The sequence below is a fragment of the Pontibacter anaerobius genome, assembly GCF_026241195.1.
GTDB lineage: Bacteria > Bacteroidota > Bacteroidia > Cytophagales > Hymenobacteraceae > Pontibacter > Pontibacter anaerobius.
Genome location: NZ_JAPFQO010000006.1, coordinates 114,873 through 229,513, shown reverse-complemented (window position 1 = coordinate 229,513; position 114,641 = coordinate 114,873). Strand labels below are relative to the sequence as shown.

General features: G+C 50.2%; 112 protein-coding genes, 2 tRNA genes and 2 pseudogenes (2 of these 116 cut by a window edge). 65 read left to right on the top strand and 51 right to left on the bottom strand.

The genetic code is table 11. From position 1 onward, the window contains the following. Window positions 1–225: the 5' portion of an AraC family transcriptional regulator gene (locus tag OO017_RS10075; protein ID WP_266052351.1), read on the bottom strand. The gene continues 354 nt to the left of window position 1, outside the view; only the first 225 of its 579 coding nucleotides appear in the window; its start codon is at window positions 223–225; its stop codon lies off the left edge, out of view. Between the two features lie 287 nt (window positions 226–512). On the opposite strand from OO017_RS10075, the gene OO017_RS10070 reads away from it, so the two are divergent. Further along, window positions 513–809 carry a hypothetical protein gene (locus OO017_RS10070; protein WP_266052350.1) on the top strand — a complete coding sequence of 99 codons (297 nt, stop codon included), beginning with the start codon at window positions 513–515 and terminating at the stop codon, window positions 807–809. 13 nt (window positions 810–822) lie between these two features. On the opposite strand, the gene OO017_RS10065 is transcribed toward OO017_RS10070, so the two are convergent. The 3 genes from OO017_RS10065 to OO017_RS10055 all read right to left on the bottom strand — a co-directional run bounded on the left by OO017_RS10065 (window position 823) and on the right by OO017_RS10055 (window position 3,372). After that, a complete protein-coding gene (locus OO017_RS10065; protein ID WP_266052349.1) occupies window positions 823–1,686 on the bottom strand; it encodes a pirin family protein in 864 nt (287 codons plus the stop codon). Between the two features lie 145 nt (window positions 1,687–1,831). Further along, a complete protein-coding gene (locus OO017_RS10060) occupies window positions 1,832–2,677 on the bottom strand; it encodes a hypothetical protein (protein ID WP_266052348.1) in 846 nt (281 codons plus the stop codon). A 143-nt stretch (window positions 2,678–2,820) separates the two neighbouring features. Further along, window positions 2,821–3,372 carry a hypothetical protein gene (locus tag OO017_RS10055; RefSeq protein ID WP_266052347.1) on the bottom strand — a complete coding sequence of 184 codons (552 nt, stop codon included), beginning with the start codon at window positions 3,370–3,372 and terminating at the stop codon, window positions 2,821–2,823. A gap of 295 nt (window positions 3,373–3,667) precedes the next feature. On the opposite strand from OO017_RS10055, the gene OO017_RS10050 reads away from it, so the two are divergent. The 5 genes from OO017_RS10050 (at window position 3,668) to OO017_RS10030 (ending at window position 6,825) form a co-directional block, all read left to right on the top strand. After that, the gene (locus OO017_RS10050; RefSeq protein WP_266052346.1) at window positions 3,668–4,426 is read left to right on the top strand and encodes a DUF72 domain-containing protein; all 759 of its coding nucleotides are present in this window, start codon (window positions 3,668–3,670) and stop codon (window positions 4,424–4,426) included. A gap of 92 nt (window positions 4,427–4,518) precedes the next feature. Then, window positions 4,519–5,532 (top strand): NAD(P)/FAD-dependent oxidoreductase, encoded by a 1,014-nt coding sequence (locus tag OO017_RS10045; RefSeq protein ID WP_266052345.1) that lies wholly within the window; start codon window positions 4,519–4,521, stop codon window positions 5,530–5,532. Continuing rightward, complete coding sequence (locus tag OO017_RS10040) at window positions 5,532–5,861, top strand: 2Fe-2S iron-sulfur cluster-binding protein (protein ID WP_266052344.1); 330 nt, start codon at window positions 5,532–5,534, stop codon at window positions 5,859–5,861. Before OO017_RS10045 ends, OO017_RS10040 begins: the two co-directional genes overlap by 1 nt. A gap of 273 nt (window positions 5,862–6,134) precedes the next feature. After that, on the top strand, window positions 6,135–6,434 hold the full coding sequence (locus tag OO017_RS10035) for an outer membrane beta-barrel protein (protein WP_266052343.1): 300 nt from the start codon (window positions 6,135–6,137) through the stop codon (window positions 6,432–6,434). A gap of 76 nt (window positions 6,435–6,510) precedes the next feature. Then, the gene (locus tag OO017_RS10030) at window positions 6,511–6,825 is read left to right on the top strand and encodes a hypothetical protein (RefSeq protein WP_266052342.1); all 315 of its coding nucleotides are present in this window, start codon (window positions 6,511–6,513) and stop codon (window positions 6,823–6,825) included. Window positions 6,826–6,903: 78 nt separating this feature from the next. Here OO017_RS10030 and OO017_RS10025 read toward each other — a convergent pair whose 3' ends face one another. Further along, window positions 6,904–7,644, bottom strand: a complete 741-nt coding sequence (locus OO017_RS10025) for a (Fe-S)-binding protein (RefSeq protein ID WP_266052341.1) — start codon at window positions 7,642–7,644, stop codon at window positions 6,904–6,906. Between the two features lie 3 nt (window positions 7,645–7,647). Beyond that, on the bottom strand, window positions 7,648–8,493 hold the full coding sequence (locus tag OO017_RS10020) for a hydroxymethylglutaryl-CoA lyase (RefSeq protein ID WP_266052340.1): 846 nt from the start codon (window positions 8,491–8,493) through the stop codon (window positions 7,648–7,650). 161 nt (window positions 8,494–8,654) lie between these two features. Here OO017_RS10020 and OO017_RS10015 point away from each other — a divergent pair, with 161 nt between their 5' ends. The 4 genes from OO017_RS10015 (at window position 8,655) to OO017_RS10000 (ending at window position 12,547) form a co-directional block, all read left to right on the top strand. After that, window positions 8,655–9,509, top strand: a complete 855-nt coding sequence (locus OO017_RS10015) for an SDR family oxidoreductase (RefSeq protein ID WP_266052339.1) — start codon at window positions 8,655–8,657, stop codon at window positions 9,507–9,509. A 3-nt stretch (window positions 9,510–9,512) separates the two neighbouring features. Then, complete coding sequence (locus tag OO017_RS10010; RefSeq protein ID WP_266052338.1) at window positions 9,513–10,940, top strand: aldehyde dehydrogenase; 1,428 nt, start codon at window positions 9,513–9,515, stop codon at window positions 10,938–10,940. A gap of 98 nt (window positions 10,941–11,038) precedes the next feature. After that, on the top strand, window positions 11,039–11,413 hold the full coding sequence (locus OO017_RS10005) for a hypothetical protein (protein ID WP_266052337.1): 375 nt from the start codon (window positions 11,039–11,041) through the stop codon (window positions 11,411–11,413). A 75-nt stretch (window positions 11,414–11,488) separates the two neighbouring features. After that, window positions 11,489–12,547 carry a CNNM domain-containing protein gene (locus OO017_RS10000; RefSeq protein WP_266052336.1) on the top strand — a complete coding sequence of 353 codons (1,059 nt, stop codon included), beginning with the start codon at window positions 11,489–11,491 and terminating at the stop codon, window positions 12,545–12,547. A gap of 138 nt (window positions 12,548–12,685) precedes the next feature. Here OO017_RS10000 and aceA read toward each other — a convergent pair whose 3' ends face one another. Beyond that, on the bottom strand, window positions 12,686–13,966 hold the full coding sequence (gene aceA, locus OO017_RS09995) for an isocitrate lyase (protein ID WP_266052335.1): 1,281 nt from the start codon (window positions 13,964–13,966) through the stop codon (window positions 12,686–12,688). A 44-nt stretch (window positions 13,967–14,010) separates the two neighbouring features. Continuing rightward, entirely contained in the window at window positions 14,011–15,609 is a 1,599-nt protein-coding gene (gene aceB, locus OO017_RS09990; protein WP_266052334.1) for a malate synthase A, read from the bottom strand. 162 nt (window positions 15,610–15,771) lie between these two features. Between aceB and OO017_RS09985 the strand changes: the two genes are divergently transcribed. Next, complete coding sequence (locus OO017_RS09985; protein ID WP_266052333.1) at window positions 15,772–17,247, top strand: helix-turn-helix domain-containing protein; 1,476 nt, start codon at window positions 15,772–15,774, stop codon at window positions 17,245–17,247. Between the two features lie 9 nt (window positions 17,248–17,256). Here the strand turns inward: OO017_RS09985 and OO017_RS09980 are convergent, their stop codons facing one another. After that, window positions 17,257–17,694 carry a nucleoside deaminase gene (locus OO017_RS09980; protein ID WP_266052332.1) on the bottom strand — a complete coding sequence of 146 codons (438 nt, stop codon included), beginning with the start codon at window positions 17,692–17,694 and terminating at the stop codon, window positions 17,257–17,259. A 153-nt stretch (window positions 17,695–17,847) separates the two neighbouring features. Here OO017_RS09980 and OO017_RS09975 point away from each other — a divergent pair, with 153 nt between their 5' ends. The 10 genes from OO017_RS09975 (at window position 17,848) to OO017_RS09930 (ending at window position 27,973) form a co-directional block, all read left to right on the top strand. Beyond that, window positions 17,848–19,317: an SDR family oxidoreductase gene (locus OO017_RS09975; protein WP_266052331.1), complete on the top strand. Its 1,470-nt coding sequence runs from the start codon at window positions 17,848–17,850 to the stop codon at window positions 19,315–19,317. 194 nt (window positions 19,318–19,511) lie between these two features. Continuing rightward, the gene (locus OO017_RS09970) at window positions 19,512–20,459 is read left to right on the top strand and encodes a phosphoribosylaminoimidazolesuccinocarboxamide synthase (RefSeq protein ID WP_266052474.1); all 948 of its coding nucleotides are present in this window, start codon (window positions 19,512–19,514) and stop codon (window positions 20,457–20,459) included. Window positions 20,460–20,513: 54 nt separating this feature from the next. Further along, window positions 20,514–20,891, top strand: coding sequence for an STAS domain-containing protein (locus OO017_RS09965; RefSeq protein WP_140619406.1), 378 nt, complete (start codon window positions 20,514–20,516; stop codon window positions 20,889–20,891). 14 nt (window positions 20,892–20,905) lie between these two features. Next, window positions 20,906–21,823 (top strand): ribonuclease Z, encoded by a 918-nt coding sequence (locus OO017_RS09960; protein ID WP_266052330.1) that lies wholly within the window; start codon window positions 20,906–20,908, stop codon window positions 21,821–21,823. 124 nt (window positions 21,824–21,947) lie between these two features. Further along, window positions 21,948–22,412, top strand: a complete 465-nt coding sequence (locus OO017_RS09955) for a heme-binding domain-containing protein (RefSeq protein WP_266052329.1) — start codon at window positions 21,948–21,950, stop codon at window positions 22,410–22,412. Between the two features lie 135 nt (window positions 22,413–22,547). Then, window positions 22,548–23,351 carry a queuosine precursor transporter gene (locus OO017_RS09950; RefSeq protein ID WP_266052328.1) on the top strand — a complete coding sequence of 268 codons (804 nt, stop codon included), beginning with the start codon at window positions 22,548–22,550 and terminating at the stop codon, window positions 23,349–23,351. A 257-nt stretch (window positions 23,352–23,608) separates the two neighbouring features. Next, a complete protein-coding gene (locus OO017_RS09945) occupies window positions 23,609–24,520 on the top strand; it encodes an EamA family transporter (RefSeq protein WP_266052327.1) in 912 nt (303 codons plus the stop codon). Window positions 24,521–24,830: 310 nt separating this feature from the next. Next, window positions 24,831–25,382, top strand: a complete 552-nt coding sequence (locus OO017_RS09940) for a copper resistance protein NlpE N-terminal domain-containing protein (protein ID WP_266052326.1) — start codon at window positions 24,831–24,833, stop codon at window positions 25,380–25,382. A gap of 89 nt (window positions 25,383–25,471) precedes the next feature. Further along, complete coding sequence (trpS, locus tag OO017_RS09935; protein WP_266052325.1) at window positions 25,472–26,446, top strand: tryptophan--tRNA ligase; 975 nt, start codon at window positions 25,472–25,474, stop codon at window positions 26,444–26,446. Window positions 26,447–26,809: 363 nt separating this feature from the next. Next, window positions 26,810–27,973 carry an acyltransferase family protein gene (locus OO017_RS09930; protein ID WP_266052324.1) on the top strand — a complete coding sequence of 388 codons (1,164 nt, stop codon included), beginning with the start codon at window positions 26,810–26,812 and terminating at the stop codon, window positions 27,971–27,973. A gap of 75 nt (window positions 27,974–28,048) precedes the next feature. Here the strand turns inward: OO017_RS09930 and OO017_RS09925 are convergent, their stop codons facing one another. Together OO017_RS09925 and OO017_RS09920 are read right to left on the bottom strand one after the other, a co-directional pair. Further along, the gene (locus tag OO017_RS09925; protein ID WP_266052323.1) at window positions 28,049–28,636 is read right to left on the bottom strand and encodes a hypothetical protein; all 588 of its coding nucleotides are present in this window, start codon (window positions 28,634–28,636) and stop codon (window positions 28,049–28,051) included. A 216-nt stretch (window positions 28,637–28,852) separates the two neighbouring features. Further along, window positions 28,853–29,230: a methylglyoxal synthase gene (locus OO017_RS09920; protein WP_266052322.1), complete on the bottom strand. Its 378-nt coding sequence runs from the start codon at window positions 29,228–29,230 to the stop codon at window positions 28,853–28,855. 497 nt (window positions 29,231–29,727) lie between these two features. Between OO017_RS09920 and OO017_RS09915 the strand changes: the two genes are divergently transcribed. Next, on the top strand, window positions 29,728–29,946 hold the full coding sequence (locus tag OO017_RS09915) for a cold-shock protein (protein WP_266052321.1): 219 nt from the start codon (window positions 29,728–29,730) through the stop codon (window positions 29,944–29,946). Between the two features lie 75 nt (window positions 29,947–30,021). Here the strand turns inward: OO017_RS09915 and OO017_RS09910 are convergent, their stop codons facing one another. The 5 genes from OO017_RS09910 to OO017_RS09895 form a co-directional block, all read right to left on the bottom strand. Further along, window positions 30,022–30,735, bottom strand: coding sequence for an SGNH/GDSL hydrolase family protein (locus OO017_RS09910; protein ID WP_266052320.1), 714 nt, complete (start codon window positions 30,733–30,735; stop codon window positions 30,022–30,024). 78 nt (window positions 30,736–30,813) lie between these two features. After that, window positions 30,814–31,206, bottom strand: a complete 393-nt coding sequence (locus OO017_RS09905) for a hypothetical protein (RefSeq protein ID WP_266052319.1) — start codon at window positions 31,204–31,206, stop codon at window positions 30,814–30,816. An 82-nt stretch (window positions 31,207–31,288) separates the two neighbouring features. Beyond that, window positions 31,289–31,465 (bottom strand): DMP19 family protein, encoded by a 177-nt coding sequence (locus OO017_RS20025; protein WP_369426427.1) that lies wholly within the window; start codon window positions 31,463–31,465, stop codon window positions 31,289–31,291. After that, window positions 31,405–31,854 carry a DMP19 family protein gene (locus OO017_RS09900; protein WP_266052318.1) on the bottom strand — a complete coding sequence of 150 codons (450 nt, stop codon included), beginning with the start codon at window positions 31,852–31,854 and terminating at the stop codon, window positions 31,405–31,407. Before OO017_RS09900 ends, OO017_RS20025 begins: the two co-directional genes overlap by 61 nt. A gap of 225 nt (window positions 31,855–32,079) precedes the next feature. After that, the gene (locus tag OO017_RS09895; protein ID WP_266052317.1) at window positions 32,080–32,478 is read right to left on the bottom strand and encodes a hypothetical protein; all 399 of its coding nucleotides are present in this window, start codon (window positions 32,476–32,478) and stop codon (window positions 32,080–32,082) included. Window positions 32,479–32,625: 147 nt separating this feature from the next. Between OO017_RS09895 and hppD the strand changes: the two genes are divergently transcribed. The 5 genes from hppD (at window position 32,626) to OO017_RS09870 (ending at window position 39,281) form a co-directional block, all read left to right on the top strand. After that, window positions 32,626–33,750: a 4-hydroxyphenylpyruvate dioxygenase gene (gene hppD, locus OO017_RS09890; RefSeq protein WP_266052316.1), complete on the top strand. Its 1,125-nt coding sequence runs from the start codon at window positions 32,626–32,628 to the stop codon at window positions 33,748–33,750. 197 nt (window positions 33,751–33,947) lie between these two features. After that, a complete protein-coding gene (locus tag OO017_RS09885) occupies window positions 33,948–35,681 on the top strand; it encodes a phospho-sugar mutase (RefSeq protein ID WP_266052315.1) in 1,734 nt (577 codons plus the stop codon). Window positions 35,682–36,000: 319 nt separating this feature from the next. Beyond that, window positions 36,001–36,588, top strand: coding sequence for a nitroreductase family protein (locus OO017_RS09880; protein ID WP_266052314.1), 588 nt, complete (start codon window positions 36,001–36,003; stop codon window positions 36,586–36,588). Between the two features lie 150 nt (window positions 36,589–36,738). Further along, on the top strand, window positions 36,739–37,938 hold the full coding sequence (locus tag OO017_RS09875; RefSeq protein ID WP_266052313.1) for a phosphoglycerate kinase: 1,200 nt from the start codon (window positions 36,739–36,741) through the stop codon (window positions 37,936–37,938). A gap of 53 nt (window positions 37,939–37,991) precedes the next feature. Beyond that, window positions 37,992–39,281: an acetyl-CoA hydrolase/transferase family protein gene (locus OO017_RS09870; protein ID WP_266052312.1), complete on the top strand. Its 1,290-nt coding sequence runs from the start codon at window positions 37,992–37,994 to the stop codon at window positions 39,279–39,281. A gap of 83 nt (window positions 39,282–39,364) precedes the next feature. Here OO017_RS09870 and OO017_RS09865 read toward each other — a convergent pair whose 3' ends face one another. Beyond that, entirely contained in the window at window positions 39,365–39,985 is a 621-nt protein-coding gene (locus OO017_RS09865) for a YdcF family protein (RefSeq protein WP_266052311.1), read from the bottom strand. A gap of 71 nt (window positions 39,986–40,056) precedes the next feature. Between OO017_RS09865 and OO017_RS09860 the strand changes: the two genes are divergently transcribed. From OO017_RS09860 to OO017_RS09850, 3 genes are all read left to right on the top strand, one after another. After that, window positions 40,057–40,284: a VF530 family protein gene (locus OO017_RS09860; RefSeq protein WP_266052310.1), complete on the top strand. Its 228-nt coding sequence runs from the start codon at window positions 40,057–40,059 to the stop codon at window positions 40,282–40,284. A 73-nt stretch (window positions 40,285–40,357) separates the two neighbouring features. Next, on the top strand, window positions 40,358–40,600 hold the full coding sequence (locus tag OO017_RS09855; protein ID WP_266052309.1) for a hypothetical protein: 243 nt from the start codon (window positions 40,358–40,360) through the stop codon (window positions 40,598–40,600). Between the two features lie 22 nt (window positions 40,601–40,622). After that, the gene (locus OO017_RS09850) at window positions 40,623–41,084 is read left to right on the top strand and encodes a hypothetical protein (RefSeq protein ID WP_266052308.1); all 462 of its coding nucleotides are present in this window, start codon (window positions 40,623–40,625) and stop codon (window positions 41,082–41,084) included. Window positions 41,085–41,102: 18 nt separating this feature from the next. Here OO017_RS09850 and OO017_RS09845 read toward each other — a convergent pair whose 3' ends face one another. Next, entirely contained in the window at window positions 41,103–41,837 is a 735-nt protein-coding gene (locus OO017_RS09845; protein ID WP_266052307.1) for a head GIN domain-containing protein, read from the bottom strand. A gap of 225 nt (window positions 41,838–42,062) precedes the next feature. Between OO017_RS09845 and OO017_RS09840 the strand changes: the two genes are divergently transcribed. After that, complete coding sequence (locus OO017_RS09840) at window positions 42,063–43,550, top strand: DUF6056 family protein (RefSeq protein ID WP_266052306.1); 1,488 nt, start codon at window positions 42,063–42,065, stop codon at window positions 43,548–43,550. Here OO017_RS09840 and OO017_RS09835 read toward each other — a convergent pair. The 7 genes from OO017_RS09835 to OO017_RS09805 form a co-directional block, all read right to left on the bottom strand. Then, on the bottom strand, window positions 43,547–45,580 hold the full coding sequence (locus tag OO017_RS09835; protein WP_369426426.1) for a RecQ family ATP-dependent DNA helicase: 2,034 nt from the start codon (window positions 45,578–45,580) through the stop codon (window positions 43,547–43,549). The two genes, OO017_RS09840 and OO017_RS09835, sit on opposite strands and share 4 nt — an antisense overlap. Window positions 45,581–46,529: 949 nt before the next feature. Further along, window positions 46,530–47,312 (bottom strand): hypothetical protein, encoded by a 783-nt coding sequence (locus OO017_RS09830; protein WP_266052305.1) that lies wholly within the window; start codon window positions 47,310–47,312, stop codon window positions 46,530–46,532. A gap of 367 nt (window positions 47,313–47,679) precedes the next feature. Further along, the gene (locus OO017_RS09825) at window positions 47,680–48,354 is read right to left on the bottom strand and encodes an ABC transporter ATP-binding protein (protein WP_266052304.1); all 675 of its coding nucleotides are present in this window, start codon (window positions 48,352–48,354) and stop codon (window positions 47,680–47,682) included. A 177-nt stretch (window positions 48,355–48,531) separates the two neighbouring features. Further along, window positions 48,532–49,599, bottom strand: coding sequence for an AI-2E family transporter (locus OO017_RS09820; RefSeq protein WP_266052303.1), 1,068 nt, complete (start codon window positions 49,597–49,599; stop codon window positions 48,532–48,534). Between the two features lie 222 nt (window positions 49,600–49,821). Then, complete coding sequence (locus OO017_RS09815) at window positions 49,822–51,228, bottom strand: NAD(P)(+) transhydrogenase (Re/Si-specific) subunit beta (protein WP_266052302.1); 1,407 nt, start codon at window positions 51,226–51,228, stop codon at window positions 49,822–49,824. Window positions 51,229–51,234: 6 nt separating this feature from the next. Beyond that, the gene (locus OO017_RS09810) at window positions 51,235–51,522 is read right to left on the bottom strand and encodes an NAD(P) transhydrogenase subunit alpha part 2 (RefSeq protein ID WP_266052301.1); all 288 of its coding nucleotides are present in this window, start codon (window positions 51,520–51,522) and stop codon (window positions 51,235–51,237) included. Further along, window positions 51,519–52,652 carry a Re/Si-specific NAD(P)(+) transhydrogenase subunit alpha gene (locus tag OO017_RS09805; RefSeq protein ID WP_266052300.1) on the bottom strand — a complete coding sequence of 378 codons (1,134 nt, stop codon included), beginning with the start codon at window positions 52,650–52,652 and terminating at the stop codon, window positions 51,519–51,521. Before OO017_RS09805 ends, OO017_RS09810 begins: the two co-directional genes overlap by 4 nt. A gap of 552 nt (window positions 52,653–53,204) precedes the next feature. Between OO017_RS09805 and sucC the strand changes: the two genes are divergently transcribed. Continuing rightward, window positions 53,205–54,407 carry an ADP-forming succinate--CoA ligase subunit beta gene (gene sucC, locus OO017_RS09800; protein ID WP_266052299.1) on the top strand — a complete coding sequence of 401 codons (1,203 nt, stop codon included), beginning with the start codon at window positions 53,205–53,207 and terminating at the stop codon, window positions 54,405–54,407. A 140-nt stretch (window positions 54,408–54,547) separates the two neighbouring features. On the opposite strand, the gene OO017_RS09795 is transcribed toward sucC, so the two are convergent. After that, window positions 54,548–54,964 (bottom strand): organic hydroperoxide resistance protein, encoded by a 417-nt coding sequence (locus OO017_RS09795; protein WP_266052298.1) that lies wholly within the window; start codon window positions 54,962–54,964, stop codon window positions 54,548–54,550. A 154-nt stretch (window positions 54,965–55,118) separates the two neighbouring features. Here OO017_RS09795 and OO017_RS09790 point away from each other — a divergent pair. Then, window positions 55,119–55,192, top strand: a tRNA-Arg gene (locus OO017_RS09790). A 434-nt stretch (window positions 55,193–55,626) separates the two neighbouring features. Next, window positions 55,627–56,106 carry a hypothetical protein gene (locus OO017_RS09785; RefSeq protein WP_266052297.1) on the top strand — a complete coding sequence of 160 codons (480 nt, stop codon included), beginning with the start codon at window positions 55,627–55,629 and terminating at the stop codon, window positions 56,104–56,106. Between the two features lie 432 nt (window positions 56,107–56,538). Here the strand turns inward: OO017_RS09785 and OO017_RS09780 are convergent, their stop codons facing one another. The 4 genes and pseudogenes from OO017_RS09780 to OO017_RS20020 form a co-directional block, all read right to left on the bottom strand. Next, a complete protein-coding gene (locus OO017_RS09780; protein WP_266052296.1) occupies window positions 56,539–59,259 on the bottom strand; it encodes a T9SS type B sorting domain-containing protein in 2,721 nt (906 codons plus the stop codon). A gap of 42 nt (window positions 59,260–59,301) precedes the next feature. Further along, window positions 59,302–59,829, bottom strand: coding sequence for a hypothetical protein (locus tag OO017_RS09775; RefSeq protein WP_266052295.1), 528 nt, complete (start codon window positions 59,827–59,829; stop codon window positions 59,302–59,304). 183 nt (window positions 59,830–60,012) lie between these two features. Continuing rightward, window positions 60,013–60,519 carry a T9SS type A sorting domain-containing protein gene (locus OO017_RS09770; protein WP_266052294.1) on the bottom strand — a complete coding sequence of 169 codons (507 nt, stop codon included), beginning with the start codon at window positions 60,517–60,519 and terminating at the stop codon, window positions 60,013–60,015. A gap of 87 nt (window positions 60,520–60,606) precedes the next feature. Next, window positions 60,607–60,807, bottom strand: a pseudogene (locus tag OO017_RS20020) (hypothetical protein); the annotation flags it as partial. Here OO017_RS20020 and OO017_RS09765 point away from each other — a divergent pair. From OO017_RS09765 to OO017_RS09755, 3 genes are all read left to right on the top strand, one after another. Beyond that, window positions 60,761–60,943, top strand: a complete 183-nt coding sequence (locus OO017_RS09765; RefSeq protein ID WP_266052293.1) for a hypothetical protein — start codon at window positions 60,761–60,763, stop codon at window positions 60,941–60,943. The pseudogene OO017_RS20020 and the gene OO017_RS09765 overlap by 47 nt on opposite strands. A 1,047-nt stretch (window positions 60,944–61,990) precedes the next feature. Then, window positions 61,991–62,713 carry a hypothetical protein gene (locus OO017_RS09760; RefSeq protein WP_266052292.1) on the top strand — a complete coding sequence of 241 codons (723 nt, stop codon included), beginning with the start codon at window positions 61,991–61,993 and terminating at the stop codon, window positions 62,711–62,713. Window positions 62,714–63,086: 373 nt separating this feature from the next. Beyond that, window positions 63,087–63,650, top strand: coding sequence for a serine acetyltransferase (locus OO017_RS09755; protein WP_266052291.1), 564 nt, complete (start codon window positions 63,087–63,089; stop codon window positions 63,648–63,650). 9 nt (window positions 63,651–63,659) lie between these two features. On the opposite strand, the gene OO017_RS09750 is transcribed toward OO017_RS09755, so the two are convergent. Next, entirely contained in the window at window positions 63,660–64,214 is a 555-nt protein-coding gene (locus OO017_RS09750) for a DUF4136 domain-containing protein (protein ID WP_266052290.1), read from the bottom strand. Window positions 64,215–64,464: 250 nt separating this feature from the next. On the opposite strand from OO017_RS09750, the gene OO017_RS09745 reads away from it, so the two are divergent. From OO017_RS09745 to OO017_RS09715, 7 genes are all read left to right on the top strand, one after another. After that, window positions 64,465–64,538 (top strand) — tRNA-Pro (locus OO017_RS09745). Window positions 64,539–64,831: 293 nt separating this feature from the next. Next, entirely contained in the window at window positions 64,832–65,347 is a 516-nt protein-coding gene (locus tag OO017_RS09740; protein WP_266052289.1) for a hypothetical protein, read from the top strand. A 430-nt stretch (window positions 65,348–65,777) separates the two neighbouring features. Beyond that, window positions 65,778–66,650: an STAS domain-containing protein gene (locus OO017_RS09735; protein WP_266052288.1), complete on the top strand. Its 873-nt coding sequence runs from the start codon at window positions 65,778–65,780 to the stop codon at window positions 66,648–66,650. Window positions 66,651–66,661: 11 nt separating this feature from the next. Next, window positions 66,662–67,069 carry an STAS domain-containing protein gene (locus OO017_RS09730; protein ID WP_266052287.1) on the top strand — a complete coding sequence of 136 codons (408 nt, stop codon included), beginning with the start codon at window positions 66,662–66,664 and terminating at the stop codon, window positions 67,067–67,069. Continuing rightward, the gene (locus OO017_RS09725; protein WP_266052472.1) at window positions 67,062–67,466 is read left to right on the top strand and encodes an anti-sigma regulatory factor; all 405 of its coding nucleotides are present in this window, start codon (window positions 67,062–67,064) and stop codon (window positions 67,464–67,466) included. Before OO017_RS09730 ends, OO017_RS09725 begins: the two co-directional genes overlap by 8 nt. Then, on the top strand, window positions 67,456–68,499 hold the full coding sequence (locus OO017_RS09720; protein ID WP_266052286.1) for an ATP-binding protein: 1,044 nt from the start codon (window positions 67,456–67,458) through the stop codon (window positions 68,497–68,499). Before OO017_RS09725 ends, OO017_RS09720 begins: the two co-directional genes overlap by 11 nt. Before the next feature lie 3 nt (window positions 68,500–68,502). Beyond that, window positions 68,503–69,852: a sensor histidine kinase gene (locus OO017_RS09715; protein WP_266052285.1), complete on the top strand. Its 1,350-nt coding sequence runs from the start codon at window positions 68,503–68,505 to the stop codon at window positions 69,850–69,852. A 36-nt stretch (window positions 69,853–69,888) separates the two neighbouring features. On the opposite strand, the gene OO017_RS09710 is transcribed toward OO017_RS09715, so the two are convergent. Beyond that, on the bottom strand, window positions 69,889–70,338 hold the full coding sequence (locus OO017_RS09710) for a response regulator (RefSeq protein ID WP_266052284.1): 450 nt from the start codon (window positions 70,336–70,338) through the stop codon (window positions 69,889–69,891). A 385-nt stretch (window positions 70,339–70,723) separates the two neighbouring features. Here OO017_RS09710 and OO017_RS09705 point away from each other — a divergent pair, with 385 nt between their 5' ends. Then, window positions 70,724–70,990: a sll1863 family stress response protein gene (locus OO017_RS09705; RefSeq protein ID WP_266052283.1), complete on the top strand. Its 267-nt coding sequence runs from the start codon at window positions 70,724–70,726 to the stop codon at window positions 70,988–70,990. A gap of 54 nt (window positions 70,991–71,044) precedes the next feature. Here the strand turns inward: OO017_RS09705 and paaN are convergent, their stop codons facing one another. Further along, window positions 71,045–72,718, bottom strand: a complete 1,674-nt coding sequence (paaN, locus tag OO017_RS09700) for a phenylacetic acid degradation protein PaaN (protein ID WP_266052282.1) — start codon at window positions 72,716–72,718, stop codon at window positions 71,045–71,047. A gap of 321 nt (window positions 72,719–73,039) precedes the next feature. Here paaN and OO017_RS09695 point away from each other — a divergent pair, with 321 nt between their 5' ends. Continuing rightward, complete coding sequence (locus OO017_RS09695) at window positions 73,040–76,216, top strand: S8 family serine peptidase (protein ID WP_266052281.1); 3,177 nt, start codon at window positions 73,040–73,042, stop codon at window positions 76,214–76,216. A gap of 187 nt (window positions 76,217–76,403) precedes the next feature. Here OO017_RS09695 and OO017_RS09690 read toward each other — a convergent pair whose 3' ends face one another. After that, complete coding sequence (locus OO017_RS09690) at window positions 76,404–78,686, bottom strand: aconitate hydratase (RefSeq protein WP_266052280.1); 2,283 nt, start codon at window positions 78,684–78,686, stop codon at window positions 76,404–76,406. 230 nt (window positions 78,687–78,916) lie between these two features. Here OO017_RS09690 and OO017_RS09685 point away from each other — a divergent pair, with 230 nt between their 5' ends. After that, window positions 78,917–80,131, top strand: coding sequence for a peroxiredoxin family protein (locus tag OO017_RS09685; protein WP_266052279.1), 1,215 nt, complete (start codon window positions 78,917–78,919; stop codon window positions 80,129–80,131). Window positions 80,132–80,303: 172 nt separating this feature from the next. On the opposite strand, the gene OO017_RS09680 is transcribed toward OO017_RS09685, so the two are convergent. Together OO017_RS09680 and OO017_RS09675 are read right to left on the bottom strand one after the other, a co-directional pair. Next, window positions 80,304–80,927, bottom strand: coding sequence for a class I SAM-dependent methyltransferase (locus OO017_RS09680; RefSeq protein WP_266052278.1), 624 nt, complete (start codon window positions 80,925–80,927; stop codon window positions 80,304–80,306). Window positions 80,928–81,485: 558 nt separating this feature from the next. Next, window positions 81,486–82,463: a polyprenyl synthetase family protein gene (locus tag OO017_RS09675; RefSeq protein WP_266052277.1), complete on the bottom strand. Its 978-nt coding sequence runs from the start codon at window positions 82,461–82,463 to the stop codon at window positions 81,486–81,488. Between the two features lie 273 nt (window positions 82,464–82,736). Between OO017_RS09675 and OO017_RS09670 the strand changes: the two genes are divergently transcribed. The 4 genes from OO017_RS09670 to rsgA all read left to right on the top strand — a co-directional run bounded on the left by OO017_RS09670 (window position 82,737) and on the right by rsgA (window position 85,926). Continuing rightward, on the top strand, window positions 82,737–83,582 hold the full coding sequence (locus OO017_RS09670) for an alpha/beta hydrolase family protein (RefSeq protein WP_266052276.1): 846 nt from the start codon (window positions 82,737–82,739) through the stop codon (window positions 83,580–83,582). Continuing rightward, on the top strand, window positions 83,575–84,060 hold the full coding sequence (gene folK, locus OO017_RS09665) for a 2-amino-4-hydroxy-6-hydroxymethyldihydropteridine diphosphokinase (RefSeq protein WP_266052275.1): 486 nt from the start codon (window positions 83,575–83,577) through the stop codon (window positions 84,058–84,060). The genes OO017_RS09670 and folK overlap by 8 nt, the downstream gene beginning before the upstream one ends. A 113-nt stretch (window positions 84,061–84,173) precedes the next feature. Further along, on the top strand, window positions 84,174–84,713 hold the full coding sequence (locus OO017_RS09660; RefSeq protein WP_266052274.1) for a hypothetical protein: 540 nt from the start codon (window positions 84,174–84,176) through the stop codon (window positions 84,711–84,713). Between the two features lie 148 nt (window positions 84,714–84,861). Continuing rightward, complete coding sequence (rsgA, locus tag OO017_RS09655; RefSeq protein WP_266052273.1) at window positions 84,862–85,926, top strand: ribosome small subunit-dependent GTPase A; 1,065 nt, start codon at window positions 84,862–84,864, stop codon at window positions 85,924–85,926. 148 nt (window positions 85,927–86,074) lie between these two features. On the opposite strand, the pseudogene OO017_RS09650 reads toward rsgA, so the two are convergent. After that, window positions 86,075–86,314: pseudogene (locus OO017_RS09650) on the bottom strand (integrase core domain-containing protein); the annotation flags it as partial. Window positions 86,315–86,337: 23 nt separating this feature from the next. Between OO017_RS09650 and OO017_RS09645 the strand changes: the two are divergent. After that, complete coding sequence (locus tag OO017_RS09645) at window positions 86,338–86,505, top strand: Rossmann-fold NAD(P)-binding domain-containing protein (protein ID WP_266052272.1); 168 nt, start codon at window positions 86,338–86,340, stop codon at window positions 86,503–86,505. Between the two features lie 34 nt (window positions 86,506–86,539). Here OO017_RS09645 and OO017_RS09640 read toward each other — a convergent pair whose 3' ends face one another. Further along, complete coding sequence (locus OO017_RS09640) at window positions 86,540–87,367, bottom strand: AraC family transcriptional regulator (protein ID WP_266052271.1); 828 nt, start codon at window positions 87,365–87,367, stop codon at window positions 86,540–86,542. Between the two features lie 111 nt (window positions 87,368–87,478). On the opposite strand from OO017_RS09640, the gene OO017_RS09635 reads away from it, so the two are divergent. The 9 genes from OO017_RS09635 (at window position 87,479) to OO017_RS09595 (ending at window position 93,804) form a co-directional block, all read left to right on the top strand. Then, window positions 87,479–88,051 (top strand): sugar O-acetyltransferase, encoded by a 573-nt coding sequence (locus OO017_RS09635; protein ID WP_266052270.1) that lies wholly within the window; start codon window positions 87,479–87,481, stop codon window positions 88,049–88,051. Next, window positions 88,048–88,554, top strand: coding sequence for a cupin domain-containing protein (locus OO017_RS09630; RefSeq protein WP_266052269.1), 507 nt, complete (start codon window positions 88,048–88,050; stop codon window positions 88,552–88,554). Before OO017_RS09635 ends, OO017_RS09630 begins: the two co-directional genes overlap by 4 nt. 1 nt (window position 88,555) lies before the next feature. After that, on the top strand, window positions 88,556–89,608 hold the full coding sequence (locus OO017_RS09625) for an alpha/beta hydrolase (RefSeq protein WP_266052268.1): 1,053 nt from the start codon (window positions 88,556–88,558) through the stop codon (window positions 89,606–89,608). 54 nt (window positions 89,609–89,662) lie between these two features. After that, window positions 89,663–90,409: an SDR family oxidoreductase gene (locus OO017_RS09620; protein WP_266052267.1), complete on the top strand. Its 747-nt coding sequence runs from the start codon at window positions 89,663–89,665 to the stop codon at window positions 90,407–90,409. A gap of 363 nt (window positions 90,410–90,772) precedes the next feature. Continuing rightward, the gene (locus OO017_RS09615; RefSeq protein ID WP_266052266.1) at window positions 90,773–91,144 is read left to right on the top strand and encodes an alpha/beta hydrolase; all 372 of its coding nucleotides are present in this window, start codon (window positions 90,773–90,775) and stop codon (window positions 91,142–91,144) included. Between the two features lie 164 nt (window positions 91,145–91,308). After that, window positions 91,309–91,527 carry an alpha/beta hydrolase gene (locus OO017_RS09610; RefSeq protein WP_266052265.1) on the top strand — a complete coding sequence of 73 codons (219 nt, stop codon included), beginning with the start codon at window positions 91,309–91,311 and terminating at the stop codon, window positions 91,525–91,527. Between the two features lie 783 nt (window positions 91,528–92,310). After that, window positions 92,311–92,742: an SRPBCC family protein gene (locus tag OO017_RS09605; protein ID WP_266052264.1), complete on the top strand. Its 432-nt coding sequence runs from the start codon at window positions 92,311–92,313 to the stop codon at window positions 92,740–92,742. A 6-nt stretch (window positions 92,743–92,748) separates the two neighbouring features. Then, window positions 92,749–93,285 (top strand): GNAT family N-acetyltransferase, encoded by a 537-nt coding sequence (locus tag OO017_RS09600; RefSeq protein WP_266052263.1) that lies wholly within the window; start codon window positions 92,749–92,751, stop codon window positions 93,283–93,285. Between the two features lie 99 nt (window positions 93,286–93,384). Next, the gene (locus tag OO017_RS09595; protein ID WP_266052262.1) at window positions 93,385–93,804 is read left to right on the top strand and encodes a hypothetical protein; all 420 of its coding nucleotides are present in this window, start codon (window positions 93,385–93,387) and stop codon (window positions 93,802–93,804) included. A gap of 16 nt (window positions 93,805–93,820) precedes the next feature. On the opposite strand, the gene OO017_RS09590 is transcribed toward OO017_RS09595, so the two are convergent. The 4 genes from OO017_RS09590 to OO017_RS09575 form a co-directional block, all read right to left on the bottom strand. Further along, window positions 93,821–94,627 (bottom strand): CPBP family intramembrane glutamic endopeptidase, encoded by an 807-nt coding sequence (locus OO017_RS09590; RefSeq protein WP_266052261.1) that lies wholly within the window; start codon window positions 94,625–94,627, stop codon window positions 93,821–93,823. 154 nt (window positions 94,628–94,781) lie between these two features. Beyond that, window positions 94,782–95,660, bottom strand: coding sequence for an ACP S-malonyltransferase (gene fabD / locus OO017_RS09585; protein WP_266052260.1), 879 nt, complete (start codon window positions 95,658–95,660; stop codon window positions 94,782–94,784). A 160-nt stretch (window positions 95,661–95,820) separates the two neighbouring features. Further along, window positions 95,821–96,249, bottom strand: coding sequence for a thiol-disulfide oxidoreductase DCC family protein (locus OO017_RS09580; RefSeq protein ID WP_266052259.1), 429 nt, complete (start codon window positions 96,247–96,249; stop codon window positions 95,821–95,823). Continuing rightward, window positions 96,249–99,011: a T9SS type B sorting domain-containing protein gene (locus tag OO017_RS09575; RefSeq protein WP_266052258.1), complete on the bottom strand. Its 2,763-nt coding sequence runs from the start codon at window positions 99,009–99,011 to the stop codon at window positions 96,249–96,251. The genes OO017_RS09580 and OO017_RS09575 overlap by 1 nt, the downstream gene beginning before the upstream one ends. A gap of 225 nt (window positions 99,012–99,236) precedes the next feature. Between OO017_RS09575 and OO017_RS09570 the strand changes: the two genes are divergently transcribed. The 4 genes from OO017_RS09570 to OO017_RS09555 all read left to right on the top strand — a co-directional run bounded on the left by OO017_RS09570 (window position 99,237) and on the right by OO017_RS09555 (window position 103,468). Then, complete coding sequence (locus OO017_RS09570) at window positions 99,237–99,917, top strand: succinate dehydrogenase cytochrome b subunit (protein ID WP_266052257.1); 681 nt, start codon at window positions 99,237–99,239, stop codon at window positions 99,915–99,917. A 21-nt stretch (window positions 99,918–99,938) separates the two neighbouring features. Further along, window positions 99,939–101,873: a fumarate reductase/succinate dehydrogenase flavoprotein subunit gene (locus tag OO017_RS09565; protein WP_266052256.1), complete on the top strand. Its 1,935-nt coding sequence runs from the start codon at window positions 99,939–99,941 to the stop codon at window positions 101,871–101,873. A gap of 122 nt (window positions 101,874–101,995) precedes the next feature. Beyond that, entirely contained in the window at window positions 101,996–102,748 is a 753-nt protein-coding gene (locus tag OO017_RS09560; protein ID WP_266052255.1) for a succinate dehydrogenase/fumarate reductase iron-sulfur subunit, read from the top strand. 195 nt (window positions 102,749–102,943) lie between these two features. Further along, window positions 102,944–103,468, top strand: a complete 525-nt coding sequence (locus OO017_RS09555) for an NADPH-dependent FMN reductase (protein ID WP_266052254.1) — start codon at window positions 102,944–102,946, stop codon at window positions 103,466–103,468. 73 nt (window positions 103,469–103,541) lie between these two features. Here the strand turns inward: OO017_RS09555 and ftsZ are convergent, their stop codons facing one another. The 9 genes in view from ftsZ to OO017_RS09510 are tightly spaced (at most 44 nt apart) and all read right to left on the bottom strand, a layout consistent with a single transcriptional unit that may run on beyond the window. Beyond that, window positions 103,542–105,104: a cell division protein FtsZ gene (gene ftsZ, locus OO017_RS09550; RefSeq protein WP_266052253.1), complete on the bottom strand. Its 1,563-nt coding sequence runs from the start codon at window positions 105,102–105,104 to the stop codon at window positions 103,542–103,544. 38 nt (window positions 105,105–105,142) lie between these two features. Continuing rightward, complete coding sequence (gene ftsA / locus OO017_RS09545; RefSeq protein ID WP_266052252.1) at window positions 105,143–106,435, bottom strand: cell division protein FtsA; 1,293 nt, start codon at window positions 106,433–106,435, stop codon at window positions 105,143–105,145. Between the two features lie 11 nt (window positions 106,436–106,446). Then, window positions 106,447–107,208: a cell division protein FtsQ/DivIB gene (locus tag OO017_RS09540; protein WP_266052251.1), complete on the bottom strand. Its 762-nt coding sequence runs from the start codon at window positions 107,206–107,208 to the stop codon at window positions 106,447–106,449. Beyond that, window positions 107,195–108,604, bottom strand: a complete 1,410-nt coding sequence (murC, locus tag OO017_RS09535) for a UDP-N-acetylmuramate--L-alanine ligase (protein ID WP_266052250.1) — start codon at window positions 108,602–108,604, stop codon at window positions 107,195–107,197. Before murC ends, OO017_RS09540 begins: the two co-directional genes overlap by 14 nt. Beyond that, window positions 108,601–109,713, bottom strand: a complete 1,113-nt coding sequence (gene murG, locus OO017_RS09530) for an undecaprenyldiphospho-muramoylpentapeptide beta-N-acetylglucosaminyltransferase (protein ID WP_266052249.1) — start codon at window positions 109,711–109,713, stop codon at window positions 108,601–108,603. The genes murC and murG overlap by 4 nt, the downstream gene beginning before the upstream one ends. Then, window positions 109,706–110,869, bottom strand: coding sequence for an FtsW/RodA/SpoVE family cell cycle protein (locus OO017_RS09525; RefSeq protein WP_266052248.1), 1,164 nt, complete (start codon window positions 110,867–110,869; stop codon window positions 109,706–109,708). The genes murG and OO017_RS09525 overlap by 8 nt, the downstream gene beginning before the upstream one ends. A gap of 22 nt (window positions 110,870–110,891) precedes the next feature. After that, window positions 110,892–112,235, bottom strand: a complete 1,344-nt coding sequence (gene murD / locus OO017_RS09520; protein ID WP_266052247.1) for a UDP-N-acetylmuramoyl-L-alanine--D-glutamate ligase — start codon at window positions 112,233–112,235, stop codon at window positions 110,892–110,894. 31 nt (window positions 112,236–112,266) lie between these two features. Continuing rightward, window positions 112,267–113,487, bottom strand: a complete 1,221-nt coding sequence (gene mraY / locus OO017_RS09515) for a phospho-N-acetylmuramoyl-pentapeptide-transferase (RefSeq protein WP_266052246.1) — start codon at window positions 113,485–113,487, stop codon at window positions 112,267–112,269. Window positions 113,488–113,531: 44 nt separating this feature from the next. Beyond that, window positions 113,532–114,641, bottom strand: the 3' portion of a protein-coding gene (locus OO017_RS09510) for a UDP-N-acetylmuramoyl-L-alanyl-D-glutamate--2,6-diaminopimelate ligase (RefSeq protein WP_266052245.1). It continues 354 nt past the right edge of the window; the window shows 1,110 of its 1,464 coding nt (coding positions 355–1,464); its start codon lies beyond the right edge, outside the window — the gene reads right to left on this strand; its stop codon occupies window positions 113,532–113,534.

The window sequence follows — 114,641 nt, the reverse complement described above, 5'->3', positions numbered from 1 at the left end:
TTTTTCAATTAGCTGTGTCTTGCGGTCGTCCAGCAGCTCGAAGCCGTTATTCTCCAGCACCTCCCGGAGTTGCTCCATATCAATTTCACCGCTCTCAACGGACAGTTCAGCCTCTCCGAGGCCTACCTGTAACACAGTATAGCCTAGCTTTTGCAACTCTTCGGCTACCACACGCTTGCATCGGTCGCAAACCATGTTCTTAATGTAAATCTTCTTGGTTACCATTTTGTAAAGTTACCGTCCAAAGTATCGTACAAGAAATAAATCAACAAGAATAACTTCTCAAATGCAACGTGCTAAACAATTTATTAGACTCAGCACCTGTATCTAAGCTCTCCATACTTAATACGAACTATGTTATATAGTAGTAATTTTATATTTTCGCATACCTGAACAAGACTATGACACCTGCCGAACTCCCTAATTATCTCTCTGCAAGGATTGTACCTGATGAAAACCTACTGCATGTTACCTGGCTTCGAAGTGTGAGCAGCCAGGAATACCGTGACGGGTTGAAAGCAATCAAAAAGTTGATATTTGAAAATAACTTCAAGCTCTGGCTCGCTGACTCGCGGCTACTTGCCCACGTAACCTTTGAGGACCAGCAATGGATTATGAAAGAGGTTATCCCGCTGCTTCTGAAAAGCCAATTGCAAAAAGTAGCCCGGGTTGTGAATGCCGACGTATTCAGCTACATCACGTTTGAGAATATGATGAGCAAGGCCCACGAAAACTACAATGTAGAGGGGCATATGGAGCAGTTTACCTCCATTGATGCTGCCCTTAGCTGGCTCAGGATGAACGATTGATGCTTCCTGCTGCCTAGTCTTCTATCAAAATCCCCAGTTTACCCATACGGTAATCGCGCATGGCCTGCATAACCTCCGTCTGGTTGTTCATTACGAAGGGGCCGTTTGCCACCACCGGCTCGTCCAGCGGTTTGCCAGCCATCAACAATGCACGCGTGTTTTCCCGGGCTGTTATGGTGATGCCATCTCCATCCCGGTTAAAAACCACCTGGTGCAGCCCCTCTACCATACCATAGCCTGCTACCTGCAAGGCGCCATCCAGCAAGTATAAAAATGCGTTGTGTTCCGCAGGGATCGGTAAAGTATAACTTGCCCCAGCCTGCAACTCCAACCGCAGTGCCAACACGGGCGTTTTGGTTCTAACCGGCCCCCGTATGCCTTCCAGTTCGCCGGCAATTACCTGCACGCTCACTCCCTTTGCCGTTACGGTTGGGGTCTGCTCTGCCTGCAGCGGTATGTATTCGGGTTGGTCCATTTTATGGGCGCCCGGTGTATTTACCCATAGCTGAATGATCTCCTGCACTCCTCCCCGCTCCATTATATCTTTTGGAGGGCGCTCACTGTGTATCAAGCCCCTGCCTGCATTCATCCACTGCGTGCCGCCTTCATACACTACGCTGTTGTTGCCCCGGGAGTCGCGGTGGTGTACGCCGCCCCTGTAAACAAACGTAACCGGCGAAAAGCCACGGTGCGGGTGCGGCTCTACCCCCGTTCTGTGCGGCACGACACCCACGGGCATTTCTGCTATGTGGTGGTGCAGCAACAGGAAAGGGTCTATCTGCTCTACCTGCTGCGTAGGAAAAGGCTGGCGCACTGGCATACCGCCCATGTCAACTGTTTCAGCGTAAAGCAAGCGGGCTACGGTTCTGTTCTTCATATTTTTAAGTGATGAATAAAGTATAAAACAACCCCACGGGAGTTATGTTTTGCGTGCTGTTTCTGCTAAAGTATAAATTAAAAACAGCAACAGCACCCGCTGCCTGGGCAAATGCTGTTGCTGCTTTCAGGAAGTGCGCAATAGGTTAGTAGTTCGGGTCCTGGTTCCTGTAGCCACCTCTGTCGGTACGGTTTTCCCTGCTGAAGTTACCGGTGTCGGAATCGCCGCTTGCCATGGAGCCATACCCGCCGTAATTGCCTGAAGAGGAGCCATAGGTTCTGCTGCCTAATGTGCCACCGGCGTGGCCTCCCTCATAGCCTATGCCGCCGCCGAAGTTCTTGCCACCATAGCTGCTGCCAACGCCTCCGCCCTGGTTAATGCCGCTGTAGCCGTAGTGCTCGCCGGATCTGCGGTTACTGCTGTAGTTCGGGATCCCTCGGTTAGAATGCACAGACTCCTGGCCGTAGCCGCCTCCGTAGCCTGACGAAGACACGGAGTCGTCCATGTTGCCGCCACCGCCACTCATAGAACCGTAACCGGAACCGCCACCGAACTCACCATGGGCACTGTAGTTGGCACCGCCAAAGCGCGACCCACTGTAGCCGCTTAACCTGCCGGAGCCGTAGCCTTGCTCTTGTTGCGCCCTGCGCTCACGCTGCATGCCGCGCATGTCGTCATAGCGGTCTGAGGAGCCTTCGAAGCTGGAGATGCCATAGCCCTGGCGGATGTCACCCAGGTCGTGGCGGCGGTTACTGGTGTTGTCATAGTAGTTATCTTCCATGTCGTAATCGCGGCTACGGTAGTTCTGGAAGCGGTTGGCGTCAAAATCGCGGCGGTCGCGGAAATCATGCGGGTTGTTGCCGTGGCTGTAGCGGTCCTGGTGCTCGCGCCCAAAATCCCCATCGCGGGTATCACGGTCAAAATCATAAACGTCCTTGCCGGTCCACAGGCCACTGTGGTAGTATCTGCTATTATCTCTGTCGTTTCTCATAGTTAAAATAGGTTAGTTGTACATTAGTCCAGTTTATTCTAAACGCAGGCAAAGTAGAACGGTTTTATGGCTGGCCCGTGAGAAAAGCAAAAGGCCCACTCTTACGCGGGCCCTTTGCTTTTATGTGTGCTTATGAACTTTAACTATCTTCGACGGCCGTCGTTTTCGCTATAGCGGCCCTGGTTAGCCGACTTATAACGGGTGCGAGTGCCTTTCGTCCAGGTTTTCTGGTCATAGCGGCTACGCAGCTTGCTGGCATCCAGGCTGGCGGGCTCGTTTGATTCGTAAATGGTGCGGCCGGTGCCGGAGTAGCCATAGTTGTGATCTATAAAATTAGTATAGGCTCGACTACCGGCATAGCTGCCATAGGTAGGCCTGTTGCTATAATCCGGGAACTCAATGTACTGCTTCCCCGTGGTTTCCGGCAAAATAGCAGCGTAACTGTCTTGCCGCCCCAGGTCTTCGTTATAACTGGTTCTATCTCCGGAGCCAAAAGTAGAGGTACTGTAGTTGCCCCGGCTGTAATCGTTTGTGTAGCCTTGATTGCCATAGTAGTCGTTGCCACGCATGCTGGCGTTATCGCGTCCATAGCTGGGTTGCCTACTGGTGGCTGGGCTGGTGCGGCGGCTTTGCTTGTCGCTGCCCACATCGCGCTGCCCGAAAGTATTGCGGTCGTTACGATAGTTTGAGTTCATGATATGCACATTTAAAGTTTAAAATTCCTACTCATTAAACGCGCTGCAAAAACAGCTAGTTCAGCTTTTAACTTCTTATTATACTATGTTCACCCCTAGATTAGCTCTATTCCTTCTTTATATAGTATAAAATGTTTCCATATATACCGTTTTTTCGTATGCTTTAGGATGATTTTTCCATACTTTAAGCATCTCTCCTTCTCCCTCTTCTGCCTGCACGGCTGTATTTAAACGGTTTTGGAATTAAGAACAATTGCACTGCTCCACAGGTATAAACCACCTAAAAAAACGGCGCATGGAGCAACAGATTCATATTGGCACCTCGGGGTGGCACTACAAACATTGGGTCGGCACCTTCTATCCGAAAGAGCTACGGCCAAAAGACTTCTCCGGTTACTACACACGATTCTTTAAAACGGTTGAGATCAATGACTCTTTCTACAAACTGCCTTCCGCCGACACGTTTGCCAGTTGGCGGCAGGCAGTGCCCGATGATTTTATCTTTTCCGTAAAAGCCAGTCGCTACCTAACGCACATGAAGAAACTGAAGGACCCTCAGGAGCCATTAGACCGTTTCTTTGCCAGTGCCAATGCGTTAGAGCACAAGCTGGGGCCGGTGCTTTTTCAGTTGCCGCCCGGTTGGAAAGTGAACGCACAGCGCCTCCGTGACTTTACGGCCCTATTGCCGCCATACTACAAGTATACTTTTGAGTTCAGGCACCAGAGCTGGTACACCGATGAAGTTTTGGACCTCCTCCGAAAACATAATGCCGCCTTTTGTATTTATGAACTGGATGGGCACGTAACGCCGCTGCATGTAACCGCTGACTTTGTGTATGTGCGGCTGCACGGGCCGGTGGGAAAGTATGGTGGATCGTACTCCGAAAGCGCGCTGCAGTGGTGGGCACAGCAATGCAAACAGTGGCAGCAACAGGGGCTGGAGGTGTATGTATACTTTGATAACGACCAGCTGGGCTATGCCGCCTTTAATGCGCTTCGGCTGCAGGAAATAGTGCACCCAAAACGACTTAAGCCTGGTGCAGAAATTGCATGAAATGCAGCCAAGAAAACATAAAAAAAACCTATGGAAGCTGCCCCTTGGTGGCTACCTTTACTCTATATTAAACAGAAAAGATAAACGAAATCATGGACAAAATAACAACGGATATATGCATTGTGGGCGCGGGCCCCGTGGGCCTGTTCGCCGTGTTCGAAGCCGGACTGCTCAAGATGCGTTGCCATGTAGTGGATGCGCTGCCCATTGTAGGTGGGCAGCTGTCTGAGATATACCCTAAAAAACCCATTTACGATATACCCGGCCTTCCGGAAGTGTTGGCCGGAGACCTGATCAAAAACCTGGAGAAGCAGATTGCCCCCTTCCACCCCACCTTTACCCTGGGCGAGCGTGTGGAGGACCTGGAGAAACTGGAGGATGGCTCGTTTATAGTTCGTACCGTGGACGGCACCGAGATTGCCTGCAAGGTGGTAGTAATTGCCGGTGGTTTGGGATCCTTTGAGCCGCGCAAACCTGCCATCGAGCACCTGGAGAAGTATGAGAAGAAGGGCGTGGAGTACATGGTGCGCGACCCGGAGCAGTTCCATAACCAGCGCGTGGTGATAGCCGGTGGCGGCGACTCTGCCCTCGACTGGACCATCTACCTGGCCGGCCTGTGCAAAGAGCTCACGCTGGTACACCGCGGCACATCTTTCCGGGGTGCTCCTGAGTCGGCTGCTAAAGTTATAAGTATGGCTGAGGAAGGACAGATTAAGCTGATCCTGAAGTCTAACGTAACGGAGGTGCACGGCGAGGATGACCTGGAGGCAGTTACAGTGATGGTAGACAACAAAGAGCCATACCAGATCGAAACCGACTACTTCATCCCGTTGTTTGGGCTGGTGCCTAAGTTGGGGCCTATCGAAAACTGGGGGCTGGAGCTGGATAAGAACGCCATCGTGGTTAACACCGAGGACTACTCCACCAACGTACCGGGCATTTACGCCATTGGCGACATCAACACGTATCCGGGTAAGCTAAAGCTTATACTTTGTGGCTTCCATGAGGCTGCCCTGATGGCGCAGAGTGCCTACAACATCATTTACCCGGATAAAAAGTTTGTGCTAAAGTATACTACCGTTAACGGTATTCAGGAACTACAATAATGAAAGACGCTATTAACATTTATGTAGAGCAGGAAAACGGCGAACGCATTGAACTGGAGGCCCCGCTGGATATGAACCTCTCAGTTATGGAGGTGCTGAAGGCGAACGAGTTTCCGGTACAGGCCGTGTGTGGCGGTATGGCCATCTGCGCTACCTGCCACGTGGAGGTGCTGCAAAACGGAGAGGGTGAATTACCCGAGATGAACGACGATGAGGCCTACATGCTCGAAACCCTGCCCCATGCCACCGACAGCAGCCGCCTATCGTGCCAGCTACGGGTAAACCCCGACCTGGATGGCCTGGTGGTGCGCATTATGCCTGAGGCTTAGGTTATACTTCTTACTTTATACTTATCAAAAGGTGCTGCTTCGGAGGCACCTTTTTTTATTTAGAGAACCTGCAGGTTTTAAAAATCTGATTACAGCTTCCGACTTTTCTCCCAAATATAAAATCATACTTTCTTCAGCCTTTCTATCCCCATGGCAATTTTGTAACTATCAGTCACGAAACAGAAAAGATACAATCCCTAAAAACACATAGGTTAATCAGCATATTTATATATTTTTGCGGCAGTCACAAGTATAAACGTAACGAAAACAAACATGAAAAAGCTTTTAGCTGCTGCAGTATTTGCCTTTCTAGGCACAAGCGCCTTTGCCCAGACATCCCAGGGAACGGTTGCCATAACAGGTTCACTTAGTTTTAATAGCACTAACAGGGAGGATGGTAGTGACTTAAAGAGCAACAGCTTTAGTATAGGTCCGTCAGTGGGGTATTTTGTAGCAGATAACTTAGTTGTAGGGCTGGGGATAAATTATTCCCGGGAGGCTTCCAAGTCAACAGAAGTACATTATGGTGGTTATTATAGCGGCCCTTACCCTGTAGAATGGTGGTTATTATAGCGGCCCTTACCCTGTAGATGTTGAATCCTCTACTAATGGCTATTACATAAATCCATATATCAAGAAATACTTCAGTTTGACTGAGAACATATTCTTTACCGGGGCGGGTTCTGTTGGCTTTGGTAAGTCGATAACTAAGAGGGAGTATAAAGGTGATATACAGGAAAGTGAAAGTAATACCAACAACTTCAGGGCAGGAGTATCTCCTGGAATCTCCTTCTTTCCGACATCTAAATTTGGCCTGTCTGCGTCCTTTGGTTTCTTGGGTTATACGCAGTACAAGATCGACCATAAAAACTCACAATATGCTGATTATAAAACCTCTAATTTTGGTTTAGACTTTAACAGCAGCTCATTGAACTTTGGGCTTAGCTACTTCATCAGCCGCTAAGCAAGTATAACACTACAAAAAAGGCCTGCGCAAGTATGAATTGCGCAGGCCTTTATACTTTCTGAGTATACTTTATACTTACCAGCCACTGGCCAGCACATCGGCAATGTGCATTGTTTTGATCGGTTTTTTCTGTTTCTGGATATAGGCCTCCAGGTGCATCAGGCAGCTGCTGTCGGTTGATACGATGAAATCAGCGCCGGTAGCGATGGCATTGTCCACCTTCTGCTCGGCCATGGCCGTGGAGATCGCCTCGAACTTTACGGCAAAGGTACCGCCAAAGCCGCAGCAGGTCTCGTTATCCTCCATCTCCACTAACTCCAGGCCCTGCACATTGCTGAGCAACGCACGCGGACCCGCTTTAATGCCGCATTCGCGCAGGCCGCTGCAAGAGTCGTGATACGTATACCTGCCAGGTAACGAGGCGCCCTCAATGCGGGTGATGCCCAATACATCCGTCAGGAACTCCGTCAGTTCATACACCTTCTTCTGCATAGCCCTATACTTCACCAGCTTCGACGACTTCACGAAAATATCCTGGTAGGCATTGCGCACCATGCCCACACAAGAAGCAGAAGGCGCCACAATGTAATGGGAAGTATCGTTGGAGAAATCATCGAGGAACTTATTGGCTACCTCGCGGGCCTCATTAAAAAAACCGGCATTGAAAGCGGGTTGTCCGCAACAGGTCTGATTGGGGTTGTAGCGCACCTCACAGCCTACCTTTTCCAGCACCTTTACCATGTTCATGGCCGTGTCCGGGTAGAGCTGGTCCACAAAGCACGGCACAAAAATATCTACTGTCGTTCTGTTTGCCATAAATTATAAAAACACAGCGCCTGACTCGGCCATGGCGGCTTGCAGGGCGGCTTTGTTGAGGTTCAAATTTAACCCTTTATTTTCGAAGAAACCCACCAAATTTTCAGTGGGCATATTCCCCACCAGCTCGTCTTTGGCCATCGGGCAGCCACCGTAACCACGCAAAGCTCCGTCGTAGCGTCGGCAGCCGGCCTCATAGGCCGCTGCTACCTTTTCCTGCCAGGTGGAGGGCGTGGTATGCAGGTGCGCCCCGAACTCAATGTGCTTGAAAGCCGGGATCAGGTGACTGAACAGGTAAGTAATATTGTCGGGCGTGGCAACCCCGATGGTGTCCGACAGCGACACGATTTTTACCTGCAGCTTGTCCAGCTCCTGCACAAACCTGATCACCGTTTCCACATCCCAGGGGTCCTCATACGGATTACCGAAGCCCATGGAAATATAGGTGACGAGGGTTTTGTTGTGCTTTTGGCAAATCTCCTGGATCTCGGCCAGTTGCTGCATAGCCTCGGCTATACTCTTGTTCGTGTTGCGCTGCTGAAACGTCTCCGAAACCGATAGCGGAAAACCGAGGTAGTCTATCTGCCGGTGCTGCGCCGCATCTTCAGCCCCTCGGGTATTAGCTATGATGGCCAGCAGCTTTGACGTGGTGTTCTCCAGCTCCAGCTTCTCCAGCACCTCGGCCGTGTCGCGCATCTGCGGGATGGCTTTCGGCGACACAAAGCTGCCAAAGTCGATGGTATCGAAACCAACCTTCAGCAACTGGTTGATATACTTCACCTTGACCTCGGTAGGTATGAATTCTTTGATGCCTTGCATGGCATCGCGTGGGCATTCAATTATTTTCATAGTATCTATATCTGCTCAGTTTAATGTGCAAACAAGGTTGCCTTTCCCAAAGGTACGGTTATCTGCGAAGCTAAAAAAGTACAACGTTATACTTTGATATAAGGCTGTAATTAAATATCTTATCCTTAAAAACATATTGTTACAACAAATGCCGCCCTCCCATGACGAAGATTAGCAATAGTATAGTGCTGGTAACAGGCGGTGCTTCCGGCATCGGCAAGCTTATGGGCCTCGGCTGTCTGCAGCGGGGGGCGCGCCGCCTTATCATCTGGGACATTAACCCCGAAACACTTCAGCAGGTTACAGAAGAATTCAGGGCGCAGGGCTACCAGGTGGATGCCTTTGAGGTAAACGTGTCGGACCAGGTACAGGTAGAGCAGGCGGCGCAGAAGGTGTTACGGCAGGTCGGTACGCCAACTATACTTTTCAATAACGCCGGCATAGTGGTGGGCAAGCCATTTGTAGAACATACTTACCAGGACATCAAACGAACTTTGGATGTAAACATACTGGGTGTAATGGCAGTAACACAGGCCTTATTGCCGGGCATGATAGCACGGGGAAGCGGCCATATCGTGAACATTGCCTCGGCGGCCGGACTGCTGCCTAACCCGCGCATGAGTGTGTATGCCGCCAGCAAGTGGGCAGTGCTGGGCTGGTCGGAGAGTTTGCGGCTGGAACTGGAGGCGCTGCGGCAGGACCTGCATGTAACTACGGTTACGCCAAGCTACATTGATACAGGCATGTCTGCCGGTGTAAAGGCTCCTTTCCTCACCCCTATCCTGCAGCCCGAAACGATCACAAAAAGTATACTGGACGCTGTGGAGTGCAACGGGATTATACTTCGCAAACCTGCCATCGTGCACCTGCTCCCCCTGCTTCGTGGAATTTTACCCAGCAGGCTTTTTGACAGAATTGTGGGGCATGGATTTAACGTATACAACTCTATGGACGATTTTACAGGGAGACCGGCAGCGGAGCCTGTTCCAGAAAACCCTCACGTATCTAACGTATAGCTTATGCCACGAACCAACACAATACGCATCGCGCCAGCCCCTGTAGAAACTGACCTGCAGCGCGTGCAGGCACTGCTGCGCAAGCAGCGCGAGTTCTTTGACGGAGGCCATACTTTAGACCTGAATTTCCGGAAAGAACGACTCCGCGACCTGCAGCAGGCCATCCGTCAGCACGAGCAGGAACTGTTCGACGCCATGTACACGGACTTTCATAAGCCGGAGATGGAGGCTTATGCCACCGAGGTTGGCTTTGTGGAGCTGGAACTGAAACTGACGCTCAAAAACCTGAAGAACTGGGCCAAACCGCAGCGGGTGAAAGAGTCGCTTATCAACTTCCCATCTCGCAGCTACATCCACTCCGACCCCTATGGCATTGCCCTGATCATCGGCCCGTGGAACTACCCGTTTCAGCTGCTCCTGAACCCACTCATCGGAGCCATGGCTGCCGGCAATTGCGCCATCGTAAAGCCCTCCGAGCTCACGCCCCATACTTCTGAGGTGGTGGCTAAGATGATTCAGAATAATTTCGACGACTCCTACGTTGCCACGGTGCAGGGAGGTGTGTCCACCACGCAGCACCTGTTGCAGCAGCGCTTCGACTACATCTTTTTTACGGGCAGCACGCAGGTGGGTAAAATTGTGATGAAAGCCGCTGCCGAACACCTGACACCCGTCACGCTGGAACTGGGCGGCAAGAGCCCGGCCATAGTGGCCCAGGATGCAGATTTAAGCCTGGCCGCGCGCCGTATTGCCTGGGGCAAGTTCCTGAATGCCGGCCAGACCTGCGTAGCACCGGACTACCTGCTGGTACACGAGCAGGTAAAGGAAGAACTTATACAACTCATCAGCCAGTATATCCAGAATTTTTACGGGGAAGACCCGCAGCAGAGCCCTGACTATGCCCGCATTGTAAACGGCAGGCACTTTAACCGCCTAAGCAGCTTTTTGAAAGATGGGATAGTACGCGCCGGGGGCAGCACCGATGCCTCTAGCCGCTACATTGCTCCCACCCTGCTTGACCAGGTTACCTGGCAGCACCCCATTATGCAGGAGGAGATCTTCGGCCCCATACTCCCGGTACTCACCTTCACAAGTTTAGACGAGGCCATCGACATGGTGCGCCAACACGAGAAACCGCTGGCGCTATACTTTTTCTCCTCTGATGAGCAGAAAAAGGAGCAGATCCTTAAGCATACGTACTTTGGCGGTGGTTGCATTAACGACACCATCTCGCACCTCATCAACCCAAACCTGCCTTTTGGCGGGGTGGGCCACAGTGGCATGGGCAGCTATCACGGGCAAAGCAGCTTCGATCTGTTCTCGCAGCAGAAAAGCGTGCTGCACCGCGGCACCTGGCTAGACCTGCCCCTACGCTACCCGCCCTACGGCAACCGGCTGCCCATGCTGCGCAAGTTGTTTAAGTGGTTATAGTCTGAATCGGCCATACTTAACCTACCGGCGTTAGTCTGCGTTTCAGGAAGAGGAACGGCAAACTTTTAAGCCTGCCGTAAGCGCTAAAGTATAAAACTATGGAAAACCTGATACAGTATTTAGACGAATCGCTGGTGCCGCTGGAGGAGAAAGTGAAGGAGTACCTGAACCTGGAGAAAGATATCCGTAAGCTGGAAGTGGACATGCTGACCAAGCAACGGGGTCCGGTTGAGGAGGCGGCAGAAAACACGGCCACCACACTAAAAGATGTACCCGACGTAACGCCGGAGCAGCTGCAAGAAATGGTACAGCGCCTGGATATGCTGCGGCAGGAAATCATTCAGATGCTGCCCGAGAAAAACAAGTTCATCGAGGTAAACCTCGGTTACGGCCCCAGCATGGTAGGTTACTTTACCGCCGACCATGAAACGCACCAGCCGTTGCCGGAGCCCATACTTCGTGTAGTACATTAAGCCTGCGCCGGTGCCATACCGTATCAGCATAATGGGTAGAAAACGTTAGCTTTGTACTCAAACACACATCACTAAATGGGTTTACTCCTTTTATACCTTGCCATCGCGTTGTTTTTCTCCTTTCTGTGCTCCATCCTGGAGGCCTCGCTGCTGAGCATCACCCCCTCACACGTCAGCATCGTCAGCAAGGAGAGTCCATCGGTAGGCAAAGACCTGCAGGATTTTAAGGACAACATAGACAGGCCACTGGCAGCCATACTTACCCTCAACACCTTCGCCCACACCATTGGGGCGGCGGGTGTGGGTGCCCAGGCGCAGATATTGTGGGGTGATGAGTACCTGACGGCGGTATCGATAGTGCTGACGATCGTGATCCTGATTTTTACGGAGATCATCCCGAAAACACTCGGTGCCAATTACTGGAAACAGCTGACGCCTTTTACGGTGCAAACGCTGAAGATCATGATCTACTCCCCGCTTTACCCCATTATCATACTTTCTCAGTTCATCACTAAGCGTCTTAAAACAGATAAGGGCCGCAGCGTGCTGAGTCGCGCCGACTTCACGGCCATGGCCGAGATGGGTATAAAAGCGGGTATCTTCAAGAAGGGCGAGTCCCAGATCATCCAAAACATTCTGCGGTTCAACAACATCCTGGTGCGCCACATCATGACGCCCCGCACCGTGATCGTGAGTGCGCAGGAAGACATGACCATGGCTGATTTCTTCCGCGACTTCCCGGACCTGCGCTTCTCCCGCATCCCTATCTACGCCACTAACCTGGACGACATCCAAGGTTACATTCTGAAAGAGGAGGTGCTTTACAAGATCATCAACAATGAAGGCCACCACCCCCTGAAGTCTGTGATGCGAAAGCTACAGGTCGTGCCCGAACACATGGCCATCCCGACGCTTTTTAACAGGCTACTGGAGCAGCAGGAACAGATCGCCCTGGTGGTAGACGAGTATGGCGGCACAGCCGGCCTCATAAGTATGGAGGACATCATCGAGACGCTGCTGGGCATGGAGATTATTGACGAGCTGGACCAGGTGGCCGACCTGCAAACGTGGGCACGCCAGAACTGGGAGAAACGCGCGCGCCGCCTTGGCTACTCGCCGGATAACGAACGTTGATAAAGTATGATTCTTAAGTTTTGCCTGATATTATACTTTAAAGGCTTCAGGTGTACTTTATGGTTGAAACAAAGCTGAAACGCCAGCCACAGCATCTGCTGCAGCTGGCGTTTCAGCTTCACCATTTATACTTTAATCTTAATGAAACTGCTCTTCCTCGGTAGAGCCCACGAGGGCCGCTGTGGAGGTAGCGCCAGAAGTCACGGTGTTCTGCACCGCATCGAAATAACCGGTTCCCACGAACGACTGGTGCTTCACGGCCTTGAAACCTTCCGGTTGTAGGGCAAACTCACGTTGCTGCAGCTCAGAATAACCTGCCATGCCACGCGCTTTGTAGGCCTTAGCCAGCTCAAACATACTTATATTCAGGGCATGGAAACCAGCCAGTGTGATAAACTGGAACTTATAACCCATGGCGGCTAATTCCTCCCGGAACGTCTCCATCTGCTCCACACTCAGTTTAGCGGCCCAGTTAAAGGAGGGCGAACAGTTATAGGCCAGCAGCTTGCCCGGAAATTCTTTATGGATGGCCTCGGCAAACTGGCGTGCCTGGTTCAGGTCCGGGTGCGATGTCTCCATCCAGATCAGGTCGGCATAAGGGGCATAGGCCAGGCCGCGTGCTATCCCCTGCTCCATGCCGCAGCGCACGTGGTAAAAACCTTCGCTGGTGCGCGGCTGGTCAAGTATAAACTCGTGGTCGCGTGGGTCAATGTCGCTGGTGATCAGGTTGGCGGCATCGGCATCAGTACGGGCCACCACAATGGTTGGTACCCCCGTCACATCGGCTGCTAGCCTAGCTGCCACCAGTTTATTGATCGCCTCCTGCGTGGGCACCAGCACCTTGCCGCCCAGGTGCCCGCACTTCTTCGCCGACGACAGCTGATCCTCAAAATGCACTCCCGCAGCACCAGCCTCGATCATCATTTTCATCAGCTCAAACGCATTCAGGTTACCACCGAAACCCGCCTCGGCATCCGCCACAATTGGCACCATGTAATCCTTCTCGCCCTCGCCGTTCACGCTCTGTATCTGGTCTGCACGCAGCAGGGAGTTATTGATCTTCTTCACCACGTTCGGCACCGAGTCGGCAGGGTATAGGCTCTGGTCGGGGTACATCTGACCCGCCAGGTTGGCATCGGCGGCCACCTGCCAGCCACTCAGGTAAATGGCGTTCAGTCCGGCCTCCACCTCCTGCACCGCCTGGTTGCCGGTGAGCGCACCCAAACCCGCCACGTAATTTTCGGAGTGCAGCAGGCGCCAGAGTTTTTCGGCACCGTTGCGGGCCAGGGTATACTCTATCTGCACAGAGCCCTGCAGCTTTACCACCTCCTCGGCACTGTATGGTCTGCGGATGCCTGCCCAGCGTGGGTTCTCTATCCAATCTCTTTCTATTTTCTGGATTCTATCTTTCTTAGTCATGGCTTTAGATTTTTGCGGTTTCTATACTTTGTTTCAGGAGATGATCAATCAATGTACTTGTAGGCAGGCAGCGTCAGGAAATCGACGAAACAATTGGTGAGCACCAGCTCGGAGAAGAGCTGCGAGGCCTTTTCGTAGTGGCAGTTCTTGAACATCACCAGGCCTATCTCCTCCTTTATATTCTCCGTTTCCTCTTTTATCAGTTGCAGCACACGCTCTTCTGTAATTTCCACGCCGTCATTGGTTTTGGTATGCGGGTGGTGCAGCCACTGCCATACCTGCGCCCGCGAGATCTCGGCGGTAGCGGCATCCTCCATCAGGTTATGGATGGCCACAGCGCCCGTGCCACACAGCCAGCTGCCGATGTACATGATGCCCACATTAATGTTGAGGCGCAGTCCGGTTTCGGTGATCTTGCCGCCGGGAATTTCGAAGTCCGTCAGGTCCTGAGCCTTTACCTGCACATCCTCGCGCAATACCTCCTTCTGATGCGGCTTCTCGCCCAGCACCTTATCGAATTCCTCCCTGGCCACCGCCACCAGGTCCGGGTGCGCTACCCAGGTTCCGTCAAAACCGTTTTTCGCCTCAAAAGCCTTATCGGCCTTCACTTTGGCAAAGGCAATCTCGTTTACCTTCGGGTCGTGGCGGTTCGGGATGAAGGCTGCCATGCCGCCCATGGCATGTGCCCCCCGCTTGTGGCAGGTCTGCACCAGCAGCGACGTATAAGCCTGCATAAACGGCACCTGCATGGTCACATCCGTGCGGTCGGGGAACAGCACCTCCGGCCGGTTTCTGAATTTCTTGATGGCACTGAAGATATAGTCCCAGCGGCCGGCGTTCAGTCCCACGATATGCTCGCGCAACTCATACAGAATCTCATCCATCTCGAAAGCGGCCGTGATGGTTTCGATGAGAACGGTTGCCTTGATAGTACCCACCGGTATTTTCAGCGCTTCCTGCGCCGCCACAAACACATCGTTCCATAGCCGGGCCTCCAGGTGGCTCTCCAGCTTAGGCAGGTAGAAGTATGGGCCGGAGCCGCGCGCCAGCAACTCCCTGGCATTATGGAAGAAGTATAAACCGAAGTCAAACAAGGAGCCGGACATCATTTCACCACCGATGGTCAGGTGCTTCTCGGGCAGGTGCCAGCCCCGCGGGCGTACTTTCAGCACGGCCACATTTTCCTTCAGCCGATAGGTTTTGCCGTTCTGCACTGTAAAGTCGATATCGCGGCGGATGGCGTCGCGAAGGTTAACCTGCCCCTGCACCACATTTTCCCAGGTTGGGGAATTCGCATCCTCAAAATCGGCCATGAACACATTGGCACCCGAGTTCAGCGCGTTGATTACCATCTTGCGGTCAACTGGTCCCGTAATTTCCACGCGGCGTAGCTGCAGGTCGGCTGGTATGGCTCCTACTTTCCAGTCGCCCTGGCGCACTCCCTCCGTTTCTGGCAGGAAGTTCAGCGGCTCACCGGCATCAATGGTTTTCTGGCGCCCTGCCCGAAGCTGCAGTAACTCCTTGCGGCGCGCCTCAAATTTATGGTGGAGCATCTCCAGGAATTCTAAAGCGTCTGGAGTCAGGATGTTTTCAAATTCCGGCTTCATGGTGCCCTTAATCGCTACAGTGCTTTCAATAATCATGGCTTTTCAAATTACTGGTTTATACTATCATAAAAATGTGTTTATCTAAGTATACGCGAACATTTTATTTTTTGCGAATTTTCGCTAAATAAATTTTTACGTTTTTTATGAGATTATCGCAAAAAGCCCTTTCTTGAGTAACAATCAGAGATTTCAATGCCTATGAAACTGCAGGAAGACGTTATCCGGATGATCTTCGGACTGAAAGTAAAGCAGTTACGAACAGACAAAAACATTTCGCTGACTGACCTGGCAGCTAAGACCGGCATCTCGGTATCGTACCTGAACGAGATTGAGAAAGGGAAAAAACACCCGAAGCCGAGCAAGGTAGCCCTGATTGCCGACGCCTTGGGCGTGACCTATGATTACCTGGTGTCGCTGCAGCTGAGCAAGCGCCTGCAGCCGGTGGGCGAACTACTGCAGTCGAACATACTTTCGGAGCTGCCGCTGGAGCACTTCGGGCTGGACATGAGCCGGGTGCTGGACCTGTTTGCCACCGCGCCGGCCAAACTCAGCGCCTTTGTAAACACGCTGCTGGAGATTTCCCGCGCCTTCGACCTGCGCGTGGAGCAGTTCTATTTCTCGGCGCTGCGCTCGTACCAGGAGCTGCACGACAACTACTTTGAGGATATCGAACAGGAGGCAGAGCGCTTTGTAGAGCAGCACGGATTGGATGTGGAGGCTACGCCTACCTTTGAGGAGCTGGCTGCTTTGCTGCAGCAGCAGTACGGCATCAGTACCGGCAGCAGTGGCTTTGAGGAGCACCCGGAGCTGGCACCGCTTCGCTCGGTATTCATACCTGGCCCTGAACCCAGACTGCTGCTAAACCCTACTTTGACAGAACACCAGAAGGCCTTTGCCGTGTCCAGGGAGCTTGGCTTCCATTTTCTGCAGCTGCAGGAGCGGCCCTACACTTCTACCTGGGTAAAGGTGGGTTCTTTTGAGGAAGTGCTGAATAACTTTATGGCCTCCTACTTTGCCGGGGCGCTGCTCCTGAACCAGGACCGGCTGGTGCAGGATGTACAGGGTTTCTTTGAATTGAGCACCTGGCAACCGCAGCGCCTGCTGCAGCTCATGGAGAAGTATAACACCTCGCCCGAAACGCTGCTGCACCGCCTAACCTCTCTCCTGCCTAAGTTCTTCAACATTAAGCAGCTGTTCTTCCTGCGTTTCCACCACGAGCCGGAGCGTGACAAATTCATACTTAGCATGGAACTTCACCTGGCGGGACTGCACAACCCCCACGCCTCTTTCCTGAACGAGCACTACTGCCGCCGCTGGATCTCGCTCACGCTGTTCCAGGAGCTGGAGAAGCCGGAGCATCCCGACAAAACCATGGTAGGCCTGCAGCGATCCTCCTACATTAACTCCGACAATGAGTACCTGGTGCTGGCCCTGGCACAGCCCTCCGAGAGCCGCCACGGCACCGTAAGTATAGGTCTGCTGCTAAACGAGAACCTGCGCAACAAACTAAACTTCATCGAAGACCCCGCCATCATGATCCGGAAAGTGAACGAAACCTGCGAGCGCTGCCCCGCCCTGGATTGCCTGGAGCGTGCCGCACCGCCGGTTATACTTGAAAAGCAACTGTGGCAGGAGCAGGTGGGGCAGGTGTTGGGGCAGCTACGGGAGGAGTAGGATAGAATATCAAACCCCGATATCCTCATTCCACAGTTCAGGCTTTTCCCGAATAAACTGCTGCATCAGCTGCACGCACTCCTGGTTATCGGCTACCTCTACCTCCACACCCCTGGAGCGGAGCAGGTCCTCCTCGCCCATAAAGGTGCGGTTCTCCCCTATCACCACCTTAGGTATGCCATACAGTAAAACGGTGCCGGAGCACATGGGGCAGGGCGAAAGGGTAGTATAAAGCACGCTCTCACGATATACGGAGGCAGGCTGGCGACCTGCGTTTTCGAGCGCGTCCATCTCGCCGTGCAGCACCACGCTCCCCTCCTGCACCCTTTTGTTGTGGCCGCGGCCGATGATCTTGCCCTTGTGCACCAACACCGACCCGATGGGGATGCCACCTTCTCTGTAACCTTTCTTTGCCTCGTCTAAGGCCGCCTGTAAATACTGATCCATTTTTTACTTTCGTTTGAGGTTTATACTTCGGGCTTTACGCAACCATCCTTTACAAAGTATACTTTTACGCTGAGGTTCGGAAATTTCCGGTAACTAAACCCTGACTTGCCTGTTGTAAGAAGTATACTTTGCGCTGGGTTTATACTGTATACTATGAAAATTTTGCTCACAGGGGCTAACGGATACATTGGCAAGCGCCTGCTGCCTTTGCTGGTGGAGCAACGGCACGAGGTGGTGTGCATGGTGCGAGACCCGCGCCGATTTGATTTACCCGAGACGCTGAAGGAGAAAGTGCAGGTAGTAAGGGGTGATCTGCTTCAGCCGGAGGGTCTCACGCAACTGCCTAGTGATATTGGGGCGGCTTACTACCTGGTGCACTCCATGGGCTCCGGCAGCGATGATTTTTCTTCTGCAGAAAGTATGGCCGCAGCGAATTTTGTCAGCTACCTTAACTCCACCACAGCCCGACAAATCATCTACCTCAGTGGCATCTCCAACGATAAAAGCCTGTCCAAGCACCTGGCCTCGCGCCGGCACGTGGAGGATGTACTCAGTACAGCTCACTCCAATTTAACCGTGCTTCGGGCGGCCATCATCATAGGCTCCGGCAGCGCCTCCTTCGAGATCATCCGCGACCTGGTGGAGAAGTTGCCGGTGATGGTGACGCCCAAATGGCTGAACTCACGCTGCCAGCCCATCGCCATCCGCGACGTGCTTTTTTACCTGACCGAGGTGCTGGGCCGCGAAGACTGCTATGACAGGCGCTTTGAGATTGGCGGACCAGATGTGATGACCTATAAAACAATGCTCCTGAAGCTGGCTGAGGTTCGTCACCTGAAACGCTACATCCTCACGCTGCCGGTACTCACGCCGCGCCTCTCCTCTTACTGGCTATACTTTGTAACCAGCACCAACTACTCCTTAGCGCGCAGCTTGGTAGATAGCCTGCGCAACGATGCCGTGGTGCAGCAACAAACTATAAAAGATGTAATTCCGCACCGTTGCCTGCCCTATGAACACGCAGTACGCCTTGCCTACACCAAAATAGAGCAGAATTCGGTTATATCCAGTTGGAAAGACTCCCTGGTAAGCGGCACCATGCGCCTCAACTACATGGATTTTATACAAATACCCGAGCATGGCGTGCTCACAGACAAGCAGCGCCTGAAGTTTAACCGAGCACCGGAGGAAGTCCTGAACAACATCTGGAGCATTGGTGGAGAACGCGGTTGGTACAAAACCGATTACCTTTGGCGGATACGCGGTTTGATGGATAAAGTGGTGGGAGGAGTTGGCCTGAGGCGTGGCCGTCGCAGCCCCACAGAAGTAAAGGCCGGCGACACGATAGACTTCTGGCGCGTGCTGCTGGCCGATAGAAAAAACAAACGCCTGCTACTCTACGCCGAAATGAAACTGCCGGGCGAGGCGTGGCTGCAGTTTAGGATATGTGAGGAGGAGGATGGCAATTACCTGGAGCAACTGGCTGCTTTCCGCCCCAACGGGTTACTGGGCCGCCTGTACTGGTACGCCGTTTTGCCATTCCATTTCATCATTTTCGGGGGAATGGTGCAGAATATCATCAGCTATAGTGCGGCCGAGGCAAAAGCAGAGCAATTTCGTTAACAGCAATATTCATGGTAATATACAAGCTATAGCTACTAAAATATAAAACTAAAAGCCATACCCTAAGTATACTTCAATATCTTTTACTGGCTATATATTTATGCCATGATTTGAGCTTTTTATCAACTTTTAGATTTTTTTCCTACCCACTAAAATATAGTTAACTTTGCTTGCCTATAACGACACAGACATTAATGGAGGCCATTAAAGAAACCAACTTCTCCTTCACCGGCCAGACCGGCTTTTACAGGGGCAAAGTACGCGACGTTTATTATTTTGAGGATAAAATTGCCGTAGTAGCCACAGACCGTATCTCGGCCTTTGATGTGGTGCTGCCGCGTGCCATTCCTTACAAGGGGCAGGTGCTGAACCAGATCGCCAGCCTGAACCTCAAAGCCACTTCTGATGTTGTGCCGAACTGGGTGCTGAGCACGCCTGACCCCAACGTAACCATTGGCTACCGCTGTGAGCCTTTTAAAGTAGAAATGGTGATTCGGGGTTACCTGGCCGGCCACGCCTGGCGCGAGTACAGAGAAGGCAAGCGCGTGCTTTGCGGCGTGCAGCTACCGGAGGGTCTGAAAGAAAACGACAAACTGCCTGAGCCCATTATCACCCCCACCACCAAAGCCGACGAAGGCCATGATGAGGACATCTCGCGGGAGGATATTTTGGCAAAAGGTATCGTGTCGGAACAAGATTACCTGGTGTTGGAGCGTTATACCCGAACCCTGTTTACGCGTGGAACCGAGCTGGCAAAGCAGCGGGGGCTTATTTTGGTAGATACCAAGTATGAGTTTGGCAAGTATGATGGTAAAATTTTCCTGATCGACGAAATCCATACCCCTGACTCTTCTCGTTACTTCTATAGCGAAGGCTACGCAGAGCGCCAGAAAAACGGCGAGCCGCAGCGACAACTGTCGAAGGAGTTTGTGCGCCAGTGGCTCATAGAGAACGGTTTCCAGGGTAAGGAGGGCCAACAGGTGCCTGAAATGACCGATGCTGTTGTAAAAGGCATATCGGAGCGCTATATTGAGCTCTATGAAGTATTTACGGGCGAAAAATTTCTGAAAGAAGAGTACAGTGCCGTGCTCGAACGCATTGAGCGACACATTAATGACAATATTTTTACTACCAAAAATTAAGTTTGTTAAAGTAGATTTTGGTACATTCGCATTTAAATCCTTTACTGGTTGACCATGAAGTACACGATAGATAAGAAAGAAAACTACACAATTATCACGATAGATGAAAAGAAGTTAGACACTTCGATTGCACCGGACCTGAAGTCTGAATTCGTGAAATTGAATGCCGAAGGGATCAACAACCTGATTCTTGACCTGAACGAAGTAAAATATACAGACTCTTCCGGGCTTAGCTCTATCCTGATCGCTAACCGCCTTTGCAACTCATCCAGTGGCCTTCTGATCCTGACCGGATTGCAGGACCATGTGATGAAGCTGATCTCGATCTCTAAGCTGGAGTCGGTGCTGAACATTCTGCCAACTGTGGAAGAGGCGATCGACCGTGTTTTTCTGCACGAGATTGAGCAGGACCTGACCAACAAAGAAGACTAATATAAAACGCCGTTGTGGATTTCGAACTCAGGATTCTTGGAAGTTCGTCGGCCACACCCTCGGCAAACAGGCATAATACCGCCCAGGTTCTCACACTTGGCAATCAGCACCACCTGATTGATTGCGGGGAAGGTACGCAGATGCAGCTGATGCTTTACAAGATAAAGCATCAGCGCATCTGCAATATCTACATCAGCCACCTGCACGGCGACCATTACTTCGGTCTGGCAGGCCTCATCTCTACCATGCACCTGCAGGGCCGCCAAGCGCCACTGCACCTCTTCGGCCCTCCCGGCCTCTCCGAAATCCTCAGCCTGCAGTTTAAATACTCCGGCACCAACCTCAACTTTAAGCTTGTGTTCCACGAGCTGGATACAACTTGCTACAAAAAGGTTTTTGAGGATAAAAGTATAACCGTGCACACCATACCCATGGAACACCGGGTGCCTTGCTGTGGTTTTATCTTCCGCGAGAAACTGAAGGCACGTCCGCTTATCAAGGAGAAACTGCCGGAATTTCTGCGCCCACCGCAGCTCGTGCGCCTGAAATGGGGCGAGGACATCAAAGACGAAACTGGAAACATACTGGTGCACAACAGAGAGGTAACGCTGGAGCCCAAGCGCAGCCGCAGCTACGCCTACTGCTCCGACAGCCGCTACAAGCCATCGCTGCTCCCCTACCTGCACCACGTAGACCTGCTGTACCACGAGGCCACTTTTACCGACGAACTTCGTGAGCGGGCGACTTATACTTTTCACAGCACTGCACGCCAGGCCGCATCGCTTGCCGCCGCCGCCGAGGTGCGCCACCTGCTTATCGGCCACTTCTCGGTACGCTACAAAGACCTTACGCCGCTGCTACAGGAGGCGCAGGAGGTTTTCACGGCCACCGACCTGGCAACGGAAGGCAGTATCTTCAGCGTGAAGGAGTAAAATTCTGCAAACCATACTTCTCCTCTCCCGCTCATACTTTTATATCGTTTTTTCTTATATTTATTTCCTCAGCTTCATTCCTCCGGCTGAGGGTAAAAATCAACAAACACGATACGTATAAGCTATGGCTAAAAAGAAGCTATTCACCGCCACCGGCCTAATGGTTGGTGTTGTGGTGCTGTTGGTGCTCATGCAGTTCATCCGCATTGATAAGACCAACCCACCGGTCAATCCCTCAGAAGAATTTGCCGCCCTCGCCAATCCACCTCAGGATGTGGCGCTAATACTGCAAGAGTCCTGCTACGACTGCCACTCCAACACCACCACCTACCCTTGGTATGCTGACGTGGCGCCGGCATCCTGGTTTCTTAAAAGCCATATTGACGAAGGCCGCAGCCACCTAAACTTCTCGGTATGGGGCACTTACACCGAGAAGAAAGCAAACCATAAACTGGAGGAAAGCATCGAGATGGTTGAGGAAGGAGAAATGCCGATGACCTCGTACACGCTGCTGCGCCCGGAAGGCAAGCTTACCAAAGAGGAAAAAGAGAAGCTGCTGAACTGGTTCAGATCCATCAAGAAAGGCTAATGCGCAAGTATAAAGCGAGCGCAAAGTATAACTTTGATGCCTGGGGGCTGTAGCTATACTTTGTGCTTTTATACTTTAAGCTATATTACTCCATCAATTTATTAGCTACAGCACCTTTACCACTCTTAAAATAGTATGACCGAGACAACTTCCGCCGAGCATAAATCTGAGAAAAAACGCACCAACCTTTTCCTGGTGCTCAGCGGCATTTTTATATCCAATGCCCTGTTGGCAGAGCTGATTGGCGTGAAGATTTTCTCTGCGGAGGCACTGTTCGGTTTGCCCGGTGCGCAGTTACCCATCGGCGGCGAGAAACTGGATTTCAACCTGACGGCCGGCGTCATCATCTGGCCCATTGTCTTCATCACCACGGACATCATAAACGAGTATTTCGGCAAGGCCGGTGTGAAGAAGGTAAGTATACTTACAGTTATACTTATACTTTATGCTTTCCTGGTTATCTCGGCGGTAACCGGTTTACCGCCAGCCCAGTTCTGGCTCGATGTAAACAGCACTGACGCCAGCGGCAACCCCTTCGATATAAACTACGCATACAACAGCGTGTACCGCCAGGGCCTGGGCATTATACTTGGCTCCGTGGCGGCCTTCCTGCTCTCGCAGTTTCTCGACGCAACGGTGTTCCACTGGCTGCGCCGCTTTACCGGCAGCAAAAAGATCTGGCTCCGGGCCACCGGCTCCACGCTTGTCTCGCAGCTTATTGACTCATTGGTGGTGCTGTTCATCGCGTTCTTCGTGTTCGGTAACTGGAGTATGAAACTGGTGCTGTCGGTGGCGCTCATTAACTACATCTACAAGTTCAGCGTTGCCATACTGCTCACGCCCCTCCTCTACCTGGCCCATTACCTGATTGATGGTTACCTGGGCGAGCGGCAGGCTGAAGCGCAGATTGAGGAAGCGTTTGTGGAAAGTGAGAACTGATTAGCTAAAAATATTTTTCTGATTGTCAGGTCATTAAAGTTTGAACAATATTTTTGTTTGGATTTATACTTGCCAGCCCCTTACCTTTGTAGTCTTGCAAAATAGAAAATGCCTGCACATTTAGCACATACACAGATTTTTATCACAGGCTACGAGCTGCACGACCTGTAACAGCTTCCCAATCTCTTTTTGGGGCTGTGTCGGCCCCTCCAATGCTATTTTTTTGGTTGATTGATTTTTAGACTGGAGGGACAATTATGTTCAGAGGAGTCGCCTTGGTGTTTATGGGCGCGTGCAGTTTTGGGGTACTTTCTACGTTTGTTAAGCTAGCCTACAAGGAAGGTTTTAACCTGGGTGAGGTAACGGGCACTCAGGTTTTTTTTGGGTTGATTATTCTTTGGACCATCGTGTTGTTGCGTACGCTGCTCGGCAGCAAAAGCAATAACACGTCGTTCAGGGAAGCCCTAAAGCTAGTAGCCATGGGCACCAGCACCGGCCTTGTCAGCATCTTCTATTACAAATGCGTTCAAGCTGTTCCAGCATCCATTGCCATCCTGTTGCTGATGCAGTTCACCTGGATGAGTTTGCTGCTGGAATCTGTGATAAAGCGAAAACTGCCCAGCCGCTTTCAGCTAAGTATGGTGGTACTTATACTTTTGGGCACAGCTCTGGCAGGCCGCCTTTTCTCCGAGAGCATCCCCGACTTTGATCTGGCAGGTATAACGTATGGTTTACTGGCCGCTTTGTGCTACACGTTCTTTCTGATGATAAACGGATCGGCCGGCAATGCGCTGCACCCGACCACCAAGAGTGCACTAATACTTACAGGAGCCGCCATACTTGTTTTAAGCGTATTTCCTCCGGTATTCCTGGTAAGCGGGGCGCTGTTTAACGGCCTGCTGAAGTGGGGGCTGGTTCTGGCGCTGTTCGGCACGGTAATCCCGCCGCTTTTCTACGCCTACGGTATCCCTAAAACGGGCCTTGGCCTGAGTGCCATACTTAGCGCCGCAGAGCTACCGGTGGCTGTGCTTATGTCGAGCCTGGTGCTGCATGAGGAAGTATGGCCTGTGCAATGGCTGGGCGTGGCGCTGATTTTATTGGCGATCATACTTTCTAATGTTAGTTCTGTAAAGCAAAAGAAGCGGGAGCACGAGTTGGCTGCCGCCTGAGATATTGTTGATGGTTAATTGCAGGATGGTCAGGTTTTGCCTTGTGCAGATACCTGACCATTTCTGTTTTTGCCCCTTGCCCCTGCACAATAGGTGCAATTTTGCTTATCTAAACAGGCTGCTTCTACCTTATCCGCTCCGTCACCTTGGTGCTTGTAAAAACTGTTACTACGCTCTTAACATTAGCTGCAGAGCACAATAATCCGTATTCTGCAGCAGTTAAGACATAAACGGCTTAACGGAACAAAAGCCATTTGCTGAACTGCTTTACTTTTTGCAAATGCAGTGAGAACCACAAGTTACTTGCCACATGAAAACAATAATCACGTTTTTCGTCCTATTTACACTTACACTTGGCCTGCAGCAGGCACAGGCCCAATCCGGTAAAAGCTATAAGGAATGGTTGGAGGAAAGCCGCAAAGTCAGCAATAAGGCCACATCAAAAAAAGCCACGGCAAAAGGTAAAGCAACAGCTGCCAAAGCAGAAGATAAGGCCCCTGCTCCCGTAATGGCTCCTCCGAGCGGTACTTTCAGGGGCATTATGGCTTGTGCCGACTGCAAGGGCATCCGCACTGAGCTTATACTTACAGGCGGTCCAAAGGACCTGAACCGTACGTTTACCATGAAGCAGATGTACGTGGGCAAGCCAGACGACAAAAGCGTGGTTTCAGGCAGTGGCAAATGGATTCTGGCGAAGGGCAACAAGCAAGACCCTGACGCGGTGATTCTGCAGCTAATCCCGATGGAGGGTGATCTGAACCTGATGTATTTCCAGCAGGTGAGCGAAACGGAAGTGAAGCTGCTCAACAACCGGCAGGAGGAGATCAGCGACTCGAAGAACTACTCGCTCCGTAAACTTTAAGCTACAGGTATGGAATTGTGCTAAATGGGCTAGGCATGTTTGCAGCATTTTCGCGTAATTTGCACATCAAACAAAGAAGACTCTAACCTATGGCACGTTATCTTACAGGCATCCAGAGCACGGGCCGCCCGCACCTGGGCAACCTGCTGGGCGCTATCATTCCTGCTATCAAGTTCTCCGAAACATCCGACCAGGAGGCAATGTATTTTATTGCCGATATGCACTCGCTGACCACCATCCGCGATGCAGAGACCTTGCGACACAACACCTACTCAGTGGCTGCGGCCTGGCTTGCCTTTGGTTTCGATACGGATAAGCATATATTCTACCGCCAGTCGGATGTGCCGATGGTGACGGAGCTAAGCTGGTACCTGAGCTGCTTTACACCGTTCCCGATGCTGGCTAACGCCCACTCGTTTAAAGATAAATCCTCGCGCCGCGGCCTGGCCGATGTGAATGCCGGTTTGTTTACCTACCCGGTGCTGATGGCAGCTGACATCCTGATGTATGACGCCAACTTTGTGCCGGTGGGCAAAGACCAGATACAGCACCTGGAGATCACCCGCGACATTGCCAGCTCATTCAACCACATTTATGGCGATACGTTTGTGCTGCCAGAGGCATCTACCGATGAGACCGTGATGACCGTACCAGGCGTTAACGGCGAGAAGATGAGCAAGTCGTACGGTAACATCATCGATATTTTTGAGGCCGACAAACCGCTTCGCAAAACTATTATGGGCATCGTAACGGACAGCACCGCACTGGAAGAGCCTAAGAACCCGGACGAAGATACCACTTTTAAGCTCTATAGCCTGCTGGCCTCGCCAGAGGACGTGGAGACCATGCGCCAGAACTACCTGGCCGGCGGCTACGGCTACGGACACGCCAAACAGGCGCTTTACGAACTTATTATAAAAAAATATGCCAAGGAGCGAGAGGTATTTAACTACTACATGAACAACCTACCGGAACTGGACAAGAAACTGCTGGAAGGAGCCGCAAAGGCCAAGGCTATTGCTACACCAGTGCTGGAGCGTGTGCGTGAGAAGCTAGGGTATTAGACTGCCCCTATCCCCTCCGGGAGAGCAGGGTCGTTAAGTTCTACAGAAAGCTAGTAAATGGACTTCTGTCATGCTGTAAAGAAACCTGGCTGCAGGTACCTTAAGCTATTGCCACTGGCCCAAAAGATCCTTTTAGGGTGACAGGAAAGATAGAAAAGCCTATCTATACTTGAAGGGAGTACCTTTTGAAGTATGTTCTGAAAGGACAATTGTTTAAAGATGAAGCGGCAGCTGCGTAATATCGGCTGCCGCTTTTTTCATGTTTTCACGCCGATTCAGCATCAGGCTGTTTAACATATCGTGTATTCTCTATATCTTAAGGCGATAATCTATACTTTATCTAAAAAACCTGATCTCTCAAGTATGGCGAACATAGTAGCAGAATCAATTCCCCTGACCCTGAAAAGAACAGAGCGTTACCTCTCGCTGGATGTGCTGCGGGGCCTAACCGTGGCACTGATGGTGATCGTAAACACGCCCGGCAGTTGGAGCACCATCTATGCCCCGCTCCGCCACGCACCCTGGCACGGCTTTACCGTCACCGATCTGGTGTTCCCGGCCTTTTTGTTTGCCGTGGGCAATGCCATGAGCTTTAGCATGCGCAAATTCGATGTACAGCCTGAGAGCGTTTTCCTGACGAAAGTATTAAAGCGCACGGCTATTATCTTCTTTATCGGCTTGTTACTACGGGCTTTCCCGTTTATGGCGCATGCTGAGGGCGGAGGCCTGGAGCTGTTCGATTTTTCGACTATACGCGTAATGGGAGTGCTGCAGCGAATTGCCCTTGCCTACCTCATTGGTTCTTTGGTGGTGCACTACTTCAAAATAAAAGGCGCTGTTATTTTCAGTGCGGTGGTGCTATTAGGCTATTGGGCTGTTTTGTACTTTTTCGGCAACCAGCCGGACCCTTACTCGCTGGAAGGGAACGCTGCCCTAAAGTTCGACCTGCTTTTCTTCTCCCCTGAGGTGCTTTACAAAGGCTACGGTATCCCTTTTGACCCGGAGGGATTGCTGAGTACGCTGCCGGCAGCTGTGAATGTGGTGGCCGGTTACCTTGTGGGTATGTTCATCCAGAAAAACGGCAACAACCTGAGCACTGTTTTTAAACTCAACCTGGCCGGAGCCGCCGTTATAGTGGTGGCGCTGTTGTGGGACGTGGCCTTCCCGATCAATAAAGCTCTCTGGACAAGTTCTTATACGTTATACACCGTGGGCCTTGTCATTCTGGTACTTGGTGCGCTCATGCTTGTTATTGAAGTATTTAACTCAAAAAAATGGACTTATTTTTTTGAGGTGTTCGGCAAGAACCCACTATTTATCTATGCCATGTCTATCCTCGTCATCAAAACACTTAGTTTTATAAAAGTGGATGAGGAAACCAGACTAAGCAGCTGGATCTACCAAAACTGGTTCCTGAGCTGGGGGGAGGGGGAGTTTGCCTCCTTGATGTTTGCGCTGGCATACATGCTGCTGCACTGGCAGATGGGCTACCTAATGGACCGCAACCGCATCTACGTTAAAGTATAAATACGAGTATAAAAGAGAAGCGCCTGCCGGATTCGAAATCGGCAGGCGCTTCTCTTTTATATTTGTATAATAGGATCAGGAGCCGTAATAACGATTATACCTTTCATACTCGTTTGTATCTAACATATCGTCATCGTTGTCGTCCCAAAGGCCGAAGATGCCATCCGAGTACTCCCGTTCATTAATCATTTTGTCTTTGTCTGCGTCCCAGTCGGTGTAATAGCTGGTGTTACCCATACCAGTCCTAAACTCATTTTCATCCAGGCTGTTGTCTGCGTTTGTGTCCCAATCCTTCCAGTTTTGGTTCTCTATACCAAAATCATTTGTGGCGGTGGTCCACTCATTCTCATCCAGCAGGTCATCGTCGTTTAGGTCCCAGGTGTCGTATACCCCGCCGTAGAATTCATTCTCGTCGAGCAGGTCATCATCATTCTCGTCCCACTCCCCATAACGGTTGTTAGAGGCAAAGGTCGTATTAAACCTTTCAGTGTCCCAGTTATCCATCACACCGGCATCGTCTTCCATTTCTTCGGTAGCTACCACTTCTTCTTCGGTGGCCGTGGTAGTTTCGCCTTCCCCACCACAGGCAACAAGGCCAGCCAGCAAGGCAAAACACGCCCCGTTTCTAATATACTTTAATAAGCTTATCTGTTTTGTTTTCATAGTTGTATCTGTTTTGGTCAAATAGTGAGTATACTATCTCCTACGGACTAATCTGCTCCTGGGGTTAGTATAAACAGTAAAGCACCTGGTTATATAAGTTTAAGCGGGATACAAGCAATGTAAAGCCCATCAAAACAGTACAACGTTCGGGTAGCCGTGTTAACGAAAAAAAGCTCTCACCACGAGAGCTTTTTCATTTCAGGAATCAAGTATAAATTAACCCTCCTGCGTCTCCAGGATAACGAGGTCGGCCGTGGCGCGGTTAAGGGCTATCGGAATGTTGTTGATCACAGCAGTACGGATTAGGGTCTGGATATCGTGCTCGTGGCCATGCGGGGTTTCAGCATCAATAAAGAAAATGACCTTTTGAACCTCGTGCTGCAGCATCTTGGCTGCTAAAAGTATATCCCCGCCGCTAGGGCCGTGTCCGAAGGGCTTCACGTTCAGCTCCAGCATGTCGTTTAGCAGCTTGGAGGTGTTGCTGGTGCCGATCAGCTCGTGCTTCACAAGCTCCTCACGGTGTGTCTTTGCCCAGTTCAGCAGGTCAGTTTTTTTCTGATTATGTGCTATTAGCGCAATTGTAGTGGTTTTCATAAGCATTATTTTGTTTTGGGCCTCCGCTTCGGATGCCTTTCCTAAAGATACTGTTTTTTTGGTTATGGGATACCGGTGTTTACAATCTGTAAGGCCCCTCAATGTCAGAACACTGCATCTGTTTATGCCCAAACTCCCCATAAACCTGCCTGAGAGCCTGACTTTCTCCCGGAATTTTACTATCTTTGTATTATTGTTACATCCTGATTTCACGTCTGATCTTCGTTTGTAGCCGCTTTTTGGTACATCCTTTCCCGCGGCACCATCAGAAACCATCTTTCAGGGTTCATATTTCAGCAGCTCCTTTAGCATTAAAGTCTTAGCGAAGGAAATACTTTTGGTACTTCAGCGCCTGCCAGGCGTATACCTAATGCAGGCAAGTGCTTTTTGGGTACAGCTGCTATTAACTTAAAACGCCTCAGCAGCCCCATACTTTGTTTTTGGTATGGAGCCAGGCCCAGGGCCGGAGGCGCATTTCTCACATAAAAATATATGCTATGGCCAGATCTCAAAACACTTTCATGAAAAAGCAGCGCGAAAAGAAAAAGCAGAAGAAAAAAGAGGAAAAAGTGCAGCGCAAACTGGAAAGACAGGAAAACTCAAGTGGCGGCAGCTTAGATGCTATGATCGCGTATGTGGATGAGTTCGGTAACATAACCGATACGCCTCCGGAGGAAAAAGAGGAGACATCTACCGATGAAAAAGACAACGCATAACATACAGCAAAGGCAGGTTAGAATCAGATTCTGACCTGCCTTTTTTGATGGCTTTATACTTCCAAAGCTGCCTCTTTACTTACTCCTGCCCTTAGGCTGCTTCTGTTTCATTGCTTTGGCTATGGCGGCTTCTGCCAGCGGGGCCATCACTTCGTACCCGGCCTTGTTGGGGTGCACGCCATCATAAGTATATTCCGACTTCAGCCCCTGCTGCGCATCTGCCATTGCCGAGAAATAATCCAGGTATACCAGGCCGTTCTCATCAGCGTAGCGCTTGATCATTTTATTTAGAGCGATGACTTTGGGGGCTGGCTCCATACCTGGCCTCCAGCTGAAATCCAGCGCCGGTAGCACCGAAGACAGCACAACCTTAATCCCGTTAGCTTTCGCCAGCTGTGCCATAGATATCAGGTTATCCTCTATCATTTCTACCGTAGAGGGGCCGGTGTTCCCTGCAATGTCGTTGATGCCTGCCAGTATCACTACCACTTCAGGCTTCAAGTCTATCACATCCTGCCGGAACCGCACCAGCATCTGCGGCGTGGTCTGGCCGCCTATGCCCCGGTTAATGTAGGGCTTGCCTTCGAAAAACTCAGGGTTATGGTTGCTCCAGCCCTCTGTAATGGAGTTACCCATAAACACGACCCTTTTCTCGCCCGGTGCCGGGGTTTCTAGCTTTGCGTTGGCTTCTTTATATTTGTTCAGCTGCGGCCAGTCCTGGGCAAGGGCGAATTCTGTGGAAAGCATGGTGAAGAGTAGAAGGGTGAAGGTAAGTTTGATGTTTCTCATGAGTTTTTTATATAACGATTAGTATTGGCTGTGGACAAGGTATAGCCGAAAATGAAGCTTGCCCAATATTTCTAGTTGTTATTTTACCAGATTCCAATAGACACAGAGTGTTAGGATCAGTATCGCGAGGATGAAGAATGAATACTTTCTTTGTCGATGCTTTATTAAATACCCGTCTTTCTTCATGTCCCAGTCGAAAAGCATTTCAACAAGTACATCATCCAGGCTGAAAATAAAATCTTCCCAGTGGTATCCTTCATTTGCCTTTCTTTTGTTAGCAAACTCCCTCTTCTTCTGCTTGTAACGTTTCAGAACTGCCACCTTCTTGGTATTGTACTCAGGTGAAATGTTCCTGGCTAAAAGTTCGGCCCTTGCTTGCTCAACAGCCACTGGATTCCAATCATCTGGGAAATTGACTATTTGAATAAGCTCGTCTGTCTCTCGTTCTGCTATTGGAGGTTCAAAATTCATGATTGTAGGTTAACGTATTTGTGCAGCCGAAGCCTGCAGCATAGCAAGGGTTAAGGCTGCACCGTATTGTGGTATCGTTATTTTAGTTGAATTCTTGCTTATGCTTCTTTACATATTCAATTAACAATTGAGATATATCTTCATCGTAAGCGAAAAACTCTTCTTCACATTTTCCCCAAACAGCTTCAGCCTTCTCTTCTATTTGCCCCAGCAACTCTTCTCTTTCTGTTTTGTCTTTAGGTACAGTCTGCTGGGGCATTGAGCAATAGCCCTTCTTATTATATCAGCTGTTTTTTTAGCACCTATCACTTCTAGCGCAGCTAACGATTCATGAGCATAATCACCGCTTGAATTCCAGAAAAACTGATTAAATCCGCCATTGTTTACTTCCCTTTCGACGTTTTCTACAAACAGCAACACTTTTTGAGGCTCTGTTAATTTACTCAAGTCATCACCGTATTCTGATAGCTCGTATACCCGTGTATCAAGCTCTATGACAGCTAAGTGTGCATCATCCATTTTTAAGATTTGATCTATTGTCATCTTGGGCTGCTGTTGGTTTTTTGTAGCTTTTAATTCATCACCACAGGATGTAAAAGCTATTGAAAGTGTTGTTACAAAGGTGAGTGTGTAGAATTTTAATTTCATAGAGTTAATGCACCACAACTACTGTATAAACGGAAATCAATTCAGCTTATCTGTATTATATCTAAAGCCTAATTTATACTTTAAAGCCTAAATTATATATTTCTCCAACACAATATACCTAAAAATCAACCACAAAAAAACCGCGCCCACCCAAGCGTAAAGCTTTGGTAAGCGCGGCAAGTATAAACCAGCAACCAGATGGCTGCCAACGTATAAAATATCTAACTATTCAGCGGTCCAGAGCACGCGTTCCTGGTCTGCGAGCACCAGCAGCACGCGGGGTGGGTTGGCCACCAGCACCAGGCGCATCTCCACGCCCGGGAAAGAATCAGACTCTACCCAAACGCCTTCGTTGTCGTCGCCTTCTTCCAGCTCTTTGCCGTCCAGCGAGCTGGCCAGGTAAGCGGTTGGCAGCAGAATGTCGGCATCAGACTTTATCTTGCCGTGTACATCCTCCAGCACATCTTCCAGCTCATCGCCGTACTCTTCGTTAAAATCGTCTTCCAGGTCGTGCAGCTCTTCCTCTATGTCATCATAGCGCGCATCGTTGTAGTCAAGCGCTCGTAACTCTTGCTTCTTCTCCAGGATGGCCACAATGGACTCGTTCAGGGCTTTTGCGTTCATGTCGTCTCGTATTTTTTACAAAGTTGGAAACATGCCTCAGCAATTGCAAGAAATAGGTTTGATAATTTGCCTGAGGCTCCCAAGCTTTTGATAGTTAAGTAAAAGCTGTATTTTTACGTAATACATTAGTAACTAATCAAACAAACTATGAATACGAAAACCGCAACCGCAGAGACTGTAGCTAAAGATATTCTTCCACTTAACGGCACAGACCACATTGAGTTTTACGTGGGCAACGCCAAGCAGGCCGCTCATTTTTACCAGACTGCTTTCGGCTTTAAGCTTGTGGCCTATGCAGGCCCCGAAACTGGTGTACGCGACCGTGCCTCCTACGTGCTGCAGCAGGAGAAAATCCGCCTGGTGCTCACCACCTCCTTCGACCCTAACTCTGAGATCTCGAAGCACGTGCACCTGCACGGCGACGGCGTAAGAGTTCTGGCCCTGTGGGTAGATGATGCCGAGGAAGCTTTCAGAGGAACAGTGGAGCGTGGCGCAAGACCAGCCCAAGGCCCAACAACCCTCACCGATGAGCATGGCGAAGTAAAAACAGCCTCTATCCATACCTATGGCGAGACCATCCATACTTTTGTGGAGCGCAAAAACTACAACGGCGTGTTTATGCCGGGTTACGTGCCGAAGCAAAGCATACTGGATATTGAGCCGGTTGGCCTGAAGTACGTGGACCACTGCGTAGGCAACGTGGAGCTGGGCCGCATGAACGAGTGGGTAGAGTTTTATGAGAAAGTGATGGGCTTTAACCTGCTCCTTACTTTCGATGACAAAGACATCAGCACCGAGTACACCGCCCTTATGTCTAAAGTAGTGTCCAACGGAAACGGTTATATCAAATTCCCGATAAACGAGCCAGCCGCCGGTAAGAAAAAATCGCAAATAGACGAGTACCTGGAGTTTTACAAAGGCGCCGGGGTGCAGCACATTGCCGTGGCCACCAACGACATTCTGCATACCGTAAGCGAGCTGCGCCGCCGTGGCGTGGAGTTCCTGTACGTGCCGGAAACCTATTACGACGACCTGTTTGAGCGTATCGGCAAGATTGACGAGGACATGGAAGACCTGAAGAAGCTGAACATACTTGTGGACCGCGACGACGAGGGCTACCTGCTGCAGATCTTCACTAAGCCGGTGGAAGACAGACCAACCGTATTCTATGAGATCATCCAGCGCAAAGGAGCAAAATCTTTCGGTAAGGGCAACTTCAAGGCATTGTTCGAAGCTATTGAGCGCGAGCAGGAGCTGCGCGGCAACCTTTAGGCTAAAAATAAAGTATAGCCGCGTGTAAATGTGGCTAAAATACCTTTATTTTGATATAACTATATTTCACACCAGTTCTTGGGCTGTGCTTCGGGTACGGCAAGAGCTGGTGTGATTTTTTGTCTTAACGCCTGCCAACAGTCAGCGTTATACTTTAATTAAGAGATTAAGCTACTAAACATCAGCATAAACAGACTATGATTGACACATCCATAAAACAGAAAATTGACCAGTGGCTGGCCGGCAACTACGATGAGGCTACCAAAAGCGAGATAAGTGGCATGCTGGAGCGCAATGAGCACGAGGCGCTGTCTGACGCGTTTTACCGCGACCTGGAGTTTGGCACCGGCGGTCTGCGCGGTATAATGGGAGCTGGCAGCAACCGCATGAACCGTTATACTCTAGGCATGGCCACACAGGGTCTGTGCAATTACCTGAAGCAGAACTTCCCGGATGAACAGGTGAAGGTGGCCATCGCCCACGACTGCCGCAACAACTCCGACGTGTTTGCCCGCATCGCCGCCGAGATCTTCTCTGCCAACGGCATAAAAGTATACTTGTTCAAGGCGCTTCGCCCTACCCCGGAGCTGTCGTTTGCCATACGTCACTTGGGTTGCCAGAGCGGTGTGGTGGTAACTGCCTCGCACAACCCGAAAGAGTATAACGGCTACAAAGTATATTGGAATGATGGCGCGCAGGTAACTGCCCCGCACGACAAGAACATCATCGGCGAAGTAAACAAGATCACAAGTATAGATGAGGTGAAGTTCCAGCCAAACCCGGAGCTGATCGAGATGATTGGCGAAGAGTTGGACGAGGCTTACATGCAGGAGGTGCTGAAGCTGTCTATTTCGCAGGAGGCCATCAAGCGCCAGCACGACCTCAAGATCGTGTTCTCCTCTATCCACGGCACAGGCATTACACTGGTGCCGGAGGTGCTCAAGCGTTTCGGTTTTACCAACGTGCATGTGGTGCAGGAGCAGGCGGAGCCAAACGGCAACTTCCCGACCGTAGTGTACCCGAACCCGGAGGAGAAAGAGGCCATGACGCTGGCACTGAACAAAGCCAAAGAAATTGACGCTGACCTGGTGCTGGCCACCGATCCGGATTCCGACCGGGTAGGCATTGCGGTGAAGAACCAGAAAGGCGAGTTTGTGCTGCTGAACGGTAACCAGACCGGTGCCCTACTGATCAATTACCTGCTGCAGGCCTGGCAGAAAGCCGGCAAACTCACAGGCAAAGAGTTCGTGGTAAAAACCATCGTAACCACCGACCTGATTAAGGAGATTGCCGACAGCTACAACGTGACCATGTACGAGACCCTGACCGGCTTCAAGTATATCGCGGAGGTGATCCGGGAGAAAGAGGGCAAGGAAGTATACATTGGCGGCGGCGAGGAAAGCTACGGCTACATGATCGGCGACTTTGTGCGTGACAAAGATGCCATCTCGGCCTGCGCCCTGATAGCGGAAATTGCTGCCGTGGCCAAAGATAATGGCCAAAGCCTGTTTGAGATGATGGTAAGCATGTACGAGAAGTATAACTTCTACAAAGAGGAGCTGCTCTCCATCACCAAAAAAGGACAACGCGGCGCCGAGGAAATTCAGCAGATGATGGCCGACATGCGCAGCAACCCGCCAAAGCAGATCGCTGGTTCTGACGTGGTGGAAGTGCGCGACTACAAGATGAGTACCCGCAAACTTATCATGACCGGCGAGGAGCATAAACTGACGCTTGAAAGCTCGAACGTGCTGCAATACGTAACCGAAGACGGCAGCAAAATATCTGCGCGTCCGTCCGGCACCGAGCCAAAGATAAAGTTCTACATCAGCGTGAACGAGCCGCTAGCCTCTGCCGCTGATTACGACGCCACTGAGCAGAAGCTGAACCAGAAAATTGAGCAGATGCTGAAGGACCTGAAGCTGAAGTAAGCATTCAAAGTTTACTCTAAATAGAATGGTTAAATTGCTGAAGTATAAATCAGCGGTTTAGCCATTTTTTAGTTGGTGCCAGGGTGTATCTGACAGAAGATTTATACTTGCTTATTGCTGCCCTTTCCGCTGGTACGAATTTGTAACTCGCGCCCATTTTAAGCAGAAGTATACTTGCCGAATGGGTACACCTGTAAAGGCTTCAGGTACACTATGATTCAGAAATCGATTCCCATGTCACTTAACAATTTCATACTCCCGCCGCTTTATTAATTGATGCCTATATTTACTCCTAGGCAACCCAAAAATAACTTAACACATGAACGACCAATTTCAAAGTATAAAGCAGGTAATCGAAACGCGCCGCACCACCAAGCCCCCTAAAATGAGCGGCCAGCGCATTCCTGATGAGCAAGTAAATCAGCTGCTGCAGCTGGCTGACTGGGCTCCTACCCACGGCCATACCGAACCCTGGCGCTTCATCGTTTATGCGGATGCTGCCGTGGCTGGTTTCTGCCAGAGCCACGCTGAACTGTACAGGCGAAATATGCCCAACGATAAGTTTATGCCCGACAAGTATGAAAAGCTGCTGCACATGGGCGACAAAGCCTCGCATGTAGTGGTAGCCTACATGCGGCGCGGCGACCTGCCTAAGATTCCGGAACTGGAGGAAATTGCCGCCACCTCCTGCGCCATCCAGAACCTGCTGCTTGGGGCCGCTGCGTTGGGTATTGCCAGCTATTGGGGCTCGGGCGGCATGGCCTATCACCCAAGTATGAAAAAGTTCCTGCAGCTGCGGGAGCAGGATGTGGTGCTGGGCATTTTATACCTGGGCTATGCTGACCAGGCTGTCGGCGAGGGCAAGCGCACCGTTCCGCTGGAAGAGAAGGTAACCTGGGTAAAGTAATGCTGCTTCAATCCCCTAATCATTTCTGCCTTGTTTCTTTTGATGCCTCACCTTACCAAACTATAGGCAAATCGCTATATTTGTAGAGCAACTATTTTCTGTGAAACACGAAAAATGAGTTAACCATAACAGAAATCATAACCATACTTCATGAGAACGATAGACCAGTATAATTTTGCCGGCAAAAAGGCCCTGGTGCGTGTAGACTTTAACGTGCCCTTAGATAGCGAATACAACATTACCGACGACACCCGCATTCGTGCGGCAGTGCCTACCATCAATAAGATCCTGAACGATGGCGGAGCCGTTATCCTGATGTCGCACCTGGGCCGACCTAAGAACGGGCCGGAGGAGAAATTCTCGCTGCGCCACCTGGTGCCGCGCCTGGAGCAGGAGTTTAAGACGCGCGTACTTTTTGCCCCTGACTGTGTTGGCCCTGAGGCGGCGCAGCTGGCACAGGAGTTGCAGCCCGGCGAGATTCTGCTGCTCGAGAACCTGCGTTTCCATAAAGCCGAGGAAAAAGGCGATCCTGACTTTGCCAAAGAGCTGGCATCCTTGGGCGATGTGTACGTGAATGATGCTTTCGGAACGGCCCACCGCGAGCACGCCTCCACAGCCGTTATTGCGCGTTACTTCCCGACCGACAAGATGATGGGCTACGTGATGCAGGCTGAGCTGGAGAACGCCCGCCGCGTGCTGGGTAATGCCGAGCGCCCTTATACCGCTATCATGGGCGGAGCCAAAATATCAGACAAGATCCTGATCATAGAGAAGCTGCTGGACCGCGTGGATAACCTGCTGATAGGTGGCGGCATGTCGTTTACTTTTGTGAAGGCCGACGGTGGCCAGATCGGATCTTCGCTGGTGGAGGAAGACAAACTGGACCTGGCAAATCGCCTCATCAAAATGGCCAAAGACAAAGGCGTCAACATCATGATTCCGGTGGACTCTGTTATTGCCGATGCCTTTAGCAACGATGCCAACATCGACACAAAACTGAGCCACCACATACCGCAGAACTGGATGGGCCTGGATATCGGTCCGGACGCTCGTGAGCAGTACGCAGCTGTTATAGCCAACTCCAAAACCATACTTTGGAACGGCCCGATGGGGGTATTCGAGATGTCGAACTTCTCGGTGGGTACCGAGGCCGTGGCCGATGCCGTGGTAGCCGCTACAGCCAATGGCGCTTACTCGCTGATAGGCGGCGGTGACTCTGCCGCAGCCGTTAACAAGTTTGGCTACGCCGATCGCGTTTCGTATGTATCAACCGGAGGCGGTGCCCTGCTGGAGTATATGGAAGGCAAAACCCTGCCGGGAGTGGCCGCTCTCGAACGCAACGATTACTGATGTTATACCCTCTGCCCTTCCCTAAACCAGAAGGGCAGTATTTTTTTATAACTATGTTCAATAACAGAGTTACCTATAAATCAGCCGAGGAAGCCCTCTCGGTCATTAAGTCCGGAGACCGTGTATTTATACAGGGCAGCGCGGCCACTCCAGAATACCTGATAAGGAAATTAGCGGAGCGTGCGGATGAACTGCGGGACGTGGAACTGGTTGGTATCTCCACCTATGGCGATTTACCGCTTACCCACGAACGATACAAAGATTCCTTTTTCATTAACTCGCTCTTTGTCTCGGCAAACGTCAGGGATGCCGTAAATGGGGGCCGTGGCGACTATGTGCCTATCTTCCTGAGCGAGATTCCGAACCTTTTCCGATCTGGCCACATGCCACTGGACGTAGCCATTGTACACGTATCCCCGCCGGACCGCCACGGCTATTGCTCTCTGGGTGTTTCAGTAGATATAACCAGGCAGGCGGTTCTGAGTGCCAAGCACGTTATAGCACAGGTAAACCCACAGATGCCACGCACACACGGCGATGGTTTGATACATGTTAGGCGGTTTGATGTGCTGGTAGAGGTAGACGAGGCCCTGCCGGAGGTAGACTATAGCCTGCGCATTACTGATAAGGAAAAAGCCATTGCCAGATATATCGCTGAGATGGTGGAAGACGGGGCAACGCTGCAAATGGGTATAGGTGCCATACCGGACGCGGTGCTCGGCAGCCTTACTAACCATAAAGAATTGGGTATCCATACAGAGATGATGTCGAACGGGGTGATGCAACTGGTGGAGCAAGGCGTGATAACGAATGAGCACAAATACAGGCACCCGGGCCGCATTGCAACAGGCTTTATTGTGGGCAACCGCAAACTCTACGACTTTGTGGATGACAACCCGCTCATCCTGATGCAGCGCACCGACTATGTGAACGATGTCACCATCATCCGCTCAAACCAGAAAGTAACGGCCATTAACAGCGCCATCGAGATTGACCTGACGGGCCAGGTGGTATCCGATACCATCGGTAAATACCAGTTCTCCGGCATTGGCGGGCAAATGGACTTTATACGCGGTGCAGCCTTATCGAAAGGAGGTAAACCGATCATCGCGCTGCCTTCTGTTACCAACAAAGGCATCTCCAGAATAACGCCACTGATAAATGAAGGGGCCGCCGTTACCACCACTCGGGCTCACGTGCATTACGTGGTGACAGAGTATGGTGTGGCTTACCTGTACGGTAAAAACCTGCGGCAGCGAGCAAAGGCGCTCATCAGCATTGCGCACCCAGAGCACAGAGAGCGTTTGGAGCGGGAAGCCGTTGAGCGATACGGATACCTATAGGACCAAAGATTTACAAAGAAGCAACGTGAAATTCATACTTATAACTCCCCGATGTCACCTTACCTCGGGGAGTTTTTTCTTGCCTACAATTGATTTGTATCGCGGCGGTTAAGGTACGCCAGCACCTCCTCTACCGAGTTTAAATCACCTTTAGCGTTATACTTGCTGATGCGTTCCAACTCTCCGGCAATTAACCCGGCGCGGGTATTCTCAACTTTTCCCTGCGAGTGCGTCGCCTCGTGGCACCACGGCAAAGGCTTACCCGGCTGGCTGAACAGGTACAGGCTAGGATAGAAACGATGTGCGGCCGTAACAGCAGCCATAAACGCACGGGGCTGCTGAAAGGGTGCCGCTGCCACGGCTATACTTTTGTAGCTTTTCTCTTTCGCGTGTTTCACCATTGCCTCGGCTTCTAGCAGCGTGTGCAGGTAATCGGTGCCCGGGCCGGGAATTCCTTCCAGTTTATCTTCAGGTAGGCCCATATTTTTTAGCTCCTGGTGCCAGCGCTCAAAGCCGGGGTAGCCACTTAAGGGTTGGGTATCCAAAAACAGGACCTTCTGCACCCGCCCTTGCTCCAGCAGGCGTTGGGCCACCGCAAAACCGGATTCCTGGTTATCCTCTGTCTGTCCGAACAGGAACAACGCGTCTAATGGCCCTTCAGGCAGGGTGTCGGCCAGGGTTCTAATGATAAGTTCTTCTAACATAGCAACCGTATACGGCTATTGCCTCCTTAGGGTATCATCAAACTTTCCGTTGGATTACGTACTTTTGCAGTATGGCAGAAGAACAAAAAAATAACCCGCTGCACGGCGTAACGCTGCAGATGATGCTCGAGCACCTGGTGGATGTGTATGGATGGGAACACCTCAGCAGCAAGATCAACCTAAACTGCTTTAAAAACGACCCAAGTATAAAATCCAGCCTCACGTTTCTGCGCCGTACACCCTGGGCCCGCGAGAAAGTGGAGAGTTTATACTTGTACACCCGCCGTAAGTTTAAGTAATGCCTTTCGATTGCTAAAGTATAAGTGATACTTTATACTTTGCAGGAAGGGATATATGTTGTATATTCAATATATGAAGACAAACGATAAACTGCAGTCATTAAAGTACGGGCTACTGTACTTCCTGTCATTTTTTCTCTTTACAATTTTTCTGAAGCTGTGGGACACGTGGGAAAATTTACTGAATGGAGAGGCGATAGACTGGCAAAGCACCTTGAGTGAATTAGATTTAGGAGCAATAACTGCCATTGCCCTACCCATCGCTGTAGCGTTAGGCAGCAGAAAGGCTCACAAGACCAAAGCAGCCTTAAATTAATTTTCCCCTTTCCGCAAAAGCCATGAATGCCCCCACGCTTTCAGCGCCACTGTACATCAACCTGCTAAGCCAGTTTCATCATCCCCGCAAAATCAGGAGACTCTACCTGGCTTTTGCCATACTTGCACCTGTATCATACTTTGCGCTGCTGCTTTTTGAGTTTAGCTGGATTAGCTTCGTGATGGGTAGCATCTTTACTGTAAACGCTTATGTCATTTACTCCTCCAGTTCAGAGAAAGACCCACTGGGTGTGCTGGGGAAAAGCTACTTACGAATAAACGAGCAAGGTATAAAGTATAAAGTGAGGCGCCAACGGGCTTTAGAAGTGCTGTGGCAAGAGGTACAATCCATGCAGCTGCACTTGTTCTCGGTAGACTTCGAGCTAAAGAACGGCCAGCGAAAAAGTATAAACCTGGAGCAGCTCAGCGATGAGAGCCTGCAGTTGGTGAAAGAGCGGCTGCGGCAGGTACACGCGCAGCTGTAGCAACCGCAGCCATCCCAGTTATTTCTTAACCACCTTACCGGACCCCGAAATAGTTTTTGTTACTGATGGGTTGCCCTGGTAGTATACTATACCGCTACCCGATATCTCCGCCGCCAGTGCATCAGAGGCACTTACCTCCGCCACTCCGGAGCCGGAAATATTCACAGTTACGTTCTCGGCCTGCAAATCAAAGGCCTCTGCCCTTCCAGATCCTGAAATCATCACGCTATGCAGCGGCGCGTATCCGTGCAGCAGCACCTCGCCCGAACCCGTTACGCGCGTGATCACTTTTATTGCCTCAACCTCAACATCTACCTTCCCCGACCCGTTTACCTCCACCGCCAGCTCAGAAGCCCTAAAAGCAGACTGGCTGGAAATTAACCCAGAGCCGTTCAGGTACAGCGATTGCACCAGTGGCATGGTAATGTAAACCTCCACCGGTTTGCTTTGCCTGACGCACTCACGGTGCTCAATCTCCCAGGTGCCGTTGCTAATGCTGGTTTCAAGCTGGTCCAGGATGTTCGGCTCCCCCTTAACCTCCACTTGCTGTACCTCACCTTGAGTAAGGTATACTTTGAAATCGCCGTTTGCCTCCACCCTGCTGAACGGCTGCAGATTTAATGTGCGCGTCTCTATATTTCCCTCGCCTTTAATGCAGTTAGTATCTTCGCAGGAACTTAAGGCACTTACTAGCAGCAGTATAATAACAGCCCTCCCCACATACCGCACGCTTCTTTTTGCATTCAGATTCATAGTTTTATTTTAGTAGTGTAGATGTAGACAAGATGCTGCAGGAGCCCCAACGGTTGCACCGAACAGGAACAATCTCCCGAGAAAAGAAAGGCAAAATAAGCAAGCGGACCGTGGCTACGGGTAAAGGTGTGGCTACAGGAGGTGCAAGGAAAGCTCAGAAATTATCGGATGGCAAGTATAAAGTCATGAAATCACTTATCTTTGGGTTGCAGACAGGTAACTGATATGTCTATCCAACCTAGCCAAAACCACAGGGCTTTCTATTTTACACTGATTCTTCTGGGCATTTATTGCCTGTTGCCTTTTCTGTTGCTGTCATTTTATGCCTACCCGCAGGCAGACGATTACCCGTTTGCCCTACGCGACCGGCAAACGGATTTCTGGAATACGCAGGTCATACTTTACCAGCATTGGTCCGGGCGCTTTTTCGGCACAGCCATACTTCGGCTAAACCCGCTCATTACCCACTCCTTCAGCACCTACCCTTATTATGCGCTCGGAATGCTTCTGGCCCTGGCCGCTAGCCTGACCTTCCTGCTTAACAGGGTGCTCCGTCACCACGTAGCCATGCCAGTGATTCTAGGTTTATCATCCTTGCTGCTGGCTCTATACCTGGTGCAGTTGCCGAGCACAGCAGAGGGGCTGTTTTGGCTTACGGGTTTTTTAACCTACACCGTCCCAAACGTACTGTTCCTGCTGTTGCTTTTCTTCCTGTTCAGTGTTACTAAGGCACACAAGCAAAGTATAAAAATAGTGTTTACAGTGGTAGCGGCCATAACCGGGGCCCTTATAGCGGGTGCCAACGAAATGGCAATGTTGTACCTGATGGCTTCACTCCTGTTTATACTTGTGGTGAGCTGGATGGGCAAATCCGATAATAAAGTATACTTTTTAGCCGTATTCTTATTCTGCTTTACAGTGAGCCTGGCAGTGGTGCTGGCACCCGGTAATTATGCCAGAATGGCGTCTCATCCGCAGGCTGGGCAGCCTTTATGGTCTGTAGTGTACGCCAGCGCACTAACGGTAGCTTCTTTTTATCAATGGGGTGCTTTGCTGCTGCTGGCTTCTTTGGTTTATGTTTTATTGTTTGGGAGGGAAATCAAGGATGCTTTTAGCCTGTCTGGTATGTTTAGGGTACCGCTACCCTTGCTGTTGCTGTACGTGGTGGGCACGGTTTTCCTAATGAACTTCCTGTTTGTTTGGGCAACGGGTGAGCGCCCCACTCCACGGCTGCAGAATGTGATCTACTTCTTTCTACTGCTGGCTTGGTTCTACTCCTTACAGGTTTTTATCAATCAAAAGCCCCATTGGTTTAATTCCGCCAAATGGCCTCATTTCGTCAGTGCAGCTGTGAGCATTTTGCTTCTACTGGCATTCCTGAACTTATATAACAACATCAGCACCGCCTACCTGGACCTACTTTCGGGTAAAGCAAAAAGATATAACGCAGAGCTGAGGCAAAGGGACCAACAGATGGCCAACAGCCCGTGCCAGAATTGTGTGGTGCAGCCGTTAACTACTGTTCCTGCCTCCTTATATTTCCTGAACCTGCAGGAAGAAGTGGATGAAGACAACAAGTGGGTAAACCAGGACTATGCCCGGTATTGGGGGAAATCATCAGTAAAACTGTCTCAGCCCAACCCTCCTGTTCAGGACAATTACAGCACTTTAGTTGAGGTTGGCAAGCGTTGGCGAGAACAGCTTTTTCGTTAGCCTTTCACCTCCAGCTTACCGCTTTCCTGGTAACGCAGTCTCCCCACATCCAGCAGTTCCCGGATAATTTCTGTTACAGCTTCGGCATGTTTAGGTTCAAACTCCTGCACCAGCTCCTTTGGCAAATAGGGCCGTACCTGTATAAATTCCATCAGTTTCCTGCGCAAGAAAGTATAGTCCTCCTGTAGGCGCTGCCTTTTACGCTCTGCCAGGCAGAAATCGCAGATGCGGCAGCGGGTGTCGGAAATCTCGCCGAAGTACTCCAGCAGCAGTTGGGTGCGGCAACGGTTCTCCGTTTGCACATAGCGGCCCATTTCTTTTGCCTGCTGCAGTGCCCGCTCTTGCAGCGTGTTTAATTTTTTGGTGTTAAGTATAACGCGACTCGCATCCTCACGAGGGGCAGTAAAAACAAGCTGGGGCGAATCATGCTGCGGCTCATAGTTGATGACCTGCAGCTTGTGCAGGTACTCCAGTTTTCGCCTGAGTTCCTGCTCCGGCACTTTCAGCAGTTCGGCCATCTTCCGCTCCCGCACCTTCACAAAATTCACAAAAACCTCGCCGCCATACATCCGGAGAATAAGCTGTATGACTTTGTCGTGCTCCGGGTTCTTTAGCTGAAAACTGTAGAGCTCTGTATTTTCCAGCACCACCATCAGGCGCGAGGGCATATAATAGCCCTCGTTCAATTGCAGGTACCCCTCCGACTCCAGCAGCTTGATAGCATGGTGGGTTTCCAGCGGGTTAAGTTTATACTGCTTGGCAAAGTCTGCCAGATCAAAATCGAAACTGCTGAACTGCCCACTGCCCACAGCCAGCTGTAAATAGTTGGCCAGGCACTGATATACCCTCCGGATAAACTCCACCGGCGGATGCGCCTCCCCCACCTTCCGCTGCAGCTCCGCCACATCGTTCGGACCAACAAGTATAGTGGCATAGGCATACAGCTCATCACGCCCGGCGCGGCCGGCCTCCTGATAGTATGCCTCCAGGCTCTCGGGCAGATCCAGGTGCACCACCAGCCGCACATTCGGTTTATCAATGCCCATCCCGAAGGCGTTGGTTGCCACCATCACCCGCACTTTATCCTCCACCCACAACTGCTGTACCGCGCTGCGCTCCTCAAACTTAAGTCCGGCATGGTACGCGGCGGCCGAGATGCGACGGCTCTGCAGGAATTTAACCATCTCTACCGTTTGGCGGCGGCTTCGCACATACACAATGCTCTGGCCCTGCATGCGCTGCAGGATCTCCAGCAGGCGATTGGTTTTATCCTCGGTCGGCAGGCAGGAATAGGATAGATTAGCCCGGGCGAAGCTCTTCTGAAAAACATTCTCCTTCGGGAAGCGCAATTTCTCCTGTATATCCTGCTTTACCTGCTCGGTGGCGGTGGCCGTAAGGGCGATGACCGGCACTTCGGGCAGTACTTCGCGCAGCTCCGCCAGTTGCAGGTAGGGAGGCCTGAAATCATAGCCCCACTGCGAGATACAGTGTGCCTCATCCACAGCTATTAACCCCACTTTCATGCGCTTCACCCGCTCCTGAAACAGGTCTGTCAACAAACGCTCCGGGGACAGGTACAGAAACTTCACGCCACCATACACGCAGTTATCCAGGGCAATGTCGATCTCGCGCCGGCTCATACCCGAGTACACCGCCAGGGCAGGGATGCCCCGCTTCTTCAGATTCTCCACCTGGTCTTTCATCAGGGCGATGAGTGGCGTGATAACCAGGCAAACACCCTCCAGCGCCATGGCCGGAACCTGAAAACAGATAGACTTCCCCCCTCCTGTCGGCAGCAGGGCAAGCGTATCGTGGCCTGTCAGCACCGAAGCGACAATCTCTTCCTGCAACGGCCGGAAACTGCCGTAGCCCCAATAGGTTTTAAGTATGTGGTGGATGTCCTGCAAAGTATAGCTGGTTTCTGTAACGCGAAGATAAGGTATAGCAGACAGAAGCCAGCGGCAGTTGGTAGGTTTATACTTTGGGAAAGTATGATTTGCTGATCCTGCTGTTCGGGCATCCTTGTCCACGTCCTTATACTTAAAGCTACATTTTCGCCCCCTTTCTGGCGCAAGTCTTCAGACTTGTGTCCTACAATGATGTTGAGTTTGTAACTCAACTGTAGCCATACTTATACTTTGAGATTATACTTTATACTTCCATAGCCGCTGCTTCCTGCTGCTTGAAACAGGCTATTCTTACTAGCTGCTGCTGATCCTCAGTCTTACAAACCTACCGTTTCACCTCCGGCTTTGGCTCCCTCCAGCCCGGGAGGGCTCGTCTTCCCGCATCGCACTGTGTATTGAAGCTGCCATCGCTGCGCTGCAGGCTGCCCTCCGGGCACCGCATCAATACAAGGCGCTCAACGGAAAGACTGGGAACAGTTTTCGATAGCCATTACTATACCACTGGGACCGGACTCCCTCTCCTGTTTTTAGGAGAGGGCTGGGGTGAGGTAAATTCCCCTCCTCGGAGGGGCTAGGGGTGGGTTCATACTTTTGGCGATGACATCCATCCCCAACTATGGAACTTACACTTCAACATCAGTCATTACAGGCTCCCCTCCTTAGACAAGGAGGGGCAGGGGTGGTTGGATGATACCTTCGATGTCACAGGAACCAAGTCCCCTTGGGGGTAGGGGTTCTCGAGAAAGAAGGAGGCATGGGGGATGAAATTGCCTGCTAAAAATTCCCCTCTTGGGACTAGCCAAAACGGGAGTTTTGAGCTAGCGAGCGTAGCTCTCAAGGGGTGGGTCAACACCTGCAGGGACAGCTCGCATAAGGTCCGAGCAAGGGCAGCAGAGTGAGGTTTATAATTCGGTCAATTTAGCTGCATAGGCCTGTAAAGTGTAAACTTCCCTTCTCCTATCTCGGTAGGCCATGAAGGCCCCGTAGCTGCTGTTTTATACTTCCCAAACTCCTAAAACAAAAATCCCCACCTCAAAAGAGGTGAGGATTTTTGTCATGGGTAAAAATCATGTTAAGCAGCGGCCGACTGTCCGTCCTCCCGCTCCTCTATCACTTTTTTCAGTTTCTCGATAGCTTGCGCCGCACGCTCCTCATCAAAACGGTTGATGTTAAGCAGCATCTTGGTCTTCTCCTGGCGCGTGATAGTCGGGTTGTTCAGCAACCGGATAATTTCCTCCTTCTGCTTAGCCGACGCATAGCGCACACTGGCATTCTGCTCTTCAGCCTTGTCTGCCTCTGCCGCCGGAGCCGCCGTAGAAGATTTCATGGTTGCTTTCTTCTCGGTTGGCACAGCTGGTTTAGCAGCAGGCTCATTTCCGCCATAGTCCATTTCCTCTGAAGGAGTAGGCTCATAACCGGCGGCACGTATTACCCAGGCCAGAATGTTACGATACGCCTTACCGATGGCACGCGTCTGCGCCATAGAGGCAATCGCGAACTCCTGATAGTACTTCTTGCCCTGCTCACGGTTAGAGCAGATGGCAAAGCCTGCACCCACCACCTGCTGGCTGCGCAGGTCTAGCAGGTTAACTTTTGCCTGATACTTTATCTCATCGTCGGTGCTTATGTTTACCACATGCTCCACCACTGGCAAAATACCCAAACGTGAACCGGCATACTGCCAGCCCTCCACATTCACATATTCCTTACCCTGGATGTTCTGGAAAAGGCGGTTTTCCTTTATGAACTTGGCCAGGTCAACAGCCAGGTGAAGCGTTTCGTCAGACTTGGCTATATCATAGCTCTCAATCTTCGGTTTCTTCTGCACCTTAGTCTCCTTATTTGCTTGATTCATACTCATTTAGCTTTCATAGTTGTGTTACATATACCTAACAGAGCAGCAGGGTAAATAGTGCAAAAAATCAGAAAAATAATCTATTTTATACTGCTGATTATCAATTACTTATAAATTATTTTCAATTATTTTGACCACCTACCACAACTCTCTCCAAAAGCTAAAAGTTGAGCAAAGGGTAAAGTTTAAATACGAAGGTTTTGGGGATAGAGATGTGGGAGGTCTGGTGTTTCAGAGGAAGAGGGGTTAAAAGCTAAATCGGAAATTATCCCTTGAAATCTTTCCTACATCCAGTAAAACCTGATTCTGAAAACAAAAAAGGACAAGCCGAAGCCTGCCCTCTGTAATGCTTAAAATATACGACTCTTTACCTACCGGAGCTAACCAATTCTTCCACTATCTGTCCGTCCTTCATTACCAGGGTTCTGTCGGCCATGGTGGCCAATTGCTCATTGTGGGTAACGATCACGAAGGTCTGGTTAAACTCATTACGCAACCGGAAAAAAATGTCGTGCAGATCCTGGGCATTTTTGGAGTCGAGGTTACCGCTGGGCTCATCGGCGAAAATAACCTTGGGCGAGTTGATAAGGGCGCGGGCAACCGCTGTGCGCTGCTGTTCACCACCCGACATCTCGGAAGGCTTATGGTCGAGCCGGTGCGACAGGTGTAGCATGTGCAGCAGTTCTTCGGCGCGCTGGCGTACCTCTTTCTCAGGCCGGCCAGCTAAAAAACCGGGAAGGCACACATTCTCAACAGCCGTGAACTCGGGCAGCAGATTGTGGAACTGAAAAATGAACCCGATGTGCCTGTTGCGGAAACGTGCCATGTCGGCTGCGTTCATGCGGGCAATATTCTTTTCATCAAACAGCACATCGCCGGTGTCGGCCGTATCCAGCGTACCCAAAATGTGCAGCAGCGTACTTTTACCGGCCCCGGAAGCTCCCACAATAGAAACAACCTCACCAGTCCCAATTGTCAGATCGATGCCCTTGAGCACCTCCAACGAACCGTATTTTTTATGGATATTCGTTACCTGCAGCACGTTCTGATAAATATAATATGGACTAGAAAACGTAAGTTAATGAGCCAAAGCTACAAAAATTTTGCCGTTGATGGACAGCTTTAACTTCCCTCCTTGGTTTATACTTGGCAAGAAACGGAAAATGTGCTAAAATTATACTTTGGCATCGGCTCATGCACCAACACAGGCCACGTTATCCTATCCCTCCGCCAGCTTCTCCTTGGAGGCATCTACCGGATCGGCCTCCAGCACATCCTTCACATACAGCTCATTTACTACCACCATTAATAACGCAAGTATAGGCGCGGCCAGCAACAGCCCGAGGGCTCCCTGCAGTATGCCCAGCAGCACCTGGAAAAACAGCAGCAAGGCCGGTGGCAGGTCCACGGTTTTCTGGAAAATGAGCGGCGTGATGACGTAACTCTCTACCAGTTGAATACCACCATACACCAGCGTTGCGTAAAGGGCCATCTGAGGACTCACGGTTAGGCCCACCAGTACGGCAGGCACACCGGCAATCCAGGGGCCTACGTTAGGTATGAATGCCAGGAAGAAGGCTATAAGCGCCAGCGCAAAGGCTAATGGCAAACCGATCAGGCTATACCCTATAGCCGAGCTTACACCGATGATGGCCATGGCAAAGAGCATCCCCAAGAGCCACGATTTCAGGGTGTCGTAGCTCTTCTCCAGCACTTGCAAGACACGCGAACGGTTACGCACCGGGAAAAGCTTGGAGAGCCCTACTGTATACAGCTTGGGGCTGGCAGCCAGAAATAGTGCCGTGATGATAACGATAAAAAAATCGGCCAGAAAACTTAAGGTACTGGAGAAAATACCGGATACTTTAGAAAGTATGGCCTCCTGCTTAGGGATTACTTTGCTCATGTCCTGAGGCACCTTCTCTACCAGTTTCTGTCCCCAGCCATATTGGCCCAGCCAGTCCTGCACCTGCGTCATCGCCTTCGGAATGGTCTGCCTCATTTCCTGCACCTGTTGGCTCACAGTAGGTGCAATCAACCAAAAGGCCGCTACAATTAGCCCGAAAAAAAGGATCACCGCCAGAAACAGGCTCAACCCTCGCTTCAGGTGCAGTTTATCCATGATCCAATCCGTCATGCCGCAGAACAATACCGCCAGCAGGATGGCTGCAAACACCAGCAGGAAGAAGTACGCATGCTGCCCCAGCAGGTAAAACGCACTCGCGATCAGCAAAACAATAAAGGCGGCAATCGCCACTCTTTTAGCATATAAGTATACATTTAGCATAGGTTCCGGTTTATGTCCCTCTCTTACTGAATTGCGGCAATACACGTTACAAAGTGCATGGCAATGCACATCTGGGCAGCATATACTTTAAATATACCTGGGGTGTGTTGAGCTGAAACAAAAATGGTTCTGCGAGAACGTTGGCTGCTATAAACCAGCGTTCCCACAGAACCATTTCTGTAAAGTATACTTCTCCTGCCTTGTTTTGGGGCAGGTCTATTGTCAGGCAGTTGCCATCTCCTTTAGCTCGCCTACCACTTTGGTAATAGTGGCTTTGGCATCACCGAAAAGCATCAGGCAGTTATCGTGGCCGAAGAGCTCGTTTTCGATACCAGCGTAACCGGCGTTCATACTTCGCTTACACACTATTACGGTGCGCGCTTTATCTACATTAAGTATGGGCATTCCGAAGATCGGGCTGCCCGGGTTGGTGCGGGCGGCAGGGTTCACCACGTCGTTGGCCCCGATGATCAGGGCGATGTCCGTGTTGGCGAACTCGTCGTTGATCTGGTCCATTTCGATAAGCTTGTCATACGGGATGTTAGCCTCTGCCAGCAGCACGTTCATGTGGCCTGGCATACGGCCGGCCACCGGGTGAATGGCGAACTTCACGGAAGTGCCGCGCTTTTCGAGGTTGTCGGCCAACTCACGCACCACATGCTGCGCCTGCGCCACCGCCATACCATAGCCCGGAACAATGATAACGGAAGAGGCGGACTCGAACAGCATGGCGCTCTCCTCCACGCCCACCTCTTTCACCACGATCTCCTCGCCACCGCCGGCCGCCGCAGTGCCCTTGGTCTGCCCGAAGCCACCCAATAGCACATTCACCAGCGAGCGGTTCATGGCCTTGCACATGATCTGTGTAAGTATGATACCGGAGGCACCTACCAGAGCACCTGTTATGATCAGCACCTGGTTGTTCAGTACGAAACCCGTGGCGCTTGCCGCAATACCGGAGTATGAGTTCAGTAGCGAGATCACCACCGGCATATCAGCCCCACCTATCGGGATCACCGTGAGGATACCCAGCAGCAGCGCCAGCCCCAGCACGGCCAGCATCCATACTTCTGTGTTCGGGTTGAGCACCACCAGTACCGAGGCCGCCAGCGCCGTAACGAAAAGAGCAGCATTCAGGGCATGCTGCCCCGTAAACATAATGGCGCGACCGTTAATAATGCCCTTCAGCTTACCAAACGCCACCAGGGAGCCACTAAACGTAACAGCTCCGATGATGACACTGATCACCACCGTGACGCCCACCACCAACGGCATGCTGGCATTGGCTTCGTGGGCCATGCGCCAGTATTCTGAAGACGCCACCAGCACCGACGAGGCTCCGCCGAAACCATTGAAAAGGGCCACCATTTCAGGCATGGACGTCATCTCCACGCGCCGCGCCACAATCAGCCCGATAGCCGAGCCGATCAGGATGGTCACGAAAATCTCGGTGAAACTCAGCACCTGGCTGTTGAGCAGCGTGGCCACCACGGCAATGAACATGGCTACGGCCGAGAGGGTGTTGCCGCGCCGCGCCGTAGCCGTTTTGCCCAGCATCTTGATGCCCATGATAAACAGCACCGACGACACCAGGTAGGCTATTTTTATAAGTAAATCTTTCTCCATCATCTTGGGTTACTTTTTCTTTTTGAACATCTTCAACATGCGGTCGGTCACGGCGTAGCCCCCAACCACGTTGAGCGTAGCCAGCAGCAGCGCCGCAATGCCCAGCACCTTGCTAACCGATAAATCAACAGGCCCGGCTGCCACAATTGCCCCGACAATGGTAATGCCTGAAATGGCGTTTGAGCCGGACATAAGTGGTGTGTGCAGCGTAGGCGGGACCTTGGAGATAAGCTCGAACCCTACAAAGCTGGCCAGCACCAGCACATAAAGGAGTACTATAAGTGTTTCTGCATTCATACTGTTTTCGCTAAAATGTCTTTTGTAAATTGATGTACCAGCTGCCCCTGGTAAGTTATCAGGGAGCCTTTTGTGATCTCCTCCTCCAGCTCCCACTTAAAGTCATCCTTATCGGCCAGGTGCAGCAGCAGGGTACTGATATTTTTGGCGTACAGTTCGCTGGCGTTTACCGGAACGAGCGCCGGCAAATTCGCTTCCCCAACAATGGTTACGCCATGCTTTACCACCGTTTGGTTAAACTCGCTCAGGGCACAGTTGCCCCCCGACTCCACGGCCATGTCCACGATCACGGAGCCCGGTTTCATACTTTGCACCATTTCTTCGGTAACAAGTAAGGGCGCTTTTTTGCCGATAACCAGCGCTGTGGTAATCACGATGTCTGCCTCTGCAATGTGTTTGGAGATAAGCTCTTTTTGCTTCTGAAGGTATTCGGCAGATACTTCTCTGGCGTAGCCCCCTTCGGTCTGCACCCCTTCGGCCTGCACCTCCAAAAACCGTCCACCCAATGACTCTACCTGCTCCTTGGTTTCAGGTCGCACATCTGTTACCTCTACCACCGCGCCTAAACGCTTCGCCGTCGCCACTGCCTGCAGTCCGGCCACCCCGGCCCCAAAAATGAGAACACGCGCCGGTGTTATGGTACCGGCTGCCGTCATCATCAACGGGAACAGCTTACCGAGCGCATTGGCGGCAAGCAGCACCGCCTTATAGCCACCCAGATTGGCCTGGGAACTTAGCGCGTCCATCTTCTGCGCCCTGGAGATGCGTGGTACGGCATCCATGGCAAAGGCAGAGATGTTTCTCCGCACCAAAAGGTCTACTAGTTCCGGCACCGTGTAGGCATACAGAAAAGAGATCAGGGCGCTTCCCTCGCGCAGCAACTCTACTTCCTCTATCGTGGGGGCATTTACTTTTAGCAGCACGTCGGTATCGGCCAGCATAGCGGCTTTGTCCGGGAAGATCAGGCCACCCACCTGCTCGTAGGCGCTATCGTAAAAGCCAGAGGCCTCCCCGGCCCCGCTCTCTATACCACACGTAAAGCCTGACCTGGTTAGCAACTTCACCACATCCGGTGAGAGGGCCACCCGCCGTTCAGGCACTTTGGTTTCTTTGATTACAGCTAATTTCAAGGTTTTATAGTGTTTGGTAACATGATAAATTAAAGTATACAAATAACCCCGCCCGTACATGTCTTAAAAACAAAAGTATAAGCGGAATAGGCGCAGCCAAAAGAGGAGCCAGCAAAGAACCCCTTCGTAAGCAATTTAACTGCAGCAGGTCTTTAGACTCAAGAATCCTGAATATATCTACCTGTAAGGTAATGAAATACGACTGGCCTACCAAATATAGAACTTATACATGTTACAGTTTAGTGACATAAGTTACATAGCATAAAAATGTCGCCATTTCTCCACTAAACCAACAGCTGTAGTCGTTCCACTGCAAGTAAAGTTGGGGCGGCGAAAACATAGTATATTCCGTACTCAAACACTCTGTTTATGTAAGAGAGAGGAGATGTACAAACAGCCGCCCTGCGCGCGCAGGCTACTGGTAAAGATTTGTACGAGGGCACGTTGCGAGACGCAACCGGACCGCAGCTTCACAAGTTATATTTTAAAAACACTTTACTTGAATTTAAGACGATAAAGGCGTACTTTCGTGCGTCCATTAAAACTGAAAGCATGAACATACACGAATATCAGGCTAAAGAAATTTTAAAGAGCTACGGAGTACGTATCCAGGAGGGTATCGTGGCTGAGACGCCAGACCAGGCAGTAAAAGCTGCCATGAAACTGACCGAGGAGACCGGCACAGGTTGGCACGTTATCAAGGCTCAGATCCATGCGGGTGGCCGTGGTAAGGGTGGCGGTGTGAAACTGGCCAAAAACCTTGACCAGGTAAAAGAAATCGCTGACCAGATTCTGGGCATGACACTGGTTACGCACCAGACCGGCCCTGAGGGCAAACTGGTACAGAAGGTGCTGGTAGCGCAGGATGTGTACTATCCAGGCGAATCTGACCCTAAAGAATACTACCTGAGCATCCTGCTGGACCGTGCCAAAGGCCAAAACGTGATCATGGCATCTACAGAAGGTGGTATGGACATCGAGGAGGTAGCTGAGAAGACTCCGGAGAAAATCATCAAAGAGTGGATCGACCCGGCTGTTGGTCTGCAGGGCTTCCAGGCCCGCAAGATCGCTTTCGCTTTCGGCTTAGAGGGTGAGGCGTTCAAGGAGATGGTGAAATTCGTAACCAACCTGTACAAAGCATACGTTGACACGGACTCTTCTATGTTCGAGATCAACCCTGTGCTGAAGACATCTGATAACAAAATTCTGGCAGTTGACGCCAAGGTAGACCTGGACGACAACGCCCTGTTCCGTCACAAAGACCTGGCTGCCCTGCGTGATATCTCTGAGGAAGATCCTTTGGAGGTTGAGGCTGGCAAGCACCACCTGAACTATGTAAAGCTTGACGGTAACGTAGGCTGTATGGTAAACGGCGCTGGTCTGGCAATGGCTACCATGGATATTATCAAACTTTCTGGCGGTGAGCCTGCTAACTTCCTTGACGTAGGGGGTGGGGCAAACGCGCAGACTGTTGAGGCAGGTTTCCGCATTATCCTGAAAGACCCGAACGTAAAGGCCATCCTGATCAACATCTTCGGTGGTATCGTTCGTTGCGACAGAGTGGCTAACGGTGTGGTAGAGGCTTACAAGAACATCGGCGACATCAACGTTCCGATCATTGTTCGTCTGCAAGGTACCAACGCTGAGGAAGGCGCCAAAATCATTGATGAGTCTGGCCTGAAAGTATACTCTGCCGTAGTTCTGAAAGAGGCTGCTGAAAAAGTAAAGCAGGTTCTTGCTGAGCAAGGAGTTTAGAACTTCAAAGTATAAAAAAGAAAGGGCTGCCAGTTTTGGCAGCCCTTTCTTTTTTATACGTATACTTTAAGGATGTTACGCATCTAATCGGATAAAGAAACGGTGCCATTTATACTTTCTAGCGCCTAAACTCAATCATTCTAGATAACCTCCAGCTCCACTTCTACATTTCCGCGTGTACCAATAGAGTATGGGCAGATCTGGTGCGCTTCGTCCACCATTTCCTGTGCTTTATCTTTATCTACTCCTTTTATCTCAACTGCAAGCTTCACGCTTAGAGCATAGGCGCCGTCGTCCTTCTGGTTTAGGTCCACGTGGGCAGCCACGGTAGAGGCTGGGTCAAGGCGTATGTGGTGCTTTCCGGCTACTACCAAAAGGGCGCTCTGGAAACAGGCAGCATAGCCAGCAGCGAACAGCTGCTCGGGGTTAGTGGCTCCCCCCTGCCCTCCTAAGCCTTCGGGTAAGGCCAGTTTCATATTAATTATTCCGTCTGATGACGTTACGTACCCACGACGGCCTCCAGTGGCAGTAACCTCTGCCGTATACAGTTTCTTCATAGTTATCAGCTGTTTATGAATGCTTTTATTGTTTGGTTAACTACGGAAGCAGGGGGAATGTTTTTTGAGCAGGAAGTTATTCCGGCTATTTAGCACATTTTTCACAGCAGAAGTTTCGTAATATGCGCATACTTGCTATTTTTGCAAACAATCTGCACCCGTAGTTCAACTGGATAGAATATCGGATTTCGGCTCCGAGGGTTAGGGGTTCGAATCCTCTCGGGTGCACAAGTACAATTTTCGGCGCTAGCTACTGCTAAAGTGGCTGGCGCTTTTTGGTTAAATACCCACCTAAATTAAGCGATTATATACTACTTTAATCATTTTTCTTCACTAACACCATATCAATATGGTTATATTTAATACGCAAATTTACAACTCTTATTACGACAACAAGGTCACAACAAGTGTCTGATTAATTTAGTATATTTGTAAAGGGCATATCTTAATCTGCCTTGTATACAGTTAACTGAATATCATGCGCATACAAGCTGTCGTACGAAAAGGCCATATAAAAGAGATCGATGAGCGGGAGGACCTTTTTTACTGGCTCGACCGCTCCCCAAGAGAGCGAATGGAAGCGGTGACCTTCATTATCTCACAGTACCTCAAGCCAGGACAAAGGATGGACAAAACCGCTGTGACAAAAAGAATGCTCTCTCATGGTGCTCGCTAGGGATTTTGAAGACTTCATTGGCCTGCTCAACAAGCACGAGGTAGAGTATCTGGTGGTCGGGGGCTACGCGCTCGCCTTCCACGGAAGGCCGCGCCACACCGGTGATCTGGACATCTGGATAAAGGTTTCGGAGGAAAATGCACAGCGCATGCTGGAGGTGCTACAGGATTTCGGTCTTGCCTCCCTTGGCTTTGAGAAGGACGACTTCCTTAAAGAAGGCTATGTTACCCAAATTGGTTATCCTCCCTTGCGCATTGACATCCTCAACACCATCGACGGCGTCAGCTTCCAGGAAGCCTACGGCAACCGCGAGCAGGTGGAGCTTGAGGGGCTGCACGTAGCCTACATCGGCCTGCGCGAGTTCGTCCGGAACAAGGAAGCAGTTGGCAGGGCCAGAGACCTGAGCGACATCAAGGAAATACAGGCGAAGCCAAAATTGAAGCGAGGCCGGGGACGCAAATTATAAATTACTCTCCTTGCTGCACGAGTGCTTGTCTACATATTAGGCTAGCTGCTCAACCTCCTCAAATCCTCCATAAAATGGTTCGAAATTCGTATCCTTGAGAGCACAAGTACAATTTCAAGCGCCAGCCACTGCAAAAGTGGCTGGCGCTTTTTTTCTGCAAAAAAGGAACCTTCACAAATAAATATCAAAAAAACATACTTTCATCTATTTATATCAAGAATCAGAATAATACAATAAAGCAATTCTAACGCCCGATTCTACGTTTGCAACCGACTTAAGCATTTAAGGGCTAAAATTGAGGAATAATCTTTTATGAATCTTCTACTGCAAAACAATATTTACTTAACTGAGTGCAAAGGTGTTTCCTAATCTTACCTACCGTTAGCGAGAATATTCGCCCATGCATTCCACGCCTGAAACCGGCGGTGGAGATCACCTGACGATCTCCACCCATCCTTTGAGGGTCCTGCCGAGCTTACCGACGTATAGGCTGTAGTAATAAACGCCGGCACTCAGGTCTCCGCCAGTCCAGTTCCCCCGGTAGTCGCTCCTGCGGAACACCTCCCGCCCCAGCCGGTTCACCACCACCAACTCGTTGTCAGGGTAAAGCTCTATTTGAGGGATAAAGAACGTGTCGTTCATGCCGTCGCCGTTTGGGCTGAAGATATTGGGTATGTTGAGCGCATGCTCAAAGGAGAGCTCGGTACTGTTGGACCATGACTCCCAGGGTTTGCCTGCGGCCATGGCCTTGACCCTGTAACTGTGGGTGAAGCCTTCCGTGGCGTTCAGCCCCGGAAGGGAGAGCGTGGTGCCGTCCACCTCCTGCAGCAGGGTGTAATCTGCTTGCCCGTCCAGCCTGCGCCACACCTGGTAGCGCAAGACGCCCTCCTCCCAGCCCTCGTAGGGGCTCCAGCGAAGCGTCAGGGTTTTCTCTCCTGCGTCAGCCTCCCCCCGCAGCCGTATTGTCCGGTGCACGTCACTGGCAACCTCCTCCCCGCAGCCATTCCGGGCCACGACCCTATATGCATACACCTCCTCCCGGCCGCGCAGCCCTGAGTCCGCCCGGCTGCGGCGCGTGTTTGGAACAGAGGCAACCTCCGCCCATACGGGGGATCCCTCTGCCCTGCGCTGCAGGGAGGTCGCGCCCCCTGCGCTGAGCGCTCCGTCAACCCGCCATTGCACCAGGCTTTCGGTGCCCTCCTCATCGTTTATCGTCACAAAATCGATCGCAATCGCAGTGGGGTCCTGGAAGACATTGACCCGCAGGGTGTCGGACACGCCGTAGCAAACGGTGTCCACCGTAACGCTCTGCTCCTGCACCCACAGCTTCTTGGTTCCGGTTCCGTCCCAGTCCACCACCGCCCTCGCCGAACCCTGGCCGGAAACGACCCTGCCCCCGAGCGCGCCCCAGGTGTAAACTGATCCACTGGCCGGGGAAACGTGATACGCGTTCCCTGCGCGCTGATTCAGGCAGACCGACTGCGGCCCTTGCGGCGTCTCGGTCTCCAGCTCGACGTTAACCCTCACCGGCATCCTGGCCGGGGGGCCCACACAGCCAATCCCGTTCACGGGCGCCACCTCCACCCAGGCGGCCGCGTTGGTCGGCCCCCAGTCCACCGTGACGGCGGCCGTTCCCTGGCCCGAGCGGACCGTGCCGCCTCTGACGCGCCAGCGGAAGGTGTGCCCCTGCGCCGCATCCGTCTGATACACCACCCCCTCAACCATGGGGCACACAGACCGGGGGCCGCTGATGGCCGCCCTGGGCAGCGGGTGCACCGTCACCTCCACCGTGTCGCGGCGCGTGCAGGGGCCGTCCGAGACGGTGAGCACGTATTGCAGCGTCTTTTTCCTGTCCACCGCACCCACGTACCGGAACTCAGGGCTGGCCACCGTCGAGTCGCTCAGGTGGGCGCCGGTGCTCCAGCTGTAGCGGAGCCTGCCGTCCGGGGCGCTGCCGAGCCGCACGGGCTCATTGGCGCACACATCCCTGTCGGGGCCTGCGTCCGCGCGCTGCGCCAGCAGCTCATTGCGGTAGAGCAGGCTCGTGACAAAGTTGGGCAGCATGTAGGCGCCGATGCCGGGGAAGGCGTCCTGCCTGAAGAGGCTGGCCGGCCCCTTGAGGTTCGGGTGCTCAAGGACAGCCATGCTGGTCTGCTTCCCGTCGTAGGCTGACAAGTAGATCTTCCCGTCGCTGGCCAGCTGGGGGCTGTTTAGGCTGTACACAGGCCGCTGCACCAGCGGCAGCGCCGTGCGGGCCATCTCCCCGGCGGAGGCATGGCTTAGGTCATACTGCGTCAGCTGCGGGCTGGACCAGGTCGTGAAGTAGAGCAGCTTGCCGTCGCCGGAGAACTCCACGGCCCGGTGGTAGTCCCTGCTAACCACCGGGATGAGCCTTAGCTCAGAAAACCGGCCGGTGGCCGCGTCAAAGTCGGCGATGCCGATGACGGAGGCGTCGCTGTCTGTCAGGCCCGTGAAGGCCACGCGGTCCCCGGCCGGGGAGAATTTCAGGAAGGTGATGCTGGCCACGCCGGGGAGCAGCGTCTCCACCGGCTGCGGGTTCACCCCGCCGGCGTCCACACGGTAAGCATACAGTATGCCGGGGCGGTCCTGCCTGTCGGCGGCCACCCAGTAGCGGCCGGAGTTGGAGCAGCCGCAGGCGCCTGTCGCCGCCAGGTTCTCCTCGGCCAGGGGGTGGAGCAGCGTGTTCCTGGTCGTTACCTCACCCAGGCCCGACTGCCGCGCCATGTCCACCACGGAGTAGCGCAGGCCCTTGGCAAAGCGGTTCTCGAGCGCGTCCGTGGTAAAGACAAAATAACGGGTTTTGCTGCCGGGCTGCGGCACGATGACAACGCCCTGCCGGGCGGAGAGGTGCCCGGCCAGGTCAGAGCCGTTGGCCATCACCCGATGCTCGCGGTTCCAGATGCGCTCCCCGTTGGTGTAGAAGAGGAGCCGGCCCGTGGAGTCGGCCATGGTGGCCACCCCCTCCGAGGCCAGCAGGGCCCCACCGGTCAGCACCCCCGGCGGGCGCAGGTTAAAGTCCAGGCCGGCCCCGCCGTTGCCAAAGTACCAGATGTTGGCCTGCCCCTGGGCAAGTGCCGCGCCGCCCGTCAGGCAGCAGGCAAGGGCAAGGTAGAGCTGCAAAAAGTATCGCATAGCTTTCGTTTTCGACCGTGGCTGATTTCAGGATTGAACCGGTTATTGCTTCAGCGTGTAGCCGACGGCAAGCCCGAACCAAGGCAGAAACACGCCGCGACCCAGGCTGGCCTCCTCGTGGTTGAACTGCGCCATGGGCGTGAAGCCCGCCTTGTAGAACATGCCCCCTTCTGCTCGCTGGAAGCGGTAGCCCACCCTGCCAACCGGCAGCAGCCTCAGTTCTTTTTCCTGCGAAGAGCCCTCCTCGGGGTATTCCTGGTAGAGGGGCGTCACCCCAAGCCCGAGCTCCAGCCGGTGGTTTCTCCTCCCCCGGAGCCAGGATACCTCCAGGGGGGCGGCGAGCCAAACCGAGCGACCTGCTTCCATTCCCCCGGAATCCGTGCCGTAGTACATAGCCCCCATGCGCCCTGCCAGGCTCCAGCCGCCGGAGGCCATCAGAATGCGGTCATAGTTGAGGGAGTAGAAACCGCCGTTGCCGCCCAGCTCCAGGAAAAAGGAGTTGCGCTTCCCCTCAGCCTGCTGCGCCATAGCCGGTGAGAAAGCAAGAAAAGAGATTGCAAATAGCAGCAAATACCGTAGCTTGGCGGAGCGCTCCATTGTAGTCAGTAAGGATTCGTCTGTTCTAAGAGTAGAAATAAAGCACATATAGCGGGAAGATGAAGTGTACAGAAAAAAAGCTAGCCTATCAACCTATTTATCAATGTTTTACAAAAAATTGCCGCAGCCTAAATAAAGACTGCGGCAATACGCGACTTATCGCTCAATAAGAATTCTTCTGACGCTTGTGCCCTCATCTGACACGATTTTCAAATAGTAGGTGCCAGCAGGGATTTCCCTGACATTTAAAACTATACTTGCTGAGTGTGACCTTGTTTCTTTTACCGTTTTCCCAGTCTCCGAGACTATACTTATTCTTCTTCCTTTGTCGTTTTCACTTTTGAAGCTAACCTTTAGTTCGGTACTAGCGGGATTAGGGGACGCGGCAAAACCGCCGTAACAGTCTTCCAGGTTAAAAAATAGTGTTGAGGTCGGACTAGTCGTGCATCCACTGGAAGTTACCTGCGCTGTTCCTGTATTGCTGTAGATTGATGAATTGAACTTGACTTGAATCTCTGAGGTCCCTTGTCCAGAGATAATTTTAGCCTGGCTCACCGACCAAGTGTACTGTATACCCGGTTGCGGGTTCGTAACTCTAAATATTGCCACATCGCCAGCACAGTATGGCCCTGGTGCATTGGGGTTCTCTCCCACAACATTCATAGGAGAGTTATTGTTACCTACGTGCACATCTATCGTAGAAACTGGAGTGGATCCTAAAGGATGGTTTCCATAGACAGAGATCTGATAATTGCCAGACGCGGTACTCAGGGGGACTGAAACAGTAAATTGCCCTCCATTTACGTCCACTACGGACCATCCCGCCGGAACTATACGTGTATATTCGAAATGGAAGTAACAGTGGGCAGCATCGTTAGTACTTGGGATTGAAAACACATAGCTCTTGCCCGGGCAAAGCCCGGTGGGTCCGGTAATTGGCCCAATCGGCATTAAGGATATCGAAACAGCCTTGGTGGCAAAGCCTGGCGAATTCCAGACGCAAGGTTTCGGTACAGAAACAGTTACCTCAAACTGCCCTAGCTCATTTGGAAAGGTGGGCGTGAAGGAGTTTCCACTTACCTGGTAATTACCCATAGAGTTATTAGGGTCGTTGCTAATGATGGTTACACCATTTTTTTTCACTGACCAAATATAAACATAATCGTTTGAGCAAGGTTCTATACCTGTTTCCGTGCTAACCGAAGCAGTATAGGTATACGGTTGATTTGGGCATACACTACTCGCTCCAGAAATACTTACATTCAACGCGAGAACTCCCGGAGACAGGCAACATAGAACCAGTGTCAGAAGTAGTATTGAGAATTTAGTCAAGTCACAAGCTGTCGATTTGACTCTTTGGGGTAATGGTAAATTTTGTTCCATAGCATTTTGATGATTAAGTTTAAAAATATAATAATCGCAATCTTAAAATAAAGGAGCTAATATACAAATATTAATATATTAAGTTTAAAGCAAGCACGAAAACACCCACTTGCAAAACCCTAAATGTTAAAAGTCTTATTTTAAGTTAAACAATCAGACTATGGCTAAAATACTCCAAAAACGATATTGCAACTATCAACGAATTCTTTAGGCTGGTCTTTTAAAGATTAATAAAGATTACACGATTGTTATAAACCCTCTCTTATTCTGACTAAAGCTTGACTAAAATTAAACTTTCAAATGGTTGGAAAAAGGCACAGCTAGGAAATCAAGTTCCTCAAATCATCCATAAACTGGTTCGAAATTCGTACACTTAAGAGCACAAGTACAATTTCAGGCGCCAGCTACTGCAGAAGTGGCTGGCGCTTTTTTTATTAGCATACTATAATTAGTCGGTGTCTATTTCATTCAGCATCAGCCATGATGCGAGAGCAAGTAAATATTTCACTAAAGTATATGTGGCTCGCACACCACATAATAGTATAAAACCAACCCAAATTTATCATAATCGTATTTAACATTTAAGGGATTTTTCATCCCTCTTTGCTTCTATCCCTCCAAAGCACAGCGCCCTGCTCAAATTTGTTTCATTCATTTAACGTCAATGCCCATTTCTATGAAAACACTCAATGTAAAATTACTCGTAGTTTGTCTTATTGTTGGCCTGAGTTCCTGTAACAAGGATGATTCTTTGGATCCTGTACCGCTAAACCTGAGCGCAAGTGACATCAAGTTGTTAACAGCCGATGAGATCCTGGATGTAGAGATAGACCCTGCCGATTTTGTAGCCGTAGTTGACAACCCCTACTTTCCGTTGAGACCCGGAGAGACTTACTACTATGTTGGTACTACCAAAGAGGCCAACGAAACAGAAACAATATACATTACCTCGACAGTTACCTGCGACACAAAGGAAATATTAGGGGTAAGTACCACCGTGGTTCATGTCGTAGAGACAGATGAGGAGGGAAACGTATTGGAAGACACCTATGACTGGTATGCACAGGATGTGGAGGGTAACGTTTGGTACTTTGGTGAGTTTACCACAGCTTATGAAGATGGTGTTGCTAGTACGGAGGGCTCATGGGAGGCTGGTGAAGATGGTGCCAAGCCGGGAATTATCATGTGGGCAGACCCTTACGACCATCTTGGAGAAACATATTACCAGGAGTACTTTCCGGGCGAAGCTGAGGATCAGGGAAGAGTGATCCCAAGTAAGAGAACAGTAAAAGTTGCCTACGGAATGTTTCATAAAACGCTGGGTACCGAAGAATTTACAGCGCTAGAGCCGGACGTGTTTGAAAGAAAGTATTATGTAGAAGGTATTGGCATGGTACTGGCCCAATCTGCAAAAGGCGGAAAAGAAAAGGAACGGGAAGAACTTGTTGATATCACCTATGAGCCATGCGAGTAACTTGTTTTAACTGTGTAAAATAACAGATTTATACTTTGTCCCGCCCGGCATTAAGCAGACGGCTCTGAGAAGATGTTATAACTAAGTTCAGACCTCCAGTGCTTTTGTATTAGAGGTCTGAGCTTAATAAGCAATCTCATTAAAAGCCTATACTTATTTCAGGATGAAAAAAGTATAGGGTGCTTTAAATCCCCCTTCGCCCCACCTCTTCCGGTGAACAGACAGGTGACCTCTCTCTTTTATCTAAACCAGGTTACGAGCTAGTATTTTACACGCACATTATAGGCTATACTTTTAGTTGGCAGTTCTGCTCATGCAACGTCAGCTACGGCTCCCTCGTAAAGCCTATCTCACAGTTAAAATCAAGTGTAGTATGTCCTATATATTTCAGGATTGGGCTGCCAACAAAGGCAACCTGAAAGGAAGGCTCGTGATGGTACTCTTCCGGCTTGCTCACCCTGCTTCCATCAATAAAATTTTCAGAATTATCTGGCTCCCTTACCTGGCGTTCTACAAAGTATTTGTGGAGTGGATTCTTTGCATAGAGTTACCCCACTGGACTACCGTAGGACCTGGCTTAGTTTTGGGCCATGGTCAGGCGCTGGTTGTAAACGGCTGCTCTGTTATTGGCAAAAACTGCTTTATCAGGCACTCCACAACACTGGGCAACATTCGCAAGGCGGATGGCTCTTACTCGGGCTCACCTGTTCTCGGCGACAATGTGGAATTGGGCTCTAATGTTTGCATTATCGGTGAAGTAAGGATCGGGAACAACGTAAGAATTGGGGCTGGCTCTGTTGTGGTAAAAGATATCCCTGATAATTCTATAGCGGTAGGAAACCCGGCCCGGGTTATCAAAACCATTGCCCCACCTGAGCAAGAGCCTAAACAGACCTTAACCAATCCACAAAAGGAGGTGTTTTCGCTGAATGCTTAACGCTGCCACCTACTGTGGTATTTCCTGTATCAATTTCTGAATTCCCTTGCTAATGCGGTTTTGCAACTTGGCGGAGTTATCATCTGGTATCACTCCCTCTGCCGCACCCTGCCAAACCAGCTCATTACGGGCATTATCTACCAGGTGCATCGAAAGTGTGCCTTCGCGGTACCGGCGCACCACTACTTCCTCGCTCTTCCAGGTATAGCGGCGCTGGCCCATATAAAAAGGAGGATCTGTCAGGATGTTCGTTTCGCGGGTCTGTACTTTCTCGGCCACCACTACCCCAAGGTTGATCTTCAGGTCAGGCTGGGCAGTACTACGGCTTAGCCCACGCTGCTCCAACTGTTTGGTTATCTCTTCCTTTACATGGTCGAGTTGCGGCGTGTAAGGCTCAAGCTCAACTCCGCTGGCTTCCACATCATAAAAATCGAAGGTCTTGTACTCAGAGAGCTGAAACCCCTGCTCGGCCTCGGTGTCTAGCACCCTAACCGTGGAGCAAGCCGCAGCTGTAAGTATAAGTATGGTGAGAAATATGTATTGTTTAACAGCCTGTGCTTTCATAGTAAGTTTTATACTTTTATAAGCTATACGCCAACTACTTACAAGCGTTCTTCCTGAAAGTTAGCACTTTGAGTTTATACTTTAATTAATAGGATTAGATCACAATAATACTTGTAGATCTTGAAGTATATGCTTTAAAGAGAACTCTGATAGCTAAATTCAAAGTATAGTTTTCTCTTTTGATAGGGTAATATTTTCAGGTGAGAAATTTTGTAAATTTAGTGTGCCCGCATTATTTTGCTTACCTAATCGGGGTGTAGCGTAGCCTGGTATCGCGCCAGCATGGGGTGCTGGAGGTCGTGGGTTCGAATCCCGCCACTCCGACTTACTAAAGGGCCCTTTACAGCGAGTAAAGGGCCTTTTTACTGATTCAAAATTGACACTAACTGACGTAAGTCTTCAGACATACCCCACCACAGGCCGCTTTTTTACATCTCCAGGCACTAAAGGTGGAGCTCTCTACCCCGACACTCCAAAAGTTTCTCCTAACCCTTCCATGATGTCGAAGGATTTTCTATTTTCATTCCGGCTCTGAGAGAGCCAACTATTACTCCGCACATATTGCAGATAAACGTCATAATAATCTATACACAGTAGCTAGTAACAATTTCAAACAGATGAAGAAGGAAGTAGAATTACTAAAGTCAAACACCATTCTATTTACTGGAATCGGGTTAGTAAAAAAGTCGCTTTCAAATTGGCTGGTTGAAGAAATACTTGATATTGATGAAAAGTGTGAGAAGGAGCCGATTATTAGGGCTAAGTTGGACTCCAAAGGGGACATAAAAAAACTGAGAGAGTTCCTAGACAGAGAAATTAAGCAACAAGATGACGGGTTATATGAATCTTGCATTGAGGAGCTAAAAGAAATCAAGGATGACTTGAACTGGGAAAGCTCTAAGGATGGTAAATTTATCCAAAAGCTGGAGGAATGGGTGCTAGCCACCAGGACTAATGCTTCACTTCTAGGTTGGGAAAGTATATTTATCGGTAGAAGTATCATCAACCCGAAGGGACTAAATATTGGTGGTTTGGTTAGGAATGAAAAAGAAAAAGAAGCAGAAGAGATAAAGAAGCAAATTGACTTATGGGCACCACCAGTTCCTCCAAGATATTTGCTTCAAGCAGAATAAGAAAACAATTTACTAGTATTATGTAAGTTACATCTTCGGCTTACATATCGTCTACACCAGTACACTAGAAATAACCTTGCATCACTTCCTGCGTCAGTAGCGCTTGCGTCAGAATCTGCGTCAGCAGGAGGCAAAAACATTGAAATTTCAACAGAAACCAACATTTAACCAACGCTTCAGAGGCACTTTTACAAGTATAGATTTGCGGCATTTACGGCCTAGCTTGCCACTCCGCCATTATTAAGGTGAATTCTACTGAAGCGGTTCATACTTCGTTTACCTTTCTCTTACTTCACCGTATGTATAGGCTTGTGCTTTCTTTAAAAGCTGTTCGGGACAGTAATCCAATATATATTTTATACCTTTAGGCTTAAGGTACAATCATAAAAATTTTTAACCCAAGAACGCACACAAACCTCACAGCAGACATATGAACAAAATAGCTCAGTTATTACAAAACAACAAAAAGCAAATACTGGAAAGCTGGATGCAAAACCAACTGGCTGATGCATCGCTACGTGATGACCTTATCTCGAATGAGGAATTGCGCCGCCAATCAGACGAATTAATAAGCGGGCTTGCACGCGCAACATCCAGCGGCAACATGGATAACATTTACACTCCCGAGTATGAGCCGGTAGTGGAGATACTGAGCGATATTTCTATAACACGTGCCCGCCAGGGTTTCAGCCCGCGAGAAACCGGCATGTATGTCCTTAGCCTGAAGCAGGCAATCAGCACGGTGCTGGAAGAGAAGTACAGTGAGCAGCCAGAGGTACTTTACAAGGAGCTGATCACAACCCATAAACTGCTCGACAACCTGAGCATGGTGACCTTCGATACCTTCATCAAAGGCCGTGAGGAAGTGATCCTGCGCCAAACCGATGAGATCAATGAGATATCCACCCCGGTTATCCGTGTGTGGGAAGGAATCCTGGCCCTGCCAATCATCGGTACCCTGGATAGTGCCCGTACGCAGATCGTGATGGAGAACCTGCTGGAGGAGATTGTGAACACAGGCAGCAGCATTGCCATACTTGATATCTCAGGCGTGCCTGCGGTAGACTCACTGGTAGCACAGCACCTGATCAAAACCGTTAGCGCCACACGCCTTATGGGTGCAGAGTGTATCATTAGCGGTATCCGTGCCGAGATTGCCCAGACCATAGTTCACCTGGGTATCGACCTCTCTAATATTAAAACCAAAGCAAGCCTGGCCAGTGCCTTACAGCTAGCCTTTAGCATGCGCAGTGTAGAAGTGAGAAAAATAAACAAGAACACAGGCTTCAGCCTTACCCGATAGTATAGAGCACCATGGATAGAATTCCAATTCTGAAGATGGGCCCGTTCCTGCTTGTAACCATACAAGTGGACCTGTACGACCGGTTGGCCCTGAACCTGGAAAATGACTTGATTAGTATGGTGAGCAAAACCGGCGCAAGAGGTGTGCTCATCGATATTTCCGCAGTAAGTATAGTAGACTCCTTTATGGGCCGCATTCTGGGCAACATTGCCTCTATGTCGCGGATCATGGATGCTGAGACAGTGGTGGTGGGCATGCAGCCTGCCGTAGCCATTACGCTGGTGGAGCTTGGCCTTACGCTGCAGGGCGTGTACACTGCCCTGGACGTGGAAAAAGGCATGGAGCTTTTACGAGACAAAATAGGCGTCATGAATGATCCTGAAGAAGACGAGGAGGAGCCTGATGATAGTAATGACTAAAGACACGATGCAAATCGTGCGAGAGCAAGATGTAGTACCTTTCAGGAACCGGGTTCGCGAGCTAAGCACCAAAATAGGCATGAGCCTGGTAAACCAGACTAAGCTTATTACAGCTGCCAGCGAACTTGTCCGGAACATGCTGAAGTATGCCAATGGCGGAAAAGTGATGCTGGAAACCGTAAGCAAGAATGCACAGTCCGGAATCAGGCTTATTTTTATGGACCAGGGCCCTGGTATAACCAATGTGCAACAGGCTATGCAGGATGGCTTCTCCACAGGTAAGAGCCTGGGTCTGGGGCTACCTGGGGCGAAGCGCCTCGTAAACGAGTTCGACATCAACAGCATACCTGGCGAGGGTACTACCGTAACCATCATACACTGGAAGCATGGACGTTAATCAACACCAGCTTTTCGCTATTCCCGATAAATCTTACGCCAGCATGGCCAAGCGGGATATTGCACGCATAGCAGAATCTATCGGCATGTCCGTTAATGATGTAGGCAAGCTCAATATTGTGGTAGCCGAGATGGCCTCTAACCTTACGAAGCATTCGCCACAAGGGGGCGAGTTGTTGGTACGCCCTTTGGGCAACTCACCAACCGAAGGCATAGAGGTGATCTGTATTGATAACGGCCCGGGCATGACAGACCCAAACCGAATGCAGCAGGACGGCATCTCCACGTTCGGTACAGCCGGCGAGGGTTTGGGGGCCATCAAAAGACAGTCCGATGTTTTTGACCTGTACTCACAGCAAGGCATAGGCACTGTTATACTTTCCAGGATTTTTAAAACGACAAAGGCTGGTGCAACACAGCCTGCAAGGCACCACGAAATAGGTTATGTAATGGTGCCAAAACCAAAGGAGACATTGTGCGGCGATGGCCTGGCCATTATAGAAAAAGGCACTGAGTTATACTTGCTGGCGCTCGACGGTTTGGGCCACGGCGCTAATGCGCACGAAGCATCGCAACAGGCAGTACAGGTGTTTAAGTCCTCCCCTGCCCTGCTGCCCACTGATGCGCTGCGCCAGGTCCACCATAGTATAAAGCGCACCCGCGGCGCTGTGGGTTTTGTTGCCAACATAAGTGCCTCCAGCCAACGCATAAGCTACTGCGGTATCGGCAACATTGCGGGCAAGCTCTACACGCCCGACACATCTTTTGGCAGCAGCGCCCCCTACAAGAACCTGATCTCTTATAACGGTATTCTGGGCCATAACATCCCTACCACGCTCAACAACCAGGAACTGGAGTGGGGGCGCCACAGAACGCTGATCATACACTCCGACGGCCTAAAATCCCGTTGGGACCTGAGCAAGTATCATTCGCTTAACCGGCATTTGCCAACCACGGTGGCGGCCCTGCTCTATAAAGATAACGCACGCCATACCGATGACGCACTGGTTGTAGTTTGCAGAAGTAAAGTATAAAGTATGCAGCGAAGCATCCTCAAAATAGACATTAACAACGAACTGGACGTGGTACTGGCCTACAAGCGCGCCATGCAGCTATCCGAGCGTCTGGGTATGCCCCAGGCCAACCAGACCAAGTTTGCCACTGCCGTCTCTGAGATTTGCCGCAACGTGGTGGAGTACGTGGGCAATGGGGCCATACAGTATAGCCTGACGGAGGTAGCTGGCTACAAGTACCTGGAGGCGCTGGTAACAGACCGCGGCCGCGGCATCGGTAACCTGGACCTTATACTTAGCCGCAAGGACTTTAGCAACAGCCTGCGCGGAACTGGTATCATCAACTCCAAAAAGCTGGTAGACCTGTTCGAGATTGAGAGTGATTTTGAAAAAGGCACCCGCGTTCGACTCTCCAAAAAACTACCTCAGACCGGTTTCGGAGTTAACAAGGAAACGCTGGAGAGGTGGGCGACAGAGTTTAAGCAAGAGGCAGCTATTTCTCCTTACGCCGAGATCAAGAACCAGAACATGCAGCTGCTGGAGGTTTTGGAGCAACTACGCCTTCGTAACCTGGAAGCAGAGCAGCAACTGCAGGAAATCCGGAGGCTTAACTCGCAACTGCAGAAGTATAACCAGGACATAAACCAACTGCTGGACGAACGTGAAAGTAAAAACAAGCTGTTGCAGGAAATTAACCTGAGCCTGGACGCCTTTGCCCACACCGTATCGCATGACCTGCGCGCGCCGCTTCAGAATATTAACGGTATTACCACTGCCTTGGAGGCTTGCCTGGAAGCAGGGCAACTGGAAGAGGCAGGTCGCGTGTTCCCGATGCTGCGCCAGCAAACCCAGAAAATGGATCGGCTGATAACGGGTATACTTGCCTACTCGCTGGCAGGGCACCACAACTTACCCAAAAAAGCCATTGACCTGCAGGTGCTCCTGCACCAAGTGGTGTCTTCCCTCACGGTACCTGCTACTTTCCAGATCATTATACAGCCCAACCTGCCGGTGTTATATACGCAGGAAGTTTACCTGTACCAGGTCTTCAGCAACCTGATTGGTAATGCCATTAAGTACCACGACCAGCCGGAGCGGGCACTGCTGCAGGTAAACTATACTCCCGAAAAAGACTGGTTATACTTTACCGTAGAAGACAACGGCCCGGGAATAGCCCCGGAGGCACAGGAGCAGATTTTTAGTATGTACGAAACAGGACAGTCTTTCGCGAGGCCAGGTAGCTCGGGCCTGGGCCTTTCTATAGTGCGTAAGATAATAGAGGAAAAAGGAGGTAAAATTTGGGTTGACTCGAAAGGGGAAGGAAGCCGCTTTACCTTTACCTGGCCCGCCACTGAGTTGATACAGGAAGGCTAGCTAAAAAAGGCGCTACATATATCTGCAGCCCCTTTTTTAGCTTTTCTGTTTAAAAAACTCGTTCATGATCTCATGCACATCGTGCTTCGTGAGTGCCTTAGAGAAATGCTTTTTAACCCTGTTAAAAGCCTTAAGCTTTTCCAGGTCATAGAAACTGGCCGAGGAGGTAAGCATCAGTATGATCACCGGGTTTGCCTCGTCAACGCTTAGTTTGTGGTACTCCTCCAAAAAAGAGAAGCCATCCATCACCGGCATTTTAATATCAAGAAATATAAGATCCGGACGCTTAACCCCTGCAGTTGCACCAGGGCCCTCCACCTTGGCGATGTAGTTCAGCGCCTCCTTACCGTTCTTCAGCGTCTTTATCTCTTTGGCAACCTGCATTTCTTTGAGCAAGCGCTCATTCAGGTAGTTGGTTGTCTCATCGTCATCTACCAACAGCACCAGTTCCAGAGGGAAATTATATGGCTTCACTAAGTTGTTCATTTACCCGACTCCTTTCAAAGCTTACCAGCACTCCCTGCAAAACCAGAGACATCGGGCAACTTTGTTTATCTTTTTGCGAATATCGCATACCTGCTGTTAATATCAAACTATAGTACTGTAAAAGTGAAATTTCTTAGCAAAGAAACGTTAAACAGCAGCAGTCATACTTTCTTTCCCATTTACAGCTTTATACTTGGATCTGCACCAACGTTAAACAAAGTCAGCCGCTCAAGCTTGTCGTTTCTTCAAGCCATGCCACCGAAAGCGCTTGCCGGCTACACATCCTTTTAACTCAAATTGGAGTAATAGTGGTATGGCACCCACGTGGCCAGATTTTAAACAAAGCATTTAGACTATGGATAATTACCCTTTAAAACCAGAACATATGCGAGCCCCGGACCACCTTACTAAGGGAGAGGTGCAGAAAAGCCTGGATGAGCTGGATAAAAAGATAACAACGCTTAAAGCGCGCGTAAACGCCACCGCCGCCGACTCTAACCACACGTATCACGAGCACATAGCCGGGCTGGAGCGAAAGCGGGAACTGATCGTACAAAAAATGGGCGACCCCAGCAATGAGCAGCAGCACTGGAGCGACCTGCACAAGAACATCAGCAACCTCCACAACGATGCCGATAACATGATAAAATAAAAAAATGCCCTGCAATTACTGCAGGGCATTTTTTATAAGTATGACTTTACACTTCTAGCCCATTACCGGCTCCCGGAAACCAACCCAGGTAAAGCGTTTGATAACAAACTCGGGGTTTGTGAAGGATGCGTTACCGGCAGGGTTGCCGCCCGTCACATGGAAATCGGAGAAACTGGCGTTCTGGTTCACGTAAATGCCGCCTGTCAGGTTAAAGCTAACCGGTGTTCCCGCCAATCCCATTTCATCCATGATCTTCTCTTTCACGGCAGGGTCTGTAGTATAAGCGCCGCAGGAGATCGCGCCAAAATTCATGGCCATTTCCTTAGCTAACTCTATCGACTGGTCAGTGTTCTTTGTTTTGATAATCAGCACCACCGGGCCGAACAGCTCACGGCTGTAGCTCTCTTTCTCAGTGGCGTCAACCTCATAAATAACTGGCGTGCAGGTGCGGGCATTGGCAAACATCGGGTTTTCGAAATCACAGCTGCTAAGCACCTCGCGGCCTTTTACGGAGGAGGCGCTCTTTACACGCTCGGCAGTGGCCGGGTTTTGTATAGCTCCCAGGATATGCGGCGCAGCTTTAGGGTTATTCACCAGGGCCGTAACGGCGCCGGCAACCTTCTCCACTACTTCCTCATAGGGCACTGTTTCACCTCCTACTTTTATACCTGTCTCCGGCACAAAGAAATTCTGCGGCGCAGTACACATCTGGCCAGAGTACAGGGTTACTGAGAAAGCAAGGTTCTGCACCACTTTATCCAGATCATCCACAGAATCGATGATGATAGAGTTTACCCCGGTTTTCTCTGTAAATGTTGTTTTGCCCGGCAGGCTCTCCACGTAATTACCGAACTCGGTTCCGCCGGTGTAGTCAATCAGTTTCACCTTTGGGTTCTCAGCTAGCTCCTTCGTAATCAAACGGTCGTCGGCGTCTACGCCCAGCTGGCAGATGTTCGGGTTCAGGTTGTTTGCTTGCAGCACCTTCTGTACCTCAGCCACCACAATGGCAATTGGCAGCACAGCCTTTGGGTGCGGCTTCACGATAACCGGGTTACCGGTAACCAGGCTGGCGAACATACCCGGCACTGTGTTCCAGGTCGGGAAGGTAGAGCAGCCAATTACCAGGGCAACGCCTTTCGGTACGGCTTTCCAGGTTTTGTTCAGCTTCAGGTTATACTTGCCCATCGGCTTCTCCCACTCAGTGCTCTCCGGGAAACGGGTCTGCTCTTCGTAGCCAGCGGCAATGGCTTCCAACGCACGGTCAGCGGCGTGCGGGCCCGATGCCTGGAACGACATCATGTAGGCCTGCCCGGTGGTATGCATGGTGGCGTAGGCAATCTCGAAGAAACGGCTTTTGAGGTTTTCCAGCGCCTCCACAAGTATGGCTGCACGGTCGGCAGGCTTAACCTTTCGCCACTGGTGGTAGGCCTCCTCAGCACGGCTGATCAGGGTGTCTGGCTCAAAGAAAGGGTACTTTACGCCCAGCGACTGCTGCTCGTACGGCGACTCCTCCTGCCCGGCCCAGGCTTTCTCACCTTGCTGCAGTAGTTCGGTAAATTTGTTGTTCAGAAAATTTTTATACTTCTCCCGGCCTTCTTTGTCTGCTGTTTCACCGTATACTTCGGGTGAAGGGTTTTCAGGATAGTAGGCAAAAAAAGTACGGTTGTGCAGAGCCTGCACGGCTTTTTGTAGTGTCTCGCGATGTTTATCCACCAATTCCAGATTCATAGTTAATTTTTAATATTTAATAGCAAAATAGAAACAAAATATTGTAAAAATCAGTTGAAGGAAATATACGCAAAATTATTTTAAGCGAAGGCTTCAAATTAATTTTTTTCTCATGGATTTTTGTACTTTTGCCGTACCCGTCCATGATTTGCTCTTATTCAGAAACAGGTATAAAACAGGACTTTTATTGAGCAGATGTTTACCCTTATCTTGCTGCTAAGGCGCAGCCTTGTTTTCGCATTACTCTTACTGCTATACGTGCCTTTGGCGTATGGGCAACGGCCTGCTTTGGACTTTGGTGCTAAAACGATCCCTAACAAGGTGGTCTACAAACTTAAGCCGCAGCAGCCTAGCCACTTATGCAAAACAACCGATACAAGTATGAGCCATGCGCTGCAGCAGATCGGGGCAAAGCAAGTGGCCCGCAAGTTTCCGGAGGCGACGGTTCAGGCAGTTCCCGCCCAGGCCAGAAAAGCCACACCCACTGTAGACCTCTCCCTGATCTTTGAATTACACTACGCCCCCAGCCACACTTTTGAGGAGGTGCAGGCAGCACTGATGGCCACCGGCCAGGTAGCCTACGTGGAGCCCCTGTACATTCGAGAACCGTTTCACCAACCAAACGACCCTGCCTCCGACTCCACCAAAACCACACAGTACTACCTGAAACAGGTACGGGCCTACGCTGGCTGGTCCGTGGAGCAAAGCGACACCAACACCGTGATCGGCGTGCTGGACACCGGCTTCCGCCTTACGCACGAGGACCTGAAAGACAAGGTAAAGCTGAACCACAACGACCCAATTGATGGCATTGACAACGATGGGGATGGCTTGGTAGACAACTACCGCGGCTGGGATTTTGCTGACGGGGATAACGACGTAACCGACAATACTGCCTGGAAGGGCCATGGAACTGCCGTAGCCGGCGTGGCCGCAGGTGCCACTAACAACGGTATCGGTGTTGCCGGCACAGGCTATAATGCCCTGTTCCTGCCCATTAAGGTTTTCTCCTCTTATACCAATGGCCCCTTCGGTGGCTATGAGGCAATCGTGTACGCGGCAAATAAAGGCTGCAAGGTTATAAACCTGTCGTGGGGAGGCACCGGTTTTTCTAAGTTTGAGCAGGATATCATTAACTATGCGGCACTTGAGAAAGATGTTTTGATCGTGGCCTCGGGCGGTAACACCAACGCTTTTCTGGATATTTACCCAGCATCTTATGACAATGTGGTGTCTGTGGGCGGGGCCAACAACAAGGATGTAAAGTATAAAGACCACACCTACAGCTATAAGATTGACCTAATCTCCCCAAGTATAAACATTTACACCACCTCCATAAATGGCGATGATAAGTACGGAAACGTAGGAGGAACCTCTTTTGCGGCTCCTACGGTAGCCGGTGGCGCTGCACTGGTGCGCTCCCGTTTTCCGGAGCTAAACGCCAGGCAGGTGGCCGAGCGCTTAAGAGCTGGCACGGATGATATTTATACTTTAGAAGGCAACCAGCCTTACCTGGAAATGCTGGGCTCTGGCCGCTTTAACCTGAAAAAAGCCCTGAATGCCGATGGGCTAAAGTCGGTGCGCTGCCTTACCTTTGCCCCTTCGCCCAACCAGTCACTCACGGCCGGGAGTACCGTCACGATTGATGCTAGTTTCATCAACTTCCTCCACCCTATTGGCGGCCTGCAGGTTACACTGACGTCACTCTCTCCATACGTTACTGTAACACAGGGCATTGCAAACATTGGAAGTTTAGGCACTATGGCCACAACCCCCACAGGCACTCAGCCTTTCATTATAAAAATAGCAAACAACTCCCCTGCCAACCACAAAGTATATTTCCGCCTGGGGTATACCGATGGGGAGTACAGCAGCTTTCAGCATTTCGAGCTTATCATCAACCACAACTTTGCCACCCTTACCGCCAACAACCTGCACCTGACACTGAACAGCGAGGGCAACATTGGCTACAATGGCCTTAATTTGAGCCAGGGAGTAGGTGTGAAGTATAAAAACGGGGCTTCGCTGCTGTTTGAGGGTGGCCTTATACTTTCTGCCGATAGCGGAAAGGTAGCCGACAACCTGCACAATGCCTCCTGGCAGAACAACCGTGGCTTTAAACCCCTCATGCTTACAAAGCCGTACTTCAACACCAAACTGGCAAACCAGGAACTGCGCGGGCTGATGCAGACAAACGTGAACGGGCACCCGGATATAGAGGTTAAAACCATAGGCTATGCCTGGAGCAGTGCCCCCGACCAGGATTATGTGATTCTGGAGTATCAACTCACTAACAAATCCTCTGAAGCCATACCTTACCTGCACGCCGGCCTTTTCTCCGACTGGGATATTGGCAACTATACCGCGAACAAAGCCGCCTGGGATAACGAACTGCAGATGGGGTATGCCTACCATGCCCATTCGCCGTTGCCTTATGCCGGTATAAAACTGCTAACGCCGGAAAACTACCCGATCTACCACGCCATCGACAACATTGGCGGCAACGACTCTACCGTTTCAGTGGATGACGGTTTTACGAATGCCGAGAAGTATAAAGTGATATCAAAGGGGATTAGCCGACGCCGCGCAGGTGGTAAGTATGGCAACAGCATATCGCATGTGCTAGGCGCCACCGCGCTGGACCTGGCACCTGGCCAAACGAAGACCATTGCTTTTGCCGTGCTGGCCGGAGATAACCTGGAGGCGCTGCAGCAGCATGCCCGGGCGGCCCAGCAGAAGTATAAAAGTATAAAATCGGGTCCGGCACCTGAACCTATGGCTTTCCAGGCCTGCCTCTCCGAATCCGTGATGATAGCCCCGGAAGGCGGCAGCTACTTTAACTATTATACGGACCCCAACGCCGCCAACCTATTAGCTTCCGGGCCCACCTATACAATCAGTTCTGCGGAAGAAAACAGCATGATCTATGTGGCCAACGCAGACTCCATGTACCTGAGTAAGCTTGTGCCGATGGAAGTACAAGTACTGGAAAAGGCCGAAGCTGAGTTTAAGAAAGGTGTTGACTATGTGCAGGTAAACAAAGCAGTCATGTTCCAGGATAAGAGCGCACATGTTACCACCTGGCACTGGGACTTTGGTGATGGCAGCCAATCCACAGAGCAAAACCCGGTACACACGTACAGGAAGCCTGGCAGTTACACCGTTACCCTAACCGCTACAAACACACTCGACTGCACACGCAGCTCTTACCAGCAGGTGCTCGATGTGTATGATTCGGCTCCTACCCTTTACCCTAACCCAGTTGCCGGGAAAATCAACCTAAACCTGACCCAGCCACTAACACAACTTCAGGCTTCCATCCCTGAACTCAGGCTAACTGACATGACAGGAAAAACCGTGTCTGCCGCACCTCTCCCCTCCTCCGGCACGCAGGTACAGTATGACCTGAGCCACTTACGAGCAGGCGTATACATTGCCCATATTACCTACCAGGGCCAGACCTACGTGGAGCGTATTTTAGTGAAGACAGACATATAACCTGCCAATTAGCTCACTGTAAAGAATAGGATCGCTTGATTTGAACGTATCCCTTTATTTAAGAGCATGATTTCCATGTAAGAGCGCAAACCTAAAGTATAAACATCGTAGAAGTTGAGAACTATACAAAAGAAAAGGCCCCACCAAATGGCGGGGCCTTTCTGTTTATACTTTACAGCTTAGCAAATTATGCGTTAGCGTTTTGTTTCTGTTGCTGCTGACGAATCAGGTTGAGGGCAGAACCGGCTTTAAACCAGGCAATCTGACCTTCGTTATAAGTATGGTTTACCATGAAGCTGTCCTGAGAGCCATCTTTGTGGTGCAGTACCACTTTCAGCGGCTGGCCCGGCGTAAAGTTCTCCAGACCCAGGATGTCGATCGTATCCGTCTCCTCGATCAGGTCGTAATCCGCTTTGTTGGCGAACGTAAGACCAAGCATACCCTGCTTCTTCAGGTTAGTTTCGTGGATACGCGCGAAAGACTTCACGATAACGGCACGAACGCCCAGGTGACGTGGCTCCATGGCAGCGTGCTCACGGGATGAGCCCTCACCATAGTTCTCGTCACCAACCACTACAGTACCGATACCGGCACCTTTGTACGTACGGGCTGTGGCAGGCACAGTGTCATACCCACGGGTCATGTCGTTGTACACGCTGTTAGCCTCACCGTTGAAGGCGTTGATGGCACCGATCAACATGTTGTTAGAGATGTTGTCGAGGTGGCCACGGTACTTCAACCACGGGCCAGCCATAGAGATGTGGTCAGTTGTACACTTGCCTTGTGCTTTGATCAGGAGTTTCAGGCCTTTCAGGTCTGTGCCTTCCCATGGCTTAAAGCCTTCCAGCAGTTGCAGACGGTCTGATGTAGGAGCAACTACAACTTCTACCGTGCTGCCATCCTCAGCTGGAGCCACATAACCTGCGTCTTCCACTGCGAAGCCCTGCGTTGGCAATTCAATACCTACCGGCTCATCCAGTTTCACCTGCTGGCCATCGTTCGTGGTCAGGGTGTCAGTAAGCGGGTTAAAGGTTAGGTCGCCGGCAATAGCGAAGGCAGTCACGATCTCTGGCGAAGCCACGAACGCGTGTGTGTTCGGGTTACCGTCGTTACGCTTGGCAAAGTTACGGTTGAACGACGTGATGATAGAGTTCTTACGAGTTGGGTCATCAGTATGACGCGCCCACTGGCCGATGCACGGACCGCAGGCGTTTGCCAGAACCACACCACCCATCTCTGCAAAGGTGTCCAACAAACCGTCGCGGGCAGTTGTGTAACGCACCATTTCGGAACCCGGAGTGATGGTGAACTCAGCCTGGGCTGTCAGGTTTTTATCAACGGCTTGCTTCGCGATAGAGGCAGCGCGTGTGATGTCTTCGTAAGAAGAGTTGGTACAAGAACCGATCAGACCTACCTCTAGTTTAGCTGGCCAGCCATGCTCTTTTACCACAGCGGCAAACTGAGAAATTGGCCACGCAGCGTCCGGCGTGAATGGGCCGTTTACGTGCGGCTCCAGTGTGCTCAGGTCGATCTCGATCAGCTGATCGTAGAAGGCAGCCGGGTCGGCGTATACTTCGTCGTCGGCACGCAGATGCTGCGCTACTTCGTCAGCCATCTGCACTACTTCCTCGCGGCCTGTAGAATTCAGGTATGCGCGCATACTGTTGTCATAGGCAAATACCGAAGTAGTTGCACCGATCTCAGCACCCATGTTACAGATAGTACCTTTACCAGTACAAGACATAGACTCAGCACCTTCACCGAAGTACTCCACGATTGCGCCTGTACCACCTTTCACGGTCAGGATACCAGCTACTTTCAGGATAACGTCTTTTGGAGAGGTCCAGCCGCTCATTTTACCGGTCAGCTTCACACCGATCACTTTCGGGAATTTCAGCTCCCAAGGCATACCGGCCATTACGTCCACGGCATCAGCACCGCCAACACCAATCGCTACCATACCCAGACCACCAGCGTTTGGTGTGTGCGAGTCAGTACCGATCATCATACCACCCGGGAAAGCATAGTTCTCCAGCACTACCTGGTGAATGATACCTGCACCTGGCTTCCAGAATCCGATGCCATACTTGTTAGACACCGAAGCCAGGAAATCGTAAACTTCTTTGTTCTCATTGTATGCATCCTGCAAGTCAGAATCGGCACCCACGCGGGCCTGAATCAGGTGGTCGCAGTGTACTGTAGAAGGCACTGCCACAGTTGGCTTACCAGCCTGCATGAACTGAAGCAAGGCCATCTGTGCCGTGGCATCCTGCATGGCTACCCTGTCCGGTGCGAAGTCTACGTAAGACTGGCCACGCTCATGTGCTCCTGTGGCAGGACCATCATATAGGTGTGAGTACAGGATCTTCTCTGTCAGGGTAAGCGGTCTGCCAACTTTAGTACGGGCAGCAGACACACGCTCTTCCATGCCGGCATATACCGCCTTGATCATTTCTAAATCAAATGCCATAGTTTTGCTATTGTTAGTGTTTTATACTCTATTTTATGAAGTTCACAAATGTACGAAAACTATATATCTCTAAAAACATAAGAATCCATGAATATAGGTTGCTACATTTATAGGCATGCAGAATTTTGAATCTGTGGATTTTACAGACTTATCCATACTTTTGTATCTCCTTACTACATAATGCTTATTACATGAAACATCACTTTAGTAATACCTATACCAGCCTCTTTTTGTTCTTAGCACTGCTGGTAACATCCTGTACTTCTATGACATCCACAGACAACACCATTAAACCCGGCAACTGGCGCGTAGCCCTGCAGCACGCCGAGGGCAAAGAGATCACCTTCATCATGGAGGCCGAGGAGAAGAACGGCAAAACCGTACTGCACCTGGTAAACGGTGAAGAGCGCATACTTGTAGACGACATACAGCAGGAGGGCGACTCTATTAAGATCGGCCTGCACATTTTCGACGCCGACCTGATTGCCAAAATTGACGGAGATAAGATGGCCGGCCGCTTCGTGAAGAACGACACACCGGAACCCTACTCCGTGCCTTTTACTGCAGAACATGGCAAAGAGAACCGGTTTGAAGCCAGCCCCGCCCCTGCCACCTTTGATTTTGGCGGCAGATGGGAAGTTATGTTTACCCCGCGCGACGGTAAACCTTACAAAGCCATTGGTGAGTTTAAGCAGGACGGCAACTACGCCACCGGCACATTTCTCATGGACTTGGGCGACTACCGCTACCTGGAGGGGCAAGTAGCAGGCAACGAACTCAAGCTTTCGACTTTTGATGGCAACCACGCTTACCTGTTCACGGCCACACCAGATAACGACAGCACCCTGACCGGCCATTTTTACGCTGGCATGAAGGGCTACGAAAGCTGGACCGCCAAGCGCAACCCAGACGCTAAACTGGCAGACGCGAACTCGTTAACATTTCTGAAACCGGGTTACGAAACGCTGTCTTTCACCTTTCCGAACCTGGAGGGCGAGCAGGTATCGCTGTCGGATGACAAGTATAAAGGCAAGGTGGTGATCGTGCAGTTGCTGGGCTCCTGGTGCCCTAATTGTATGGACGAGACAAACTTTCTGGCGCCCTACTACGATAAGAACAAAGATCGGGGCCTTGAGATCATCGGCCTAGGTTTTGAGCGCAGCCCGGAGTTTGAGAAAGCCGCCCCACGCCTGAAGAAAATGCAGGAGCGCCTGAACGTGAACTACGACCTGCTGGTAGCCGGTACTTCTGATAAAGAAGCAGCTGCCAAGGCATTGCCAGCCCTGAACCATGTCCTTTCCTTCCCGACCACCATCTTTATCGGCCGCGACGGAAAGGTACGCAAGATCCACACCGGCTTCTCCGGCCCTGGAACCGGCAAGTATTACGAGGAATTTGTAGCCGACTTCAACAAGACCATGGAGGAGCTGCTGGCAGAGAAGTAATTGTTGATTGCTGGATGAAACCTCCCCCTACCCCCTCCTAAAAACAGGAGGGGGTTATTTTTTTATACTTGGAATTGTTCTCTTTTGCTGGCGCGAATTTGTAACTCGCGCCTTACAATATACCTCAATCCAAGGCTCCCTCCCCTGTTTTTAGGGGAGGGCTGGGGAGGGGTTACGCCGGTTTCCTCAACCTTACCAACCTGAAAGTCCCCCCCAAAGCAGCCGGCTCGTTCAGCTCCTGCTGCAGCGAAGTCGGATGGATGATGTTGCCTATACTTCTATTGATGTCGGAAAAGAGGGTGCTGGCAAACTGGTTGAGCAGGCGGCGTAGCGGCGAAGGCGTCTGCCCGTCCGGCAAGAACTTATCAAACACCATCACGGTGCCGCCCGGCTTCAGCACCCGCTCCACTTCTTTGATGCTGGCTATCGGGTCCGGAATCACGGCAAGTATGAGGTGCGCTATCACGGCATCGAAACTACCGTCGGCAAACTCCAGCTGTTGCCCGTTCATCACCTGCGCGTTTACAGGTATTTGCAGCTCCTCCGCCCGTTGCTTCAGCTTGGTTATCATACCGGGCGTGATATCGATGGCGGTGAGGTTGGTGTAGCCATGCAGGTACGGCAGGTCGAGGCCGGTTCCGGCTCCAAGTATAAGTATGGCATCATCAGGTTTTGCCCCCAGCAGCTGCACCGAGCGCTTCCTATACTTCCGGAAAATGCGGTCTGCTACAAAATCATAGATGGGCAGGTACAAAGTATACCGAAGTCGGTTCCAGGCATTGGTGTTCAGGCTCATTTTTTCATAGGTTATTTTACTCGCATAAAGCTACCTACTGTACCTATACTACCTGTTACAAAATTATGGCTGAGAGTTACAAAAGTATATGGTCGAGCTGTCAGAATCAGGATTTTCAGGATTTAAGGATTGACAGGGTTTATTCTTTTACTTTCTTTATACTTTGCCTTAAACCTATATGTACTCTAAACCACCAGCGCAAAAGTCATCAAAATGTTAACTCAGTTACGCCAAAAATAGCCAATATAAAGCTTAGCACTATTACACCCCCAAAGACCATCCAAAAGAGCTTTACATAAAGCATTACCTTGTCCTGTAATATGTTAACTTCTACATCGTTGAAGTCTTTGAACTTGATATAGATAGGGAAAAATAAGGTTGGGTTACCAAAGAAAAGCAATGGATTAAAGAATAGGTGCAGAAACTTGGCATCTGCTAATTCGGAATCAAGCTTCCGACGTAACTGAAAATGGAAATAAGCTTTACTATATAATAAAGCTATAGCTAGAACGATTAAGGAAAGTACACTATAACTATAAACCAATTTCATTAGTAAGTCTACTTCTCTCGCTCAATAGTATAAGCAATGAGCTGCTCCAGCGAGCGGCGGGATGGGGTGTCGGGGAAGGTATGTAGTATGGCCAGCGCCTCGGCGTGGTACTGGCTCATCTGCTGGATAGTATAGTCGATGCCTCCGGAGTTTTTCACGAAGTCGATCACCTGCTGCACGCGCTTGTTGTCACCGTTATTGTTTTTCACGTTGTAGATCACGCGGCGCTTGGTCAGCCAGTCGGCCTCGCGCAGGGCGTGGATCAGCGGCAGCGTCATCTTCTTCTCCTTGATATCGATGCCCACAGGCTTGCCGATCTCGGCGGTGCCGTAGTCGAAAAGGTCGTCCTTTATCTGGAAGGCGATGCCCACTTTCTCGCCGAACAGGCGGGCTTTCTCTACTTCTTCTTTGCAGGCACCGGCAGAGGCAGCGCCAACGGCACAGCAGGAGGCAATTAGAGAGGCGGTTTTCTGGCGGATGATGTCGAAGTATACTTCCTCGTTAATGTCGAGGCGGCGGGCTTTCTCGATCTGCAGCAGCTCCCCCTCGCTCATCTCCTTCACGGCATTCGACACGATCTTGAGCAGGTCGTAGTCGTCGTTCTGCAACGAGAGCAGCAGGCCTTTGGAGAGCAGGTAGTCGCCTACCAACACGGCAATTTTGTTTTTCCAGAGGGCGTTTACGGAGAAGAAACCGCGGCGGTAGTTGGCATCGTCCACCACGTCGTCATGCACCAGCGTGGCCGTGTGCAGTAGCTCAATGAGGGCGGCACCGCGGTAAGTGGCCTCGGTTATACTTTCGTTAAAAAGTTTGGCTGTGAAAAACACGAACATAGGCCGCATCTGCTTCCCCTTGCGCTTCACGATGTAGCTCATAATCCGGTCCAGAAGTAAAACGCGGGTCTTCATGGAAGACCTGAACTTCTTCTCGAACTGCTGCATCTCCGACGCGATGGGCGCCTGTATTTCGTTTAGACTTATGCTCATGTGTTAGGTGCGCAATATTACGGCCTCCGGAAGTGCTTTCCAAACGCGGGCTGGCAAAACAGCATTTAATTGTTAAATTGCTGAAAGGTTAAATTGTTTGATGGGCTAAAGCACAGCACTACCCAGAGCGCGTGCTCTTTTTCGAAGCTGAAGGATCAAATCCATATCTCTTAAAAAGAATGTTAGAACAGAAACATCCGGAGCAAGGATTATCCAGTATAGCCCATCAGCCACCACAGCAGTTTAACAAGCAACAATTAAGCATCCCAAAGTATGAAAGTTGATTTTGTAGTATACCCTGAGCACGGCCGCCCCTTCACCGCCGATGTTACCTACTGGCCTGACAGCACCCCGAAGCCAATCGTGATCTTTGCCCATGGCTTTAAGGGCTTTAAAGACTGGGGGCACTTTAACCTGCTGGCCACCTACTTTGCCAAACAGGGCTTTGTGTTCATCAAGTTTAACTTCGCCTACAACGGCACCACCGTAGACAATTACCAGGACATGCACGACATGGAGGCGTTCGGGCAAAACAACTTCAGCCTGGAGCTCGACGACATGCAGGCCCTGATCAATCTGCTGCACTCGGAGAACCCACCTGTAGCGGCAAACGAGCTGGAACTGAACCGCATTTACCTGATTGGCCATAGCCGTGGCGGAGGCGCTGTGATACTGAAGGCAGCCGAGGAACCGCGCGTAAAGGCCGTGGCCAGTTGGGCCGGCGTAAACCGCTACGACAACCGCTGGGACGAGCTGCACATGGATAAGTGGAAGGAAGAGGGCGTGCAGTATGTGCAGAATGCCCGTACAGGTATACAGATGCCGCTGTACTACCAGATTGTGGAGGATTTTGTAGCGAACAAGTACCGCCTGGATATACCCACCGTGGTAAAGCGCATGAAGCAGCCCCTGCTCCTGCTGCACGGCGAGCAGGACGAAACGCTGCCTACCCAGATGGCCCGCGACCTGCAAAGCTGGAAGCCCGATGCCGAACTGCACCTGCTGCCTGAGGCCGACCACTCCTTTGGGGGGCAGCACCCTTACGAAGAAACAGAACTGCCGGACGCTGCCCGCTCAGCCGCCGACCTAAGTATAGAATTCTTCCGCCGCCATGCCTAAAGTGTACTTGCTACTGGGCGGCAACCTCGGCGACCGCACACTATACCTGCAGCAGGCCCGCGAAAGTATAAACCAGCAGGTAGGCACCCTCACGCACAGTTCCAAAGTATACGAGACAGCCGCCTGGGGCAAAACCGAGCAGCCAAACTTCCTCAACCAGGTGCTGGAGGTGCAAACGGAACTACCGCCGGAACAGGTGCTGCAAAGTATAAACCAGATTGAGCAGGAGCTTGGTCGGGTGCGGCATGAGCACTGGGGCGCCCGCGTCATCGACATCGACATACTTTTTTACGACGACCTGGTGCAGCAAACGCAACGCCTGATCATCCCTCACCCGCAGCTGCACCTTCGCCGGTTTACGCTGCTGCCATTGGCAGAGCTGGCTCCAGAGTTGGAGCACCCGGTGCTGCACACAAGTATAAACCAGCTGTTGCAAGCCTGCCCCGATGAGCTGGAAGTTTGGGAGTTTGAGGGGTAGTTTATTTTAAGCTTATTTAAGAAGGTCGGAGGAATTGAGTTATACTGCCTCCGCACATAATTCGGATAAACGTCATAGTGACGTATAAATAGAAGTTAGCTGTTATTTGAAATGTGAAAGAATCATTGCTGATTATCTTAGCTGTATTAGTTCTTGCAAGTTGTGATGAAAAGCTCAGCTCAAGCGAGAATAAAGCCACAACGAAGTTTGAAGCAGACTCCTTGCAAAGGGAGCAGCTTCGTTATTCAATTATAAAAGATAAGAAGCAGGCAAACTTTATTTCTGAAGGAGACACCACTCTATGGACTCCGACTAAAGAACAAATTGACCAAATCCTTTCACTTACAAAGAGTTCGATTTCAGCCAATGAAAATAAGTTCTCAAGGCACCTAAAGGCAGACAGTCTTGATAGCTCTTATAAGCAGATGATTTTCTACGTCGACAGTAACGGGGATTCCTTTGTTTTCATCAATGGACTCTGCGAGATAGGAGATTACCCTATGGAAGATTCGAATGGGAAGCTTAGGTTTTACAGGCGAGACTGGCAAAACCAATTAATTTTGGTAAACGATGGAGGGGACTGTTATTGGCGTGCTTTCATTAACTTTTCTAAGAAGCAAGTTAAAGGGCCTTTTGCAAACGGTGAAGCTTGAAAAGAAAAACAATAGCTAACGCCATACATAAAACAAGCTTCGGCTACGCCTTACTCGCTTTATGTACTAACCGGTATACACGAGCACGTTGGCGGTCAGGCTAAAAAAGACCGTATATATTGAGTAAGCTAATCTATTCTATCTTGAAATGACATTAGAAGATTTAGGATATAATGATAAACTAGAAAAATTAAGGAATGAGAATAACCTTAAAGAGTTTGAGATTGGAAGAGTAATATCAGAGCATAAAGAAAGATATATAGTAAAAACTGAGAAAGGAGAATTCGAAGCCGAGATAACAGGTAATTTACGATTTACATCAAAAAGTCGTGAAGACTTTCCAGCCGTTGGTGATTGGGTAGCCATAACAATTCATGATTCAGACTTTTCCATTATTCACAGCATATTTCCGAGATTCTCCATTATTTCCAGGCAGGACATTGGTAAGTTCGGAGAGATACAAATAATAGCAACAAATATTGATTATGCATTATTAGTGCAGGCCGCTGACAGGGATTTCAATATTAACAGACTTGAGAGATACCTGACCATTTGTAATTCTTCAAAGGTTAGTCCCATTATAGTTCTCACTAAGATTGATTTAATTGATGAACATCTGACTTTGGAGATATTGGATAAAATAAAAGGCCGTATTAATAATGTGCCGATTATTGCCATAAGTAATGCATCACAAGAAGGGTATGACAATCTAAAAGCGATCATTGAAAAAGGTAAAACTTATTGCATGCTTGGTTCTTCTGGTGTTGGAAAATCCTCTCTATTAAATAATCTTTCAGGCAGATCTATAATGCGAACAGGCACAATCAGCCAGAGCACGAATAAAGGAAAACATATTACAAGTCATAGAGAATTAATTGTTCTTGAAAATGGCGGAATATTAATTGATAATCCAGGAATGAGAGAAGTAGGTATTGCCGATTCATCAAGCGGATTAGAAATTACATTTGAAAAGATAATCAGGCTTGCTCAGAATTGTAAGTTCAAAGATTGTACGCACACGAATGAGACAGGCTGTGCTGTTATCGAAGCCGTTGCAAAGGGAGAAATCGACCAGGCTTCTTATGAGAATTACCTGAAACTAGAAAGAGAGAAAGCCCATTTTGAATCTTCGGTTGTTGAAAGACGGAAAAAAGACAAGGAATTCGGGAAAATGGTAAAGAATTACAAAAAGAACATCAATAAGAAAAAATGAAGTTCTGAGAAAAGAAGCCCGAACCGCTAACATCGCATTGGCAATAATGGGGCTGACAGTAATAAATTCAATATTTATAATCCCAGTGGGTATTTGTGCGAATGCTGTGCCGGCGTTTTTCAAAAGCCCCACTGAGCCCCTCCCAATTTTAGGACCGGTCAAAAGTATAGAATTCGGGTTTGACTATATTCTCTCTCATCCACTCTTCCGGTGTCTTGTCACCCAGTGAACTGTGGGGTCTGAAGCCATTGTACTCCTGCCGCCAAGCCTCTACCTTCTCCTGGGCATCCTCCAGGGAAAGGAACCAGTTCACGTTCAGGCACTCATCCCGGAAGCTACCGTTGCAGGACTCGATAAAAGCGTTATCCGTGGGTTTGCCGGGCCTGGAGATTTACCCTGGTCGAACCTCTTATGAATACTATCACCAGTAATAAAGTAAAAGAACTTTTTAAAGACAACTTCAAAACCACACCTGCTATGGATGGAGAAGCGATTGCTGATGCGGTGATATATGCTATTGGTCAACCAGCCACGGTGAATGTGAACGAAATCGTAATACGCCCACTTGATGAAGCCTGATAAATTAGTATTAGATAAATAAGACTTTTGGGTATTATTTCAACCGGTTCCGATACTCCTTTGGAGTAACACCCAACACTTTTTTTACATACCGGGTGAAAAAAGACCGACTGGAAAAATCCATTTCATTAGCGATCTCAGTAATATTTAACTGAGTGTTTTGCAAGAGGAGTTCTAACCGTTCTTTTGCAAAACGCTGAATCCATTCAGAGGCAGTAACACCAGAGTTTTGTTTGCAAATTGAATTCAAATATTTGGCTGTAATATTAAGCTGATTTGCATAAAACTGAACTTCCCTTTCACGCATAGAATGTTCCTGAAGCAGATGAATGAAACGTGCGTATAACGTACCTGTTTGCATAGTGCGTTTTCTATGTTCAAAATCGTTCGAGAAAATGTGCCACATCTCCAAAATAAAAAGCCGCATTTGTAATTTCAGGACTTCATCATAAAACCGGTGTTCCGTCTGTTTTAATTTATCATACAGCAGTTGAAAATTCAACATGATTCTATGCTTGTCTTCTTTGTCATGTAAATGCAATACAGGATAGCGGTTAGAATGTAAAGTAGCATCAATGCTCCTGCTTAAATCGGGAATATTGTCATTTAAAAATTCCTTCTCCACCAGTAAAACCGATGCCTTAAAATTTTTAGAAAAGGATAAATCGGCGATCCTGCTGTCGGCAAACCAGAATACAAATTCTCCTGCTTTACATTTATAGGGCTCGTTATTAAATATGAACGCTGCAGTACCTCTATGACAGAAGAGGTGCGTATGATACTCATGTATAAAATCCTCAGGAAAGTCCGCCTTTCCTGTAGCTTCCAGTAAGATTACATTGGACTTCTTTTCTTTACTCATAACCGCAGCATTAACTATTTTCGAAGATAGGTGATATTTGAAACTCTCAGCGAAATAAGTGTAACAAATGTAATTAGAAGAGTACGTAACTTTATACTTCGGTGCAAAAACATGGAAACAAAAGTGAAGGACATATTTGAAAGATTGAAGGATGGCGAAACCATTCCGCCAAACGACCCGCAAGCTCATAAAATGAGAGAGGCTTCGTATGCCACGAAAGAATTGTTGTTACATATGAACAATTCTTCCGACCCGGCAGAGGTGAGGGATTTGCTGAGTCAAATAACTGGTTCCGACATAGACCAGAGTGTAGCCATATTTACTCCTTTGTATATCAATTACGGTAAGCACACCAAAATCGGCAAAAATGTATTCATCAATTTCAATTGTGTCTTCTTGGATTTAGGAGGAATTACCATAGAAGACAATGTACTGTTAGCCCCAAATGTAAGTTTGCTTTCTGAAGGACACCCTATCTCACCCGAAGAAAGGCATTCACTTATTCCGACCCCTATTCACATTAAGAAAAACGCCTGGATTGGTGCTAATGCTACCATTTTACAAGGAGTTACGATTGGCGAAAACTCGGTGGTTGCGGCAGGTTCGGTCGTTTCGAAAGATGTTCCCGATAATGTAGTCGTGGGTGGAACCCCTGCTAAAATTATAAAGACAATCGAAGGATGATAACAAGAATAAAAACCTTAGCATTAGCAGTATTTACAGCTGGTCTTTTTTTGATGTTAGGCTGCAGTTCAAAAACAGAACAAGAAAATATGAAAACAAATAAAGAAGAATTAGTTACCATCTTTCCAAAAGGACAGAAAGGCCCCAAAGCTAATTTTACAGGCAATGCCTATAACATAGGACTGGTTGAGGTTGATTCAGTTTTTACCACCGCTGTAGGCAATGTTTATTTTGAACCAGGCGCAAGAAGCAATTGGCACTCACATCCTGCCGGACAAATATTAATTATCACAGATGGAGTGGGTTATCACCAGATTGAAGGGCAACCTATTGAAACCATTAGAAAAGGTGATGTGGTAAAATGCCCGCCAAATGTAAGGCATTGGCATGGGGCAAGTCCAGAAGTGGGGCTACAGCAATTATACATAGTTCCGAATACCGAGAAAGGAATTGTAGATTGGCAGGAGACAGTTAATGATGAACAATATTTTAAACAGAAATAAAATGAAAAAAGCAATAATACTTGCAGCTACACTCCTAATGTGTGTAGGGCAGGCTTGTAACACAAAAACGGAAGCGAAAATAAAAAAGTCTGAAACAATGAACAGTACAGAGGAACATTATACATTTCAGTTGAGTGATAATGTAACCCGGCAAAAAGTAAGCTTCAAAAACCGCTACGGAATTGAACTTACGGGCGATTTGTATCTACCTAAAAATGGCGGAAACAATTTGCCTGTATTGGCTATTAGCGGACCATTTGGAGCAGTAAAAGAACAATCATCAGGATTGTACGCCAATCAAATGGCAGAGCGTGGATTTGTGGCTTTGGCATTCGACCCATCGTATACAGGTGAAAGTGGTGGTGAACCCAGAAATGTGGCTTCACCAGACATTAATACAGAAGACTTTAGTGCTGCGATAGACTTCCTTGGATTACATGAAAAAGTAGACCGCAATAAGTTAGGTATCATCGGGATTTGTGGATTTGGCGGTTTTGCCTTAAACGCCACCGCTGTTGATAAACGAGTGAAGGCAGTGGCAACTACCAGTATGTACGATATGTCACGAGTGAATGCTGAAGGATATTTTGGCTCTACTACACCGGAGCAACGAACCAAAATGCTGGAAGAAATGAGCTTACAGCGTTGGGAGGATGCAAAGAACGGAACACCTGATTATCCCGAGAATGGTTTGGGGCAGACTAACGAAGAATCTCCCCAATTTGTGAAAGAGTATTATGATTACTACAAAACGGATAGAGGTTTTCATCCACGTTCAATCAATTCAAATGCTGCCTGGACAACAACCAACACCTTGTCTTTCATGAACATGCCGCTACTGACATACATAAAGGAAATATCACCAAGACCTATGCTAATTATTGCCGGAGAAAATGCACACTCAAAATACTTCAGTGAAGATGCCTATAAAGAAGCTGCTGAACCGAAAGAATTGATGATTATTCCAGGTGGAGTACATACTGATTTGTACGATCAACTAGATAAAATTCCTTTCAATAAACTAGCAGCATTCTTTAATGAGAATTTAAAATGAAAGCAATACCATGCATAAAGAAAGGATTGGGGAAAATTTTGAAAAAGAAAAGTTATGAATGAGAATATAAAAGGAAAAGTAGTAGTGATTACAGGAGCTAGTAGCGGATTGGGTGAAGCTACAGCCCAACTTTTAGCGGAACAGGGTGCCAGCCTTGTCCTGGCAGCGAGAAGGGCAGAACGTATTGAGAAAATAGCAGAAGGTATAACTGCCATAGGTGGCAAAGCCCTTGCCGTACCTACCGACGTCTCGGCAAAAGAGCAGGTTGAGAATCTGGTAAAAGCTGCCGTCGACAAATTTGGTAAAATAGATGTGCTGTTAAACAACGCTGGATTAATGCCATTGTCTCCTATAGAAAGTCTAAAGACAGACGAATGGGATCAGATGATTGATGTGAACATCAAGGGTGTACTATATGGAATGGCTGCCGTACTACCACACATGAAACAGCAAAAATCGGGACAAATTATTAATGTTTCTTCAGTGGCAGGACATAAAGTCTTTCCAAGGTCTACTGTATATTCTGCTACCAAAAGTGCTGTAAGAGTAATCTCGGAAGGTTTTCGTCAGGAAGTAACGCCTTATAACATCCGTACTACCATCATTTCTCCCGGAGCGGTAAAAACGGAACTTCTGGAGCACATCAGCGATCAGGATATTCAAAAGAACAACCAGGAATATGTAGGCAAAATTGGACTTAGCCCTGATGCTTTTGCTCGTTTGATATCTTTTTCCATAAGCCAACCTGAAGAAATGGATATTAATGAAATCCTGTTCCGCCCAACGGCTCAGGAACTTTAAATTGGAAAATTTTATAGAAATGAAAACTAGGAAGAATATCTTTTTAGGACTTTCGCTCGCAGCATTAATGATAGAGCGTGTGGTCAGGAAAAAGCGAGTGAAATTAATTCAATAGCAAAAAAAGAATCAGCAGCATTAACAGCCGCTGATACAGCAGAGAACTATACATTCCAGTTAAATGACAACGTCACCAGGAAAGGTGTAACATTCAAAACCGTTTCGGGATTAAAGTTTCAAGCGATTTGTATGTACCCCAAAGTGGCGGAAACAATTTGCCTGCGTTAGTTATAAGTGTCCCGTTTGGAGCTGTAGAAGAACGCCGGGACTTTATGCAAATGAGATGCTTCCAGAGGGTTTGTAACGTTGGCATTTGACCCTTCATTTACAGGTGAAAACGGAGGAGAAATTCGAAATGTTGGCTCTCCTGAATTCTTCACAGAAGACTTTAGTGCAGCAGTGGATTACCTTGGCTTGTTACCATCTGTTGACAGAAACAAGATTGGTGCAATAGGCATCTGCGGGCTAAGCAGAATGGCACTTACTGCCGCCACAAGTGACACGCGCATTAAAGCGATAGCAACTACTTCTATGTATGATATGTCTAAAAGTATGAGCCGCGGCTACAAGAATAGCTATACAAGGGAACAGCGGCAAAAAATCATCGAAGATCTAAGCCAGCAGCGTTGGGACGATGCAAAAAGCGGAAATTATGAATTAGGACTGCACGAACTTTAATTTGATGAAAATAGAAATATTATAGAAGGAAAACGGGTGCTGCCAGACACTTTACCCAATGACCCCGTGATTATTACAGAACACCAAGAGGTTTTCACGAGCGTTCTATTAATTCTACAACTGCATGGACAGCAACAACCCCGATGTCGTTTTTCAATTTTCCGTTGAATGCAAACATTGAAATGATTTCGCCCCGCCCAATTATGCTGGTTGCAGGAGAAGATGCCCATTCACGTTATCACTCAGAGGATGTTTACAGTGAAGCGTTAGAACCAAAAGAATTAGTGATTGTGCCCAATGCAGACCATGTGGATCTGTACGATCAAATGGAAAAAATTCCATTTGATAAATTGGAATCATATTTTAGTAAAAATTTGAAATGAGATGCCACAGCTCTTTGCAATCCTCGTTTCTGCGGTTGCAAAGAGCTGTTCCAATTCGACTGACAGAAAATGAAAATAAAAAAGCTAGCGTACAATCGAGTAGCCAGCCGTGAGCAAAATTGCTCACGGTGAGGCCCTCACACCACCGTACGTACGGGTCGCGTATACAGCGGTACGTCAAGGATAGCACAGCCGCTCTTTACACCAGCCATGCCCTTGCCCTAGTTTGGGATAAGGCTAGCAAACTCCACCGTTTGAACCTCCTTATCGGATTTCGGGCAACTTGACGTTCAGCCCTTCCTCATCCTGTGAGACCTCAGTAGTGCTTACGGCTCGTTTCCGGATAACTACTATGGCTTCTGCTGACTTCTCCCCCTGTACACGACAGGGCGAGACCTCCCCAGGTATGACGCTTATCCTTCCGCCTAATCCTGCTGCATCTACAAAGAGCCGTTTGTTGGCCAGGGGCTTTGCAAAGATGTGCTTGCTTACCCACGACTCCCTGCCTCTTATGCAGTATCTGTTCGTCAGTTCAGGCTTTTGCAGTCCTGCTTCCTTCACTGCACCCCTCACGAGATACCAGCTCGCAGCTTGCTAATCGGCTTCACCAACTTGCCGATAAGGGGCTTGCACCCTCTGGATAATCTGAGTATATTTCTTATGAAATAGTACTCGCGCCATGCTGGGCGCACACAACACCTTCACGGTAGCTACGCCGCCGTAAAGACAAGCCCGTTAAGTACATCAAAACAAAGTTCACTAACTGATCCTTAAAACTAGCATATGCCTAACAATTCCGCCATTGAAGTAGAAGTAAACTACCACTACCAAACCGAGCCTGAAAAAGTGTACCAAGCCTGGCTGAGCGAAGAACTGGCGCAGCAGTGGTTCGGCCCCGGGCTCGGAGAAACTGAGCCAGTGCAGATAGACGCCAACGTAGGCGGTAAATTCCGCATTGTGCAGGTGCGGGATGGCCAGCCGGTGGGCCATGGTGGAGAGTACCTTGCTTTAGATAGACCTAACTTCCTCTCCTTCACCTGGGCGATGGATGGGATGGAAGAAATTAGTGTTGTCAAAGTATACATCACCCCAACCTCCGGTGGCTCTTCAGTGAAGCTGGTGCATGAGATAGATGAGCAGTGGCGGGAATATATAGACAGAACCCGTGAGGCTTGGCTGGGCATGATGCGAGAGATGGAAGAACTTATAAAATAGCAAACCTTGAACACCTATAAATCCTTCGAAACGGAGCGGCTCATCCTGAGGCCTACCTCTCATGAAGATGCTCCCTTTATTTTCGAGCTCCTGAACACGCCCCAGTGGCTTAAATACATCGGAGACAGGAACGTAACTTCCATTAAGGCCGCGGAAGAGTACATCAGGAGCAGAATGCAGCCGCAGTTTGAACGCCTGGGGTACGGCAACTACACCATCACCCGAAAATCTGACGGCACCAAATTGGGCACATGCGGGCTTTATGATCGCGAAGGATTAAACGGGGTTGATATCGGCTATGCCTTGCTGCCGCAGTTTGCTAAACAAGGGTATGCTTTTGAAGCTGCCAGCAAGGTTCTGGAAGCTGCTTCTGACAACTTTAAACTAGATCAGATCTGTGCCATCACCAGCAAAGAGAACACCGCTTCTCAAAAGCTTCTGGAAAAACTAGGGTTGAAATATATCCAACTGGTCAGGCTGCCAAAAGATGACGAAGAGTTACTACTTTACGAGCTACCTCCACAGGACAGGCATAACGGATGAACCAACGTAAAACCACACCTTTAAGCTAACAACTTCGAGTGTACCCCTATATTTTTTTCGTCTACAGCATTAAACCAAACAACAGTCCCCACACAGAACATGAGCAACGCCACTACCACCCGGATCGCCACCTTTGGCATGCTGATCATCCTTTCTCTTTTTGTGCTGTTTCACCTGTTAATCCTTACCGGGATAGTACCGTTTGAGGCAGTGTGGGGCGGGCGATTGAAGGACAGGTCCCAGATGCTTTCGTTTGAGAGCGTCTCCATCATTATAAACCTGGTAATGCTTGCAATTGTAAGTATAAATGCCGGCGCGTTAAAAGTGAGCATCAGCAACAAGGTTATAAAGGCGGCGCTTTGGGTAATGTTTGCGCTTTTTATACTTAACACGGCTGGAAATGCTTTGTCCAACAACAAACTGGAAAAGTTGCTTTTTACGCCGGTAACTATGGCACTGGCTTTAGGTAGCCTGGTGCTGGCAAGAAGCAAGGCGCATAAAGCAGCTACGGTTGCTTAGCACAACGCCGGCTATGCTACACCACCTGTCCCTCCTCTACCCGCAGTTCTGGTGTAGGCGCATGCTTTTCGCTACTCTTAAGTATAAAGTAGACCGCCGGCAGCATCAGAACTGTCACACCTAAACTTATATAGTCGTACAGTGGCCCCTCTTGTACGTTCTCTAGTTGCCAAACGCCATTCCCATCAAAGCCATACATTACCCTATACATCATGTTGCCGCCCCAGTGCAACCCCAGCGATATCCAGATAGCCCCGGTCTTAAGCACGGTATAAGCAAAGGCAGCACCAAGTATGGCCGAGAAAACAAAATTCAGCGGGTCCAGGCCTTCATTCCAGAAATCATCGAGGGTATAAAGTATGGTGGCAGCAAAAACATACCAGGCTAGCAGCTGCCGCCGCTTAAAGTATGCAAACCAGTACCCGCGAATGGTGATGTCGTTCAGGATGGAGGAGAAAAACATGGCCAGCAGCGCCTGCCCCAGCATCGGAAGTATAAAACCCGGCTCCATCAGCCCCGCCACCTCAAACTTGCCCAGCTCATAAAAAGCCAGGTACTTTAGCGCGTAAACCAGGAAACCAACCAAAAAGCCTATGCCCAGGTGAAGCAGCCAGCCTTTGTGTCGCGCCATCCCCAGCTGCTTCAGCCCCTGCAGTTGCAGCAGGAACCTGCTGACCATAAAGGCCAGCACAAAGAAACCTGCCCAGTAGGCAAACCACAAAGGCACATTGCCAGCATCGAAAAAGCGGGGGATAAGGTTTATGTAGAGGCTCAGCAAAATAAAGCCAATCAGCCACAGCGCCAGTGGCGTTTTCTTTTTCATAGTCAGATGCTTTGGTTCAGTAGCCGCAAATGTAGCTATTTATACTTTATCACCAATAGATTATACTTTAACTACACTTCTCGTAATGCAAAAACGCCCTCTCCGGCAGCAAGCCAGAGAGGGCGTTTATACTTTTTATACTTACAGCGGATGCTTATTCGGCAGAACTAACCTCGGCGGTACGCTCGATCTTCTTCACCAGCCCCTGCAGCACCTTACCCGGGCCACACTCCACAAAGTGGGTGGCGCCATCGGCTACCATCTGCTGCACCGACTGTGTCCAGCGAACCGGTGCAGTTAGCTGGCTGATCAGGTTCTGCTTGATCTCGGCAGGATCCGTATGCGGCTTGGCATCCACGTTCTGGTAGATCGGGCAAATACCCTGCGAGAACGTGGTCTCTTCGATGGCTTTGGCAAGTTCTACCTCAGCTGGCTTCATCAGCGGCGAGTGGAACGCACCACCAACCGGCAGCGGCAGCGCACGTTTGGCACCGGCCTCTTTCATTTTCTCACAGGCAACCTCGATTCCTTTGTTTGAGCCGGAGATCACCAGCTGGCCCGGGCAGTTATAGTTGGCAGCCACTACAACCTCGTCGATAGAGGCGCATACCTGCTCTACTTTCTCATCCTCCAGGCCAAGTATGGCAGCCATGGTAGACGGGTTGGCCTCACAGGCAGCCTGCATCGCCATCGCTCTTTTGTACACCAATCGCAGGCCATCCTCAAAACTCAGCACCTTGCTGGCTACCAGAGCAGAGAACTCACCCAGCGAGTGGCCTGCCACCATATCCGGATTAAAGTCTTTGGCTACGGTAGCCTGCGCCACAGAGTGCAGGAAAATAGCCGGCTGCGTTACTCTGGTCTGCTTCAGCTCCTCATCGGTGCCGTTAAACATGATCTCGGTGATGTTGAACCCAAGGATCTCGTTTGCCTTATCAAACAGTTTTTTTGCCTCTTCGTGCTGCTCGTACAGGTCTTTGCCCATCCCTACAAACTGAGAGCCCTGTCCCGGGAAAACGTATGCTTTCTTCATGTATCTTGTTGTATGTTTATTGCAGATTGAATTCTCGTGTGATTTAAACACCGAACAGCCTCAAAATAAAAATTGTCAGAAAGTATAAACATGCGGTGCCGCTGAAGCTTTTACAGCGCGCCCGAAAAACAATCTAACCATTAACAATTCTGCCGTTAAATCACCCTACAAACCTGGCCCTTTGCTCAGGACTCGGCAGCATGCAGGTTTCTGTGCGGCCAGCTATGCGGTAGCGGTTCTTAGCCACCAGCCGGTACACAAAATTGCGGAAAGATACAGGAATAATGCGGAAAACAGCAAGAATGGACACCGGAAAATCGAGGTGGCGGGCAATGCGCAGGATTGCGTCAGACTCAGTATAGAGCCTCCCGTTCTCATAAAAAAGTATGGAGTCCGGTAAAGGATGGGGGATTTCAGGCCTGGGCACCAGCGCCTCCAGCACACCGGACTGCAGGGCAGCAAAGTATAAATCCTGCTTCGAGTTATACTTTAGCGCCACCTGCACACTACCCTGGCAAAAGCCGCAGGTGCCGTCGTAAAACACAACAGGCCTCCCCTGCAGCTGCTCCAGGTCAGAAAACTTCGTCATTAGCGTACTATCTCTACCCATCCTTTGTAGGTGGCGCGGGCTTTGGCTGGGTCTAAAGTATAAAACTCCACTTCTGCCTCGTAAAAATAAGTGCCGTCGGTCAGGCGGTTGCCATCGTTATCAACGCCTGGCCAGTTAATATAGCGCCCTTCGCCTTCGGTTACCTTACCACTATCGTACACCTGCACTCCCCAGCGGTTGTACACCTTAAACTTCATGCTCTTGATAAAGGCCCTTACTTTAGGCCGGAACACGTCGTTCAGGTTATCCCCGTTTGGTGTGATGATGTTCGGAAGTATAAACGAGATACAGTTATCGTTGCATACTTCGTTGCTGAACGCACTTTCACGCCCGTTCACATCTGTGGCCGTTACCAGATAACAACCCGCGTAAGATTGCAGGCCGCTATGGGTGTAGGTGGTTTCTGTGGTTGTATCCAGCGGTGCAAACTCCCCTTCCAGCGTAGACTTAAAGTATACGGTGTAGTAGGCTATCTCTTCGGTACAATCCGGTGAGGTATCGGGCACCCAGTTCAGCACATTCTCGTAAGGCGGCTCCGTAGGGTTCTGCTCAAACAAATTACAGTCGAGCTGTGCTATACTTAGCTCCGGCGGGCAAATATTCTTTGGCAGCGTAACGCATACTTGCTGGCTGTTGTTAAGCAGCGGCTCTGGCAGCCCTTGAATCTGGTAGGTACCGGCTGTCTGTACATAGTAGCAGTACTCCTGCCCGCGCACCAGTTCCTGGTCGCCAAAAGCGCCGGTATCAGTATACGTACCGCCCGTAGCCGTAGCCGATACACTGTCGATAAGGGTGAATACCCCTTCTACCTGCCTGTAAATATAATGCTGCAGCACCTCGTTCTTCCAGGGCACATCATAAGTCCAGTTCAGGGATATTTCCTTCACATCGCCTTCAGCAGGTGCTGCCTCCAGGTACACGCTGGATGCCTCGGTGCTATCGCGGAGCGAGGTTGGCTGGCCACCAGGTGTAGGTGTTTGGTAAAACTCCAGGCGGTAACGGTAAGCGTTCTCAACCGTGTTCAGTCCTGTGTCCACAAAAGTGGTATCAGACATGTTTCGGGTACGCTTCACCTCTGTAAAACCTGCACCGGCCTCCATACCTACTTTGCGGTACAGGCGATACTCCAGCGGAGGAGTCAGCTTCTCCACTTCTATCGGCTGGGCCCACTTCACGGTTATCTGCCCGTTGGTCTCGTCCGTCTCATCTACCGTAACATTGGTCAGGTACGGAATATCCTGGTCTATCACCACACAGGTTTCCAGCGAGGCAAGGCTTTCGCCGCGTGGCTGCGCCGGGAAAGTAGCGTAAATGATGTAGCAGTACTCTACACCGGCCTTTAAATTAGGGTCATCATCGAAGAAAGTTACTTCGCCTGCGTCCACCTCTCCTATCAGCACATACCCTGTAGAGGCGGGCACACCAGTCTGGCACTCATCCGGCACAAAGTTACTAGGCCCTTCGCGGCGGTAGATGCGTATCTTATCGGCATTCTGGCAGATGTAAGAGTCCCAGGTCAGGGTTACATTACGGTCGGCACTGGTGGCATCCAGGTTTTGCGGTGGCGGCCCGATAACCCTTATGTTCCAGGGCTGCAGGTCTGCCAGTCGGTCTTCGTTGTTTGGCCGCACGTCCTCTGCACGGAATACGACCTGGTAAGGCGCCTGGCGCACATCCTCGCAGGTGGTGTTCCAGATAAACAGGCCTGTGGCAGAGCCTTTGTTGTTCGTGATTTGCTCAAAAGTAGCTGGCGGCACAATACCACTACCCGCCACGGTTAGGTTTATCAGGTCACCGTCAGGGTCAGTGGCTCTTACAACGCTACGCAAAGTTGTACCAGCCACCACGCAGGTGTCTTTTGGTTCCAGCACAGGTGGCCGGTTTTCGTTCTCTTCCACGTTAATACGCATGTCGCGCACTACCTCGCCAATCTTTACGGCACCTCTGTTAGGTCCACGCCGCCATTCCTCCACCACAAAGGCAATATTATACTTACCAGCCAGGCACGGGGCATCCCAGGTTAACTGGCCTGTAATGGGGTCGAGCCTGAAGAACGCAGGGCCGCTGTCATCTGAGGTACGGCAATTTGCCACCTGGTCTGGGTGGCGGTAGCCCGGCACTACGGCAATGTCGCCGCTTGGCTGCTGGTAGCGTGGGGCAATCAGTTTAAAGGAAAGGCTGTCGCCATCGGCATCGTATGCGCCCGGGTTATGCACAAACCTGCGGAACAGGGCGGCATCGTCAATCGGCTCCACGGTAAGCACAGGTGTGGAGTTAAACCCGCGAAGGGCGTTGATATCAATAGTGGTGGAGATGAAGAAAGAGCGCTGGTCTGATGGCGCCGCCATGTTCAGGATATTGTTATCCCGGTTCTCCCCGATCCAGTAGGTAGTATAAGTACCGTCCGAGGGGTACGTGAATTCCCACTCAAACACTTCCCGGTCTGTTTCGGAGTTGATAGGAGTTACAGATTTTCTTTGTACGGTAAGGGTGGTATTGCCGGAGCCCGTGTAGATGATCACCTCCGGATCCTCGGCTTGCGAGAAGTGATTGGTGTAAACAATCATCGTAAAGAAAAAGCGGCGGGGGTTCGGGTTCGGCGTAGTGTCCCGTCTTGCAGTAATATCCCCTGCTCGAATATGAGTAGCCTGTACTTCCGAGAAAGTACCCAACAGCAACAATAGCAACACCCACAACAGACTACCATGCAGCAGATACTTCAGGCGTATAAGGTTTGGCATAGATCAATCGGGTTAGGCAGTAAATATAGTATAATCTTAAACTAAAGTTACACTAAAATGTTGTGATCATAGAAGAGAAGCAGGTAAAAGGCAGAGATGTTAGGAGTTACGGATAACAATTTAGATTGATTCAAAATATGAAGGCAAAATTGTTTTCTATATGGCCTGAATGTACCTTTGAGCGTTAAAATAACGCTTATTTCACTTAACCTATAACAAACACAGATGAATTGGTTTACTAAAACGTTTTCCAGTACTGTCGGGCGAAAGATCATAATGTCCATCACGGGCCTTTTCCTTTGCTCCTTCCTGGTGGTGCACCTGATTGGTAACCTGCAGCTTTTCAAAAACGACGGAGGCGAAGCTTTCAACGTTTACTCACACTTCATGGGAACCAACCCTATTATCCGCACCATGGAAATTGTCCTGCTGTTGGGGTTTGTTTTCCATATATATGATGCGCTTGTACTAACCCGCCGCAATAAGGCAGCCCGCCCGGTGGGTTATGTAAACAATCACCCGGAGGAGAACAGCACCTGGTCTTCGCGCAATATGGGCCTGTTGGGTACAGTTATACTCGTGTTCCTGATCATCCACCTTTGGAACTTCTTTGTACCTGCCCGTTTTGGCGGTTTGGAGCCTATCGTGGTGGAGAATGTGGAGTATGATAACCTATACATCAAGGTGGTGCAGTCGTTCCAGATCTGGTGGTATGTGCTGATCTATGTGATTGCGATGGTAGCCCTTGCTTATCACCTGATCCACGGTTTCCAGAGCGCCTTCCAGACACTGGGCCTTGACCACAAGAAATACACTCCATTCATCCAGAAATTCGGCGTGGCCTTCTCCATCATCGTGTGCCTCGGCTTCGCCATCATTCCGCTGTATTTCTTCTTCCTTGTGTAATTAAAAGCTATCTATATTCCTATGATATTAGATTCAAAACTCCCGGAAGGCCCTTTAGCCGAAAAGTGGGACAAGCATAAATTTGACGTAAAGCTGGTAAACCCGGCAAACAAGCGTAAGTACGATATTATAGTGGTAGGTACAGGCCTTGCCGGTGCTTCTGCCGCTGCCTCTTTCGGTGAACTGGGCTACAACGTAAAAGCGTTCTGCTTCCAGGACTCCCCTCGCCGTGCGCACTCTATCGCGGCGCAGGGTGGTATCAACGCTGCCAAAAACTACCAGAACGACGGTGACTCTGTTTTCCGCCTTTTTTACGATACGATTAAAGGTGGTGACTACCGTGCCCGCGAGGCCAATGTGTACCGCCTGGCGCAGGTATCCGTTAACATCATTGACCAGTGCGTGGCGCAGGGTGTTCCTTTCGCGCGTGAGTACGGCGGACTGCTGGCCAACCGTTCCTTCGGTGGCGCCCAGGTATCGCGTACGTTCTACGCCCGTGGCCAGACCGGACAGCAGCTGCTTTTAGGTGCATACTCTGCCCTTAACCGCCAGATCGCTTACGGTAAGGTAAAAATGTACCCGCGCACCGAGATGCTTGATCTGGTTCTGGTGGATGGCAAAGCGCGTGGCATCGTGGTTCGTAACCTGATTACCGGCAAGATTGAGTCGCACAGCGCCCATGCAGTAGTACTGGCAACAGGTGGCTACGGCAACGTGTTCTACCTCTCTACTAACGCAATGGGCTCTAACGCAACCGCTGCCTGGAGAGCACATAAGAAGGGCGCTTTGTTCGCTAACCCTTGCTTCACGCAGATCCACCCAACCTGTATCCCAGTATCCGGCGATTACCAGTCTAAACTGACGCTGATGTCAGAATCACTGCGTAACGATGGCCGTGTGTGGGTACCTAAAACAGTTGAGATTGCAGAGAGGCTAAGAAGAGGCGAAATCACCGTAAACGATATCGCTGAAGCTGACCGTGATTACTACCTGGAGCGTAAATATCCTGCCTTCGGTAACCTGGTACCGCGCGACGTGGCCTCCCGTAACGCCAAGCTGGTTTGCGACGAAGGACGAGGTGTGGGTGCCTCCGGCCTTGCTGTATACCTTGACTTTGCCGATGCCATCAAACGCGACGGACAGGCTGCCATAGCTGCCAAGTATGGTAACCTCTTCGAGATGTACGCTAAGATCACGGACGAGAACCCGTACGAAAGACCAATGCGTATCTACCCTGCCGTGCACTATACCATGGGCGGGCTTTGGGTAGACTATAACCTCATGACGAACGTGCCAGGCCTGTATGCTGCCGGTGAGGCGAACTTCTCAGACCACGGTGCAAACCGCCTGGGTGCTTCAGCCCTGATGCAGGGTCTGGCTGACGGATACTTTGTACTGCCTTACACCATCGGTGATTACCTGGCCAAAACACCTTACGACAAGGTGCCAGTAGACCACCCAGCATTTAAAGAGGCAGAGCAGAACGTAATCTCAGTCAACAATAAGCTTCTTTCCATTAACGGTAACCGCACTGTGGATGACTTCCATAAGGCTTTAGGCCAAATCATGTGGGAGTACTGCGGTATGGCCCGTAACGCTGAAGGCCTCCAGTTTGCCAAGCAGGAAATCCGCAAGCTGCGCGATGAGTTCTGGCGCGATGTTAAAGTTGTTGGTGTAAACGAGGAACTGAACATCACCCTGGAGAAAGCCAACCGTGTGGCCGACTTCCTCGAACTGGGCGAACTGATGGTAGACGATGCCCTAAACAGAAACGAATCTTGTGGCGGACACTTCCGTGAGGAATACCAGACCCCTGAGAACGAGGCCCTGCGTGATGACGAAAACTATGCTTACGTAGCAGCCTGGGAGTTTACAGGTGTAGGTAACGAGCCACGTCTGCACAAGGAAGACCTGAAGTTCGAGAATGTGAAGCTAACACAGCGTAGCTACAAGTAATGATTAATTAATGATTAAGAATGAGTAATGGGGCTGTTTAGGCCGATTACTCATTCTTAATCCATGATTCTTAAATCGTAATTAATAAGAAAATGGCTGGAAGTAATCCAAATGCTAAACCAATGGACCTTACGCTGAAGGTTTGGCGCCAAAAAGATAAAAATGCAACAGGTCAGATGGTGACCTACCCGATAAAGGGCATCTCTCCGGATATGTCATTCCTGGAGATGTTGGACGTGCTTAACGAGGACCTGCTACGTAAAGGCGAAGACCCTGTTGCCTTCGACCACGACTGCCGCGAAGGAATCTGCGGTATGTGCAGCCTGTTCATCAACGGACGTCCGCACGGCCCGGAGCGTGGTACCACTACCTGCCAACTGCACATGCGTCATTTCAAAGATGGCGATACTATTACCATTGAGCCTTGGAGAGCAGCCGCTTTCCCGGTGCACAAGGACCTGGTGGTAGACCGTTCAGCCTTTGACCGTATTCAGCAGGCCGGTGGTTACGTATCTGTAAACACAGGTGGTGTGCCGGATGCGAACGCTATTCCAATTCCAAAGTCAATCGCTGATAAGGCCTTTGACGCTGCAACCTGTATTGGTTGCGGTGCCTGTGTGGCGGCTTGTAAAAACGCCTCTGCCATGCTGTTTGTAAGTGCAAAGGTATCTCAGCTGGCCATGCTGCCGCAGGGTAAAACAGAGCGCAAAACACGCGTGGAGAACATGGTGGCCCAAATGGATATTGAAGGCTTTGGTGCCTGCACCAATACGGGAGCCTGCGCCGCTGAGTGCCCGGTTGGTATCTCCCTGGAGAATATCAACATGCTGAGAAGCGAGTTTATTTATGCTAAAGCAACATCAGAAAACATGTAGCTAGAGCATTCTTAAAGTATAGAAAGGCGAGGCAGCTACTGTTCTCGCCTTTTCTTTTTTAGAAATCTCAGAGATTATTGTACCTTATACTTCTACAGGTATCCTAAAGTATAAAAACAGCAAAGTATAAACCTACAGCGTAAAATCGGGTTAAGTATAAAACCTGCCAACTGTAGGCGCACCTAAACACTACGTATGATTACACTGATATCAGGCACTAACAGGCCTTTATCCAATACCAGAGCCATTGTAGACCTTTATGCCAGCATGCTTGAGAAGCAAGGGAAACCCTACCAGGTGCTTGATCTGGCAGACCTGCCTGGTGACTTTACCGTGTCGGCACTTTACGACAACACCGGCAAGAATGAAGATTTTAACCGCCTTGCCTCCATGATCGAAGCTTCCGATAAATTTGTTTTCGTGGTACCAGAGTATAATTCCTCCTTTCCCGGCGTGCTGAAGGCCTTTATTGACGGGCTGGCCTATCCTTATACTTTTAAAGATAAGAAAGGAGCTCTTATCGGCCTCTCATCCGGCATGCAAGGCAGTGGCCTTGCCCTTAGCCATTTGTCGGATATCCTGAACTACCTGGGAATGCACGTGATGGCCATGCGCCTGAAACTCGCCCATATAGAGAAGAACTTTGACGGCAAGCAGTTAACCAATAAACTATACCAGGAACTGCTGGAGCAACATGTAACACAGTTCCTAAAGTTCTAGGCAACAGCAAGTATAAAAAAAGCGGCTGCAGTAAAACTGCAGCCGCTTTTTATATACTTGACTTCAGGGTTCCTTAGTCTACATTATCGTGCAGGAAACGGTTATCCCCCAGAATCTCGTTGTCATCGTTCAGGTTGAAGCGGGAAATGTTACGCTCTGAAGAGTGTGCTACTCTGTCCAGGGCCACATTGCGGCGCAGGTAAGCAGGTACTTCCAGCTTCTCTTTGATTGCCTCAGAAGTTGTTTCTGAGCTCAACATACGAAGGCGCTCGCGGCGCTCCTCTGCGCGGCGCTGCATTAACTCGCGCTCCTCAGCCTGGCGTTGTGCAGCCTCGTTCTGCTCACGTGCCGCACGGGCCTCCTCCTCACGGAAATTGTTCTGGAAGTTGTCGTTTTGCGAATTGCCATCCAACTCAAACACGATGCGCTGTGGCTGAGGCTGTGCTGGTTGCGGCTGCTCAGTACGGCGTGGCGAGTTATTTTCGAAGTTAGAAGGTTGCTGTGGCGCAGCTGGCTTTGGGGCAACAACAGGAGCCGGGGCAACAGGCTTGGCAAAGGTTGTAATCTCTGGTGTCGGTGCAGGAGCTACAGGCTCAGCTACCTCAATTTTTTTTTGGCTATCCAGGTCAAATACGGTTTTCTTAGGCTCTATGATGCTCTCTGCATCGCTGGCGAAACCTGTTGCAATAACCGTAACGCGGATGCTCTGACCAAGCGTTGAATCTATACCATGGCCAAAGATAACCTCAGCCTCCTGGCCAGCTTTATCCTGGATATACTCTGTAATCTCAGTTAATTCGTCCATCTCCAGCTCTGCCTGCTCACCAGACATGATCGAAAGCAGGATCTTCTGAGCACCGTGGATGTCCGTATTGTTAAGCAGTGGAGACGAAAGAGCCTCTTCGGCGGCGCGCAGGGCACGGCCCTCACCCTCTGTTGTCGCAGAACCCATCACTGCTGCACCAGAGTCTTTCATTACAGTTTTAACGTCCTCAAAGTCAACGTTCACCTCAGCCGTAACTGTGATGATCTCAGCAATAGACTTAGCGGCAGTCGTTAACACATTATCAGCTTTAGCGAAAGCCTCGCGGATGGTCAGATTACCGAACATCTCACGCAGCTTGTCGTTCAGGATCACCAGGATCGTATCGCAGTTATCGCTCAGCTCTTTCACACCGTTTTCGGCAGCAATTTTTTTCTTCTTGCCTTCAAAGCCAAACGGGGCCGTAACAATACCCACTGTCAGGATACCTAGCTCCTTGGCTACCCTTGCAATAACAGGAGCAGCACCTGTACCGGTACCTCCACCCATACCAGCAGTGATGAACACCATCTTCGTATCGTTGCTCAGCATCTCACGGATTTCTTCCTTGCTCTCCAGGGCAGCCTGTTTCCCTTTTTCAGGGTTAGCGCCCGCTCCAAGGCCTTCCGTAAGGTTCTCGCCTATCTGTAGCCTGCTGGGCACGCCGCTGCTTTTCAGCGCCTGCGCATCCGTGTTACAGATGATGAACTCTACGTCTTTGATGCCTTGGTTGTACATGTGGTTTACGGCATTGCTACCGCCGCCACCTACACCTATCACCTTGATGATGGACTTGCCGCTGGATGGCAAGTCAAATGCATATGCTGATGTCATACTAATTTCTCCTGCTTATTATGGGTTGATAAGTTTTTTTAGTCTATGTCGTCTGATAAGAAGCCCTTCAGCTTCTGCAGTAGCCCTCCGCCACTGTTATTTGCTGTGCTCTTTGGCTCAGCTGCTTTGGTATTGTATACTTGTTCAGTTACCCCTTCATGGCGCTCCACGCGCTGGTCAAGCGGATGGTAGCCTGCTAGTACAAGACCTACGCTGGTTGCATACATTGGCCCCTTCACCGCATCCACTTTGGATCTTCCGAGGTGCTCATTCGGGTAGCCAATACGCGTATCCATGCCGGTGATGTACTCTACCAGTTGCACGAGGTTCTGGAGCTGAGCGCCTCCACCCGTGATCACGATGCCACCGGCCAGGCTGTTGGCATAACCTGAGCGAACAATCTCGGCATACACCAGCTCCACGATCTCCTCCATTCTGGCCTCAATAATAAAGGCAAGGTTTTTCAGGGAGATTTCCTTCGGCGTACGGTCGCGCAGGCCAGGTATGGAAACAATCTCATTCTCTGAGGCCTCATCGGCAATGGCCCGGCCAAATTTCACCTTCAGCTGCTCCGCCTGGTTCTGCATCACCATGCACCCCTGCTTAATATCTGAGGTAATGATATTGCCTCCAAAAGGAAGAACTGCTGTATGGCGGATTATATTGTCTTTAAAAATAGCCAGGTCCGTAGTGCCTCCGCCAATATCAACCAATGCTACGCCTGCTTCCTTCTCCTCATCGCTCAGTACCGACATGCTGGAGGCCAGCGGCTCCAGTATCAGTTGGTCCACTTCAAGGCCTGCACGCAGCACGCATTTGTTAATGTTGTTGATGGCGTTAGACTGTGCCGTAATGATATGGAAGTTACCCTCCAGGCGCACACCCGACATACCTACCGGATCTACTATACCTTCCTCATAGTCAACTTTATACTCCTGCGGCATTACGTGAATGATCTCGCTGCCCGGAGGCGTTACCAGGCGGTACATGTCGTTGGTAAGGCGGTTCACGTCCTCCACCGTAATCTCATCGTCCGATACCTGGCGCGTGATGCTTCCGTTGTGCTGCAGGCTCTTGATATGCTGCCCAGCGATGCCCACGTTTACCACACCGATATTGATGCCTGATTGCTCCTCGGCCTGGCGGATCGCTTTTTTGATGGCTTCAACTGTCTTGTCGATATTGCTCACTATGCCTCTCACCACACCATCAGAGACGGCTTTGCCCATTCCCAATATCTCCAGCTTGCCAAACTCATTTCTCCGACCTACAAGTGCGCAAACCTTGGTTGTCCCAATATCCAAGCCTACTACTATTTTGTCGTTCTGCATATCTATGTCTGTTATTCGCAAATAATCTGATCTTCATACTCAACGTTAACCCTCTTGTAGCGCTCCCATCCCATGGTTGGCAGCACCTCTTTATAGAGAATGGCTAACTTTTTAAACTTCTCCTCTACCTGTACCGGCTTGCCGAACTCAATCGTGTGCTCGCCCACCTGTGGCAGAAAAGATACCTTGCCTTTGCCGTCTATATGCATCTGGGCAAGCTGTGCCTTCCAAAACTCGTCGTCCTCGATGAACTGGAGTAGAGCAAGGTAAGAGTGGCCTAAAGAATCTTTAAAGAATCCTTGGTCAGTTGGCTTTATAAGAGCTGACTTGGTTATTGGGATTACACGTGCTGTGTATCTGTCGGAGAGGGGGAGAATGTTCCCCTCTGCATCGATGTATACATCCTGATCTGATCGTATAATTCTAGCAATAGGCCTGTTCTGTTTTACAAATACCTGGATGTTGCCATCTAACCCTCTGTAGACCTCCGCATCTTTCACAAATTTATGCGATTCAATGCGTTTTTCAAGGTTTTTCAGGTCGATGTGCTGGTTTGAAAGGCCTTCGAGTTTTCGCTCACCTTCCCGTGTTAGCAAACCCCGAACTTCCTTATCCCCAATAAAGTAATTGTTGTACTCATTATCAATTTTTATTGACACTTTTTTACAGATTTTTTCATTTTGTCTAGAAGACGCGAAACCTGCAATGGCACCAATCGATACGATGCTACAACCTGCAAAAATTAAAGATTTTATTCTACTATTCAAGCCCATACCCGTTATTTTCTAAAAAATTTCTGATAGGCTTAACTAACGTGTCAATGTCGCCGGCACCAACAGTAGCCAGAACGTCAAAATCGCCATTTTTAAGCAGATTTCCCACAACTTTCTCCTTATGCATCAACTCTTTCACAGGGCTTGTCACCCGCTCCAGAATGATGTCTGAGGTAATGCCAGGCAGCGGTTTTTCGCGTGCCGGATATATGTCGAGCAGCACCAGTTCATCGGCCTTACTCAGGCTCTCTGCAAACTCCTCTGCAAAGTCGCGCGTGCGCGTAAACAGGTGCGGCTGAAATATCACTTTTATTTTCTTGTTTGGGTAAAGTGCTCGTAATGAACTCATAAACGCATCGATCTCCTTCGGATGGTGCGCGTAATCATCGATGTATACTTTCCCCTTGCCTTCAAACACAAACTCAAACCGGCGTTTTACACCGGCAAATGCCTCCACGCCCGCCTTTATACTTTGGCCGGAAACCTGCAGCGCCTGTGCGGCAAGTATGGCAGCCAACGTATTTTCGGTATTGTGAAAACCAGGCACTCCCAACTTTAAGCCATCCAAGTTTCCGAAGGGGCCCACCACACCAAACTCAAACCAACGCCCGTTTACCTGCAGGTTCTGCACATGCGCCTCGCCACTGTTCAAGCTATACTTGTACACCTGCACGCCCTCCTGCACCATGTCCGTCAAACGCGGGTCGGTAGCCTCATGAATAAACAGGTAGCCACCCGGCTTTACCTGGCTAATGAACCTCTGGAAAGTACGGATCAGTTCCTCCCTGTCGCCATATATATCCAAATGGTCTGGGTCTGCGGAAGTTACGATTGCAATATCCGGAAACAGCGTCAGGAAAGACCGGTCGTACTCATCTGCCTCCACCACGATCACCTCTTTTTCTACCTCTCCTCTGCCAATAAGCAGGTTTGAGTTGAGGTTAGTGGCAATACCGCCCAGAAAGGCCGAGCAGTCCACGCCGGCATGGTGCAGCAGGTGCGCTACAATGCTGGAGGTGGTGGTCTTGCCATGGGTACCCGCTACGGCCACAGTATAGGCAGCAGACGTAATGATGCCCAGCACCTCTGATCGCTTTCTGATAGTGTAGCCTTGCTCTTTCAGGTAGGCCCACTCTGTATGGTCGGCAGGTATGGCCGGGGTAAGTACCACCAGCGTCTGGTCTTTATGCTGAAGGATTTCCTGCGGCAGGTGCGCCACATCGTCCTCATAGTGGACAGCTATCCCCTCCTGCTCCAGTGCCTCGGTAAGCGCGGTGAGGGTTTTGTCGTACCCCCACACCGGATAGCCTTTGGCGCTGAACCAGCGGGCAATGGCACTCATGCCGATGCCGCCAATGCCGAGGAAGTAGATATAGCTGTAGTCCTCCAGTTTCACTTGATCAGTTTTACAAGTTCGTTTACAATATCAGTCGCCGCGTTAGGGCGTGCCATCTTGAGTATATTCTGGTGCAGTCGTTGCTGCTCCTTTTCGTCTTTCAATAATTCCAGCGCAGTCGGCACCAGTTTTTCCATGGATTCCGCGTCGCGCACCAGCAGTGCTGCCTCCTGCTGCACCAGCGCCATGGCATTTTTTGTCTGGTGGTCTTCGGCCACATTTGGCGATGGCACCAGCACGGCGGGTTTCCCGGCCAGGCAAAGCTCCGAAATAGACAAAGCACCTGCTCTTGAGATAACTACATCAGCGGCGGCATAAGCCAGATCCATGCGCTTGATAAAGTCCAGGGCACGGATACCCTCCGTTTTATACTTTTCCTCCAGTTCCTGCGCCCGCGGGTAAAAAGCCTTTCCTGTTTGCCAGATTAATTGGTAACCGGCATCGGCTATGCTCTGCAGGTTAGCGGCTATACTTTTGTTAATGGTTCTGGCCCCAAGGCTTCCGCCAATCACCAGTATTGTTTTCTTCTCCGGGTTTAGCCCGAAATGCTGCAATGCCTCCTCGCGCTTGCCCTGCAGGTTCATGATGTCGGAACGTACCGGGTTTCCGGTCAGCACAATCTTATCAGCCGGAAAGAAGGCTTCCATGTTCGGGTAGGCCACACATACCTTCTGCACACGTTTGGCAAGTAATTTATTCGTGATGCCTGCGTAGGAATTCTGTTCCTGTATCAGCGCCGGTATTCCCTGCGATGTAGCCGCATATAACAAGGAGCCACTGGCATAACCACCCACGCCTACCACGGCATCAGGCTTGAAGTCTTTTATAATCTTATGCGAGGCGCGCACACTCTTCCAAACCTTCAGCGGAAACGACAAGTTATCGAGCGTGAGGCGGCGCTGTAGACCACTGATCCACAATCCAACAATTTTGTATCCGGCCTCCGGCACTCGCATCATTTCCATGCGCCCCTGCGCTCCCACAAAAAGTATCTCAGCCTCCGGGTTAACCGCCCGTAGTTGGTTAGCGATGGCCACAGCTGGGTAAATATGCCCGCCGGTACCGCCGCCGCTGATGATCACGCGATATGGTCTTCCCTGCTTAGGCATTTACCGAAGCTTTTAAAGGTGATTTAACTGCCGCGCCCATGGCACGCTCTTCATTTATATCCTGGCGGCTCACGCTAAGTATAATTCCGATGGAAATACCGGTGAAGATCAGGGAGGTGCCCCCCATACTTAGCAGCGGCAGCGGAAGACCTGTGATCGGACCCAGCCCAACGGCTACGGCCATATTGATCATACCCTGCAGCACCAGGCTAAAGCTAAGTCCTGCAGAGAGAAGTCCGGCGAAGGCCCCTTCACTTTTGTTAACTGTAACCAAACCGCGGTAAAGCAGCGCCAGGTACAAGAACAAAACAAATACACCACCCAGCAAACCGTACTCCTCCAGGATGATCGCATAGATAAAGTCCGAATATGGATGCGGCAGGATGTCGCGCTGATCGCTGTTGCCAGGGCCTTTGCCCACTACACCACCGGTTGCAATGGCAATGTAAGACTGCTCCAGCTGAAACGGCACCTCATTCGGGTCCATGAAATCCTGCACACGGCTAATGGCTGTGCCCATACGCTGCCCGGCTGCCAGACCTGCACCTCCTACTAGCACACCTGTGAGCACCACAATGGCCAGGTACTTTACCGGCACACGTCCAATGAACATCAGCAACATGCAGGTAGCAAAAAGCAGCACTGCCGTTGATGTGTTCGTCATCGCGATCAAGCCACAGATAGCCACCGTCCAGCCTAGCATGGGCAGCAAAGTGGATTTCCAATCATCTAGGAACTGCTGCTTTTTGGACAGCATGCTGGCCAGGTAGGAGATCAGGGCCAATTTTGCCAAATCCGAAGGCTGGAACGTCTGGTTGATAACCGGGATTGTGATCCAGCGGGATGCATCGTTGATATTGGAACCGTAGAAGTAGGTGATGATCAAAAGCGGAGCTGAAACAACTAACGCAACCAGCGACAGCTTTGAGTAAAAGCGGTAAGGTATCTTGTGGGCCATCCACATGAAGGCCAACCCCACCAGGATCAGGAAAGTATGCTTGAAAAGGAAGTACTCTGTATTTCCCTCCATTTTCTTGTAAGCCAGTGTACCTGTGGCAGAGTAAACCACGGCCACGCTAATGAGCGAGAACGCGATCACGATGCCCCACAGCACCGAGTCTCCCTTCAGGTTTTTCTGTAACCACTGCTTTACCATACCTTTGGCTTAATACTTTTCGTTATTTCTTCAGCACTATCTTCTCCACAGCCTCTTTAAAGCGCTGTCCCCGGTGTTCGTAATTGTCAAACAGATCGAAACTGGCGCATGCCGGCGACAGCAGCACCACATCTCCGGGCGTTGCCAGTGAACGGCTCAGGCGCACGGCATACTCTATAGATGTTGTCTCGGCGATGATCGGCACCACACGGCCGAACGCCTCCTTCAGTTTCTCGTTATCCTTGCCCAGGCAAACCAGCACCTTCACCTTTTCCCGGGCTAGTTCTGTCAGGGTGCTGTAATCGTTTCCTTTGTCCACGCCGCCAGCAATCCAGATGATGGGCTGCTTTATACCTTCCAAAGCGTACCACACCGCTTCCACGTTGGTGGCTTTGGAGTCGTTGATGTAGCTTACTTCTTTCGCTATACCCACCAGTTGCAGCCTGTGCTCTGCGTTCTCAAAAGTCTCCAGCCCTGCCTCAATCTCGTTATCAGCCACACCCATCAGTTTGGCCACGGCCACTGCTGCCATGGTGTTGTACTGGTTGTGCTTGCCGATCAGTCCTGACTTTGCCGTATCCACCGTTCCCTCGTAGAACTTAGCTGTTACTTTTATATTGCTGTCCTCAAAGTATACTTTGGCGCCCTCAGCCCCTTTCAGCGAGAAAGGAACTGTAGTTCCGCCAAAGCTGGCGGAGTCAAACGACTTCCTGATGTTCTCGTCATCGGCATTGAACAGGAAGAAGTCGGCTCCCGTCATGTTCTGAGCCACGCGCAGCTTTGAGGCCGCATACTTCTCTATGCTGTACTCGTAGCGGTCGAGGTGGTCGGGGGTGATGTTGGTGAGCACTGCGATGTGCGCCTTGAACTGGTACATGTCGTCCAGCTGAAAACTGCTCAGCTCCACCACGTAATAGTCGTGCTTGTTATCAATCACCTTTTCGGCCAGGCTTTCCCCGATGTTACCCGCCAGCCCTACGTTTATGCCTGCATTTTTAAGCAGGTGGTAAGTGAGCAGCGTGGTTGTAGTTTTGCCGTTGGTGCCCGTAATGCAGATGAACTTGGCATCGGTGTACCTGCCGGCAAACTCAATCTCAGATATTACAGGTATCTGTTTCTTGGTTGCTTCTTGTATGACTGCAGCTTTATCAGGAATGCCAGGACTTTTAATGATTTCGTCAGCATGGAGTATGGTTTCTAAAGTATGGTTTCCTTCTTCAAATGGAATGGCAGCCGTGGCCAGCTTGGCTTTGTACTGCTCCTTAATCTGCCCTTTATCAGACACGAATACCTCCAGCCCCTTTGCCTTGGCCAGCAAAGCCGCTCCTACTCCGCTTTCTCCCGCTCCTAGTATCGCTATCTTCATAGTTGGTTATTCGTATTCTGTTTGTAAGAACCTATCTCAGTTTCAGTGTTGCCAGCGTCAGGATGGCGAGCATGATGCCCACGATCCAGAAGCGGCCCACGATCTTCGATTCGTGGTAGCCCAGTTTCTGGTAATGATGGTGCAGCGGCGACATCTTGAAGATGCGGCGGCCCTCGCCATACTTCTTTTTAGTATACTTAAAGTAGCTCACCTGCAGCATAACCGACAGATTCTCTATCAGGAAGATGCCGCAAAGTATAGGTATCAACAATTCCTTTCGTACGATCAGGGCCAGCACCGCAATGATACCCCCGATGGCAAGGCTACCCGTGTCACCCATGAACACCTGCGCCGGGTAGGTGTTGTACCACAGGAAGCCCACACAGGCCCCTACAAAGGCCAGGGAGAAAATAGCCAGCTCACCGGAGTTCGGGATGAACATGATGTCCAGGTAATCAGCGAAGATGGTGTTACCGGATACCCACGCGAAGATGGCCAGTGTAAGACCGATGATAGCGGAAGTACCTGCAGCCAGACCGTCGATTCCGTCGGTGATGTTAGCCCCATTGGATACCGCTGTGATCACGAGGATTACGAATGGGATGTAGAGGTAGCAAGACCATCCTTCGAACAGCGGCCCCGCAAATGAAAACAGGTTGCAGTAGTCCAGCTCGTTGTTTTTGCGGAACGGGATGGAGGTGATCATACTGTGCACATCCACATACTTTGCTGAGGCATTAACGGCAGAGGTGGTGCCATCGGCAAACATGTACTGGCGCACCACCACATCGTCGTTAAAGTATAAGGTCAGCCCCACGATCAGGCCAAGGCCGATTTGGCCGAGAATCTTGAAACGACCGGCCAGGCCTTCTTTGTTCTTCTTAAATACCTTGATGTAGTCGTCCAGGAAGCCGATCATCCCCAGCCACACGGTAGACACGATCATCAGCTGCACATACACATTGTCGAGGCGGGCAAACAGCAGCACCGGCACCAGGATGGCCAGCAGAATGATGAGGCCGCCCATAGTTGGTGTGCCCTTTTTCTCCATCTGCCCCTCCAGACCCAGGTCACGGATAGACTCGCCAACCTGCTTGCGCTGCAGCACCTTAATCAGCTTACCGCCGAACATCATGGCGATCAGCAGCGATACAAGTGTGGCCATACCTGCCCGGAAGGAGATGTACTGGAACACGCCAGCCCCAACAAAGTCGAATTCACGGTCGAGGTATGTAAAAAGGTGATAAAGCATTTATTCGGTTACCTTTGGCTAAAAATTGATCGTTTGGCTATATTTTATTTTCCGAGCTGCCGGAACATTTCGCTTAAAACCTGTTTGTCATCAAAGTCATACTTCACGCCTTTGATCTCCTGGTAGGTCTCGTGCCCTTTGCCAGCTACAAGTATAATATCGTTCGGCTCTGCCAGCATGCAGGCGGTTTTAATGGCCTCCTTACGGTCCAGCACCGAAAGCGTTTTCTTAAAATCCAGGGGTTTTACGCCTTTCTGCATATCCTCCAATATTGCCTGCGGCTCTTCGAAGCGCGGATTATCCGAGGTAAGTATAACTTTATCGCTCAGGCGGCAGGCAATGTCAGCCATCACAGGCCGCTTTGCCGCGTCGCGGTTTCCGCCGCAACCCACCAGCGTAATCACCTTCTGGTTCGGGTTCCGGATCTGCTGAATGGTGTTTAGCACGTTTTCGAGCGCATCTGGCGTGTGGGCATAATCCACGATACCAGTTATTTGCGAATCAGACACGATATAATCGAAGCGTCCGGCCGCAGAACTCAGGCTGGAGAGCACCGTCAGCGCCTCTGTCGGGTCCTCGCCCTGTAGCACCGCCACGCCGTACGCAGCCAGCAGGTTATAGGCATTGAAAGACCCGATGAGCTTAGCCCATATTTCGTGGCCATCCACTTCCAGGTGCAATCCCTGAATAGTATTATCTATAATGCGGGCTTTAAACTCCACTGCCTTGCGTAAAGCATAAAAATGAACGCTGGCTTTGGTGTTTTGTACCATTACCTGGCCTCGTTTATCGTCTGCGTTTACAAGCGCAAAAGCATTTTTCGGCAACATATCGAAGAAAGCCTTTTTAGCCTTGATATACTCCTCAAACGACCCATGATAATCGAGGTGATCGTGAGTAATATTTGTAAATACGCCCCCGGCAAATGTGATTCCCGCCACCCGGTGCTGCACCATGGCATGAGAACTTACCTCCATAAAAGCATGCGTGCAGCCAGCCTTTACCATCTGCGCCAGCAGCTCGTTCAGCTTCACGGCATCCGGTGTTGTATGGGTTGAGGGGATTACTTCCTCATCAATCTGGTTTTGCACCGTGGAGATCATGCCTACATGGTAGCCCAGTTCGCGGAACAGCTTGTGCAGCAGCGTTACCGA

Coding starts and splice junctions, on each gene's coding strand:
- OO017_RS09880 (WP_266052314.1), top strand. CDS start 36,001: ATGAACGACCAATTTCAAAGTATAAAGCAGGTAATCGAAACGCGCCGC.
- OO017_RS09810 (WP_266052301.1), bottom strand. CDS start 51,522: ATGAATGCAGAAACACTTATAGTACTCCTTTATGTGCTGGTGCTGGCC.
- OO017_RS09780 (WP_266052296.1), bottom strand. CDS start 59,259: ATGCGATACTTTTTGCAGCTCTACCTTGCCCTTGCCTGCTGCCTGACG.
- OO017_RS09830 (WP_266052305.1), bottom strand. CDS start 47,312: ATGAATCAAGCAAATAAGGAGACTAAGGTGCAGAAGAAACCGAAGATT.
- OO017_RS10050 (WP_266052346.1), top strand. CDS start 3,668: ATGGAGCAACAGATTCATATTGGCACCTCGGGGTGGCACTACAAACAT.
- OO017_RS09675 (WP_266052277.1), bottom strand. CDS start 82,463: ATGAGCATAAGTCTAAACGAAATACAGGCGCCCATCGCGTCGGAGATG.
- OO017_RS09755 (WP_266052291.1), top strand. CDS start 63,087: ATGTCCTATATATTTCAGGATTGGGCTGCCAACAAAGGCAACCTGAAA.
- OO017_RS09820 (WP_266052303.1), bottom strand. CDS start 49,599: ATGCTAAATGTATACTTATATGCTAAAAGAGTGGCGATTGCCGCCTTT.
- OO017_RS09970 (WP_266052474.1), top strand. CDS start 19,512: ATGGAGGCCATTAAAGAAACCAACTTCTCCTTCACCGGCCAGACCGGC.
- murD (WP_266052247.1), bottom strand. CDS start 112,235: ATGAAGATAGCGATACTAGGAGCGGGAGAAAGCGGAGTAGGAGCGGCT.
- OO017_RS09785 (WP_266052297.1), top strand. CDS start 55,627: ATGGTGCTCGCTAGGGATTTTGAAGACTTCATTGGCCTGCTCAACAAG.
- OO017_RS09555 (WP_266052254.1), top strand. CDS start 102,944: ATGATTACACTGATATCAGGCACTAACAGGCCTTTATCCAATACCAGA.
- OO017_RS09725 (WP_266052472.1), top strand. CDS start 67,062: ATGACTAAAGACACGATGCAAATCGTGCGAGAGCAAGATGTAGTACCT.
- OO017_RS09870 (WP_266052312.1), top strand. CDS start 37,992: ATGTTCAATAACAGAGTTACCTATAAATCAGCCGAGGAAGCCCTCTCG.
- OO017_RS09850 (WP_266052308.1), top strand. CDS start 40,623: ATGAATGCCCCCACGCTTTCAGCGCCACTGTACATCAACCTGCTAAGC.
- OO017_RS09625 (WP_266052268.1), top strand. CDS start 88,556: ATGAAAAAAGCAATAATACTTGCAGCTACACTCCTAATGTGTGTAGGG.
- sucC (WP_266052299.1), top strand. CDS start 53,205: ATGAACATACACGAATATCAGGCTAAAGAAATTTTAAAGAGCTACGGA.
- OO017_RS09735 (WP_266052288.1), top strand. CDS start 65,778: ATGAACAAAATAGCTCAGTTATTACAAAACAACAAAAAGCAAATACTG.
- OO017_RS09795 (WP_266052298.1), bottom strand. CDS start 54,964: ATGAAGAAACTGTATACGGCAGAGGTTACTGCCACTGGAGGCCGTCGT.
- OO017_RS10065 (WP_266052349.1), bottom strand. CDS start 1,686: ATGAAGAACAGAACCGTAGCCCGCTTGCTTTACGCTGAAACAGTTGAC.
- murG (WP_266052249.1), bottom strand. CDS start 109,713: ATGCCTAAGCAGGGAAGACCATATCGCGTGATCATCAGCGGCGGCGGT.
- OO017_RS09645 (WP_266052272.1), top strand. CDS start 86,338: ATGAATACTATCACCAGTAATAAAGTAAAAGAACTTTTTAAAGACAAC.
- OO017_RS09980 (WP_266052332.1), bottom strand. CDS start 17,694: ATGGATCAGTATTTACAGGCGGCCTTAGACGAGGCAAAGAAAGGTTAC.
- OO017_RS09815 (WP_266052302.1), bottom strand. CDS start 51,228: ATGATGGAGAAAGATTTACTTATAAAAATAGCCTACCTGGTGTCGTCG.
- OO017_RS10045 (WP_266052345.1), top strand. CDS start 4,519: ATGGACAAAATAACAACGGATATATGCATTGTGGGCGCGGGCCCCGTG.
- OO017_RS09670 (WP_266052276.1), top strand. CDS start 82,737: ATGAAAGTTGATTTTGTAGTATACCCTGAGCACGGCCGCCCCTTCACC.
- OO017_RS10055 (WP_266052347.1), bottom strand. CDS start 3,372: ATGAACTCAAACTATCGTAACGACCGCAATACTTTCGGGCAGCGCGAT.
- OO017_RS09945 (WP_266052327.1), top strand. CDS start 23,609: ATGTTCAGAGGAGTCGCCTTGGTGTTTATGGGCGCGTGCAGTTTTGGG.
- OO017_RS09635 (WP_266052270.1), top strand. CDS start 87,479: ATGGAAACAAAAGTGAAGGACATATTTGAAAGATTGAAGGATGGCGAA.
- ftsA (WP_266052252.1), bottom strand. CDS start 106,435: ATGCAGAACGACAAAATAGTAGTAGGCTTGGATATTGGGACAACCAAG.
- hppD (WP_266052316.1), top strand. CDS start 32,626: ATGAATACGAAAACCGCAACCGCAGAGACTGTAGCTAAAGATATTCTT.
- ftsZ (WP_266052253.1), bottom strand. CDS start 105,104: ATGACATCAGCATATGCATTTGACTTGCCATCCAGCGGCAAGTCCATC.
- OO017_RS09965 (WP_140619406.1), top strand. CDS start 20,514: ATGAAGTACACGATAGATAAGAAAGAAAACTACACAATTATCACGATA.
- OO017_RS09950 (WP_266052328.1), top strand. CDS start 22,548: ATGACCGAGACAACTTCCGCCGAGCATAAATCTGAGAAAAAACGCACC.
- OO017_RS09640 (WP_266052271.1), bottom strand. CDS start 87,367: ATGAGTAAAGAAAAGAAGTCCAATGTAATCTTACTGGAAGCTACAGGA.
- OO017_RS20025 (WP_369426427.1), bottom strand. CDS start 31,465: ATGCCCCAGCAGACTGTACCTAAAGACAAAACAGAAAGAGAAGAGTTG.
- OO017_RS09770 (WP_266052294.1), bottom strand. CDS start 60,519: ATGAATGTTGTGGGAGAGAACCCCAATGCACCAGGGCCATACTGTGCT.
- OO017_RS09590 (WP_266052261.1), bottom strand. CDS start 94,627: ATGAAAAAGAAAACGCCACTGGCGCTGTGGCTGATTGGCTTTATTTTG.
- OO017_RS10010 (WP_266052338.1), top strand. CDS start 9,513: ATGCCACGAACCAACACAATACGCATCGCGCCAGCCCCTGTAGAAACT.
- folK (WP_266052275.1), top strand. CDS start 83,575: ATGCCTAAAGTGTACTTGCTACTGGGCGGCAACCTCGGCGACCGCACA.
- OO017_RS09930 (WP_266052324.1), top strand. CDS start 26,810: ATGGCGAACATAGTAGCAGAATCAATTCCCCTGACCCTGAAAAGAACA.
- OO017_RS10020 (WP_266052340.1), bottom strand. CDS start 8,493: ATGAAAATAATTGAATGCCCACGCGATGCCATGCAAGGCATCAAAGAA.
- OO017_RS09885 (WP_266052315.1), top strand. CDS start 33,948: ATGATTGACACATCCATAAAACAGAAAATTGACCAGTGGCTGGCCGGC.
- OO017_RS09580 (WP_266052259.1), bottom strand. CDS start 96,249: ATGACGAAGTTTTCTGACCTGGAGCAGCTGCAGGGGAGGCCTGTTGTG.
- OO017_RS09900 (WP_266052318.1), bottom strand. CDS start 31,854: ATGAAATTAAAATTCTACACACTCACCTTTGTAACAACACTTTCAATA.
- OO017_RS09865 (WP_266052311.1), bottom strand. CDS start 39,985: ATGTTAGAAGAACTTATCATTAGAACCCTGGCCGACACCCTGCCTGAA.
- OO017_RS09620 (WP_266052267.1), top strand. CDS start 89,663: ATGAATGAGAATATAAAAGGAAAAGTAGTAGTGATTACAGGAGCTAGT.
- OO017_RS09905 (WP_266052319.1), bottom strand. CDS start 31,206: ATGAATTTTGAACCTCCAATAGCAGAACGAGAGACAGACGAGCTTATT.
- OO017_RS09575 (WP_266052258.1), bottom strand. CDS start 99,011: ATGCCAAACCTTATACGCCTGAAGTATCTGCTGCATGGTAGTCTGTTG.
- OO017_RS09680 (WP_266052278.1), bottom strand. CDS start 80,927: ATGAGCCTGAACACCAATGCCTGGAACCGACTTCGGTATACTTTGTAC.
- OO017_RS09920 (WP_266052322.1), bottom strand. CDS start 29,230: ATGAAAACCACTACAATTGCGCTAATAGCACATAATCAGAAAAAAACT.
- OO017_RS09730 (WP_266052287.1), top strand. CDS start 66,662: ATGGATAGAATTCCAATTCTGAAGATGGGCCCGTTCCTGCTTGTAACC.
- OO017_RS09875 (WP_266052313.1), top strand. CDS start 36,739: ATGAGAACGATAGACCAGTATAATTTTGCCGGCAAAAAGGCCCTGGTG.
- OO017_RS09855 (WP_266052309.1), top strand. CDS start 40,358: ATGAAGACAAACGATAAACTGCAGTCATTAAAGTACGGGCTACTGTAC.
- fabD (WP_266052260.1), bottom strand. CDS start 95,660: ATGAAGAAAGCATACGTTTTCCCGGGACAGGGCTCTCAGTTTGTAGGG.
- OO017_RS09740 (WP_266052289.1), top strand. CDS start 64,832: ATGAAGAAGGAAGTAGAATTACTAAAGTCAAACACCATTCTATTTACT.
- OO017_RS09840 (WP_266052306.1), top strand. CDS start 42,063: ATGTCTATCCAACCTAGCCAAAACCACAGGGCTTTCTATTTTACACTG.
- OO017_RS09605 (WP_266052264.1), top strand. CDS start 92,311: ATGCCTAACAATTCCGCCATTGAAGTAGAAGTAAACTACCACTACCAA.
- OO017_RS09710 (WP_266052284.1), bottom strand. CDS start 70,338: ATGAACAACTTAGTGAAGCCATATAATTTCCCTCTGGAACTGGTGCTG.
- OO017_RS10000 (WP_266052336.1), top strand. CDS start 11,489: ATGGGTTTACTCCTTTTATACCTTGCCATCGCGTTGTTTTTCTCCTTT.
- OO017_RS09690 (WP_266052280.1), bottom strand. CDS start 78,686: ATGGCATTTGATTTAGAAATGATCAAGGCGGTATATGCCGGCATGGAA.
- OO017_RS09630 (WP_266052269.1), top strand. CDS start 88,048: ATGATAACAAGAATAAAAACCTTAGCATTAGCAGTATTTACAGCTGGT.
- OO017_RS10005 (WP_266052337.1), top strand. CDS start 11,039: ATGGAAAACCTGATACAGTATTTAGACGAATCGCTGGTGCCGCTGGAG.
- aceA (WP_266052335.1), bottom strand. CDS start 13,966: ATGACTAAGAAAGATAGAATCCAGAAAATAGAAAGAGATTGGATAGAG.
- mraY (WP_266052246.1), bottom strand. CDS start 113,487: ATGCTTTATCACCTTTTTACATACCTCGACCGTGAATTCGACTTTGTT.
- OO017_RS10060 (WP_266052348.1), bottom strand. CDS start 2,677: ATGAGAAACGACAGAGATAATAGCAGATACTACCACAGTGGCCTGTGG.
- OO017_RS09560 (WP_266052255.1), top strand. CDS start 101,996: ATGGACCTTACGCTGAAGGTTTGGCGCCAAAAAGATAAAAATGCAACA.
- OO017_RS10015 (WP_266052339.1), top strand. CDS start 8,655: ATGACGAAGATTAGCAATAGTATAGTGCTGGTAACAGGCGGTGCTTCC.
- OO017_RS09715 (WP_266052285.1), top strand. CDS start 68,503: ATGCAGCGAAGCATCCTCAAAATAGACATTAACAACGAACTGGACGTG.
- OO017_RS09525 (WP_266052248.1), bottom strand. CDS start 110,869: ATGGTAAAGCAGTGGTTACAGAAAAACCTGAAGGGAGACTCGGTGCTG.
- OO017_RS09925 (WP_266052323.1), bottom strand. CDS start 28,636: ATGAAAACAAAACAGATAAGCTTATTAAAGTATATTAGAAACGGGGCG.
- OO017_RS09915 (WP_266052321.1), top strand. CDS start 29,728: ATGGCCAGATCTCAAAACACTTTCATGAAAAAGCAGCGCGAAAAGAAA.
- OO017_RS09845 (WP_266052307.1), bottom strand. CDS start 41,837: ATGAATCTGAATGCAAAAAGAAGCGTGCGGTATGTGGGGAGGGCTGTT.
- OO017_RS09750 (WP_266052290.1), bottom strand. CDS start 64,214: ATGAAAGCACAGGCTGTTAAACAATACATATTTCTCACCATACTTATA.
- OO017_RS09860 (WP_266052310.1), top strand. CDS start 40,057: ATGGCAGAAGAACAAAAAAATAACCCGCTGCACGGCGTAACGCTGCAG.
- OO017_RS09540 (WP_266052251.1), bottom strand. CDS start 107,208: ATGGGCTTGAATAGTAGAATAAAATCTTTAATTTTTGCAGGTTGTAGC.
- OO017_RS10035 (WP_266052343.1), top strand. CDS start 6,135: ATGAAAAAGCTTTTAGCTGCTGCAGTATTTGCCTTTCTAGGCACAAGC.
- OO017_RS10025 (WP_266052341.1), bottom strand. CDS start 7,644: ATGGCAAACAGAACGACAGTAGATATTTTTGTGCCGTGCTTTGTGGAC.
- OO017_RS09705 (WP_266052283.1), top strand. CDS start 70,724: ATGCGAGCCCCGGACCACCTTACTAAGGGAGAGGTGCAGAAAAGCCTG.
- OO017_RS09940 (WP_266052326.1), top strand. CDS start 24,831: ATGAAAACAATAATCACGTTTTTCGTCCTATTTACACTTACACTTGGC.
- OO017_RS09955 (WP_266052329.1), top strand. CDS start 21,948: ATGGCTAAAAAGAAGCTATTCACCGCCACCGGCCTAATGGTTGGTGTT.
- aceB (WP_266052334.1), bottom strand. CDS start 15,609: ATGATTATTGAAAGCACTGTAGCGATTAAGGGCACCATGAAGCCGGAA.
- OO017_RS09975 (WP_266052331.1), top strand. CDS start 17,848: ATGAAAATTTTGCTCACAGGGGCTAACGGATACATTGGCAAGCGCCTG.
- OO017_RS09595 (WP_266052262.1), top strand. CDS start 93,385: ATGAGCAACGCCACTACCACCCGGATCGCCACCTTTGGCATGCTGATC.
- trpS (WP_266052325.1), top strand. CDS start 25,472: ATGGCACGTTATCTTACAGGCATCCAGAGCACGGGCCGCCCGCACCTG.
- OO017_RS09565 (WP_266052256.1), top strand. CDS start 99,939: ATGATATTAGATTCAAAACTCCCGGAAGGCCCTTTAGCCGAAAAGTGG.
- paaN (WP_266052282.1), bottom strand. CDS start 72,718: ATGAATCTGGAATTGGTGGATAAACATCGCGAGACACTACAAAAAGCC.
- OO017_RS10040 (WP_266052344.1), top strand. CDS start 5,532: ATGAAAGACGCTATTAACATTTATGTAGAGCAGGAAAACGGCGAACGC.
- OO017_RS09910 (WP_266052320.1), bottom strand. CDS start 30,735: ATGAGAAACATCAAACTTACCTTCACCCTTCTACTCTTCACCATGCTT.
- OO017_RS09720 (WP_266052286.1), top strand. CDS start 67,456: ATGGACGTTAATCAACACCAGCTTTTCGCTATTCCCGATAAATCTTAC.
- OO017_RS09570 (WP_266052257.1), top strand. CDS start 99,237: ATGAATTGGTTTACTAAAACGTTTTCCAGTACTGTCGGGCGAAAGATC.
- rsgA (WP_266052273.1), top strand. CDS start 84,862: ATGACATTAGAAGATTTAGGATATAATGATAAACTAGAAAAATTAAGG.
- OO017_RS09985 (WP_266052333.1), top strand. CDS start 15,772: ATGAAACTGCAGGAAGACGTTATCCGGATGATCTTCGGACTGAAAGTA.
- OO017_RS09895 (WP_266052317.1), bottom strand. CDS start 32,478: ATGAACGCAAAAGCCCTGAACGAGTCCATTGTGGCCATCCTGGAGAAG.